The sequence below is a fragment of the Cryptosporangium sp. NPDC048952 genome (genome assembly GCF_043197895.1).
GTDB lineage: Bacteria > Actinomycetota > Actinomycetes > Mycobacteriales > Cryptosporangiaceae > Cryptosporangium.
Map to the genome: position 1 here is coordinate 219,686 of NZ_JBICTY010000006.1, position 108,437 is coordinate 328,122.

Annotated in this window: 118 protein-coding genes, 1 tRNA gene and 6 pseudogenes (2 of these 125 running past the window's edge); 46 read left to right on the forward strand and 79 right to left on the reverse strand. The window is 69.3% G+C overall.

The window, feature by feature from the left end; all coding sequences use genetic code 11:
* From ACGFY5_RS31330 to ACGFY5_RS31405, 16 genes are all read right to left on the reverse strand, one after another.
* Positions 1–567 carry the 5' portion of a cyclase family protein gene (locus ACGFY5_RS31330; protein WP_392725434.1) on the reverse strand. It extends 396 nt beyond the left edge of the window, so the window shows 567 of its 963 coding nt (coding positions 1–567); it begins with the start codon at positions 565–567; its stop codon lies off the left edge, out of view.
* On the reverse strand, positions 564–1,382 hold the full coding sequence (locus tag ACGFY5_RS31335) for a prephenate dehydratase domain-containing protein (RefSeq protein WP_392725436.1): 819 nt from the start codon (positions 1,380–1,382) through the stop codon (positions 564–566). The genes ACGFY5_RS31330 and ACGFY5_RS31335 overlap by 4 nt, the downstream gene beginning before the upstream one ends.
* Positions 1,383–1,458: 76 nt before the next feature.
* Complete coding sequence (locus tag ACGFY5_RS31340; RefSeq protein ID WP_392725439.1) at positions 1,459–2,154, reverse strand: GntR family transcriptional regulator; 696 nt, start codon at positions 2,152–2,154, stop codon at positions 1,459–1,461.
* A 70-nt stretch (positions 2,155–2,224) separates the two neighbouring features.
* The gene (locus ACGFY5_RS31345; protein WP_392725440.1) at positions 2,225–3,232 is read right to left on the reverse strand and encodes a dihydrodipicolinate synthase family protein; all 1,008 of its coding nucleotides are present in this window, start codon (positions 3,230–3,232) and stop codon (positions 2,225–2,227) included.
* Between the two features lie 21 nt (positions 3,233–3,253).
* The gene (locus ACGFY5_RS31350) at positions 3,254–4,240 is read right to left on the reverse strand and encodes a hypothetical protein (protein ID WP_392725443.1); all 987 of its coding nucleotides are present in this window, start codon (positions 4,238–4,240) and stop codon (positions 3,254–3,256) included.
* 88 nt (positions 4,241–4,328) lie between these two features.
* Positions 4,329–4,556, reverse strand: a complete 228-nt coding sequence (locus tag ACGFY5_RS31355) for a hypothetical protein (RefSeq protein ID WP_392725445.1) — start codon at positions 4,554–4,556, stop codon at positions 4,329–4,331.
* The gene (locus ACGFY5_RS31360; RefSeq protein ID WP_392725447.1) at positions 4,556–5,032 is read right to left on the reverse strand and encodes an aromatic-ring-hydroxylating dioxygenase subunit beta; all 477 of its coding nucleotides are present in this window, start codon (positions 5,030–5,032) and stop codon (positions 4,556–4,558) included. Before ACGFY5_RS31360 ends, ACGFY5_RS31355 begins: the two co-directional genes overlap by 1 nt.
* The gene (locus tag ACGFY5_RS31365) at positions 5,029–6,306 is read right to left on the reverse strand and encodes a Rieske 2Fe-2S domain-containing protein (RefSeq protein ID WP_392725450.1); all 1,278 of its coding nucleotides are present in this window, start codon (positions 6,304–6,306) and stop codon (positions 5,029–5,031) included. Before ACGFY5_RS31365 ends, ACGFY5_RS31360 begins: the two co-directional genes overlap by 4 nt.
* Positions 6,307–6,319: 13 nt before the next feature.
* Positions 6,320–7,507: an NAD(P)/FAD-dependent oxidoreductase gene (locus ACGFY5_RS31370; protein WP_392725453.1), complete on the reverse strand. Its 1,188-nt coding sequence runs from the start codon at positions 7,505–7,507 to the stop codon at positions 6,320–6,322.
* Positions 7,504–7,698, reverse strand: a complete 195-nt coding sequence (locus tag ACGFY5_RS31375; RefSeq protein ID WP_392725455.1) for a ferredoxin — start codon at positions 7,696–7,698, stop codon at positions 7,504–7,506. Before ACGFY5_RS31375 ends, ACGFY5_RS31370 begins: the two co-directional genes overlap by 4 nt.
* A 13-nt stretch (positions 7,699–7,711) precedes the next feature.
* A complete protein-coding gene (locus tag ACGFY5_RS31380; RefSeq protein WP_392725456.1) occupies positions 7,712–9,463 on the reverse strand; it encodes a thiamine pyrophosphate-binding protein in 1,752 nt (583 codons plus the stop codon).
* A complete protein-coding gene (locus ACGFY5_RS31385) occupies positions 9,460–10,914 on the reverse strand; it encodes an aldehyde dehydrogenase family protein (RefSeq protein WP_392725458.1) in 1,455 nt (484 codons plus the stop codon). Before ACGFY5_RS31385 ends, ACGFY5_RS31380 begins: the two co-directional genes overlap by 4 nt.
* Positions 10,915–10,981: 67 nt before the next feature.
* On the reverse strand, positions 10,982–11,989 hold the full coding sequence (locus tag ACGFY5_RS31390) for an ABC transporter substrate-binding protein (RefSeq protein ID WP_392725460.1): 1,008 nt from the start codon (positions 11,987–11,989) through the stop codon (positions 10,982–10,984).
* 68 nt (positions 11,990–12,057) lie between these two features.
* Positions 12,058–12,918 (reverse strand): ABC transporter permease, encoded by an 861-nt coding sequence (locus ACGFY5_RS31395; RefSeq protein ID WP_392725462.1) that lies wholly within the window; start codon positions 12,916–12,918, stop codon positions 12,058–12,060.
* Positions 12,915–13,820, reverse strand: a complete 906-nt coding sequence (locus tag ACGFY5_RS31400; protein WP_392725463.1) for an ABC transporter ATP-binding protein — start codon at positions 13,818–13,820, stop codon at positions 12,915–12,917. Before ACGFY5_RS31400 ends, ACGFY5_RS31395 begins: the two co-directional genes overlap by 4 nt.
* A 145-nt stretch (positions 13,821–13,965) precedes the next feature.
* A complete protein-coding gene (locus ACGFY5_RS31405) occupies positions 13,966–14,946 on the reverse strand; it encodes a hypothetical protein (protein WP_392725465.1) in 981 nt (326 codons plus the stop codon).
* Between the two features lie 404 nt (positions 14,947–15,350).
* On the opposite strand from ACGFY5_RS31405, the gene ACGFY5_RS31410 reads away from it, so the two are divergent.
* The 3 genes from ACGFY5_RS31410 (at position 15,351) to ACGFY5_RS31420 (ending at position 18,656) form a co-directional block, all read left to right on the forward strand.
* Complete coding sequence (locus ACGFY5_RS31410) at positions 15,351–16,910, forward strand: FAD-dependent monooxygenase (RefSeq protein ID WP_392725467.1); 1,560 nt, start codon at positions 15,351–15,353, stop codon at positions 16,908–16,910.
* Positions 16,911–17,106: 196 nt separating this feature from the next.
* Positions 17,107–17,271, forward strand: a complete 165-nt coding sequence (locus ACGFY5_RS31415) for a hypothetical protein (protein WP_392725469.1) — start codon at positions 17,107–17,109, stop codon at positions 17,269–17,271.
* A 296-nt stretch (positions 17,272–17,567) separates the two neighbouring features.
* Positions 17,568–18,656, forward strand: coding sequence for a DUF3500 domain-containing protein (locus ACGFY5_RS31420; protein WP_392725471.1), 1,089 nt, complete (start codon positions 17,568–17,570; stop codon positions 18,654–18,656).
* A gap of 19 nt (positions 18,657–18,675) precedes the next feature.
* Here ACGFY5_RS31420 and ACGFY5_RS31425 read toward each other — a convergent pair whose 3' ends face one another.
* Both ACGFY5_RS31425 and ACGFY5_RS31430 read right to left on the reverse strand, forming a co-directional pair.
* The gene (locus ACGFY5_RS31425) at positions 18,676–18,924 is read right to left on the reverse strand and encodes a hypothetical protein (protein ID WP_392725474.1); all 249 of its coding nucleotides are present in this window, start codon (positions 18,922–18,924) and stop codon (positions 18,676–18,678) included.
* 220 nt (positions 18,925–19,144) lie between these two features.
* The gene (locus tag ACGFY5_RS31430) at positions 19,145–19,750 is read right to left on the reverse strand and encodes a TetR/AcrR family transcriptional regulator (RefSeq protein WP_392725476.1); all 606 of its coding nucleotides are present in this window, start codon (positions 19,748–19,750) and stop codon (positions 19,145–19,147) included.
* On the opposite strand from ACGFY5_RS31430, the gene ACGFY5_RS31435 reads away from it, so the two are divergent.
* Positions 19,721–21,322 carry an FAD-dependent oxidoreductase gene (locus ACGFY5_RS31435; RefSeq protein WP_392726358.1) on the forward strand — a complete coding sequence of 534 codons (1,602 nt, stop codon included), beginning with the start codon at positions 19,721–19,723 and terminating at the stop codon, positions 21,320–21,322. The two genes, ACGFY5_RS31430 and ACGFY5_RS31435, sit on opposite strands and share 30 nt — an antisense overlap.
* Before the next feature lie 63 nt (positions 21,323–21,385).
* Here ACGFY5_RS31435 and ACGFY5_RS31440 read toward each other — a convergent pair whose 3' ends face one another.
* The 4 genes from ACGFY5_RS31440 to ACGFY5_RS31455 form a co-directional block, all read right to left on the reverse strand.
* Positions 21,386–21,739 (reverse strand): STAS domain-containing protein, encoded by a 354-nt coding sequence (locus ACGFY5_RS31440; RefSeq protein ID WP_392725478.1) that lies wholly within the window; start codon positions 21,737–21,739, stop codon positions 21,386–21,388.
* A 124-nt stretch (positions 21,740–21,863) separates the two neighbouring features.
* Positions 21,864–23,837 carry a SpoIIE family protein phosphatase gene (locus tag ACGFY5_RS31445; RefSeq protein ID WP_392725480.1) on the reverse strand — a complete coding sequence of 658 codons (1,974 nt, stop codon included), beginning with the start codon at positions 23,835–23,837 and terminating at the stop codon, positions 21,864–21,866.
* A gap of 171 nt (positions 23,838–24,008) precedes the next feature.
* Positions 24,009–24,734 carry a GAF domain-containing protein gene (locus ACGFY5_RS31450; RefSeq protein WP_392725481.1) on the reverse strand — a complete coding sequence of 242 codons (726 nt, stop codon included), beginning with the start codon at positions 24,732–24,734 and terminating at the stop codon, positions 24,009–24,011.
* Positions 24,735–24,771: 37 nt separating this feature from the next.
* Positions 24,772–25,476: a GAF and ANTAR domain-containing protein gene (locus ACGFY5_RS31455; RefSeq protein WP_392725483.1), complete on the reverse strand. Its 705-nt coding sequence runs from the start codon at positions 25,474–25,476 to the stop codon at positions 24,772–24,774.
* Positions 25,477–25,891: 415 nt separating this feature from the next.
* On the opposite strand from ACGFY5_RS31455, the gene ACGFY5_RS31460 reads away from it, so the two are divergent.
* Complete coding sequence (locus ACGFY5_RS31460) at positions 25,892–26,185, forward strand: STAS domain-containing protein (protein ID WP_392725485.1); 294 nt, start codon at positions 25,892–25,894, stop codon at positions 26,183–26,185.
* 100 nt (positions 26,186–26,285) lie between these two features.
* Here the strand turns inward: ACGFY5_RS31460 and ACGFY5_RS31465 are convergent, their stop codons facing one another.
* The gene (locus ACGFY5_RS31465; RefSeq protein ID WP_392725488.1) at positions 26,286–26,585 is read right to left on the reverse strand and encodes a hypothetical protein; all 300 of its coding nucleotides are present in this window, start codon (positions 26,583–26,585) and stop codon (positions 26,286–26,288) included.
* Positions 26,586–27,172: 587 nt separating this feature from the next.
* Between ACGFY5_RS31465 and tkt the strand changes: the two genes are divergently transcribed.
* Positions 27,173–29,284 carry a transketolase gene (tkt, locus tag ACGFY5_RS31470; protein ID WP_392726360.1) on the forward strand — a complete coding sequence of 704 codons (2,112 nt, stop codon included), beginning with the start codon at positions 27,173–27,175 and terminating at the stop codon, positions 29,282–29,284.
* A gap of 294 nt (positions 29,285–29,578) precedes the next feature.
* Here the strand turns inward: tkt and ACGFY5_RS31475 are convergent, their stop codons facing one another.
* From ACGFY5_RS31475 to ACGFY5_RS31490, 4 genes and pseudogenes are all read right to left on the reverse strand, one after another.
* Positions 29,579–30,154: a hypothetical protein gene (locus tag ACGFY5_RS31475; RefSeq protein ID WP_392725490.1), complete on the reverse strand. Its 576-nt coding sequence runs from the start codon at positions 30,152–30,154 to the stop codon at positions 29,579–29,581.
* A 79-nt stretch (positions 30,155–30,233) separates the two neighbouring features.
* Entirely contained in the window at positions 30,234–31,217 is a 984-nt protein-coding gene (locus ACGFY5_RS31480) for an acyl-CoA desaturase (protein WP_392725492.1), read from the reverse strand.
* 141 nt (positions 31,218–31,358) lie between these two features.
* Positions 31,359–32,017, reverse strand: a pseudogene (locus tag ACGFY5_RS31485) (alpha/beta fold hydrolase).
* Positions 32,018–32,084: 67 nt separating this feature from the next.
* A pseudogene (locus ACGFY5_RS31490) lies at positions 32,085–32,504 on the reverse strand (decarboxylase); the annotation flags it as partial.
* Between the two features lie 39 nt (positions 32,505–32,543).
* Between ACGFY5_RS31490 and ACGFY5_RS31495 the strand changes: the two are divergent.
* Positions 32,544–33,221: pseudogene (locus ACGFY5_RS31495) on the forward strand (MFS transporter); the annotation flags it as partial.
* 28 nt (positions 33,222–33,249) lie between these two features.
* Here the strand turns inward: ACGFY5_RS31495 and ACGFY5_RS31500 are convergent.
* Positions 33,250–34,320, reverse strand: a complete 1,071-nt coding sequence (locus ACGFY5_RS31500) for an alkene reductase (RefSeq protein ID WP_392725495.1) — start codon at positions 34,318–34,320, stop codon at positions 33,250–33,252.
* Between the two features lie 218 nt (positions 34,321–34,538).
* On the opposite strand from ACGFY5_RS31500, the gene ACGFY5_RS31505 reads away from it, so the two are divergent.
* On the forward strand, positions 34,539–35,111 hold the full coding sequence (locus ACGFY5_RS31505; RefSeq protein WP_392725497.1) for a CPBP family intramembrane glutamic endopeptidase: 573 nt from the start codon (positions 34,539–34,541) through the stop codon (positions 35,109–35,111).
* Between the two features lie 83 nt (positions 35,112–35,194).
* Here ACGFY5_RS31505 and ACGFY5_RS31510 read toward each other — a convergent pair whose 3' ends face one another.
* From ACGFY5_RS31510 to ACGFY5_RS31520, 3 genes are all read right to left on the reverse strand, one after another.
* On the reverse strand, positions 35,195–35,941 hold the full coding sequence (locus tag ACGFY5_RS31510; protein ID WP_392725499.1) for an ANTAR domain-containing protein: 747 nt from the start codon (positions 35,939–35,941) through the stop codon (positions 35,195–35,197).
* A gap of 258 nt (positions 35,942–36,199) precedes the next feature.
* Positions 36,200–36,871 carry a GAF and ANTAR domain-containing protein gene (locus tag ACGFY5_RS31515; RefSeq protein WP_392725502.1) on the reverse strand — a complete coding sequence of 224 codons (672 nt, stop codon included), beginning with the start codon at positions 36,869–36,871 and terminating at the stop codon, positions 36,200–36,202.
* 188 nt (positions 36,872–37,059) lie between these two features.
* Positions 37,060–37,452: an ATP-binding protein gene (locus tag ACGFY5_RS31520; protein WP_392725505.1), complete on the reverse strand. Its 393-nt coding sequence runs from the start codon at positions 37,450–37,452 to the stop codon at positions 37,060–37,062.
* Between the two features lie 154 nt (positions 37,453–37,606).
* On the opposite strand from ACGFY5_RS31520, the gene ACGFY5_RS31525 reads away from it, so the two are divergent.
* A complete protein-coding gene (locus ACGFY5_RS31525; protein ID WP_392725508.1) occupies positions 37,607–37,732 on the forward strand; it encodes a hypothetical protein in 126 nt (41 codons plus the stop codon).
* 93 nt (positions 37,733–37,825) lie between these two features.
* Here the strand turns inward: ACGFY5_RS31525 and ACGFY5_RS31530 are convergent, their stop codons facing one another.
* Complete coding sequence (locus ACGFY5_RS31530; RefSeq protein WP_392725512.1) at positions 37,826–38,245, reverse strand: hypothetical protein; 420 nt, start codon at positions 38,243–38,245, stop codon at positions 37,826–37,828.
* Positions 38,246–38,439: 194 nt separating this feature from the next.
* Positions 38,440–38,877 (reverse strand): hypothetical protein, encoded by a 438-nt coding sequence (locus ACGFY5_RS31535; RefSeq protein WP_392725515.1) that lies wholly within the window; start codon positions 38,875–38,877, stop codon positions 38,440–38,442.
* 126 nt (positions 38,878–39,003) lie between these two features.
* Here ACGFY5_RS31535 and ACGFY5_RS31540 point away from each other — a divergent pair, with 126 nt between their 5' ends.
* The gene (locus ACGFY5_RS31540) at positions 39,004–41,730 is read left to right on the forward strand and encodes an AAA family ATPase (RefSeq protein ID WP_392725518.1); all 2,727 of its coding nucleotides are present in this window, start codon (positions 39,004–39,006) and stop codon (positions 41,728–41,730) included.
* On the opposite strand, the gene ACGFY5_RS31545 is transcribed toward ACGFY5_RS31540, so the two are convergent.
* Both ACGFY5_RS31545 and ACGFY5_RS31550 read right to left on the reverse strand, forming a co-directional pair.
* On the reverse strand, positions 41,693–42,316 hold the full coding sequence (locus tag ACGFY5_RS31545; RefSeq protein ID WP_392725521.1) for an SRPBCC family protein: 624 nt from the start codon (positions 42,314–42,316) through the stop codon (positions 41,693–41,695). The genes ACGFY5_RS31540 and ACGFY5_RS31545 overlap by 38 nt on opposite strands.
* Positions 42,316–42,477, reverse strand: a complete 162-nt coding sequence (locus ACGFY5_RS31550) for a hypothetical protein (protein ID WP_392725522.1) — start codon at positions 42,475–42,477, stop codon at positions 42,316–42,318. Before ACGFY5_RS31550 ends, ACGFY5_RS31545 begins: the two co-directional genes overlap by 1 nt.
* 201 nt (positions 42,478–42,678) lie before the next feature.
* Here ACGFY5_RS31550 and ACGFY5_RS31555 point away from each other — a divergent pair, with 201 nt between their 5' ends.
* The 5 genes from ACGFY5_RS31555 to ACGFY5_RS31575 all read left to right on the forward strand — a co-directional run bounded on the left by ACGFY5_RS31555 (position 42,679) and on the right by ACGFY5_RS31575 (position 47,354).
* Entirely contained in the window at positions 42,679–43,224 is a 546-nt protein-coding gene (locus ACGFY5_RS31555) for a DUF3455 domain-containing protein (RefSeq protein WP_392725524.1), read from the forward strand.
* A 363-nt stretch (positions 43,225–43,587) separates the two neighbouring features.
* Complete coding sequence (nhaA, locus tag ACGFY5_RS31560; protein WP_392725526.1) at positions 43,588–44,862, forward strand: Na+/H+ antiporter NhaA; 1,275 nt, start codon at positions 43,588–43,590, stop codon at positions 44,860–44,862.
* 88 nt (positions 44,863–44,950) lie between these two features.
* Positions 44,951–45,403, forward strand: a complete 453-nt coding sequence (locus ACGFY5_RS31565; RefSeq protein ID WP_392725528.1) for a CBS domain-containing protein — start codon at positions 44,951–44,953, stop codon at positions 45,401–45,403.
* A complete protein-coding gene (locus tag ACGFY5_RS31570; RefSeq protein ID WP_392725531.1) occupies positions 45,400–46,692 on the forward strand; it encodes an SLC13 family permease in 1,293 nt (430 codons plus the stop codon). The genes ACGFY5_RS31565 and ACGFY5_RS31570 overlap by 4 nt, the downstream gene beginning before the upstream one ends.
* A 65-nt stretch (positions 46,693–46,757) precedes the next feature.
* Positions 46,758–47,354, forward strand: coding sequence for a TetR/AcrR family transcriptional regulator (locus tag ACGFY5_RS31575; RefSeq protein WP_392725533.1), 597 nt, complete (start codon positions 46,758–46,760; stop codon positions 47,352–47,354).
* Here ACGFY5_RS31575 and ACGFY5_RS31580 read toward each other — a convergent pair.
* From ACGFY5_RS31580 to ACGFY5_RS31595, 4 genes are all read right to left on the reverse strand, one after another.
* Positions 47,342–47,650, reverse strand: a complete 309-nt coding sequence (locus ACGFY5_RS31580) for a glycosyl hydrolase-related protein (RefSeq protein WP_392725535.1) — start codon at positions 47,648–47,650, stop codon at positions 47,342–47,344. The genes ACGFY5_RS31575 and ACGFY5_RS31580 overlap by 13 nt on opposite strands.
* 137 nt (positions 47,651–47,787) lie before the next feature.
* Positions 47,788–49,203: a dihydrolipoyl dehydrogenase family protein gene (locus ACGFY5_RS31585; RefSeq protein ID WP_392725538.1), complete on the reverse strand. Its 1,416-nt coding sequence runs from the start codon at positions 49,201–49,203 to the stop codon at positions 47,788–47,790.
* Between the two features lies 1 nt (position 49,204).
* The gene (locus tag ACGFY5_RS31590) at positions 49,205–49,765 is read right to left on the reverse strand and encodes a hypothetical protein (protein ID WP_392725540.1); all 561 of its coding nucleotides are present in this window, start codon (positions 49,763–49,765) and stop codon (positions 49,205–49,207) included.
* 47 nt (positions 49,766–49,812) lie between these two features.
* Positions 49,813–50,115: an EthD family reductase gene (locus ACGFY5_RS31595; protein ID WP_392725543.1), complete on the reverse strand. Its 303-nt coding sequence runs from the start codon at positions 50,113–50,115 to the stop codon at positions 49,813–49,815.
* A gap of 135 nt (positions 50,116–50,250) precedes the next feature.
* Between ACGFY5_RS31595 and ACGFY5_RS31600 the strand changes: the two genes are divergently transcribed.
* The gene (locus ACGFY5_RS31600; RefSeq protein WP_392725544.1) at positions 50,251–50,925 is read left to right on the forward strand and encodes a TetR/AcrR family transcriptional regulator; all 675 of its coding nucleotides are present in this window, start codon (positions 50,251–50,253) and stop codon (positions 50,923–50,925) included.
* A gap of 15 nt (positions 50,926–50,940) precedes the next feature.
* Here the strand turns inward: ACGFY5_RS31600 and ACGFY5_RS31605 are convergent, their stop codons facing one another.
* The 3 genes from ACGFY5_RS31605 to ACGFY5_RS31615 all read right to left on the reverse strand — a co-directional run bounded on the left by ACGFY5_RS31605 (position 50,941) and on the right by ACGFY5_RS31615 (position 53,394).
* The gene (locus tag ACGFY5_RS31605; protein WP_392725546.1) at positions 50,941–52,284 is read right to left on the reverse strand and encodes a serine hydrolase domain-containing protein; all 1,344 of its coding nucleotides are present in this window, start codon (positions 52,282–52,284) and stop codon (positions 50,941–50,943) included.
* An 84-nt stretch (positions 52,285–52,368) separates the two neighbouring features.
* Entirely contained in the window at positions 52,369–52,893 is a 525-nt protein-coding gene (locus ACGFY5_RS31610; protein WP_392725548.1) for a hypothetical protein, read from the reverse strand.
* 192 nt (positions 52,894–53,085) lie between these two features.
* The gene (locus tag ACGFY5_RS31615; protein WP_392725549.1) at positions 53,086–53,394 is read right to left on the reverse strand and encodes a MerR family transcriptional regulator; all 309 of its coding nucleotides are present in this window, start codon (positions 53,392–53,394) and stop codon (positions 53,086–53,088) included.
* 357 nt (positions 53,395–53,751) lie between these two features.
* Here ACGFY5_RS31615 and ACGFY5_RS31620 point away from each other — a divergent pair, with 357 nt between their 5' ends.
* Positions 53,752–55,056 carry a PP2C family protein-serine/threonine phosphatase gene (locus tag ACGFY5_RS31620; RefSeq protein ID WP_392725551.1) on the forward strand — a complete coding sequence of 435 codons (1,305 nt, stop codon included), beginning with the start codon at positions 53,752–53,754 and terminating at the stop codon, positions 55,054–55,056.
* On the opposite strand, the gene ACGFY5_RS31625 is transcribed toward ACGFY5_RS31620, so the two are convergent.
* A complete protein-coding gene (locus ACGFY5_RS31625) occupies positions 54,964–55,788 on the reverse strand; it encodes a class I SAM-dependent methyltransferase (RefSeq protein WP_392725554.1) in 825 nt (274 codons plus the stop codon). The genes ACGFY5_RS31620 and ACGFY5_RS31625 overlap by 93 nt on opposite strands.
* Positions 55,789–55,878: 90 nt before the next feature.
* Here ACGFY5_RS31625 and ACGFY5_RS31630 point away from each other — a divergent pair, with 90 nt between their 5' ends.
* Both ACGFY5_RS31630 and ACGFY5_RS31635 read left to right on the forward strand, forming a co-directional pair.
* Entirely contained in the window at positions 55,879–56,013 is a 135-nt protein-coding gene (locus ACGFY5_RS31630; RefSeq protein ID WP_392725555.1) for a hypothetical protein, read from the forward strand.
* A 22-nt stretch (positions 56,014–56,035) separates the two neighbouring features.
* The gene (locus ACGFY5_RS31635; RefSeq protein ID WP_392725557.1) at positions 56,036–56,779 is read left to right on the forward strand and encodes a MerR family transcriptional regulator; all 744 of its coding nucleotides are present in this window, start codon (positions 56,036–56,038) and stop codon (positions 56,777–56,779) included.
* Here the strand turns inward: ACGFY5_RS31635 and ACGFY5_RS31640 are convergent.
* The 3 genes from ACGFY5_RS31640 to ACGFY5_RS31650 all read right to left on the reverse strand — a co-directional run bounded on the left by ACGFY5_RS31640 (position 56,753) and on the right by ACGFY5_RS31650 (position 59,302).
* Positions 56,753–57,334, reverse strand: a complete 582-nt coding sequence (locus tag ACGFY5_RS31640) for a TetR/AcrR family transcriptional regulator (protein WP_392725559.1) — start codon at positions 57,332–57,334, stop codon at positions 56,753–56,755. The two genes, ACGFY5_RS31635 and ACGFY5_RS31640, sit on opposite strands and share 27 nt — an antisense overlap.
* A gap of 15 nt (positions 57,335–57,349) precedes the next feature.
* Positions 57,350–58,090 carry an SDR family NAD(P)-dependent oxidoreductase gene (locus ACGFY5_RS31645; protein ID WP_392725562.1) on the reverse strand — a complete coding sequence of 247 codons (741 nt, stop codon included), beginning with the start codon at positions 58,088–58,090 and terminating at the stop codon, positions 57,350–57,352.
* A gap of 99 nt (positions 58,091–58,189) precedes the next feature.
* Entirely contained in the window at positions 58,190–59,302 is a 1,113-nt protein-coding gene (locus ACGFY5_RS31650) for an FAD-dependent monooxygenase (protein ID WP_392725565.1), read from the reverse strand.
* A 75-nt stretch (positions 59,303–59,377) separates the two neighbouring features.
* Here ACGFY5_RS31650 and ACGFY5_RS31655 point away from each other — a divergent pair, with 75 nt between their 5' ends.
* On the forward strand, positions 59,378–60,013 hold the full coding sequence (locus ACGFY5_RS31655) for a TetR/AcrR family transcriptional regulator C-terminal ligand-binding domain-containing protein (RefSeq protein WP_392725567.1): 636 nt from the start codon (positions 59,378–59,380) through the stop codon (positions 60,011–60,013).
* Here ACGFY5_RS31655 and ACGFY5_RS31660 read toward each other — a convergent pair.
* Positions 59,982–60,731: an SDR family NAD(P)-dependent oxidoreductase gene (locus tag ACGFY5_RS31660; protein ID WP_392725569.1), complete on the reverse strand. Its 750-nt coding sequence runs from the start codon at positions 60,729–60,731 to the stop codon at positions 59,982–59,984. The two genes, ACGFY5_RS31655 and ACGFY5_RS31660, sit on opposite strands and share 32 nt — an antisense overlap.
* A gap of 155 nt (positions 60,732–60,886) precedes the next feature.
* Here ACGFY5_RS31660 and ACGFY5_RS31665 point away from each other — a divergent pair, with 155 nt between their 5' ends.
* Positions 60,887–61,492, forward strand: coding sequence for a dihydrofolate reductase family protein (locus ACGFY5_RS31665; protein WP_392725571.1), 606 nt, complete (start codon positions 60,887–60,889; stop codon positions 61,490–61,492).
* A gap of 50 nt (positions 61,493–61,542) precedes the next feature.
* On the opposite strand, the gene ACGFY5_RS31670 is transcribed toward ACGFY5_RS31665, so the two are convergent.
* Positions 61,543–62,343 carry an NADPH-dependent F420 reductase gene (locus ACGFY5_RS31670; protein ID WP_392725573.1) on the reverse strand — a complete coding sequence of 267 codons (801 nt, stop codon included), beginning with the start codon at positions 62,341–62,343 and terminating at the stop codon, positions 61,543–61,545.
* A 100-nt stretch (positions 62,344–62,443) separates the two neighbouring features.
* Here ACGFY5_RS31670 and ACGFY5_RS31675 point away from each other — a divergent pair, with 100 nt between their 5' ends.
* Positions 62,444–63,337 carry a helix-turn-helix domain-containing protein gene (locus tag ACGFY5_RS31675; RefSeq protein ID WP_392725574.1) on the forward strand — a complete coding sequence of 298 codons (894 nt, stop codon included), beginning with the start codon at positions 62,444–62,446 and terminating at the stop codon, positions 63,335–63,337.
* Here ACGFY5_RS31675 and ACGFY5_RS31680 read toward each other — a convergent pair.
* From ACGFY5_RS31680 to ACGFY5_RS31690, 3 genes are all read right to left on the reverse strand, one after another.
* Positions 63,244–64,173: a DUF5996 family protein gene (locus tag ACGFY5_RS31680; protein ID WP_392725577.1), complete on the reverse strand. Its 930-nt coding sequence runs from the start codon at positions 64,171–64,173 to the stop codon at positions 63,244–63,246. The two genes, ACGFY5_RS31675 and ACGFY5_RS31680, sit on opposite strands and share 94 nt — an antisense overlap.
* Positions 64,174–64,237: 64 nt before the next feature.
* The gene (locus ACGFY5_RS31685; RefSeq protein WP_392725579.1) at positions 64,238–64,969 is read right to left on the reverse strand and encodes a MerR family transcriptional regulator; all 732 of its coding nucleotides are present in this window, start codon (positions 64,967–64,969) and stop codon (positions 64,238–64,240) included.
* A 30-nt stretch (positions 64,970–64,999) separates the two neighbouring features.
* A complete protein-coding gene (locus ACGFY5_RS31690; RefSeq protein ID WP_392725582.1) occupies positions 65,000–65,416 on the reverse strand; it encodes a MarR family winged helix-turn-helix transcriptional regulator in 417 nt (138 codons plus the stop codon).
* 108 nt (positions 65,417–65,524) lie between these two features.
* Between ACGFY5_RS31690 and ACGFY5_RS31695 the strand changes: the two genes are divergently transcribed.
* Entirely contained in the window at positions 65,525–66,439 is a 915-nt protein-coding gene (locus tag ACGFY5_RS31695) for an alpha/beta hydrolase (RefSeq protein WP_392725584.1), read from the forward strand.
* An 8-nt stretch (positions 66,440–66,447) separates the two neighbouring features.
* Here ACGFY5_RS31695 and ACGFY5_RS31700 read toward each other — a convergent pair whose 3' ends face one another.
* Complete coding sequence (locus ACGFY5_RS31700) at positions 66,448–66,609, reverse strand: hypothetical protein (RefSeq protein ID WP_392725587.1); 162 nt, start codon at positions 66,607–66,609, stop codon at positions 66,448–66,450.
* Between the two features lie 91 nt (positions 66,610–66,700).
* Here ACGFY5_RS31700 and ACGFY5_RS31705 point away from each other — a divergent pair, with 91 nt between their 5' ends.
* On the forward strand, positions 66,701–67,309 hold the full coding sequence (locus ACGFY5_RS31705; protein ID WP_392725588.1) for a DsbA family protein: 609 nt from the start codon (positions 66,701–66,703) through the stop codon (positions 67,307–67,309).
* Between the two features lie 7 nt (positions 67,310–67,316).
* Here ACGFY5_RS31705 and ACGFY5_RS31710 read toward each other — a convergent pair whose 3' ends face one another.
* Positions 67,317–69,119 carry a pyridoxamine 5'-phosphate oxidase family protein gene (locus ACGFY5_RS31710; RefSeq protein WP_392725590.1) on the reverse strand — a complete coding sequence of 601 codons (1,803 nt, stop codon included), beginning with the start codon at positions 69,117–69,119 and terminating at the stop codon, positions 67,317–67,319.
* On the reverse strand, positions 69,116–69,673 hold the full coding sequence (locus ACGFY5_RS31715; RefSeq protein ID WP_392725593.1) for a TetR/AcrR family transcriptional regulator: 558 nt from the start codon (positions 69,671–69,673) through the stop codon (positions 69,116–69,118). Before ACGFY5_RS31715 ends, ACGFY5_RS31710 begins: the two co-directional genes overlap by 4 nt.
* Before the next feature lie 61 nt (positions 69,674–69,734).
* Here ACGFY5_RS31715 and ACGFY5_RS31720 point away from each other — a divergent pair, with 61 nt between their 5' ends.
* On the forward strand, positions 69,735–70,343 hold the full coding sequence (locus ACGFY5_RS31720) for a hypothetical protein (protein WP_392725594.1): 609 nt from the start codon (positions 69,735–69,737) through the stop codon (positions 70,341–70,343).
* Here the strand turns inward: ACGFY5_RS31720 and ACGFY5_RS31725 are convergent.
* From ACGFY5_RS31725 to ACGFY5_RS31755, 7 genes and pseudogenes are all read right to left on the reverse strand, one after another.
* Positions 70,340–70,612 (reverse strand): hypothetical protein, encoded by a 273-nt coding sequence (locus ACGFY5_RS31725; RefSeq protein ID WP_392725596.1) that lies wholly within the window; start codon positions 70,610–70,612, stop codon positions 70,340–70,342. The genes ACGFY5_RS31720 and ACGFY5_RS31725 overlap by 4 nt on opposite strands.
* A 41-nt stretch (positions 70,613–70,653) precedes the next feature.
* Positions 70,654–70,797 (reverse strand): annotated as a pseudogene (locus tag ACGFY5_RS31730) (NADP oxidoreductase); the annotation flags it as partial.
* Between the two features lie 48 nt (positions 70,798–70,845).
* Entirely contained in the window at positions 70,846–71,775 is a 930-nt protein-coding gene (locus tag ACGFY5_RS31735; RefSeq protein ID WP_392725597.1) for an NADP-dependent oxidoreductase, read from the reverse strand.
* A gap of 62 nt (positions 71,776–71,837) precedes the next feature.
* A complete protein-coding gene (locus tag ACGFY5_RS31740) occupies positions 71,838–72,692 on the reverse strand; it encodes a helix-turn-helix domain-containing protein (protein ID WP_392725599.1) in 855 nt (284 codons plus the stop codon).
* A gap of 18 nt (positions 72,693–72,710) precedes the next feature.
* Complete coding sequence (locus ACGFY5_RS31745) at positions 72,711–73,694, reverse strand: aldo/keto reductase (RefSeq protein WP_392725602.1); 984 nt, start codon at positions 73,692–73,694, stop codon at positions 72,711–72,713.
* 3 nt (positions 73,695–73,697) lie between these two features.
* Entirely contained in the window at positions 73,698–74,576 is an 879-nt protein-coding gene (locus tag ACGFY5_RS31750; protein WP_392725603.1) for an aldo/keto reductase, read from the reverse strand.
* A complete protein-coding gene (locus ACGFY5_RS31755) occupies positions 74,569–75,426 on the reverse strand; it encodes a helix-turn-helix transcriptional regulator (protein WP_392725606.1) in 858 nt (285 codons plus the stop codon). The genes ACGFY5_RS31750 and ACGFY5_RS31755 overlap by 8 nt, the downstream gene beginning before the upstream one ends.
* A 148-nt stretch (positions 75,427–75,574) precedes the next feature.
* On the opposite strand from ACGFY5_RS31755, the gene ACGFY5_RS31760 reads away from it, so the two are divergent.
* The 3 genes from ACGFY5_RS31760 to ACGFY5_RS31770 are packed head-to-tail and all read left to right on the forward strand — an operon-like array spanning position 75,575 to position 77,774.
* The gene (locus ACGFY5_RS31760) at positions 75,575–76,153 is read left to right on the forward strand and encodes a phosphonate degradation HD-domain oxygenase (protein ID WP_392725608.1); all 579 of its coding nucleotides are present in this window, start codon (positions 75,575–75,577) and stop codon (positions 76,151–76,153) included.
* 42 nt (positions 76,154–76,195) lie between these two features.
* The gene (locus ACGFY5_RS31765; RefSeq protein WP_392725610.1) at positions 76,196–76,843 is read left to right on the forward strand and encodes a type IV toxin-antitoxin system AbiEi family antitoxin domain-containing protein; all 648 of its coding nucleotides are present in this window, start codon (positions 76,196–76,198) and stop codon (positions 76,841–76,843) included.
* A complete protein-coding gene (locus ACGFY5_RS31770; RefSeq protein ID WP_392725612.1) occupies positions 76,836–77,774 on the forward strand; it encodes a nucleotidyl transferase AbiEii/AbiGii toxin family protein in 939 nt (312 codons plus the stop codon). The genes ACGFY5_RS31765 and ACGFY5_RS31770 overlap by 8 nt, the downstream gene beginning before the upstream one ends.
* A gap of 3 nt (positions 77,775–77,777) precedes the next feature.
* Here ACGFY5_RS31770 and ACGFY5_RS31775 read toward each other — a convergent pair whose 3' ends face one another.
* Entirely contained in the window at positions 77,778–78,980 is a 1,203-nt protein-coding gene (locus ACGFY5_RS31775) for an MFS transporter (protein WP_392725614.1), read from the reverse strand.
* A gap of 136 nt (positions 78,981–79,116) precedes the next feature.
* Complete coding sequence (locus ACGFY5_RS31780) at positions 79,117–79,317, reverse strand: alpha/beta fold hydrolase (protein ID WP_392725617.1); 201 nt, start codon at positions 79,315–79,317, stop codon at positions 79,117–79,119.
* A gap of 109 nt (positions 79,318–79,426) precedes the next feature.
* Between ACGFY5_RS31780 and ACGFY5_RS31785 the strand changes: the two genes are divergently transcribed.
* Complete coding sequence (locus ACGFY5_RS31785) at positions 79,427–79,684, forward strand: hypothetical protein (RefSeq protein WP_392725619.1); 258 nt, start codon at positions 79,427–79,429, stop codon at positions 79,682–79,684.
* Here the strand turns inward: ACGFY5_RS31785 and ACGFY5_RS31790 are convergent.
* The 4 genes from ACGFY5_RS31790 to ACGFY5_RS31805 form a co-directional block, all read right to left on the reverse strand.
* Positions 79,660–81,120 carry an MFS transporter gene (locus ACGFY5_RS31790; RefSeq protein WP_392725621.1) on the reverse strand — a complete coding sequence of 487 codons (1,461 nt, stop codon included), beginning with the start codon at positions 81,118–81,120 and terminating at the stop codon, positions 79,660–79,662. The two genes, ACGFY5_RS31785 and ACGFY5_RS31790, sit on opposite strands and share 25 nt — an antisense overlap.
* Positions 81,121–81,259: 139 nt before the next feature.
* Positions 81,260–81,454 carry a hypothetical protein gene (locus tag ACGFY5_RS31795; protein WP_392725623.1) on the reverse strand — a complete coding sequence of 65 codons (195 nt, stop codon included), beginning with the start codon at positions 81,452–81,454 and terminating at the stop codon, positions 81,260–81,262.
* Complete coding sequence (locus ACGFY5_RS31800; RefSeq protein WP_392726362.1) at positions 81,451–82,257, reverse strand: MarR family transcriptional regulator; 807 nt, start codon at positions 82,255–82,257, stop codon at positions 81,451–81,453. Before ACGFY5_RS31800 ends, ACGFY5_RS31795 begins: the two co-directional genes overlap by 4 nt.
* Positions 82,258–82,361: 104 nt before the next feature.
* Positions 82,362–83,519: an alpha/beta hydrolase family protein gene (locus tag ACGFY5_RS31805; protein ID WP_392725626.1), complete on the reverse strand. Its 1,158-nt coding sequence runs from the start codon at positions 83,517–83,519 to the stop codon at positions 82,362–82,364.
* Positions 83,520–83,659: 140 nt separating this feature from the next.
* Between ACGFY5_RS31805 and ACGFY5_RS31810 the strand changes: the two genes are divergently transcribed.
* The 3 genes from ACGFY5_RS31810 (at position 83,660) to ACGFY5_RS31820 (ending at position 87,601) form a co-directional block, all read left to right on the forward strand.
* Positions 83,660–84,580: a PrsW family intramembrane metalloprotease gene (locus ACGFY5_RS31810; protein WP_392725629.1), complete on the forward strand. Its 921-nt coding sequence runs from the start codon at positions 83,660–83,662 to the stop codon at positions 84,578–84,580.
* Positions 84,577–85,944, forward strand: a complete 1,368-nt coding sequence (locus ACGFY5_RS31815; protein WP_392725631.1) for a M20/M25/M40 family metallo-hydrolase — start codon at positions 84,577–84,579, stop codon at positions 85,942–85,944. Before ACGFY5_RS31810 ends, ACGFY5_RS31815 begins: the two co-directional genes overlap by 4 nt.
* Positions 85,945–86,017: 73 nt before the next feature.
* Positions 86,018–87,601 carry a peptide chain release factor 3 gene (locus ACGFY5_RS31820; protein WP_392725634.1) on the forward strand — a complete coding sequence of 528 codons (1,584 nt, stop codon included), beginning with the start codon at positions 86,018–86,020 and terminating at the stop codon, positions 87,599–87,601.
* A gap of 19 nt (positions 87,602–87,620) precedes the next feature.
* On the opposite strand, the gene ACGFY5_RS31825 is transcribed toward ACGFY5_RS31820, so the two are convergent.
* Positions 87,621–88,451: a helix-turn-helix transcriptional regulator gene (locus ACGFY5_RS31825; RefSeq protein WP_392725637.1), complete on the reverse strand. Its 831-nt coding sequence runs from the start codon at positions 88,449–88,451 to the stop codon at positions 87,621–87,623.
* Between the two features lie 120 nt (positions 88,452–88,571).
* On the opposite strand from ACGFY5_RS31825, the gene ACGFY5_RS31830 reads away from it, so the two are divergent.
* On the forward strand, positions 88,572–89,408 hold the full coding sequence (locus ACGFY5_RS31830) for an SDR family NAD(P)-dependent oxidoreductase (RefSeq protein ID WP_392725639.1): 837 nt from the start codon (positions 88,572–88,574) through the stop codon (positions 89,406–89,408).
* On the opposite strand, the gene ACGFY5_RS31835 is transcribed toward ACGFY5_RS31830, so the two are convergent.
* Genes ACGFY5_RS31835 through ACGFY5_RS31845 form a run of 3 tightly spaced genes read right to left on the reverse strand, consistent with a single transcriptional unit; the run spans position 89,405 to position 91,824 of the window.
* The gene (locus tag ACGFY5_RS31835) at positions 89,405–90,286 is read right to left on the reverse strand and encodes a TIGR03854 family LLM class F420-dependent oxidoreductase (RefSeq protein WP_392725640.1); all 882 of its coding nucleotides are present in this window, start codon (positions 90,284–90,286) and stop codon (positions 89,405–89,407) included. The two genes, ACGFY5_RS31830 and ACGFY5_RS31835, sit on opposite strands and share 4 nt — an antisense overlap.
* On the reverse strand, positions 90,283–91,254 hold the full coding sequence (locus ACGFY5_RS31840; protein WP_392725641.1) for an SEC-C domain-containing protein: 972 nt from the start codon (positions 91,252–91,254) through the stop codon (positions 90,283–90,285). The genes ACGFY5_RS31835 and ACGFY5_RS31840 overlap by 4 nt, the downstream gene beginning before the upstream one ends.
* Before the next feature lie 54 nt (positions 91,255–91,308).
* Positions 91,309–91,824 (reverse strand): hypothetical protein, encoded by a 516-nt coding sequence (locus ACGFY5_RS31845; protein WP_392725642.1) that lies wholly within the window; start codon positions 91,822–91,824, stop codon positions 91,309–91,311.
* Between the two features lie 114 nt (positions 91,825–91,938).
* On the opposite strand from ACGFY5_RS31845, the gene ACGFY5_RS31850 reads away from it, so the two are divergent.
* Positions 91,939–92,012 (forward strand) — tRNA-Met (locus tag ACGFY5_RS31850).
* A 95-nt stretch (positions 92,013–92,107) separates the two neighbouring features.
* Positions 92,108–93,301 (forward strand): cytochrome P450, encoded by a 1,194-nt coding sequence (locus ACGFY5_RS31855; protein WP_392725643.1) that lies wholly within the window; start codon positions 92,108–92,110, stop codon positions 93,299–93,301.
* 6 nt (positions 93,302–93,307) lie between these two features.
* Here ACGFY5_RS31855 and ACGFY5_RS31860 read toward each other — a convergent pair whose 3' ends face one another.
* Positions 93,308–93,517, reverse strand: coding sequence for a F0F1 ATP synthase subunit C (locus ACGFY5_RS31860; RefSeq protein ID WP_392725646.1), 210 nt, complete (start codon positions 93,515–93,517; stop codon positions 93,308–93,310).
* A gap of 81 nt (positions 93,518–93,598) precedes the next feature.
* On the opposite strand from ACGFY5_RS31860, the gene ACGFY5_RS31865 reads away from it, so the two are divergent.
* From ACGFY5_RS31865 to ACGFY5_RS31905, 9 genes are all read left to right on the forward strand, one after another.
* Positions 93,599–94,057, forward strand: a complete 459-nt coding sequence (locus ACGFY5_RS31865; RefSeq protein WP_392725648.1) for a hypothetical protein — start codon at positions 93,599–93,601, stop codon at positions 94,055–94,057.
* Positions 93,982–94,482, forward strand: coding sequence for a hypothetical protein (locus ACGFY5_RS31870; protein ID WP_392725649.1), 501 nt, complete (start codon positions 93,982–93,984; stop codon positions 94,480–94,482). Before ACGFY5_RS31865 ends, ACGFY5_RS31870 begins: the two co-directional genes overlap by 76 nt.
* 166 nt (positions 94,483–94,648) lie before the next feature.
* Positions 94,649–95,482 (forward strand): alpha/beta fold hydrolase, encoded by an 834-nt coding sequence (locus ACGFY5_RS31875; RefSeq protein ID WP_392725652.1) that lies wholly within the window; start codon positions 94,649–94,651, stop codon positions 95,480–95,482.
* Positions 95,475–96,008, forward strand: a complete 534-nt coding sequence (locus ACGFY5_RS31880) for a TetR/AcrR family transcriptional regulator (RefSeq protein WP_392725655.1) — start codon at positions 95,475–95,477, stop codon at positions 96,006–96,008. The genes ACGFY5_RS31875 and ACGFY5_RS31880 overlap by 8 nt, the downstream gene beginning before the upstream one ends.
* 33 nt (positions 96,009–96,041) lie before the next feature.
* Entirely contained in the window at positions 96,042–96,584 is a 543-nt protein-coding gene (locus tag ACGFY5_RS31885) for an RNA polymerase sigma factor (protein WP_392725658.1), read from the forward strand.
* The gene (locus tag ACGFY5_RS31890) at positions 96,581–97,417 is read left to right on the forward strand and encodes a hypothetical protein (RefSeq protein ID WP_392725660.1); all 837 of its coding nucleotides are present in this window, start codon (positions 96,581–96,583) and stop codon (positions 97,415–97,417) included. Before ACGFY5_RS31885 ends, ACGFY5_RS31890 begins: the two co-directional genes overlap by 4 nt.
* Positions 97,414–98,079 carry a hypothetical protein gene (locus ACGFY5_RS31895; protein WP_392725663.1) on the forward strand — a complete coding sequence of 222 codons (666 nt, stop codon included), beginning with the start codon at positions 97,414–97,416 and terminating at the stop codon, positions 98,077–98,079. The genes ACGFY5_RS31890 and ACGFY5_RS31895 overlap by 4 nt, the downstream gene beginning before the upstream one ends.
* The gene (locus ACGFY5_RS31900) at positions 98,076–98,843 is read left to right on the forward strand and encodes a hypothetical protein (RefSeq protein WP_392725665.1); all 768 of its coding nucleotides are present in this window, start codon (positions 98,076–98,078) and stop codon (positions 98,841–98,843) included. The genes ACGFY5_RS31895 and ACGFY5_RS31900 overlap by 4 nt, the downstream gene beginning before the upstream one ends.
* On the forward strand, positions 98,840–99,718 hold the full coding sequence (locus tag ACGFY5_RS31905) for an ABC transporter ATP-binding protein (protein WP_392725667.1): 879 nt from the start codon (positions 98,840–98,842) through the stop codon (positions 99,716–99,718). The genes ACGFY5_RS31900 and ACGFY5_RS31905 overlap by 4 nt, the downstream gene beginning before the upstream one ends.
* A gap of 456 nt (positions 99,719–100,174) precedes the next feature.
* Here the strand turns inward: ACGFY5_RS31905 and ACGFY5_RS31910 are convergent.
* Positions 100,175–100,602: pseudogene (locus ACGFY5_RS31910) on the reverse strand (DUF6082 family protein).
* Between the two features lie 241 nt (positions 100,603–100,843).
* Here ACGFY5_RS31910 and ACGFY5_RS31915 point away from each other — a divergent pair.
* Positions 100,844–101,827 carry an NAD-dependent epimerase/dehydratase family protein gene (locus ACGFY5_RS31915; protein ID WP_392725668.1) on the forward strand — a complete coding sequence of 328 codons (984 nt, stop codon included), beginning with the start codon at positions 100,844–100,846 and terminating at the stop codon, positions 101,825–101,827.
* An 85-nt stretch (positions 101,828–101,912) separates the two neighbouring features.
* On the opposite strand, the pseudogene ACGFY5_RS31920 reads toward ACGFY5_RS31915, so the two are convergent.
* The 6 genes and pseudogenes from ACGFY5_RS31920 to ACGFY5_RS31945 form a co-directional block, all read right to left on the reverse strand.
* Positions 101,913–103,238 (reverse strand): annotated as a pseudogene (locus ACGFY5_RS31920) (nitrilase-related carbon-nitrogen hydrolase); the annotation flags it as partial.
* Positions 103,239–103,324: 86 nt separating this feature from the next.
* On the reverse strand, positions 103,325–104,371 hold the full coding sequence (locus ACGFY5_RS31925; protein WP_392725671.1) for a hypothetical protein: 1,047 nt from the start codon (positions 104,369–104,371) through the stop codon (positions 103,325–103,327).
* Between the two features lies 1 nt (position 104,372).
* Positions 104,373–104,882 carry a SigE family RNA polymerase sigma factor gene (locus ACGFY5_RS31930; protein ID WP_392725673.1) on the reverse strand — a complete coding sequence of 170 codons (510 nt, stop codon included), beginning with the start codon at positions 104,880–104,882 and terminating at the stop codon, positions 104,373–104,375.
* Between the two features lie 21 nt (positions 104,883–104,903).
* Complete coding sequence (locus ACGFY5_RS31935; RefSeq protein ID WP_392725675.1) at positions 104,904–105,668, reverse strand: VOC family protein; 765 nt, start codon at positions 105,666–105,668, stop codon at positions 104,904–104,906.
* 61 nt (positions 105,669–105,729) lie between these two features.
* The gene (locus ACGFY5_RS31940) at positions 105,730–106,371 is read right to left on the reverse strand and encodes a response regulator (protein WP_392725677.1); all 642 of its coding nucleotides are present in this window, start codon (positions 106,369–106,371) and stop codon (positions 105,730–105,732) included.
* Entirely contained in the window at positions 106,359–107,375 is a 1,017-nt protein-coding gene (locus ACGFY5_RS31945; RefSeq protein WP_392725680.1) for a sensor histidine kinase, read from the reverse strand. Before ACGFY5_RS31945 ends, ACGFY5_RS31940 begins: the two co-directional genes overlap by 13 nt.
* A 111-nt stretch (positions 107,376–107,486) precedes the next feature.
* Between ACGFY5_RS31945 and ACGFY5_RS31950 the strand changes: the two genes are divergently transcribed.
* Positions 107,487–108,437, forward strand: the 5' portion of a protein-coding gene (locus ACGFY5_RS31950; RefSeq protein WP_392725682.1) for an alpha/beta hydrolase family protein. Its footprint extends 165 nt past the window's final position; only the first 951 of its 1,116 coding nucleotides appear in the window; the start codon lies at positions 107,487–107,489; the stop codon falls past the right edge of the window.

Below are 108,437 nucleotides of genomic sequence, written 5' to 3' on the forward strand. Positions count from 1 at the left end.
CGTGGCCTCGAGCTCGTCGGCGCTGATCGCGTAGCCCGGCTCGAGGGCCGGCACGCCGAGGTGCTTCGCGACGTCGAGGAAAACCCCGCGCATCACCAGCTTGCCGGCGTAGTTCTCGATCCCGTTGCGGGCCGCACCGGCCGACGACACCAGCCCGGCCGACCGCCCGTTGTACATCTTGCCCTTCCAGAAGATGTGGGAGAGCGAGTCCCACTGCGTCCCGGCCTGGTTGGGCACGATCAGGATGTCGTCGGAACGGCCGTAGCCCTTGGCCGGGCCGAACCCGGCCGGGAGGATGTCCTGCGCACCGGCCAGATGGTCGGCTCCGGTCGCGGTCATCATGTTGCGGGGGTTGGCGCGGAGGCTGCCGGTCTGCGGGCCGCTCTGGTTGAAGGGCAGCGACACCGACACCGTCAGGCCGTGTTCCACCAGCCCGGCGGCGGCCCTGACCTGCTCGGGTCCGATGAAGTTCAGGGTGCCGAGCTGGTCGTCCTCGCCCCAGCGACCCCAGTTCGTGCACTTCTCGATGTACTGCTGCAGCAGGTCCGCGCCGCGGAAGTCGGTCATGACTCCTCCAGGATGTTCGAGGGAAAAGCGCCCACCACGCCGGGCTCCAGGGCCGCGACGAGGTCGCCGGTCAGTGGCGCGTCGTCCAGTGCGTGCAGGGTCAGCAGGTAGCGGTAGCGGAAGAGCTCTCCGGTCGGTGCGTTGGTGACGCTGCGGATCCGTAGCCCCGACTCCGCGGCCACGGTCAGCACCCGCTGGAGCTCGTCGGATCCCTCCACCCGGACGGCGACGATCCGCGCGTCCGGGTCCGGGTCCGGCAACTCGGCGGTCAGCGCCCACCAGCCGCCGACGCTGCCGCGGTCCACGTCCGGCTCGATGACGTGCAGGCCGAGGGCTCGCCCCAGCGCGAGCGTTCCGATCACGGCCATTGATCCGTCGCCGGCCAGGATCTCCCGGGCCGCCACGACCGAGTTCTGCCGATGCTGGCGGACTTCCGCGTGCGGCAGCTTCTCGGCCAGAAATGGACGGCACTGTTTGATCGAGCCGTGGCCGCCGACGTACCGGACGTCCTCCAGGCGAGTACCGGGTTTGCCGAGCAGCGCGCAGTGATACGGCACGACGATCTCGGCCGCGATGAAAAGCGGTTCGAGCGACAGGATCCGGGCGACCGTTTCCGTGCTCGCGGTGTGCGAGGTCTCCGAGGTCAGCACGCCTACCTGCACGGTGCCGTCCCGGACGGCGCCGGCGACGTCGTCCATCGTCGGGAAATAGATGGGGGGCCGGTCGTCCCCGCGCTGCGCGAGCAACGCGGCGGTGGCCTGACCGGCGAACGTCAGCTCGCTGCCCAGCGTGCCGACCGTCGTCCACGACGTCACGGGGTACCTCCTCCTCGAAGTGGCGACTGTATTCAGTCACTGGCCGCACTCCACTACAGTGCGGAAAAGCACTAGGTCAGGCCGGTCGCACGGTCTGGCCGGCCAGCGCGGTCGCCGCCAACCGATCACGCGTGTGCTGGACGTGAGCGCCGATCATCGCCCGGATTTCCGCCTCGTCGCCGCTCTCGTACGCCTGCAGAATCGCCTCGTGCTCGGTCAGCACGTCGCGGCGCCGGTCGAGGTCGGGCTGTTCCAGGTGCAGATACCGGTAGATGCGGAACCGGACCTCGTCGATGATCGTCGTCACCGCGGCCTCCCGGCCGTTGAGCGTCCGGTGGAACTCCATGTCGGCCTGGATCCACTCGTCCCCCGGCATCGCCAGGTCGAGTTCGGCCGCCGCACGACGGGCCGCCTTGAGCGTCGCCTCGTGGCCGGGCCGGCGCCGGGACTGCAGCGCGGCGAAGACCTCGAGCTCGGCCCGCAGGTTGAACAGCTCCAGAACCTGATCATCGGTGAGCTTCGTGACAACGAACCGCTGGAACGGGTTGGCATCCAGAAAACGCTCGGCCTGCAGCCGGCGGAGCGCCTCGCGGACCGGGACCCGGCTGACACCGAACCGGGTCGCGAGTTCGACCTGGTTGATCTCGGATCCGGCCGCGATCTCGCCTCGCAGGATCGCGTCGCGGACCTGCACGTAGACACGGTCGCCCATGGTCTGGCGGGCAAGGGTCTGGAAGCCGGAACCGCCGGCCGGGCGCGCATCGGGTGCCATGCACACATCGTAATCCGTATACAGTTGACTCTCGTCTCCTGGAGGCAGATTTTCGGTCATTCGCCTCACCTCAGGCCTCGACGCGGCCCTGAAGGTACAGCTCGTCGGGATCATCCGTCACCCAGAGCCCAGACTTCGTCAGTGCACTGCGGAAAGCCGCCATCTCGCCGGCGTGCAGCCGGGTGGCGGGAGTGCGCATCGGGCCACCGTTGAATCCGGCCAGCCACGCCTGGTACTTCCACGCCGCCCGGTTCACCGAGTGGGCGTGCGGCACCGGCGCGACCGACCCGTTGGCCTTCCAGGCCGGCGCGATCTGCCAGAGCAGGTCCAGGGACTCGTCGACCTTGCCCGCCCGGGCCAGCGCCAGCATCCGCACGGCGGTGTCGCCGTAGTACTCGGTGTTGGACGTCGCGATCACCCGGAGCGGAACCAGGTTCGCCAGCGCGATGGCCTCCTGGATGATCGGCATCGTGATCAGCACGCGTTCGGAGAGCCGGTTCCAGGCGTGCGAGAACCCGGCGACCGAGGGGAACCCGCCCTCGGCCTTGACCGAGACCACATTCGGGCACTCGTCGGTGAGCTGGACGAGCATGTCCACCGGGATCGACGCCGCGTGCAGCCGCTCGAAGCCCCAGTGCGTCATCGGGAACAGGATGACCGCGAGATCGACGGCGTCGCAGAACGCCTTCGTGTAGTCGTAGACGTCCTGGAGCGACGTGGGGTAGAACGCCGGCGGGTAGGACAGCAGCGCGAGCTTGGCCCCGGCGGCCTGCGCCCGCCGCGCCGCGTCGATGTTCTCCTCCAGCGTGTTCCAGGACGCGTGGAAGATCAGGTTGAGCTTGCCCTTCGCCTCGTCGTCGGCGATCTCGATGAACCGGATGTATTCGTCGAGGGTGATGTTCAGCTCGCCGACCATCAGCGTGCCGGTGAAGCCGAGCTCCAGCTCACGACGGATGTCGTGCCGGATCCCGCCCTCGTTCAGACCCTTGAGGTCCCGGGTGAAGCTCGGGATGACGACGTTGTTGACACCGTGGAAGTTCTCCCACGCCCAGCTCCGGGCGTCCTGCTTGCTGATCATGATCGTTCCCCTGTCTCGGATTCAGCGTCGGGTCTTCGGTACGGCCAGCTGGTCGCCGGGCGTCCCCAGGCCGGCGTCGAGCGCCCGCCGGAACGCCAGGTCCGCCGCGACGACGTCCTGCAGCGCGGTGCCGACCGATTTGAAAATGCTCAAGCCCCGGACCTCGGACGGCGCTTGCGCCCGGCCCTGGAGCAGGTCACCGAGTTGGACGACGCCTGCCAGGTCGCCACCGTCGTCGACGAACGCGCGCATGTCGCCGGATTCGGCGGCGATCTGGGCCGGGTCGGCGTCGAACACCAGGACGTCGGCACGGCGGAAGGTCTCCGGCTCCAGCTCGCGGAGGTCCTGGTGGGTGGAGCCGATCGCGGTGACGTGCAGCCCGTCCGGGATCCACTCCGACCGGCACGCCACCGGGCCGCCGTAGCCGGTGTTGGTCGCGGTGATCGCGTGATCGACGTCCCGGAAGACGTCGGCCGCGGTATCGGCCACCCGCACGCGGACGCCGAGCTCACCGGCGAGACGCTCGGCGAAGCCGGCGCGGCTGGACGGATTCGGGCTGAACACCTTCACCTCGCGGACGCCGCCGAGCGCCACGAACGTCCGGACGTGTACCTCGGCCTCCAGTCCGGAGCCCAGAACACCCAGCGACGTCGTCTTGACGCCCATCGCCCGGGCCGCCACCGCGCTCGTGGCCGCGGTCCGCGCGGCGGTCAGCCAGCAGGCGTCCATCGCGGACAGGACTTCGCCGGTCTCGATCGAGATCAGCACCAGCAGGTAGCGAACGCCGACCCCACCGCCGCCGAAGAACGTCTTGAGGCCCATGACCCCGAGGTTGGGGACGACCGCGGGCATCACTCGCAGGAACCGGCCGCCCCCGGCGAGGTTGGCCCGCTCGGGCACGTCGGAGGCCCCCAGCGCCTCGGCCCGGATCGCCGACTCGATCGCTTCGACCAGCGAAGACGGATCGAGCACGCTGCTCACGGTCCGGTCATCGAGCAGCAGGGTCATGATGGGCTCCTTCGTGCTGAGCAAGTGTGTTCAGAAAACTGTTTACAGGCCGCGGAGAAGGTGGCTCGAGAGCCGCCGAAACCGGGAGTCAGAGGTCCGCGACGATCAGATTCGGATCCGCGAGACGCTGCATTTCCTCGTCCGACATGTAGACGAGAGCCTCCAGCACGATCGGGTCGATGTACCGGGCCTGCCCGGAGACGACGTCGCGGAGCATCGCCCGCGGCACCCGGCCGCTCCGGTCCACCGAGATCTCGATCGACGCGAACTCGTTCCCCACGACGACACCCGCGGTCGGGTCGGAGAGGCCGCTCATCAGATCAGGAAGGTCATGTTGCCGAGTGGCTCGTCGGCATCCAGAAGAACGACCTTCTTCTCGGCCAGCCGCAGCCCGTCGGCCCGCCGGCGCAGCGTGTAGAAGCATTTCGCCGCGTACACCGACTTCCGGCCCAGCCGCAGTTCGACGATCATCACCCGGGCACTGGCCCGCACGACGCCCTCGTCGTCCTCGGGATGGACCAGCCGGACGTTGCCGACCACCCGGCACGACTTCGACGCCGGCTCCTGCGAGTGCGCCCCACCGGTGGTCAGCCGGAAGCAGCGCTCCTCCAGCCGGGCCCGGTCGTCGTAGATGATCGAGACGTGCGTCGTGGGGTCGTAGTCCTCGGCGTTGCACGGCACCCAGTAGGTGCACTGCTCGTCCCAGAGCGCGAGCCACTTGTCGTACGCGCTGGCATCCGCGTACTCCGCCTCCGAGAACAGGACCTCGCTGACTTCCTCCAGCAACGTCATCCCCGGTCTCCTTCGTTGGTCATCGCCCGTAGCCAGGCCGACATCTGGGCCCGCTGCGGCACCTCGTCGGTGACGTTGCCGACCAGCGCGCCGTCGTCGACCGGCTCCGGCGTCAGCCCGCGCGCCAGCACGAGCCAGGGAATGTAGTCCGACTGCAGGCCGATCTGGTTCCGCTCGAACACCTCGACGTCGTCCGGGGTGCCGAAGCTGGCCACGCCGCTGAACCACTCGAACGAGCGGATCCGGGTCGTGTTGATCGACTCCGGGACGTCGTCGAGCATCGCCGGGTAGCTGAGCACCTCGGTGCGGCCGGCGGCCATCGGTCGGATCACCCGGACCGAGGCGCCGATCAGCTGCAGGTTGGGCCAGACGTGAATGTGGACGTCGCGCGACTTCCGGATCACGTCGGCCGCGTCGTCGCCGTAGCTCCCGACCATCGAGTCCATGTAGGCGTGGCCGTCGGGGGTGTCGGGGATCCCCGCGCCGATCGCGGTGTTCCCGGCCACCCCGACAGCGATCTTGTCACGGCCGGTCAGGTCGAGCCGGCAGTGGCCGTTGCCCAGATCCCAGCTCTCGTTGGCCGACTTGTCGGTGTTGCCCGCGCCACGCTGGAAGTTCGGTCCGGCCTTGCGCTGCCGCAGGTCGAGGACGGTCTTGTGGGTGAAGTTCGTGTGGTAGCCGTCCATCCCGACGAACTTCCAGTTGCCGTGGAACACCGACTTCGACGTCCCGGCCGACAGCGTGATCTTCCCGGTCGGCGAGGCCTTGACGAAGTCTTCGAGGAACCCGGCGGCCAGGCCCAGGTGCTCCTCGAGCGTGGGGCCCTCCTCGGCCATCGACGCGAAGATGAACCCGGACGACACCCCGATGCGCGGCACCTGGGCCAGCCCGAGTGTGCTCTTGTCGAGCTCGGCGTAGCGCGACGGGTAGGGCACGCCGACGAGGTCACCGGCCGAGTTGTAGGTCCAGCCGTGGTACGGGCACCGGAAGAACGTCGCGTTGCCGTACTCCTCCATGCACACCGCCGCACCACGGTGACGGCAGCGGTTGTAGAAGACTCCCACCTCACCGTCCTTGGAACGGGAGACGATGAGCTGCTTCTCGCCGATCCACTTGGTGGCGTAGTCGCCCGGCTCCGGGATCTCCGACTCGTGGGCCACGTAGACCCAGTACTTGTAGAAGATCCGCTCCAGCTCGTCGGCGAAGATCTCGTCGCTGGTGAAGATGGCGGAATGCACCCGGTCCGGCTCGATCAACGCGCTGTACTCGACCATCGGTCGTCCTTCCTTACTTCTGGAGTTCGAGGAGGTCCTCGAGGGGAGTCCTGGCGGCGAGCGCCCGGCGCATCGCCATGACTGCCTGCGGCGCGTCCAGCCCGAACGCACCACTGAGCCGGCCGTCCCGCACGTAGAGCGCGACGAGCGACCCGGTCTCCGAATCGTCGGTGACGATCCGGACCTCGTCGTCCACGCGCGGCCGGCCGACGATCTGCAGCCGGCTGCCGTACTGGTCCGACCAGACGTACGGCACGGGGGCGTAGGCCCGCGGCGCCAGCGGATGCGTCAAGTTCCAGGCCAGGACGCCGGCCTGCTCCACGGCGTTGGTCCAGTGCTCGATCCGCATCGACTCGTCGAACAGGCTGTTGGGCCAGCGGGCCACGTCACCGACCGCGTACACGTGCTCCGCGCTCGCCCGGCAGAACTCGTCGCAGACCACGCCGTCGCGGACGTCCAATCCGGATCCGTCGAGCCACTCGGTGTTCGGCGTCGCACCGATGCCCACCACGACCACGTCCGCCTGCAGTTCGGAACCGTCGTCCAACAGCACCGTGAGATCCGGCTGGACACGGGTCACGGTCCGGCCGAGCCGCAGGTCGACGCCGCGCGAGCGGTGCAGTCGGGCCAGCCGCTCCCCCACCACGTCCCCCAGCACCCGCCCGAGCGGTTGAGCGAACGGCTCCACCACGGTGACGCTGGTCGCCGCCGCCGCCGCGGCCGCAGCCACCTCGGATCCGATGAACCCGGCGCCGACGACCACGACCCGCTGCGCCGCCCGCACCGCGCTGCGCAGCGCCAGGGCGTCGTCCAGGGTGCGCAGGTAGTGCACGCCGGGCCGGTCCTCGGCGCCGGGCAGGCGGCGGGGCGTGGATCCGGTCGCCACCACGAGGTCGCGGTACGACCAGGTCGTTCCGTCGTCCAGGGTGACGGTCCGGGCGTCGACGTCGGCGGAGACGGCCCGGTGCCCGCGGACCAGCTCGACGTTCGCCGCGGCCAGCTCGTCCGCGGTGCGCAGCATGACCGCCGCGGCCTCCGCACCGTCGGTGAGGATCTGCTTGGAGAGCGCGGGCCGGTCGTAGAGCAGGTCGGTCCCGGCCTCGAGGACGACGACGCGCCCGGCGAACTTCATCCGCCGCAGGCCTTCCGCCGTCCGGATGCCGGCCATGGCCCCGCCCACCACGAGGACGTCGGTGTTCATTCGAGGATTCCCAGGGCCTCGGTCGGGCAGGCGTACACGGCTCCGCTGACCCGGTCGGCCTCGGTGTCCTCGACCGTGCCATCGGTGACGAACTCGACCCGGTTGTCGGCGCCCATCCGGAAGACGTCGGGCGCAAGGGCGATGCACTCGCCGAAGCCGCAGCACTTCTCGGCGTCGATGAACAGCTTCATTCCGACCTCCTCCTCACGCCCGCCCGTAGCCGAACGGGTTGACCAATACGTCGACCAGCACGGTCCCGCCGGCCCGGACCTCGTCGAAGGCCTTGGCCAGCACCGTCGCGAGCTCGTCCGGTTCGCGCACCGGACCGTGGGCGCTCAGGCCGTGGCCGCGGGCGATCGTCGCCGGGTCCGGGTCGGGGTCGCGCAGGTGCTGGCCGACCGTGCGGTTCTCCACCGGCCGGCCGCGGCGCTGGGCGACCTGTTGCTGGTGGCCCTCGTCGTTGTGGTACGAGCGGTTGTTCGCCACCACCACGAGCAGCGGCAGCCGGTAGTGCGCCGCCGTCCACAGCGCCGAGCTGCCCATCAGGAAGTCGCCGTCGCCGATCACCGCTACCGGGATCCGGCCGGTGCCGTCCAGGGCGAGCGCGGCTCCGACCGCGATGCCCGGTCCCGAGCCGACGCCGCCACCGCCGTCGCGGCCGAGGTAGTCCAGCGGGTGTGCGAATCGCGCGTCGTCGCCGAACCAGCCCAGCGGCAGCGTGGTGAAGCTGACCGGGGTCTCCCCGGCGGCCACCGCGATGGCCGCGGCCAGATCCGGCATCAGGATCGGGTCACCCTCGCCGTTCCACTCCGGACGCTGCGCGGCGTCGAAGGTCGGCGGCCAGTCGTCCCGCGCCTGTGCGCCGGTCGCCTGCGAAAGCAGGCTCGCGATCACCTGGTCGGGCCCGGCGGTGATCTCCAGATCGACCGGGACCGTGCCGTACTGGTCCTTCACCCAGCCGTTCAGCAGCGCACCGGTGTCACGGCAGTTGACGACGGTCGGCCGCGGGCCGTCGCCGAAAGCACCGTGGAGCGTGCCGCCCAGTTCAGTCCAGTTCAGCGCGATCACCAGGTCGGCCGCCTGCAGCAGCTGCTTACCGGTGGGGCTGAGCCGGCCGGCACCGGGCCGGGCCGGGTGCTGGGGGTGCTCGGTCGGGAACGTCGCGGGCATACGCAGGTCGGTCAGCACGGCCAGGCCGGCCGCTTCCGCGAGCGCGACGCGGGCCTGCCACTCGGCCTCTCCGCGTCCGGCCCTTCCGAGGAGCAGCACCGGCCGCTCGGCCTCGCGGATCCGGCGCAGGAGGTCGGTGACGGTCCGCGCGTCGGGAGCCGGTGCCAGCGGTACCGGGTACCGGGCCGGGTCGGGCAGCGCGACGCCCTCCTCCAGGGGGTCTTCCTGGATCTCGGTGTCCAGGCAGACGTAGACCGGCGCCGACGGTTGCGCCCGCGTGAGCACGCTGCCACGGACGATCGACTCGAGCGCGGCCCGCAGCGAGCCCGGCTGGTCGTCCCACTTCACGTAGTCGCGGATCAGCGACGCCTGGTCGGCCGCGGTGTGTACCCAGTCGATCCACGGCCGGCGCTTGGCCGCGTCGACCGGGCCGGTCGCACCGAGCATCACCATGGGTGCCCGGTCGGCGTAGGCGTTGTAGATCGCCATCGCAGCGTGCATGAGCCCGACGTTCGCGTGCAGGCCGACGAGCATCGGTTCCCCGGTGACCTTCGCGTAGCCCTGGGCGATCGCGACGGCGTGCTCCTCGTGCAGGCAGACGACCAGCTGCGGCCCGGTGTTGCCCAGGTAGTTGACGAGGCTGTCGTGCAGGCCGCGATAGCTGGAGCCCGGCACCATCGCGATGTAGGGGAAGTTCAGGCGGGACAGCAGCGCGGCGATCGCGTCGCTGCCCCAGGCCGGCTCGGCCGACGGTTCGACCGGTACGGGGAGCGGATCGGGTCTCATCGCCGGCCGGTCCGGACGTGCACGGTCTTGATCTCGGTGTAGCTGAGCAGCTCGTCGAAGCCCTCTTCGCGCCCGATGCCGGAGTTCTTGTAGCCGCCGAAACCGGTCCCGAGGAAGTGCCGGGAGACGCCGTTGACCCAGACGTACCCGGCTTGCACCTCGGCTGAGGCGCGCATCGCCAGGTTCAGGTCGTTCGTCCAGACCGCGGCGGTCAGGCCGTACTCGACGTCGTTGGCCAGCGCGATGGCTTCGTCGATCGTCGAGTAACGGACGACGGACATGATCGGGCCGAAGACTTCCTCGCGGAAGATCCGCATGTCCGGGGTGACGTCGGCGAAGACGGTCGGCCGGATCCAGTAGCCGCGCTCGAACTGCGCGCCTTCCGGACGCTTGCCGCCGGCGACCAGCCGGGCGCCGTCCTCCTGCGCGACCTTGATGTAATGCAGGGTCTTCTCGAGCTGGCGGGCCGAGTTCATCGGACCGGCGCCGGAGGCCGGGTCGAGCGGATCACCCTGCACGATGGCCTCGACCTTGGCGACGATCTTCTCGAGAATCGTGTCGTAGAGCTCGTCCGGCAGCAGGATCCGGCTCATCGAGCCGCAGGACTGACCCAGCCAGTCGAAGTTCATCCCGGCGACGGCGGCGGCTGCGACCTCGTCCGGGTCGGCGTCGGGGAACACGAGCATCGGGTTCTTGCCGCCGAGTTCCAAGCTCACGTGCTTCACCGCGACCTCGGCGGCCGCGCGCTGGATGGCCAACCCGGTCGGCACCGAGCCGATGAACGAGATGCGCTTGACCAGCGGGTGCTTCACGAGCGGGACGCCGGCACCCGGGCCGTCACCGGTCACGATGTTGACGACGCCGGCCGGCAGCATCTCCTGCACGATCTCGCCCAGCAGTGTGGACGTCAGCGGCGACTGCTCGGACGGCTTGATCACGATGCTGTTACCCGCCATCAGCGGGGCCGCGAACTTCGCCGCGAACAAGATCGGGTGGTTGAACGGAACGATCCGGCCCACCACGCCGTAGGGCTGGCGAACGGAATAGTGCAGGAAGTCCGCGCTGGCGGGGATCGTCTCGCCCTTGATCTGGGTTCCCAGGCCGGCGAAGTACTCGATGCCGCGGACCGCCGCACCGATGTCGTGGCGGAGTTTGGTGATCGAGTTGCCGGTGTCGCGGACCTCGAGATCGAGGATGCGATCCCCTTCCTGCTGCAACCGCTGTGCATAGGCACGCAGCAGCGACGCCCGCTCGCCCATCGCCAGCTTCGCCCAGTCGACCTGCGCGACCCGCGCGGCCTCGACCGCGTCCGCGACGTCGTCCGGCCCGGCCGCGGGCACCCGCCCGATGACCTCTTCGGTCGCCGGGTTGACGGATTCCAGCCAGGAACCGCTCCGGCTCTCCACCAGCTTGCCGCCGATGAGCATCCGGCCATCGATGAAATCCGACACCTGCACTCCTTAAGTCGTTCGGTCCCGGCCGCGGGCACCGGGATGGCGACGCCCGCGGCCGAGGGTGTTACGTGAGGCCCACGAAGATTTCGGAGTAGCTGTCCGGGACCTTCTGGCCGGTGGCCCGCATGAACTCGACCAGATGGTCGACGCTCTCCTTGTTGATGTCCGGGGTCTTCGCGATCGCGCCGCCGTTGCGCTGGTTGGTCACGCCGGCGAGCACTGCGGCCTTCGGACTCTTCGCGAAGTAGTGCGTGTAGACGAAGTCGTCGGACTCGCTCGGGTGGGCGTAGACGTACTGCTGTCCCTCCCGCAGCGCGGCCACGAAGTCGTCCAGCAACGGCTTGTTGTTCTTGTAGAAGTCGGGCGTCACCGCCAGTACCGAGGTCAGGATGTTCGTGAGCTGCGGTACCTCGCCGCCGGGGACGTTGAGGAAGATGTGGGCGTAGCCCTCCGACTCGGCGACCTGCGGGTACGGCGAACCGATGCTGCCGCCGATGACCTTCCCGCTCTTGAGGGCGGCCAGGATGGCCGGGCCGCTGCCCAGAGTGACCGGTTTGAAGGCGCCCGCGGGCTGCCCGGCGAGCTTGAACAGATACTTCATCACGTATGCGGTCGAGCCGGTCGGGCTGCTGATTCCGAAGGGCTTGTTCGCCAGGAACTTGATCTTGTCGGCGAGCGGCGAGTCGTCCTTCAGGCCGCTGGCGGCGTACGCCTTCGCGTCGACGATGACCGACTCCGGGAACCCGTTACCGATCGCCGCGAAGACCGTGAACTTCTGGCTCTGGGTCAGCGCCGTGACCGGCAGTACGGATGAGGCGAGCGCGACGTCGGCGCTGCCACCGAGCGTGGTCTGCAGGCCGGCGCCGTTCGCGACGTCGGTGAACTTGAGCGTGATGTTCTTCTTCTTGAAGTAGCCCAGGCCGTCGGCGACCAGGAGGCCCGAGTTCAGCGTCGACGTGAACGGCTGCGCGATGCGCACCGTCCGCATGCCGTCGCTGGACGCGGTGACCTCTTTGCCGCTGTCGGTGCACCCGGAGACGAGCGCGACGACAGCCACCAGCCCCGTCGCCACCCCCGTTCGGAATGCAGTTCGAACGGATCTGTGTCGGTTGTGGACACGGAATCTGCTGAGGGGGGTTGTCATCCTCGTTCTCCTTCACCCTGCCAGAGCGCCACTCGGCTTTGGATGGCGCCCAAGACCGCGTCGATGAACACGGCCGTGATCGTGACGGTCAGGACGGCCACCAGGACGCCCGCCGCGTCGTACTTCTGACCGGCGTCCAGGGCCATGTGGCCCAGACCTTCCGAACCTGCGATGAACTCGCCGACGACCGCACCGATGAGGGCGATCGGGAACGCGATCCGCAGGCTGGTGAGCAGCCACGTCGTGGCTGAGGGGAGATACAGCCCGGCGACGATCTGGCCGTTGTTGGCGCCCATCAACCGGAACTGGTCGAGCAGGTTCCGATCGATCCGGCGGGTGGCGTTCCAGACGTTGTAGAACACGACCCAGAGGCACGACAGCGTGGCGATCGCGACCTTCATCGTGAGCCCGATGCCGAACCAGACGACGATCAGCGGTGACAGCATGATCTTGGGCATCGCGTAGAGCATGTTGGCGAACGGCGAGATGACCCGGGCGACCGACTCGTAGATACCGAAGACCAGCCCGCAGACGCTACCGACGATGCTGCCGATGACGAACCCGAGCATGCACTCCTTCATCGTGGCGGCGAGGTCCTTGAACAGCTGGCCGCCGTCCAGGGCCGTCCCGAACCGCTCGAAGACCTGGCCGGGCGAGGAGATCACGAACACCGGGAAGATCCGCCCGCTCGCGAACTGCCAGAGCAGCAGCAGCACGGCCAGGATGACCAGCCGGATCGCGCTGCGCACGGCGACCTCCCTGATCCGCTCGGCCCGGGCGGCCCTGGGCGCCACCGGCCGGGGCTGCTCCGGGTCTTCCGGATCGCTCGGCCGGGCGGTCACCACCTGCGTCGTCATGCGTTCCTCCTGATCTGCTCGACAGCATCGGCTGAGCTGCTGGAGTGCTCGGACGAGGCCGACTCGCTGCTGAGCGCCTTGCCGTCGTCCGAGAGGTTTCCGGCGATGGTCTTCCAGAGGTTGGCCTCGTGGCTCGCGTACGCCGGGGACTGCCGCAGCTCCAGCGCGGACAGGCCACGCGGCAGATCCTCGAGGTGGTCGATCTGGTCGATCCGTCCGGGCGCGCCGGCCATCGCCACGATCTGGTCCCCGAGGGTCAGGGCCTCGTGCAGGTCATGGGTGACGAAGATCGTCGTCAGGTCGGTGCCCTCGATGCGCGACTTCAAGAACTCCTGCATGCGGACGCGGAGCACGGCGTCCAGCGCTCCGAAAGGCTCGTCCATCAGCAGCAGCGTCGGGTCGGTGACCAGCGTGCGAGCCAGCTGGACGCGCTGACGCATACCGCCGGACAGCTCCCGGGGATAGCGGCCGAGCCAATCGCCGAGACCGACGCTCGCGGCCATCGCACCGGCCCGCTCGCGCCGCTCGGCCCGCCCGACGCCCTGGATCTTGAGCGGCAGCGCGATGTTTCCCAGCACGGTCTTCCAGGGCAGCAGCGTCTCCCGCTGGGTGACGTAGCCGATGCCCGGGTGCAGCTTGCCCCACTCCTTGCCCAGGTAGTTGAACTGGCCGCCGGAAACCTTGATCAGGCCAGAGCACACGTGCAGCAGGGTGGATTTGCCACAGCCGCTCGGCCCCACCACGCAGACGAAGCGACCTTTCGGCACGACGAGATCGACCCCCACGACGGCCGGCCGGGTCACGTTCCGCCCCGGGTAGGTCACCGTGACGTCGCTGAACTCGACGACGGGAGTGCCGTCCGCGACGGCACCCGTCTCCTCCAGAGCCGATGAGCTTGTCACGTCTCAGTCCTCCTCAACCGGGGAGCTCGGCTGCGGTGTGAGCCGCGCCACGTAAAGTGTATACAGATTACTGATGACTGGTTACAAGTCAACGGTACAAAGCACTCTTGATCTATTGTTGCTGGTCAGCGAGGTAGAGTCGCGCTCAGGTGGCGCGCAGGGACTCCGGCACGGAAGACGCAAGATCCTGCTCGTGCGTCGTCAAGCCGTCGACTGTGGATTGTCGGGCAGCTGTCGCCAGCATCTCCCGGTTCGCCGCGAGGCCGTACGGGAACGGATCGTCTCCGTAGGCGGCCGCCTGGAACCCGACGTCCGCATTGGAGTCGCGGAAAATGCCCCGGCTGGACGGATCCCGCTCGTAGGCGAACGCCTTCGCGGCAGAGAAGCCTTCGAACAAGGCCTCGGGCAACCAGGGATGCCGCTCGACCAGCCTGCGCTGGATCAGTACGACGTGGTTCACCGGCAGAAACCCCGCCTTGGCCCGGAAATCGGCCATGAATTGCCTTCCCCCGTCCGGGAACAGCGGCCTGACGGCCGCATCCCGAGCGTCGATCGGTATATCGATCGAGGGGAACGCTGCGTCCAGTCGGCCGTCCCGGAGCATGGCAGCCAGGCCGCCGGGGCCCGGCCGGTGCAGGACGACCCCTCGGGGAGGGACCACGTCAAAACCCATCTGGACGCCGTGGCTCTGCTCGCCCTGCCGGCCGACGTACCAGTCGACGTCGTGGGTCGAGAGGTTCCAGAGGGTGTTCAACTGCGCCCGGAACCAGAGGCCCGCGGTCATCGTGTAGTCCGGGACGCCGAACCGCCGGCCGGCCAGATCGGCGCCGGACTCGATGCCCGTCCCGGCGTGCACGAGCGTGTTCACGCCGAGCGTCGCCTTGCTCGCGTAGACCGGGATCGACTGCCAGTCCCACTCCGGCCGGGACCGCTCGCGCGTGACCAGATAGTTGGAGATCGAAAACTCGAAGACGTCTGGGCCCCCGCCTCGCAGGGCCCGCTCGTGCAGCTCGCCGGCCGGCCCGGTGCGCCAGGTCATCTCGACCCCGGGAATGCGGACCGAGCCGTCCATCAGCGCCGCAACCCGGGGGTTCGGCGAAAAGCTGCCGGATAGGTGCAGTGTCACTCGCCCTCCCAGTCCGCACCTCGCTGTGCACTGGAAACTGTAAACAGTTAACGGCTCTTAGGGAAGGCTTTTGATTCCCCAACCGCACTACATGGGCGTTTCACAGGTGACGAACCTCGGGTAGAACGTCAGCGCCAGGCGAGCGGGTCCGTGCGTCGGTGCTCCGTCGCGTACGCGTGCTCAATCTCATCCGGCGCTCGCGGAAGTCAGGCCTGCCGGTGGTCATGTGACGTTGGCCGAGGGACCGCCGACGCGAGCGGCTGATCGCGGAGGACGTCAGCTCTGTCCGAGGTTCGTCACCGGGTCGATCGCGACCGCGATCACCGGTCCCGACGATGTCGACGGCGTGCCACTCATCGGAATTCCTCCTGCTCGGCCGCACTCGCCTGCCGAAGCATATGCGCATGTCCGACGACCAAACGCGCACTTCACAGCCTCGCGTGCTGATTGCCGGCGGCGGCCCCGCCGGACTGGCCACCGCGATGGAGCTGGCCTTCCACGGGGTCCCTTCGATCCTGGTCGAACCACGGGCGAGCGTCTCCCATACCAGGCCCCGCGCGAAGACGACCAGCCCGCGCACCATGGAACTGTTCCGCCGCTGGGGTGTCGCGCACCTCGTTCGGGCGGCTGCCCCGCTCCAGCCGGAGTGGTGCCGGAAGGTGATCTTCTGCACGACCCTCAACGGTGCTGTCATCACCGAGTTCGACGACGCATTCGGCATGCGGGCCGAGCCCAGCGACGAGTTCGCGGAAGGCGGTCAGCAGGTGCCGCAGCCGATCGTCGAGGAGGTCCTCCGGACGCGTCTGCAGGCGACCGGGTCGGTCGATCTCCGGTTCGGGGAGCGCCTGACCGACCTGGTCGAGGCGCGCGACTCGGTCCGCTGCCGGATCACTCGTAACGACGGTTCGAGCTACTCGCTCACCGTCGACTACGTCGTCGGCTGCGACGGCGCGAAAGGCGTCACGCGTGACGCGATCGGTGCGACGTTCGCCGGGGTCTCGTCGCCCAGTTCGAACCTCAACACGGTGTTCCGCGCACCTCAGCTCAAGCCGCTGGTCGGCGAAGCAATCCATTACTGGGTGCTCGGGCCCGACGTGAAGGCGACGGTGGGCCCGCTGGACCGGCAGGGATTGTGGTGGGCGGGCCTCGGCGGCGTCGACGCGACGTGCACGGCCGAACGCGCGGTGCACCTGCTCGCCGCCCTCACTGGGCAACCTGCCGAGGAGAGCGGGATCGAGCTTCTCGCCACCGATCCCTGGGTTCCGCGGATGCTCATCGCCGATCGGTTCGCGTCAGAGCGGGTCTTCCTCGTCGGCGAGAGTGCACACGTCAACCCGCCCTTCGGCGGCCACGGCTTCAACACCTGCGTCGGCGACGCGGTCAACATCGGCTGGAAACTCGCCGCCGTATTGCAGGGCTGGGGCGGACGGGCGCTGCTGAGCACCTACGAATCGGAGCGACGCGACGTCGCGCAACAGACGATCGACTCCGCGACGCGCAACCTCCGGGCCTCCGGGCCGGAGATCGCCCTGACCGCGGACCGTATCCAGGAGACTAAGCACGAGGAGTTCAACTCCCTCGGTCTGGTGCTCGGCTACTCGTACCACGGATCTCGCATAGTCGTCGCGGCGGACGAGCCGCCGCCGTTCAGCGCGGTCAGTTACACCCCGTCGACGAGACCGGGAGCGCGGCTGCCGCATGCCTGGCTCGCCCCCGGACACGCCCTGTACGACGACCTCGGGCGTGGATTCGCGCTGATCCATCCGACATCCGCGAGCGCGCCGGAACTCGCAGTGTTCCGGCGCCGGGCGGATCAGCTCGGCGTACCCCTCGCCGTGGTCCCGGCCCCGGACGCGTGGCCGCAGAACGAATTCCTGCTGATCCGCCCGGACCAACACATCGCCTGGCGCGGCGACCACTTGGATGTGACCGTCCTTCCGCGCGTCGTCGCGGCGAACGTCTGACTATGGGGCGTCGGTGGCGGCAACTCGGCGAGTTCGGTGAGCCTGGCTCGGTGCCGGCCCGGCGATCCGAGAACGCCGTGCAGCTAAACGGCCTCCTCGGCGACGTGCACCGCGACGTCACCGCAATAGGCCTGCGCCACCGACACTGCTATCGATCGCGTCGGCCTGGCGGGCGTACCTGACCCGGTACGCGGTAGTGATCGGGCCGGTGATCACCGAGCGGATGCCGCTGATCGGATACGACCTGAGCGGACCGGACGCCGTGACCGCCCAGTGGCGGTCGCACCGCCTGCTGGTGACCGCGAACTTCCTCGGCCTGCCCGCGGCATGCGGCTCTTTCACCCCGGTCGATCCGCAGTGACACGTGAACTGCGATGCCGGCACCCGCGTCACCCGCCGGGCGTGTCGGGGCCGATTCTCAGGCTGCTTTCGGTGTGCCCCCAGCCGGTTCTCACGGTCGGGTGTTGAGCTGGCGCTGCCCTGTAGTCATCCGAGCAGCAGTCGAAGCGAGCCACCATGTGCCGAGTTGGTCATCACCACCACACCGCATCAACCACCGCGCCGCCGACGCCCGAAGAACAGCGCCGAGCGCTGACGCGTCGAACGTTTCTGGCCCGCGCGGCCACGCTGACGGGCGCCGCCGTCAGCGTTCCTCTCTTGGCCGCGTGCGGCTCCACGAGCGATTCGGCCTCAACTACCGCGACCGCGGCTTCCTCCACCAGCGCCTCTGCCGCCGCCGGCAGCGCTACTCCTCAGATCGTCACCGCCGCCGAGGCTTTCCTGGCCACCCTCGACTCCTCCGCCACCAGCAAGCTGGTGCTCGACCACCCCGGCGACACCACCGCCACCGCGAAGAGCTTCTCCGGCCGCGTCGGCGAGCAATTCGGCACCGCGGTCTGGTCGAACTACCCGATCAGCGACGTGATCCGGCAGGGACTGCGGCTCGGTGACCTCTCGGCCGCTCAGCGCAAGGCCGCGATGGCAGTGCTGGCATCCGCGCTCAGCGCCGACGGCTACACCAAGGTCCAGCGGATCATGGCCGCCGATCAGGTGCTCTCCGACAGCGGCACCAATTACGAGTGCGGCCAGGACAACTACGTGATCACCTTCGTCGGCACACCGTCGAAGACCGACCGCTGGATGCTGGAATTCGGCGGCCACCACCTCGGGCTCAACGTCACCATCGAGGGCGACCAGCAGACCATGGCACCCACCCTCACCGGCTGCCAGCCCTCGTCGTTCACCGGTGACGGGGCCACAGTGCATCCCCTGGGGATTGAAACCGACACCGCGTTCGCGCTGTCCACCGCGCTCAGTGATGCCCAGTTCGCCACGGCGCTGCTGACCCCCGCGGTGACCGATCTCGTCCTCGGACCGGGCAAAGACGGCCAGAAACTCGCGGCGGCAGGCATCGCCGGCTCAGCGATGACCGCCGCCCAGCGCGCGCTGCTGCTCAAACTGGCCGGCGCGTGGATCGGCATGCTCAACGACACCGCAGCCGCGACGCAACTCGCGCTGATCGAGAAGGACCTCCCCGACACCTACTTCGCCTGGAGCGGCGAGACCAAGGAGGACAGCTCGGTGTACTTCCGCATCACCGGCCCGTCCCTGATCATCGAGTACGCCGACCAGGGGTCGATGGGCGGCGGCCCCGGAGGCGGGACCGGCGTCCAAGCCGGCGGTGCCAACCACATTCACACGGTCTACCGCGACCCCACGAACGAATACGGACGAGGATTCGCTTGAACCTCCCGCCTCCCCAGGTCTACAAGCTGATCGCCCGGTCGAGCGCCACCGCGCGAAGGAGACGAGGAAGCAACGACCGGGTAGGAATGTTCGAGAGGCGTACGGGACCGGTGGCGGCGAGCCTGCTGAGGAAGTTGAGGCCGGGAGCGCCGAAGAAGGTGACGGCGCCAACGTCAACGATGGCGCGGCTGCAGCCGGCCTCGATCGCGGCAGCGGCGTTGTCGAGCTGGTCGGTGACGGCCAGGTCTATCGCTCCAGCGAGAGTCACCAGCAGCGCAGCGTCCTTCGTCGTCCATGTGCACGTTGCATCCATAACGTTCTGCCTTCCGGCGAGCGGTGCTCGATCCCGGGATCAGGCTTCAGAGGGCGCGGCGCGGCAAATCATCGTCTCACTAAAATCAACCCAAATCGATACTCCGCCAAACCCTCCGGCCCGTTGGCTCAGCGCCTGTTCCAGCGCGCCGCACGCGATCCGGAGCGTTACAACTCTAGGGCTGATCGTTTCGGGCTCGGAGCAGTGGCAGGAACACCTCGTCGACGATGCAGCGGATGCGCTCGGGTTTCACCGGCCCGAGGTCCATGAGCAGGTCGTGGCGCACGAGGTCGAACGGCATGGCCAGTACCACGGCGGGAACGCCGTGCACATCGATCTCACCGCGGTCGTGGGCGCGCCGGTAGACGGTGCGCCGGTGCGGAAGGCCCTCGTCGCCCATGAATTTCTCCCGCAGCTGGGCCGGGGTGAGGCCGAGGCTCGCGAGCAGGCCTGAGAAACCGGCAGCCATGGCGATGGCGAAGTAGGCGGCGCGAGCCTCGCTCACGGCCGTCAGGTAGGCGATCAGGTCGCCCCGCAGCTCGCCGGTGTCGGGAACGTCGATCGGGTTGGTGTTTCGCTGCCGCTCGATCGCGGCGAGCACCAGCGTGTCCTTGTTCGCCCATCGACGGTAGAGGACCGGCTCGCTGGTGTGGGCACGCGCTGCGATCGATCCAACGGTCAGGCGGGCGTAGCCAACCTCGACAAGCTCGTCCCACGCGGAGGCGAGGATCGCGGATTCGAGTTCTTGGCCGTGCCGCCGACGGCGATCCGTGGTGCCCATCGCTCCACCTTAGAAAGGGTTTCCTTTCTCAGCAAGAACGTCTACGGTCTTAGAAAGAGATTCCTTTCTTGGGAGCGAGCGATGAACGGAACGACGGTCGTGATCGCCGGGGCCGGACCGACCGGGTTGACCCTCGGCTGCGAGCTGGCCCGCTACGGCATCCCCTTCCGTCTGATCGAAGCCGCCCCGGGCCCACAACCGGGCTCCCGCGGCAAGGGCCTGCAGCCGCGGTCCCTCGAGGTGTTCGAGGACCTGGGCATCATCGAACGCGTACTCGCCAACGGATGGCTCGCGATGCCGATGAACTCGACTGACTTCGACGGCCGGGTGACCCGTGGCGGTGCCGTGCCGGCATCGTTGCTGGATCGCCCCGACATTCCTTACCCGGCGAGCCTCATCACCCCCGAGTGGCGCACCGAAGAGGCGCTACGGGCGCGCCTGACCGAGCTGGGCGGCGTGATCGAATTCGGCACCACCCTGGCCGGCTTCGAACAGTCCGGCCGAACCGTGTCGGCCGAGATCGTCAAGGACGGCAAGACCGAGACCGTGACCGCGCGCTGGCTGGTCGGCTGCGACGGCGGTCATAGCGTCGTGCGCAAGGGGGCCGGCATCGCCTTCGTCGGCGAGACTCGCGAAGAAGTACGGATGATCGTCGCGGATGCCCACGTGGACGGCCTCGATCGAGAAGCTTGGCACTCCTGGCGGCACAAGGAGGGCATCGTCACCCTGTGCCCGCTGCCCTCGACCGATCACTTCCAGTACGGCGCCAGCGTCGCACCTGGACAAAATCCAGCCCGCGATCTCGAGAATCTGCAGGCCATCCTGAACCGTCGCGCCCAGCGCACCGACATCCGCCTCCACCAGCCGCGGTGGTCCTCGCTGTGGCGAGCCAACGTCCGGCTGGCCGACCGCTACCGCGAGGGACGCGTCTTCCTCGCCGGCGACGCCGCCCACATCCACTCACCGGCCGGCGGCCAGGGCATGAACACCGGCATCCAGGACGCGTACAACCTCGGTTGGAAACTCGCCGCCGTCGCAAGGGGCGCCTCGCCGGCACTGCTCGACACCTACGACGCCGAACGACGGCCCGTCGCCGCCCACGTTCTCGCCCTCTCGGACACCCGCCTCAAGCGCATGATCGACGAGAACGACATCCCGATCCGCCGCGATGCCAGCACCATCCAATTGGACGTCGGCTACCGCGGCTCGGCCCTCGCCCGCGACGATCGGGACGACGCCACCTCCCTCCGAGCCGGCGACCGTGCTCCCGACGCGACGAAACTGATGACGGTCGACGGCGAACGCCGGCTGTTCACCCTGATCGGCGGTGGGCTCTTCACCGTCCTTTCCTTCGGAACCACCTCGGTGACCCACAAGGACCTGAGAATCCTGCGAGTGGTCGGGCAGTCCACCGCCGCCGGTGAGCTCGCCGACTCCGAGGGACACCTGACCGACGCCTACGCCGCCGCGGGGAACACCCTGGTCCTGATTCGCCCGGACGGCTACATCGGGCTGATCTCCGACGCCGGAGACAGCGAGGCCGTCACGGACTACCTCGCAGCGATCGACTGAGCGCGGCCCCGCTCGCACCGCCCCGACACACCGTGGCCGAGTCCCGCGCGCGTCGAGGGCGAGCTAGTCCGCCCGGGTGGTCGCCTCCTCCAACGTCGAGAACCGGACGAACCGCTGCTCGGCGTCGAGCAGGTCCAGGATCCGGCTCAGAAAACTCTCCCGATCGACGACCAGATGGAGGTCGATCCCGGTTCTGCGCAGGTCGGCGGCGAAGGAGTGGAGGGCCCGGCCACCCGCCGCGGACACGAAGCCCAGCGCCGAAAGGTCGAGGACGACCAGAGTTGGTGACGGTGAACGTCGGAGTGCCCTGTAGATGGCGTCGTGATATTCGCCAAGCGTGTCGGTGTCCAAGACACCCGCCAGCGTGAAGATCTGCGCCTCTGCGGTGGTCGTCGCGGTGATTGTCAGGGCCGTCATCGAGAGCCTTTTCGGCGAACGAAGCCGAACGCAGGACGGGGAATCCGGGGCAACCGACTCACCGAGCCGGATCGAGCTCCGGCGTGGGGGTGGGAGCAGGCCGTGAGCTCGACCACCCACCAAATTACTCCTCGAACCCGGTGGTGTGCGGGACCGCGACCAGTGTGAGGATCTGGTCGGCAGGGCTGCCGGTCACGGCATGCAGTCGCAATGGCTGCCCGTGAGCCTGGCCCCGCGCCTGCGCGCGGGTCAGCACTCCGATTCCCGCGCTGGTCAGCAGCGACACGCCGGTGAGGTCGACGGTCAGCCGACGGGTGCCGGAGCGGGTGCGTCGCTGTAGCTCGGTGGTGAGGTTTGCGACGGTCACCGCGGTGACCGGACCGTCCAGCCTGATTCGTGGCCCGCCCTCGTCGGGCTGCTCCAGGATCAGCAGCAGTTCGGGAGCGGCTTCGCTCGCCGGACCGGCCGGGCTGACTTCCTCCGCGTTCAACATGCGGGTCGGTACTCGCAGCCGGTGACGAAGGGTCGCCTGCGTGCCCGTGGCATCGGTGGCCAACCGCAGGTCGTCGACCATCGCCTCGGCCAGTACCAAACCCAGGCCGCCGGTGCGTTCGCTCGGCACCGGCTGGGTCTCCCGCCACTGTCCTTCGTCACGCACGTCGACAGTCAAGACACCGTCCATGGCCAACTCGGCCGCGAGCCGTACCGGTCCAGGGTCCGATCGTCGGAGGTAAGCGTGTTTGACAGCGTTGGTGATCAGTTCGCAGACCGCCAACTGCAGGGCCCGCACGTTCTCTGCCCCGGCATCCAGTCCGGTCAGCCACCGAGCGAACGCGACGTGGCCCTCCCGGATCGCGACGTCGTCAGCGGGCGCCTGCCACCGGAACGGAGCGGCGGGACGGACCCGCTGCGCCGCCAGTAGCGTCAAATCGTCGCGGTGGCCGGTCACCCGCACCAGGATCTCCACCACCTGATCGGTGACCCGCTGCACCGTCGTCAGGCCGGAGTTCCGCACGATGTGGTCCGCCATCGCGTCCCCGGCCGTGCGTGCCAGCTCGACGGTGCCGGCGGCATGGTCCCGACCAGGACGTTCCAGAATGCCGTCGGTGTAGAGCAGGACGACATCGTCCTCGGTCAGCCGATCGGACCGAATCTCGAACGTCGCTCCGGTACCCAACGGTCCGGCACCCGACGGCGGCAGATACCGCGCCGTCCCATCGGGGCTGAGCACCAACGGCGGGGGATGCCCGGCCGTGCAGTACTGGATCTCCCCGGTGGCAGTGTCCAACACCGCGATGCAGACGGTGGCCGCGTGCGCCTGCGGACGGCGCCGGGCAACGCGGTCGATCGCCCTGAGCGCGGCGATCACGTCGTTGCCCTCGAGAAGCTGCTCTTCGAGGAGGACCCGGAGTTGTCCCATCGTGGCCGAGGCCGTCAATCCGTGCCCGACCACGTCACCGACGACCAGGCCGATTCGGCCGTCGGGCAACGGGACGGCGTCGAACCAGTCGCCCCCGGCGGCGAAATCGGTGTCGGCCAGCAGGTAGCTGGCCGCGATCCGAGCCCCTGGCAGGAGCGGCAAACCATCCGGCAGAAGCTCACGTTGAAGCAGAAGGAGGTGGTCCCGGGCGTGGGCGTAGCGCTGCTCAGCGGTGGCCGCACGCTCCTCTGCGGCGCGGCGGGCAGCAACCCGTTCGCTGACGTCGATCGCGTGCACCAGCACTCCGAGCGCGGAGCCGTCGACGTCGCGCCAGGGGAACACCGAGAAGTCCACGTACCGCTCGGTCATCGAGTCCGGAGCCGATTCGGGCCGCAACTGGACCCGCCAATCGCGCCGGTGGTACGGCTCGCCGCTCTCGAACGCCTCCTGGATCATCTCGATCACCTGTTGGCCGAGCATTTCGGGCCACAACTCGGCCACGGACAGGCCGACGAGCCACTGTCGACCCATCCAGGCGCGGTACGCGGCGTTGGCGGCCGCCACCCGGAAATCCGGCGCGCGCAAGGCGACGAGCAGCACTGGCAGCGCATCGAACACCGCACGAACCTCGTCGGCGTTTCCGATCGACGTGGAGGCGTCGTCATCGCCGTGCGACATCACTGATCATCCCTCTCGCCGCCCTGTCCGCACGGTGGTCTTCCCCACCGGGTGCGTTTCACGTTCGACCGAAGGGACTTTCGACTTCCATCCGGCCGCAACCGGCAGACCGTGCCGCGGCAGCGGTCGCACCGGGCCGGCAGGCGGCGATGGCTCGTATCGTCCGTCCCCTCAGCTGAGGCCGGGGACGCTGCTTCGGTTGGTGACGACGGCGTGGGCGACGTCGGTCAGTTTCTTGTTGTTGTTGCGGGCATAGGTGCGAATGCGGGTGAACGCCTCGTCGACGCTGATGTGGTGGATCTGGGCGACGGCGCCTTTGGCCTGTTCGATCACGATGCGGCTGTTCAACGCTCCCTGCAGCTGCTCCGACAGGACCTCGCCTCGACGGATGGCCCGCTCCTGCAGCAGCCCGATGGCCGCGACGTCGGCAAGGGCCTGCACGATCGGCACGTCGTGATCGTCGAAGTCGCCGCCTTTGGTGTCACCGAAGACGTTCATCGCCCCGATGACGCTCGACCGCAGCCGCAGGGGAAACGCATGGACGGACTGAAACCCGGTGGCGGTGGCCTCGGGGGCGAACCGGGGCCACCGGGTGGTGGCTGCACTCAAGTTCACATTGATGACCGGTTTCCCGGTGCGGTAGGCCTCCTGGCAGGGCCCTTCCCGCGTCTGCAACTGGAACAACTCGATGAGTCTGGCGTTCTCGTTCGATCCCGCCATGAATTCCAGACGACCGTCCTGGTCAGCGAGCACCAATCCTACGGCGGCGGCACCTACGAGATCGGCCGTCCGGTCGGTGATCATGTGCAGGAATTCGATCAGGTCGAACTCCTCGACCAGGGTGTCGGCGAACTCGACGAAGGTCGACGCCAGCCGCTCAGCGGAAACGGTCGTCATGCCTGCCTCCCGGCGTCCGGCGGTGGAACCAACACGGTCACAGACGATCCCGGTCGAAGCTCAACCGGCCAGCGAGCACGTCGCGGGCGATCTCACTCAGACCACGACTCTCCGCGTAGGCGTGGGCGCGCATGCGAGTCATGGCCTCACTGATTGTCCCCTCGATCTGCACCATGACCATCCCCTGCGCCTGGAACACTTCCGCTCGATGTTCGATCGCATCTCCGATGCCCTGCTCGGAGGCGTCGCCGGCTTCGTCCGTACTTTCCTGGGCAGCGAGCAGAGCCGCGACAGTGACGTCGGCGAACGTCGATGCATCGACGAACTGGTCATCCGACAGCGCACCCACGGTGTCGCGGAACACGTCGAGCACTCCTAGTCGAACAGCGCCGATCTGCAAGGGGAACGCGAACACCGCACGCACCCCGGCCGCACGCACGGCCTCGGCATACATCGGCCAGCGAGCCGCGTCGTCTCCGAGATCGGCGACCAGGACCGGGCGCCGGGTGTCGTAGGCGTCGATGCACGGTCCTTCACCGAGCACGAACTGCAGCTCCTCGACCTGCGCACTGCGCGGATCCGACGCGGCGCACACTCCGCGAACGGCATCGGCGGTGAACACGCTCACCCCGGTGCCCGACGCCGACAACGCGCCCACCGCCGCCCGGCACATCTGGGTGAGGAATCCCGCCGTACCCGGGACGGCATCAGGTTGAGCGTCGATGAGATCCCTGATAGCCATGTCTCGCTCAGCCACGAGGGCAGCCAAGGCAAGGCACGGTGTCATCTGCCGCACGGGACGGCGACGCTCCGGAGTGGCGCGAGCGGTGCTCTTCGAGAGACACGGGGCGCCTTCCGAATTCCTCGACGTCAACCGCCAAGGACCGGGGCAGCAAGACCGGTGACTCCGATCGATGGGCTGACTCTACTCGTCGGAGGCGAGTTCTGTTCGCGACGGTGCGGCCAGGGTCGCTGATCAGGCCGCGGCCCTTTAGGATCTTCGCCGTGGCTCACGTCGCGAGCCGCTGCCCCGGACCCGGCACGCTACTAGCCCCATCGAGGGCGGAGCATTGCCACCTCACGGCACGTATCGCGGCTCTGAAGCAGGCCTCACGGTAACCGCAACGGCCTCTCCGAGGCCTGCGGGACTTGTCCGGTTGCGCCTCGTCGGTGACGTCGATCGGGCCTCATCAAGATTGCAGTCCGAAGCGGTCGACTGGTTGACCGCTGTCGCGCCGGCCAGCGTGGTCATCGACCTCGCTGCGGTCACCTTCGCCGGCTCGGCGCTGCTGAACTTCCTCACTCGACTCTCCGGAGCCGTGCCCGTGAACACCAATCTGATCCTGTGGCGACCCCCACCAGAAATCGAAATGGTCCTCCGAGTCCCGGGCTTGACGCCCAAGTCTGTACTGCGCCATGGCCCCCTTGGGCCGTGGGCCATGGGCAGTTGACAGCACCCGCGAGGACCGACCCGGATCGACGGATACCGGCGACTCCCCGGGCCTCGGCGCCGGGCACGGCGGGCTCGCGCCGCCGGCCCGGCACCGGACATTACTTTGCGTCGTAGGGGTCGCGGCTACCGGACTTGGCCAGACCACGGCTGATCAGGTAGCCGACCGTCAGGATGACCACGTAAAGCCAAGCGCGGTCAGCGCGGAAATAGTCGCTGTGGCCATCATCGCTGCCTACGACCTGAGAAGCGATCAAAACGCCGACGACTGCCACCACGTAGGCAATCAACTCGCTGGTCTTGAAAGAAGCCTTCGTCTCAGTAGTCAAACGGCGGGGAGCCGTCCGGTCGGACACGGAAGTACCGGCCGCGTAGTCACCAGTGGGGTTGGCGGTGGTCATGACTTCTCCAAATTTTCAGACGGTGACGGGTATCGCCATCGCAACCCGGCGATACCCGGGCCTCCTCTGCTCAGTCTCATTTGGACAAGGAATTCTGCCGATTGCTCGCGATGAACCAAATGACTACCAGCTCATTGTTGTTTTACCGATCTACGGCCTCGCCGACAGCCGTCGCATGCGTGAAGGCCGGTTTCGAAGCGCAAACGACGGGTATCGCAGATAGGTAAGCAGTACATGAAGCGATCGGCGCAGATAGCTATCCGTCGCATGCCACGCGATCGTCATCCGCCTCGACGACATCGTGACAACGAACTCCAGGAGTCGGGCGCGACTCGCTGCCTTGTCGAAAATTCTGATCGCATCTCGCTCGCCTGACGCCCACGCTCCTGGCCCGAGACCGTCAGAAGGTCCGGCTAGGGGTCGAGACGTCCTTCGTCCTACTTCGAGGAGCACCGGCCCTGATGACCGCTAACGAGTCCGATCCTGTCGCTGGGACGCGAAGCACCCGCTCCGAGGCCCCCGCCGAGGCTGCCAGTGACGCGCCCACCGGCAACCCCTCCCAGCCTCATCGGAGCCTCCCCGAGGGGATGGGCGAGCTGGACCGCCGCGCGATCGACACCGTACGGGTGCTGGCCATGGACGCGGTGCAGAAGGTCGGCAACGGGCATCCTGGCACGGCGATGAGCCTGGCTCCCGTCGCGTACCTGTTGTTCCAGAAGTGGCTGCAGCACGATCCGCGCAACCCGCAGTGGACCGGGCGGGATCGCTTCGTCCTGTCGATGGGCCACTCGAGTCTCACGCTGTACATCCAGCTCTACCTCTCCGGGTACGGCTTGGAGCTCGACGACCTGCAGGCGCTGCGCACCTGGGGTTCGTTGACCCCTGGCCATCCCGAGGTCAATCACACCCCGGGCGTGGAGACGACGACCGGCCCGCTGGGCCAGGGCGTCGGCAACGCCGTGGGAATGGCGATGGCCGCCCGCCGCGAGCGCGGCCTGCTGGACCCCGACGCTCCCGAGGGCGAGAGCGTGTTCGACCACACCATCTGGGCCTTCGCCTCCGACGGAGACCTGGAAGAAGGGATCAGCAGCGAAGCGTCCTCTCTCGCCGGCACGCAGCAGCTCGGCAACCTGGTCCTGATGTATGACGACAACCGGATCTCGATCGAGGACGACACCCAGATCGCCTTCACCGAGGACGTCGGCGCCCGTTACGCCGCCTACGGCTGGCACGTCGAGCACGTGGAGGACGGCGAGGACCTGGCCGCGGTCGACCGGGCGCTGGCCGCCGCGAAGGCGGAGACCGGCCGCCCGTCGCTGATCGTGATGCGGACGATCATCGGCTGGCCCTCGCCGAACAAACAGAACACCGGCGCCGCGCACGGCTCCGCGCTCGGGAAGGAAGAGGTCAGCGCCACCAAGGAGGTCCTCGGCTTCGACCCGGACAAAACCTTCGAGGTCGCCCCGGAGGTGCTCGCGCACGCCCGTCAGGTCGCCGAGCGCGGCAAGCACGCGCATGCCCAATGGCAGCAGCGGTTCGACGCGTGGCGGACCGACAATCCCGACGGCGCCGCGCTGCACGAGCGTCTGTCCACCCGCACTCTTCCGGATGGCTGGGTCGACGAACTGCCCACCTGGGACGCCGACCCCAAGGGTGTGGCCACCCGCAAAGCCTCCGGCGAAGTCCTGTCCGCGCTCTACCCGGTCCTGCCCGAACTGTGGGGCGGCTCGGCCGACTTGGCCGAAAGCAACAACACCGCCGTCAAAGGCGAGGCCTCATTCCTGCCCACCGACCGGCAGACCAAGATGTGGAGCGGCGGCCCCTACGGGCGCACCCTGCACTTCGGCGTCCGCGAGCACGCCATGGCCGCCATCATGAACGGCATTGCCCTGCACGGCGGGACCCGGGTCTACGGCGGCACGTTCCTCACGTTCTCCGACTACATGCGCGGCGCGGTCCGGCTGGCTGCCCTCATGCAACTGCCGGTCACCTACGTGTGGACGCACGACTCCATCGGCCTCGGCGAGGACGGTCCCACCCACCAGCCCGTCGAGCACTACGCGGCACTGCGGGCCATCCCCGGCCTGGACTTCGTCCGTCCGGCCGACGCCAACGAAACCGCGGTCGCCTGGCGCACCATCCTGGAGCACAGCGACCGCCCGGCCGGGCTCGCGCTCTCCCGGCAGAACCTGCCGGTCTTCGACCGCACGCGGTTCGGCTCGTCCGACGGCGTGGCCAAGGGCGGATACGTGCTCGCGGAGGCCTCCGGCGGCACCCCGCAGGTCATCCTCCTGGGCACCGGCTCGGAGGTGCAGATCGCCGTCGCCGCCCGCGAGACGCTCGAAGCCGACGGCATTCCCACGCGAGTCGTCTCGCTGCCCTGCTGGGAGTGGTTCGCCGCCCAAGACCGCAGCTACCGCGAGCAGGTCCTGCCGCCCACGGTGCGCGCCCGGGTCAGCGTCGAAGCCGGCATTTCCCAGGGCTGGCGGGAGTTCGTCGGCGACGCCGGACGCATCGTCGGCCTCAACCACTACGGCGCCAGCGCCGCCTACACCGTGCTCTACGAACAGTTCGGTCTCACCGCCGATGCCGTCGTGGCCGCAGCACGCGAAAGCCTCACCGCCGCGCAGGCTCCGCCGGCCGCGCCAACCGGTCCCGACAGCGTCGGCGTCCTCCACTCGCCCACCGGCGACCGCTGAACTTTCGTCCTCATCGCATCGAGCCGGAAGGCATCCTCGCCGCCGCAACCAGCGGCTCGGACGCGTACGACGACCAGGTTCACCCCATGGCCGTCCGGAAGGTCAGCGTCGAGGAAGCGCTGCGGACCATCACCGCCGCGGACGTCCGCGGCGGTGATGGTCCGACGCCTGCGACCTGCTGGTCCCGGTCGCACGGCGCTCCGGCCGCGACGGCCGGGTATCACTGGAAGTCTCCCCCGGCGTCGCCCGCGACACGGTCGAAGACCTCGACCGCACCGATGAGGTGCGGTGGCCCTATCGGCGGGCGAGCCGGCGTGCGGTCTGGGCGGACCGCTTCGCCATACCGATCAACAGCTGGTCGGGCTTCTGCTGCTCACCCTGCTGCGCACCGAGAACGACGAGTGTCCCGGTCAGCACCGGAATCACCCACTGGACAACACGCAGCTGTCGTTGCGTCGCCGCGACGTCGTCCGGGGTCTGCTCACCGGGGAGGACGCCACCCTCTGCCGGCACCTTCCCCGCTGTCGCAACACGAGCGCCGAGCACACCGCTGTACGCGGTGGCGGCCACGGCCGCAGCCGTGATGGCGGTCTTGACAACCGTATTCGCCGTGACACCGGCCTGACCCGCCACTCGTCCACGATTCGCGACGACGAGCCCCAGGCCGCCGACGAGGTGCGTGCCGATCGAAACGGCCGCCACCGGCGACCACCTCGCCCATCCAGCGGCGGCGACCCGCACTCTGTCCTTTTCGTCCCCGACCTCGTTCGCGGCGCCGTTGACGCCGATCGCCCCCATCAGGGATCCACCGAACCAGCTCGCCAGACCGGTGTCGTGCATTGATCGGACCAGTGTGTTACGGGATTCCATGAGAATCCTTTCCAGGATCGGCCGGCCGATGACCGGCGTTGAAAACCCGACGCACCACGGAGGTGCGTTTGGGGGTTGATCAGGTTCGTGCCACGCTGCGCTTGTTCGCGAGCCGGACCGGGTCGGGCCACCGGACGTCCCACGCCCAGCCGAATCGCTCGAAAAACCAGATCAGCCGAGCCGACGGATCGATCTGCCCCCGCAGCACCCCATGCCGCGCACCGGTCGGGTCGGCGTGATGAGAGTTGTGCCAACTCTCCCCGAACGACACCACCGCCAGCGGCCAGAAATTCGTCGCCCGATCAGAAACCCTGCTCACGAACGGCCGGCTCCCCACCACGTGACACACCGAATTCACCGACCACGTCACATGATGCAACAACGCCATCCGCACCAGACCGCCCCAGAACAGACCGGTCAAGGCACCCGTCCACGACCACGTGACGAGGCCACCGATCACCGCAGGAGTGAGCAGAGAAACCGCGATCAGCAGACCGAACATCCGGTCCACCACCCGTAAGCCACGATCAGCGAGCAGATCCGGCGCGAACCGCTCCCGGTTGGTCGTCGCCCCCTGATCGAAGAACCATCCGCAGTGCGCGTAAACCATGCCTTTGACCAGCGCCGCAGGACCGGTCCCGTACCGCCACGGCGAGTGCGGATCACCCTCCCGATCGGTGAACGCGTGATGACGCCGGTGGTCGGCGACCCACTGAATGACCGACCCCTCCACCGCCAGCGAACCAGCGACCGCCAACGCCACCCGGACCGACCGACGCGCCTTGAACGAACCATGGGTGAAGTAGCGGTGGAAACCCACAGTCACTCCGAAACCTGTAACCACATACGCCACCAGCGCCACCGAGGCATCAAGCGCCGTCAGGCCCCACCCCCACGCGATCGGCACCGCGGCGACCAACGCAACAAACGGCAACGCCACGAACGTCCACAGCGTGATCAGCGAAAACAGAGACGTATCCCCGTCCACCACGATCGGCTTCGGCTGACGGGGGCGTTGATGGGGGCTCGGTGCGGGTCGGGTCCGGGTGGTGTCAGTGCTCATGCAATGGCTCCTCGGCGCACCGGCAGCTCAACTCGCGGAAACGAATGATGCCGGGCGGGCGTAGCAACGAAAGCTGGACAGGCCGCGGAGTCCGGACGGCCGACCGTCGTGGACGCATCCACACGACTGGGCAACCAAGGACTACCCCCGATCGGCCGACGAAACCCTCCCGGCCGCCTCCCAAAACGCGGTCATCGCCTCGGCGCTCGCGGTCGCGTCCTCCACCCTCCATCGATGGCCGAGCCCGTGGAGTACAGCGACTCGCGCCCCGGCACGCGCCGCGGAACGGCGCCGGAGCGCTTCGGACCCGACGAATCGATCTTCGGTACCGATGATGGCGAGCCCCGGACGAACGGCTGCCGCAGGAAGATCTCGTCCGAGTTCAGCCATGGCCGGCTGGGCGGCGGACCGGGGCCGCCCATCCACTCGCTGACCGCCCGCTCGCCTTCTCCTGCCGTCTGCCATCGGCGGGCCAAGTCGTGCCAGACGTAGTCCGGGTCGAACACGCCCAGTGAATCGCTGATCCAGGTCCGAAGCAGGTCGGGGCGCGCCATCGCGACGGTCATCGTGATGCTGCCACCCACGTCGTGTCCGACCAGATCGACCGGACCGCTCTGCTCCTCGAGTGCCGCGACGAGCCAGTCCCGATAACCGAGAACGGAGCACTCGAAGCCGTCCGGAATCGACGCGCCGAAGCCAGGCGGCGACAGACAGGTCACGTCATCCCGGCTCAGCTGTTCCCGAACCGGCTCCCAGATCGCGGCAGTCTCCGGATTCCCGTTGACGAAGACGACTGTCACAGATGCCCTTCCCGGGGATGTGCTGCCGACCGACGTGATCGGCAGGCCGTACTCGTCCGACGCCGAGTCAGACCGTCAACACGGTCACTCCGGCTGCGGTCAGAGCGGCGACCTCGTCGGTCGGCGCGCTCACGTCGGTGACGACCGCGTGCAACGCGGACGCCGGTGCGACCACGGCGAGTGCGGTTCGGCGGAGCTTGGAGCCGTCGGCGACCACGATCACCCGACGCGCCGCTGCGTAGGCCGCCCGCTTGACCGCGGCGTCAGCCAGGTCATAGGCGGTCAGGCCGTCCGCAGATGTCAGCCCGCAACACCCGAGCACCGCGGTGTCGAACCGCAGCGAACCGATCGCGGTCTCGGTCAGCGGACCGGTGAGCGCGAGCTCACCGGGGCGGGGCTCGCCGCCGGGCAGCAACATCCGCACTCCGGCCGCGCCCACCAGAGCGTTCACCGCTTGCAGCGAGAGCGGCATCACGGTCAGCCGCCGGAGGCAGTCTGCGCTGCTCAACGGATTTGTCCTCGGTACGTGGAACGGGCCTACGGCCGGCCGATCATGTCGGCGTTCCATGCGCTGTTCTCCGTCGGCGGTGTGCTCGCTGCGCTGATCGGTGCGCAGACCCTGCACTGGGGATGGTCACCTGCGACGACACTGCTCGCGGTCGCTGCTGCCGGCTTCGTCCTCACGTTCCTGGCCGCGCCGACGCTGCTCGCGCCGGAAGCCGCGCTACCGGCGATCCCGACGACCCGGCTCACCGCGGTCCCGTACGGGCGCCGAGCCTGATCTGGGTGCTGGCAGCCCTCGCATTCGCGTTGATGCTCTGCGAGGGCGTCGCCAACGACTGGAGCGCCCTGCACCGGCTGGCTACCACTTGCGCTGCTCGGCTGGACGGGCTTCGGCCTCGGGCTGTCCGGCTGCATCCCGCAGCTGTTCAGCGCCGCGGGGCACGCCGACCGGGACGCGGCGGGCCGCAACGTGTCCCGGGTCGCCGGGCTCGGCTACCTCGGCATGCTCGCGGGGCCGGCCGTGATCGGCCCGATCACGGCCCTGGTGCCGCTGAACATCGCCCTTTTCCTGCCGGTGGCGCTGTGCGTGGTCGCGGCGATCAGCGCTCCCGTCCTGAGTCGGGCCACCCGCGACGAGCACGCAACCGGCGAAGCTCGGGCCGCATCCAATGCCGACCGCGGCGCGTCCCCGACTGCCTAGCCAGCTCCACGGGGCGACGCTCCCTCAATCACGTGTGCTGATACGAGGGGTAGGTCAGGTAGCCGGCGTCACCGCCCCCGTACCAGGTGCTCTCTTCGTGCGCGGCGATCGGCAGGCCCAGCCGGAGCCGCTCGACCAGGTCGGGATTGGCGATGAACGCCCGGCCGAAACTGATCAGGTCCGCACCCAGCTCCAGCCAGCGGTCCGCGGCCTCCCGGTCGGTCTGCCGCGGTCCCATCGGGAACGCCGGGTTGACGATCAGCGTGCCCGGCCACGCCTTGCGCAGCCCGAGCAGAACATCGTCGTGGGTCGTGGCTTCCACGTGGACGTAGGCCAGGTCGAGCGGGACGAGTTCGGTGAGCAGAGCCTCGTACAGCTCCGGGGTGTCGTTCTCCTCCACGCCCCAGATGCCGCCGCCCGGGGAGAAGCGGATGCCGGTGCGCGCGCCCCCGACGGCGTCGACCGTGGCCGCCGTCGCCTCGACGGCGAACCGGATCCGGTTGGCGATCGAACCGCCATAGACGTCGGTCCGGAGGTTCGCGTTGCTCGAGAGGAACTGCGAGATCAGGTACCCGTTCGCGCCGTGCAGTTCGACCCCGTCGAACCCGGCCTCGATCGCGCGTCGGGCGGCGTCGGCGTAGGACGACGCGTGTTCGGGCACCTCGGCGGTGCTCAGTGCACGGGGCAGCGGCGCCGGCTGTGGACCGGTCGGAGTGAAGACGTCACCGGTGGCCGGCACCGCGGACGGGCCGACCGGCTGATGCCCGGTGGTCGTCGGGTGCGAGACACGACCACCGTGCATGAGCTGCGCGAACAACCGTCCACCGTTGGCGTGGACCGCGTCGGTGACCTGCCGCCACGACTCGGCTTGCGCGTCGGTGTGCAACCCGGGCGTGCCCGGGTTGGACTGCCCGATCAGGCTGGGCTGCACGCCCTCGGTGACGATCAGCCCGGCGCTGGCGCGCTGGGCGTAGTACGTGGCCATCGAGGGTGTCGCCAGGCCCGCCTCCGCTGCGCGAACGCGGGTCATCGGTGCCATGACGATCCGGTTCGGCAGGCTCAGGGCATCGCTGAATCCGCAGGAGCCTTTGTTTGGCATAGGACGAAACAGGTCACGTTCTTGACATAGGCCAATCCCGACCCTCCATGGAGGACTCCCCCATGTCCTTGAGCGCGGATCAGAAGCCCATGACCAGTTCCGATGTCACTCGGCAGACAAGGCCGGGCTGGCCCGAGTTTTTCGTCGGCTTAGTCGTTCTGGCCGTTCTCGCGTACGGATTCCCCGTTCTGCTCCGGTGGATCGGAGCCAGCGATGCCATGGGGCCGGTTGCGTTCGGCGTGATCCTGGCCGCGGTCTCCGGCGTGGCGGGGTTGATCGCGTTCGCGGTGGCCGCTCGGATCCGCGTTCGCGACTGGAGCGTCTTCGGAGTACGGCGGACCTCCTGGCGATGGGTGCTCGTGGGCATTGCCGGTGGACTCGTCGCGATGGTGGCGTCCCGGGCGATCACCTATGCCGTCCTGGTGCTCTTCGGCCCGGTCGAGAACATCCAGCAGAGCTACGCGGACGCCGCCGGTGGCGGAGTCCTCGCGGCCGTCCTGTCGGTGCTGTTCCTGGCGGTGCTCACCCCTGTCGGCGAGGAATTCCTGTTCCGTGGAATCGTCGCCACGACCCTGCTGCGTTACGGCGCGGTGATCGGCGTCGTCGGAAGCGCAACGATCTTCGCCCTCATGCACGGTCTCAACATCGTCTTCATCACAGCGTTCGTCGTCGGACTCATCGCCGCCGAGCTGCGTCGACGTAGCGGATCGATCTGGCCCGGCGTCGTGGTGCACGTCGTCAACAACCTGGTCGCACAGGCTCTGCTCGTCGTCCTGGCGGCGGCCTCATGAGCGGCGTGCTGCACGCGACGCAGACCGACTCTGGCAGCTAAACGCGGCCTTCAGCGGGTTGGGTCGGCAGTGCGGCTCCGCGGCTAGGGCCGGCTGGCCGGGGAAGTCTGGACGCGCGCGACCAATTCCGCGGCGACCTCGCGCAGCTTCCGGTTGGTGTGCTGCGAGACCCGGGTCAGCTGCCCGAACGCTTCCTCCGCCGAGCAGCCGCGCTGCGCCATCAGGATGCCCTTGGCCTGCTCGATGACCGCCCGGGACGTCATCGCCTGACGCATGCCCTCGGCCAGGTCCGCCGTCGTGGCGTACAGGTGGGCGTTGGCGACGGCGACCGCCGCGTAGCTGGCGAACAGCACGCCGGCCTTCACCGACTCCGCCGAGAAGGCGTCGGGGACCGCGCCGTAGACGTTCAAAGCCCCGACGACATGCTCCTGCACCGGCAGTGGTACCGAGAGGCTGCTGCGGGCGCCCCGCTCCAGCGCCGTCGGACAGTACCGTGGCCAGCGGCTCTCCGTGGCCATGTCCGCGATCACCATCGTCTCGCCGCCGCGAGCGGCATCCAGGCAGGGTCCGAAGCCCGCTGCGTACTGTCGCTCGTCCAGCTCCCGAGCGAGCGGCCCGGTGAACGCTGCCGTGGTCGGACGGTCCCGCACGACCAGCGTCACCGAGACCTCCGACGCGCCCACGATCGCCCCTCGCGCCAGGACCGCGACCTGCTCGAGCACGTCTTCGAGGGTTCGGTCGGCCAGCACGATCCGGCCAAGTTCCACCAGCGCCAGCGCAGCCTCGGGTGGCACGACCGCAGCATCGGCCGCACGCAGAGAGGGTTCCATGTTCCTCGGTGTCCGCTTTCCATGCGAACGCCGCCACGGGAACGCGACCCGAGCGGCGCCTGACTTCCTTCGCCGCTGCAGCGGCGAAGGCCGACGCACCCCGCCCCGGGATCCGTCGCGACGCCGCTTCCTGACGTCACCGGCACCCCCGACCCGGGAGCACCCGCAGAGACACGGTACCTGCCGCCGGCGTCCGGCACGCGCGAAGGTCTCGCTCGGCACCCCGACGAGGAAGCGGTCGAGCCCTTCACGTCATGGTCAGGCCAGGCGTTGCAGTGTGCTGATCGCGATGTCGGGCAGGGACACGCCGGTCTCAGCGGCGCGCACGCGCAACGAGAGGTACGCGTCCCGTGTCGAGCAGCGCTGACGGCCGGAGACCATGCCGATGGCCCGCTGGATCTGGTCCCGAACGGCCAGTGCCTTGACGACACCGGCGGCCAGGTCGGCGGTGCCGGAGGTGTGCTTCCGGGGCGTCGATGCGGCGGAGGGGGTCGGCTCGACCTGGAATGCCGCGCGGACGTGTTGCCCCAACGACGTCATCGCGCGCTGATCGTGCCCGTAGAGATTCATCGACGCGACCGCCTCGCCGCTACCGGCGAACAGCGGAATGGACAACGACGAGTGCAAGCCGATCTGCTGGGCCACTCGCCGGAATTCCGGCCATCGCATCGTCAGTGCGACGTCGTGTACCGCCACGGGCTGTCCCGTTTCCAGCGCCGTCAAGCACGGCCCGGCGCCGTCGTCGTACTGCGCGTCGTCCACGGCCGCGGCCAACGGATTGCTCGCCGCGACCGTGGTGTACGAGCCGTCCCGCAACGCCGTGGTCGAGGCATAGCTCACCGGCGGCAACGTCTCCGCGGCCAATCGGGCGATCTCGGTCAGCCGCACATCCACCTCCGACGCATCGTCGGGCGTGCCCGCGAGTGCCACCAGACACTCTGTGAGCGGACCTGCTGCCGACGCGTCGCCTTGATGCGGGACCCGTGGGACCGGAGTCATTGCCCGACCCGGACTTCACCACCGGACATCCGGGTCGATACCCGCCATCGTTCGTCGGTCACGGGGGACCGCATACCCGGAGCGTTCGCGGGCTGAACATCGGTCCCAGACCCGGAACGCTAGATCGCCAGGACGGCCCACACTGTTTTCCCGTCCTCGCTTTCCTCGCATCCCCAGTTGTCGGCGATACCCGCGACCAGACGAAGACCTCGACCGCGGGCGGCAACCGGATTTAAGGCCGCGATCCGGGCGGGGGCGCGGTCGCGATCCCGGACCTGGATACGCAGCGTCGCACCGCCGCACTGCACGGTCAGGCGGAAGGGGGTACGAGCGTGGTCGATCACGTTCGCGACGAGTTCTTCGACGACCAGCAAGGCGTCCTGGATCACCTGTGCTGCGACCTCTGCGTCAGCCAACAGGGTCCCCAACCGGTGGCGAATGCGGACGGAGGCTGCCACCACCGGTTCGTAAACTTCTTCCAGCCGGAAAGACCTGTCCGAATCAGGGCTCACGCCGTCCCCGCCCTCCGGACGAAGCGAGGGAACATCACGCGAATCAACGTGACGTACTTTCCTCGGCATTTTCGGCGCCCTCCGACTCGAGACGGGCACGACGCGGCCACCATCCACCGTCGAGCATGCCTTTTCCGGACAGAGTCGGTTCACGATGAAGTCGCACGGTGACGTCCATGACATCGGCCCGTCCCCGGTCGGTGACCGGTGGTTGTCGTTCGTCCAAGACGACGCCGACGCGACTGCCAACGCTCGAGAGATCTCGGTGATCGGTGGGTAGCCCCGTACGGTCGAGACAAACACTGATCGCGGTCCGACCGTGAACGTCCGCTCGGCCGGTCCGATCGAGCCGGACGGCGCGCCGCGTCGACCACTACTGCTCGCGGTCGCTACGAGCTGCCTCCCGGTCGACCTCAGCCTGCTCGCGATCCGCCCGTCGCCCCTGCTCGGTCAGTGCGGACTCGGCGCGATCCAGCCGCAGGGCCGACCGCGTCAATGCCTCCCGCGCGTCTTTGATCAACTCGCGACTGCGATCGGCCGAACCGGATACAAAGCCGCGAATGATCCGGGCCTGCTCATCGAGCCGGTGCTGCCGTTGAGCGAGAAGGTTCTCCCGCGCGTCGGCCTCCGATTCCCGTGTGTCGGCAAGGCGTTCACGCCGGTCGGCGAACAAGTCTCGCTCGTCCGCGAGGCGGTCACGTTCATCCGCGACACGGTCGCGCTCATCAGCGGCGGTCGCCGCATCGGCTGTCGAGCCGTCCCGGCCGACCTGCGCCTCGTCGCGCCCACCCACAGGCTTCTCCTTCGCGGATTCCGAGAGTCGGAGCCTCCGTCTGCTGCTGTGCCCAGTAGGTCACTGAATAGGCACTCTATCGAGTCGGTCGCCGCGCAGGCGGTCGCTCCGGCCAGTCCTGCCGCTTCCGCTGGGCCGCCCGTTCACGGCGCCCCGCTGGCACTGCGCCGGCCGCTGTCTCATCGGCTGCTGTCTCATCGGCTGCCGAGCCCGGCCGTTGAGGCGGCAGCCGCCGCCGGCGCGGCGTCCGAACGCCAGCTGAGCCAGCCTCGGCAGAGCACGTAGGCCAGCGCGGTCGTCGCCACGACGAATCCGTCGATGGCGGCCGTCGCCGGGGCGTCGGGTTTGTCGAGGTAGGCCAGGGCGAACAGCGTGATGCCGATCTTGTGGACGAAGATGAGCTCCCAGATCCCCGGCGCCCGGCGCGGCGCGATCGTGACCATCAGCCACAGCCCCGCGAAGACCAAATAGGCCAGCGTCCGCCAAGCCTCGGTCAACATCCGTTCGTCGGAGACATCGAATGTGATCATGATGCCCTGGACGAAGGCGCCCAGGGTGGCGAGCGTATCCACGCCCAACAGCACCCGCCCGATCCGGTCCGCCCACGGTTTTGGGGTCAGTGCACGTGTCATGACAATCCTCCCGGTCGCTTTCCGAGGACCGTCCCGCGGCTGGCGCATCGCTCGCGTCGGTGGTGACCGCCTAGAACGAACGCATGCACCGCAGGAGGTTGGGTACAACGCGTTACCGTTCACATCGTGTGGACGGACGCGGCTGCCGATCTCCTCGTGGGAAGACACGAGGAGGCCCGACGTCTCGACGAGCTGATCGCCGCGGCCCGGTCCAGGACGGGTGGCGTCCTGGTGTTGCGGGGTGAGGCCGGCATCGGCAAGAGCGCGCTGCTCGACTACGCCGGCCGGGCCGCCAAGGGCTTCCGGACCGTCGACGCGTCCGGGGCCGAGTTCGAGAACGTGCTGCCCTACGCGGCGCTGCACCAGCTGTGCGCTCCGTTCCTCGAGCACCTGCCGGACCTACCGGCCCAGCACCGCGACGCCTTGAGCGTCGTGTTCCAGTCCGCACCCGGCGCCTCCGACCTGTTCCGTACCGGCCTGGCGACGCTCAACCTCCTGGCCGCCGCGGCCCACGATCAGCCGCTGCTGTGCCTTGTGGACGACTCCCAATGGCTCGACGCCGCCTCGGCGAACGTGATCACGTTCGTCGCCCGACGCATCACTTCCGAGCCCGTCGCGATGGTGTTCGCGGTCCGGACTCCGGCTCCGGAGGATGCACTGAGCCGGCTCCCAGGTCTCACCGTCAGCGGGCTGACCGACATCGAGGCGCGGATGCTGCTCGCCACGAACGGCGCCGCGCACCTTGATCAGGAGGTGCGCGACCGGATCGTGGCCGAGGCCCAGGGGAATCCGCTGGCGCTCCTCGAACTTCCGAGGGCGGGCGGTTTCGCCCCGCCTGATTCGACGTCCCTGACGAACCGGATCGAGAGCGGCTTCCGTGAGAGGCTGACCGACCTACCCGACGCAGCGCGGATGCTGCTGACGGTGGCGAGCGCGGACCCGACCGGGGACCCAGGGCTACTGTGGCCCGCCGCGCGCCGGCTGGGACTCGAGGACCCGGGACTCTGCGCGATGGTGACCGACACCGGTCTGGTCGAGTTCGACACCCGGATTCGCTTCTGCCATCCCCTGGCCCGGTCGGGGGTGTACCGCGCCGCGTCCGGCGAGCAGCGACGCCGGTCTCATGAAGCGCTGGCCGAGGTCACCGACCCGAGCACTGACCCGGACCGGCGAGCCTGGCACCGTGCCCAGGCGTGCACCGGTCCGGACGACGACGTCGCGACCGCGCTGCAGCAGTCCGCGTCCCGCGCCAAATCCCGAGGCGGATTCGCCGCCGCCGCGGCGTTCCTCGAGCGCGCGGCGGCCCTCACCATTGACGCCGACACACGCGTCGAGCGGACGCTCTCGGCTGTGCGGGCCGGTATCGACGCGGGAGCGGTCGACAACGCGGCGGAACTCCTCCGGACCGTCGGGACCGACACGCTCGACGCGCGTCGGCACGCCGAGGTGGACCTGTTACGCGGCCGGATCGCCCTTGCTCGGCACGTCGCGGACGACGGTCCGATGTTCATGCTGCGTGCCGCCGACCGGCTGCGGGGCGTGGACCCGCGCCGAGCACGGGAATGCCTGATCGATGCACTGGAGATGAGTCTGTCCGTCGGCCGACCCACCGGCGTCAGGGACATGGTGCTCACCGCGGCACGGTCCGCGGCGTCGATCGCACGCCCGCCCGACCTCCTGGACGCACTCGCCCTGCTGGCCGCGGGCAACCATCGAGAGGCCGCACCGCTCATCCGCAGGGAGTTGGACGACAGTCAGCGGCCGTTGTGGAAGCGACGCCCGGCGCTCGCTGCCCAGCTCGCGGCCGAGCTGTGGGACGCCAGGACCCATCTGACGATCGCCGAAGCGCTCGTCGAGACCGGGCGCGCGTCGGGATCCCCTCTCGTGCTCCGGTTGGGCCTCGGCCAGATCGTGTCCAACGCCGCGCTCAGTGGCGACCTCGCGCGTGCCCTCGCGGCAACGGCCGAAGGTGAGGCCATCGCCGACGCGATCGGGATGGCCCCGGCGTACTACGACCGCGTGTACGTGGCAGCGGTCCGCGGGAACCGGGACGCGTTCGAGCTGTTCGACGCGGTCACGGCCGCAGCGGCCGAGCCCGGATCCGGACACCTGGTTGCCAACGTGCAGTGGGCCGCGGCTGTGCTCAACAACGGCCTCGCCGATTACCCGGCCGCTCTCGGCGCCGCTCGCCGGGCCGCCGCATCGGGTGACCTCTTCCTGGCCGGAGCCGCGCTACCCGAACTGGTCGAAGCCGCCGTCCGTTGTAGTGAGCACGACACCGCGGCGACCGCGCTGGAAGCACTGACTGAACGTGCGCAGGCCAGCGGCACCGAGGCCGCCTTGGGTATCACCGCCTACGCACGCGCTCTTCTGACCGACGCGGAGGAGGACTACCTCGAGGGGATCGAACATCTGGAGAAATCTCCGCTACTGCTCTACCGAGCGCGATCCCAGCTTCTCTACGGCGAATGGTTGCGTCGTCGCGGACGTCGACGCGACAGCCGCCGACACCTCCGCATCGCCGACGAACTTCTGTCCGACGCCGGAATGAACGCTTTCGCCCGACGTGCTGCGGACGAGCTGCGCGCTACCGGAGAGGTAGCGCGCAGCCGGTCGACACCAACCTACGAACAGCTGACCACGCGCGAGCTCTACGTCGCACGCCTGGTCGCCACCGGCGCCACCTCGGCCGAGGTCGCGGCTCGTCTCTATGTGAGCCCACGCACCGTCGACGCCCACCTGCGCAACATCTTCCGCAAGCTCGCCATCACCTCACGCCGGCAACTCAAGAACCTCCCCGACCTCGGAACTGATCTCAGCGTCGGTGGCAGTCCCGCTCCGCCGCCGTCTTGAGGTCCTTCAGCCACGCCTCGAGGCCCGCGCCGAGCACCGCGGTCGAGAACGCGACGTCCTTTTCGACTTGTGCGCCCCGCCAGGTCTCCTCGGTGCGGACGTGGACACGGCCACCGACCTCGCGGAACTCCCAGACGTGCACGCCCTCGTCGATGCGTAAGCCTCGACCGACCGCAGGACCGCTCCAGCGCAGGCACTTCTGGCGCTGCAGCTGTTGGACGGTGGAGGTGACCACCAGCGTCGTTGCCGGGTTGAGAGCGGTTTCCGGTACGGGGGTCGTCCACCTGAACGACGATCCAGTACGAAGCCGGCCCCGATCCAGGCGCTTGCTCGTAGTGACGGCCGGCTGCCACGTGGGCCACTGAGCGACGTCGGTCTGCAGCTTCCACACGGTGCGCAGCGGCGCGTCGATCACCGTCTCCGCGCGGTAGCGGATCTTCGCGGTCGGGTCGGTACCTCGTCCCGCGCATTGCGGAGCACCGCGGTCGGAGCCGGTCGCCGGGGCAGCCGTCGCCGGCGCGCCGACGACCGTCAGCAGGCCAACGGTGGCCGCCAGCAGGGCCAATGTAGCTCGAGCAGTCGGCATCAATTCTCCTCCGCGACGTTCTCGAGGCGCAGCAACGTTCGGGCGAGGCCCTCGTCGAGAGCGGCCTGGAGTTGCGCGGGAGCAGCATCCACGGGTGGTCCCGTGAAGGACTCCTCGGCGGACACGCCCGGCCGCCAGGTCATTATCAGTGTTTCGTTCATGCATCCGTCCCTAGGCGTCGCGTCGGCCAACCCTGGCCGACGCACCAGACAGTGCTGGCTGACGGGGCGGCTTCGCGTCGGTGAAAGGCACCTAGAGAACAGTCCAGCCACCGTCGCACCGGCGGAATACCCCGACGGTATCCAGTTGGAGTTGTTCGAGTTGCCCTCAGAGGAGCGTCGCTGTTGCTCGCCGGATGAGATGTGAACCATCACGAGTTACGGGACGTACCAGGAAATATGCGTAGTCTTACTCGGAAGATCGGTATCGCCGTCGCCGCGGCGATCGTCACGGCCGGCGTGTCCGCAGGTGCGGCGCAGGCCGCCGCCGCTGAAACTCCCTCCCTACAGCCACCAGCCAATCTCAAGATCCTCGGCCAGTTCGTGGTCGGCAGCGGCACCCAGACCTACACCTGCACGGGTGGCAAGTTCACCGGCTCGTCGGTTCCGGAGGCGGAACTCTTCGACGGCGCCAACCGCAAGATTCACCATTTCGCCGGCCCCACCTGGCAGTCCCGGTCGGACGGATCGCTGATCACCGCCGCGCCGGTGGCCAGTTCTCCGGTGCCGGGCGCCATCCCGGAGCTGCTCCTCGAGGTCAAGACGCATTCCGGTCAGGGCATCCTCAGCAATGTCACCCACATCCAGCGGATGAACACCTTCGGTGGCGTGGCGCCGACCACCGCCTGCACCGACGGTCAGAAGGCCAGCGTCCCCTACAACGCCAACTACATCTTCTGGGGAAACTGACCTGACCTCCGGCCCGACGCAGTACGCGAGATCGACGCCGTTCCGCCACCGGCGGTCGCACTCGCCGAGGCGATCAGAGCCGTACTAGACAGGCCGTAATAGACGGGCCAGGGGACGGCCGAACTGGTGGCCGTCCCCGCGCGTCGTCGGGCGCTTCACGGTGCGGCGGCGATGATGTCGGCCGGACTGGTGGTCAGGCCCGGCTGCTCGGGCAGCTGACGGAAAACGCCACCGACGGCGGGCCGTTTCCCGGGGCTGCTCGAGGTGATCCGTACAGCCTGTAACCAGGTACTATGGCGCGTGGTGTGCCGGGAAGCCTGGTCGGCGACGTCATTTGCCGACCCTTCCGACGCCGGGAGCACCATGTCTCAAGCCAACCTGCTGCGCCGCGGATCGTGGGTCGAAGCCCGCCGCATCGCCGAGGTCCTCCGTAACGAGACCGTCGGCGGCATCCTCCTGCTGGCCGGTGCTGTCCTCGCCCTGGTCTGGGCGAATTCACGCTGGTCAGACGGCTACGTCTCGGTGCGCGACACCGTCGTGGGACCTCACGCTCTGCATCTGGACCTCTCCCTCGGGGAGTGGGCCGCCGACGGGTTGCTGGCGATCTTCTTCTTCGTCGCCGGGCTCGAACTCAAACGCGAGTTCGTCGCCGGCGACCTGCGTGACCCGCGCCGGGCCACCGTTCCGGTCGCCGCCGCGGTCGGCGGTGTGGCCGTGCCCGCGTTGCTCTACGTGGCATTCAATCTCGGCGGTGACGGTCTCTCCGGCTGGGCGGTCCCCACCGCCACCGACATCGCGTTCGCGCTCGCCGTGCTCGCCGTCATCGGCAGCGCGCTACCCCCGGCGCTGCGGACGTTCCTGCTCACCCTCGCGGTCGTCGACGACCTTTTGGCGATCGTCGTCATCGCGCTCTTCTACACCGACCACCTGTCGGTCTGGCCGCTGCTCGGTGCGTTGATCCCGCTAGCCGCGTTCACGGTGTTGGTGCAGCGCCGGGTCCGCGTCTGGTGGCTGCTGCTGCCGCTCGCCGTGCTCACCTGGGGGCTGGTGCACGCTTCTGGCGTGCATGCCACCGTCGCCGGGGTGCTGCTCGGCTTCGCGGTTCCGGTTCTGCGGCGGACGCCGACGCCCGGACCTGGTCTGGCCGAGCACTTCGAGCACCGGTTCCGGCCGATCTCCGCAGGGGTCGCCGTTCCGGTCTTCGCGTTCTTCGCCGCCGGTGTCACCGTCGAGGGCCTCGAGGGGCTCCGCACCGCGCTGACCGACCGGGCGGCCATCGGCATTGTCGTCGGTCTCGTGGCCGGTAAGACGATCGGTATCTTCCTCACGACCTGGATCGTCGCGCGTTTCACCCGCGCCAGGCTCGACGAAGGTCTGGCCTGGGTCGACGTCCTCGGCCTCGCCGTGTTGTCCGGCATCGGCTTCACTGTTTCGTTGCTCATCGGCGAACTCGCTTTCGGCGCCGGCAGCGAACGCGACGAACACGTCAAGGTCGCCGTGCTCACCGGATCGGTCCTCGCGGCGATTCTGGCCACCGCGATCCTCCGCGTCCGCAACCACGTCTACCGGCGCATCCGCCAGGCCGAAGCGGTCGACGCCGACGACGACGGCATCCCGGACGTCTATCAAACGCGTTGACTGGCGATCGCCCGGATGTTCGATGTCGAGCGGCTGGTGGGGATACCCGACGACGACGAACCCGAGCGCCGCCCGAAGGAGGCCGACGATGCTCGCCCGTGACCTGGTCCGCCCTTATCCGCTCGTCACCGCCGACAGCGACGCGTTCACCGCCGCGAAACTCGTCGCCGAACGCGACCTGCAAGCCGTGCTGGTCACCGACGGCGGACCCGACGGCGCACCGTACGCGGTCCTGCCTGCCGCGCGCCTGCTGGAACTGATCGTTCCCGCCTACATCCTGGACGACCCGCGACTGGCCGCCGTCGTCGACGAACCGCACGCCGACCGACTGTGCGACGCCCTCGCCGGCCGCCGAGTCGCCGACTGCCTGCCCGAGAAGCACAAGATGCCGCCGGTCGTCGCGCCGGACGACACCGCGCTGGAGGTCGCCACGCTCATGGTCCGCGAACGCAGTCCCCTGGTCGTGGTCGTCGAGGACGGCCGCACCCTCGGCGTCATCAGCTCGTCCCACCTGCTCGACCGCCTCCTGGCGATCACGTGAGCGGCTGGCAGGCCTGGGCTGCGCTGGCGGTCTTCGTCGGTGCTTACGTCCTGATCATCAGCGAACGCATCCCCCGCACGACCGCCGCTCTCGGCGGTGCAGGCCTGATGCTCGCGATCGCCGCCACCGACGACGTAGCCGCGTTCTACGACGAGCGCACCGGCATCGACTGGAACGTCGTCTTCCTGCTCCTCGGAATGATGGCGATCGTCGGCGTGCTCAAGCAGACCGGCCTCTTCGAGTACCTGGCCATCTGGGCCGTGAAGCGGGCCCGAGGACGCCCGTTCCGGGTCATGGTCATGCTGATCCTGCTTACCGCGATGGCGTCGGCGCTCCTGGACAACGTCACCACTGTGCTGCTGATCGCCCCGGTCACGCTGCTCGTCTGCGATCGCCTCGGCCTGCCGGCCGCCCCGTTCCTGATCGCCGAAGTGTTCGCGTCGAACATCGGCGGCACCGCGACACTCGTCGGTGACCCGCCGAACATCATCATCGCCAGCAGGGCCGGGCTGAGCTTCAACGACTTCCTCGTCCACCTGCTGCCGATCTCCGCGGTGCTCACTGTCGTGTTGATCGGTCTGTGCCGGATCCTCTTCCGCCGCGTCTTCGTGTTCGACGCCGGGCGCGCCGCCGAAGTGATGTCACTGAACGAGCGAGAGGCCATCCGGGACCGGCGGCTGCTGATTCAGGGCTTGATCGTGCTCGCGCTCGTCGTTGCCGGGTTCGTCCTGCACCCCGTGCTCCACTACGCGCCCAGCGTAGTGGCGCTGCTCGGCGCCGGGCTCCTCGTCGCGATCTCGAAAGTCGAGACGCCCGAGGTGCTCCGCGAGGTCGAGTGGCCGACGCTGGCGTTCTTCGCCGGGTTGTTCATCATGGTCGGCGCGCTCATCGAAACCGGCATCATCGGCACGGCGTCGAAAGCTCTCGCCGGCACGATGGGCGGCTCCGATCCGGGCGCGGCGATGATCCTGCTGTTCGGCTCCGCCGTGCTGTCGGGTGTCGTGGACAACATCCCATACGTCGCGACGATGGCGCCGATCACCGCCGACCTCGCGCAAAGCTCAGGCGACAACCATGTGCTCTGGTGGGCACTGGCTCTCGGTGCCGACCTCGGCGGCAACGCCACCGCGATCGGCGCCTCGGCCAACGTCGTCGTGCTCGGCATCGCCGAACGCAACCGGCAACCGATCAGCTTCTGGGAGTTCACCCGCTACGGGCTGATCGTCACCGCGGTCACCGTTGGGCTCAGCGCCGTCTATCTGTGGCTGCGGTACTTCGCGTTCGGCTGACCCGGATCCGGAGAGCCGTCGGCCGCTCGGTGGTAGACCGAACGTTCTTTCGCTAAAATTGAACCGTGTCGCACACTGCCGTCGAAGCCCGCCCGTCCGAAGCGCGGACCCGGCTGCTCACCACGGCGAGCGGCATCTTCTACGCCGACGGGATCCACTCGGTCGGCGTCGACCGCATCATCTCCGAGGCGGCGGTGACCCGCGCCACCTTCTACCGCCACTTCCCGGGCAAAGAAGACCTCGTCCTGGCCTATCTGGCCGGAGTCGACCAAGCCATCCGCAGCCAGGCGGAGGCTGCCATCGCCACCGGCACGTCGGCTGCCGATTCCGTTCGGGCGTTGGCGTCCTCGATCGCGCAGGGCATCCAGTCACCCGGCTTCCGTGGGTGCGCCTTCCTGAACGCCGTGGCCGAGTACCCCGATCCCGCGAGCTCCGTGCACCAGGCCGTTCTCGCCCATCGCGCCTGGTTCCTCGACACCGTCCACACGTTGATGCGGAACATCGAGGAGACCCAAGCCGACGCCGCCGCACAGCATTTCGTCATGCTGCGCGACGGCGCCATGGCAGCCGGGTGCCTGTTCGACCCGGCCGTGATCTGCGAGACGTTCCTCCGCGGCGTCGACGGACTCGTCGGGATCCACGGTTCACGTCAGCCGTCCTGACCGCCACCCGGGCTGATTCGCACGGTCACGACCTCGAAAGGTCGCAGGTCGAGTTCGATGCATTCCTGGGGAGTCCAGGTCTGCTGACCCAGCGTGCGTTCGAGGAGATCGGTCCGCCACGCCGCCGTGAACTCGAAGTTCGGCACGACGGTCGATCGCGCGCGCGCTCCGGCCGCCTCGTAGAGGCGGACGACGAGGTCGCCCGATCGGTCCTCGGCGAGCTTGACCGCTTCCACCAGTACGGACGCCGCAGAGACGCTCACGACGGGTTCGACGCCGTGGAGGGCGTTGGCCACAGCCTGTTTCTCGGAGGCGCGCTGTTCGGCGTCCTCGGTGCTCTCAGCGTGACGCGGGTGCGCGGCGTTCGCTGACGCGTCTACGTGCGCCTCCTCCCGTTCCGAACCGCGGGAGGAGGAGTACTCCGACCGGCCGATCAGCGGCCGTACGCCTCGAGCAGGCGCAGCCAGACCTCACTGACCGTGGGGAAGGCGGGCACGGCGTGCCACAGACGATCCAACGGGACCTCGCCGACGACTGCGATCGTCGCGGCGTGGATGAGCTCGGCCACGTCCGGACCGACCAGCGTGAACCCGACGATCACCCGTCGGTCCTCGTCGACGACCATCCGGGCGTGCCCCTGGTAGCCCTCGGCGTGCAGCGCGGAACCCGCGACGGCGGCCAGGTCGTAGTCGACGACCCGGGTCCGCAGACCGGCGGCCTCGGCGGCGGCCGCGGTCAGCCCCACCGACGCCACCTCCGGCTCGGTGAAGACGACCTGCGGAACCGCCCGCTCGTCCGCTGTGGCGACGTGCCGCCCCCAGCGCTGGTCCTGCACGACCTCGCCCTTGGCGCGCGCCACGATCACGTCGCCCACCGCGCGTGCCTGGTACTTGCCCTGGTGGGTCAGCAGCGCCCGCCGGTTGACGTCACCGGCCCCGTACAGCCAGCCGTCGCCGATCAGCTCGCCGTCGTCACCGACGACGCGCAGCGTGTCGTCCACCGTCAACCAGCCGCCGGGCTTCAAGCCGACCAAATCGACGCCGATGTCCTGCGTGTTCGGTGTACGGCCGATCGCGACGAGGATCTCGTCGGCGTCGAGCTGCTCGCCGTCGGTCTGCGTGACGTGCACGGTGCCGTCGCCGTCGCGGCTCACCGACGCCACTTCGGCACCGATGCGAACCGACACGCCTGCTTCCTCAAGGGACTTGACGACCCGCTCGCCGACGAACGGCTCCGCGAGGTGCAGCACGCCGTCGCGGGCGAGCACGGTCACCGTCGATCCGAGGCTCGAGTACGCGGTGGCCATCTCCGACGCCACCACTCCACCTCCGACGATGACGAGCCGGCCGGGAACCGCGCTCGCGGCAGCCGCTTCCCGGCTGGTCCACGGCTCGACGTCGCGCAGGCCGCTGATGTCCGGGACCAGTGCGCTGCTTCCGGTCGCGACGACGACGGCGTGTCGGGCGGTGAGCATCGTGCCGCCGACCTCGACGACCCGGTCGCCAGCGATCCGGCCCTGGCCGCGGTAGAGCGCGATCCCCGCCGAATCGAGCCAGGACACTTGCCCGTCGTCGTTCCAGTTCGAGGCGAACGAGTCCCGCCGGCGGAGGACAGCGGCGACGTCGAGGCCGCCGACGTCCACGCCAGGTACCTGGCGCGCCGCCCGCAGCGCGGCGGTACCGCGCAGCAACGCCTTGGTCGGCATGCAGGCCCAGTAGGAGCATTCGCCGCCGACCAGCTCGCGCTCGACGATGGCGGCGGTCAGACCGCCCTGGATCACGCGGTCGGCGAGGTTCTCTCCGACCGGACCCGCGCCGATGACGACGACGTCGTAAGTGTGGTCGGTCATTTCAGTTGCCTTTCGCAGAGCGGCCCAGACGGATGGCCGCGATGAGGAAGAAAACGGCGCCGGGAATGGCGTAGCCGACCGCGTTGGTCAGCATCGGGTCGTCCGCGGAGGCGGCGGCGATGAACGAACTGCCGGCGAGGACGGAGAGGCCGCCGCTGATGATCATCGGCCACTGGCCGCCCATCCTGCGCCTGGTCACACCGACGACGAGCTGGACCAGACCGGCGACGACGGCCCATGCGCCCCACACGCGCAGGACGGCTGGGATGCCGGACGAACCGGCCACGGCGAGCCCGACCGCGGCGAGCGTGCTGACCGCGATGTTGAGGTAGAGCAGGTTCGGCGATCCGGTGCTGCGGGTCGAGCGGGCGTCGTAGACGGCAGCGGCCACGTCGACCAATGGGTAGATCACCAACAGCGTCGTCGTGAGTGGGTTCAGGTCCTTGGCGACCGCGAACGTCACCAGCGCCCAGACGACGGCGAACCCGGCGCGGGCGAAGTAGAGGCGCCGGAGGGCTGCCGCCGTCGTTGCGAGGACGCCGGGTGCTGCAGTGGTGGTCATGGGGATCCTTTTCGAGGGGCTGGGCTTCTCGGGGTGTGCGGGCGCGATCAGGCTTCGATGTCGGAGAACAAGCCCTTGAACGGGACCTTGCTCTCCACCAGGGCGCCGAAGAGGTCACCGGCGGCCTGCGTCGTGACCGCGGCGGAGGCGTCTTCGTAGCTGTCGAAGTAGAGGTCGAGCGTCCGGTAAGCCGGGGTGGCCGTGCCGTCCTCCTTCGGCCACACCTTGGCCGACTCGAGTCGCTGCAGCTTCGGGAACTTCTCCGCGGACGCCTTCACGTCGGCGTAGAGGTGCTCGAAGTCTTCGGGGTTCGCGGGATTGTCGATGATCAGCGTGATCTTGGTAGGCATGTCGCCCTCGCAGGTGGAACGAACGTTCTGTCACGCATCACGCTATGTCAGCCTGGGCGGATCGTCAATACCGAACGTTCTATCTGCAGGACAGATATTCTTGAACTAAGTACAAGCCATTACTAGGCTGTTGACGTGCCTCGGAACACGCTGACCGCCGAACAGATCGTCCGTGCTGCCATCGGACTACTCGACGACGAAGGCCTCGACGGCCTCAACATGCGTGCCCTCGGCGAACGGCTCGGCTCCGCCGCGACAGCGATCTACTGGCACGTCAAGACCAAGGACGAACTCGTGCGGCTCGCCGCCGACGCAGCGTGGAGCGAGATCCCTCTCCCCCGTCTCGACGCCGCCGACTGGCGGACCAGCGCCACCGCGATGGCCACTGGCCTGCACGACATGCTCACCCGGCACCTGTGGATCGGCCAGGCCTTCGGAAGCTACCTGCTCTTCGGCCACGGCAACGCCCGCTACGACGACCACAGCCTCGCTCTGTGGGAAAGCGCCGGCTTCTCTCCCGACGAGGCCGACCAGGCCGCCGCCACCGTGCTGCTCTTCGTCCTCGGGAGCGCGCTCTCGCCCGGTGCGATGGTGTCACTGACCCGACGCCTCGCCCGCGCCGGCAAAGACGCCGGAAAGACCATCGAGGACGCGATGACCGAGGCGGGCACGATCGCGGAAAGCTATCCACGGCTACGCGAACGGCTCACCACCACCGCTGGATCCGACTACGCTGCCGCCCCCGACAGCACGTTCACCTTCGGCCTCCGGGCGATCCTGGACGGGTTCCAGGTACGCCTCGGACGCTGACCAGGAAGTGGCTGACTAGGAGCGGCTGAAGAGCCGCCCGGCCAGATCGACCCCGATCACGGCGCCGGTCTCGTCGCGGGTGAAGTATCCGCGTTGCCCGGCCAGTCCGCCGTCGACGACGACGTACTCGTCGGTGACGTCGGGCAGGAAAGCGATGGTCGCCGGCGGATAGTCCGGCGGCATCTCGTCGTCGGACGCCGCACGGATCTCAGGTTTGATCGCGGCCGAGAGGGTGAGCCGGGAGCCGTCCGTGGCGATGTCGATGTTCATCGCGTCGATCTCGTAGCGCCCGGCGACCTCCTCGGAACGCGCGGCGTCGTACGGCAACGGCTCGGGCTCTTCCTCCACCACCCCGAGGTAGTGCTCCAGCGCCCACCGGACGATCGCCTGGTTGAACAGGTAGCCGTCCGGGCCGCTGTTGGCCAGGGAGACCACGGCGAAGTTCCGCTCCGGGACGAGAAGCAACTCGGCGAACTGTCCGGCGCCCGATCCGCCGTGCCCGACCGTTTCGACTCCGCCCACTGTCCGCAGGAACCAGCAGACCCCGAACCCGTCACCGAGCGAGCTGGCACGGAGCTCGACCGTCTGCTCCCGCATCCGGCGCAGCGCCTCGACCGGCAGCACACCGTCTCCGTCGCCGAGGTGGAACTGGGCCCAGCGCAGCAGGTCGTCCACGGTGGACGCGGCTCCCCCACCGGGGTTGTTGCCGTTGCTCTGTTTCCACGGCCGCGCGGGCCGCAGAACTCCCTCGTCACCGGTGTGTCCGACGGCGAACTTCCGGATGAGCACGTCGTTCAGGTCGAACACCGTGTCGGTCAAGCCGAGCGGCTCGAGGAGCAGGGAGGCCACGGCCCGCTCGTACGACTCACCGGTGACCTTCTCGATGACCCGTCCGGCCAGGTTGTAGCCGGCCTGGCTGTAGGACGCCCTGGTTCCTGGCTCCGCGATCTGGGGCAGGTCGACCATCGCGGTGACGAAGCCTTCGATGGAGGCGTCCCGACCGTCGGTGTGAATCAGGTTCCAGTCCAGCCCCGCCGTGTGGTTCAGCAGGTTCGACACCGTGATGCGGGCCGCGGCGTCGTCGTCGACGAGGCGTAACTCGGGAACGTACTTCCGCACCGGCGCGTCCAGGTCGACCCGGCCCTCGGCGGCGAGGCGCATCAGGGCGGTCGCGGTGAACGTCTTGGTCACCGAAGCGAGGTGGAACACCGTGGTTTCGTCGATCGGAACCGGATGATCGACGTTCGTCACCCCGAATGACGCGGTGTCCTTCCGTCCGTCGACGAGGATGCCGACAGCCGCGCCGGGGACGTCGAATTGGCCAGCCGTCGTGTGTACGGCGTCGAGCAGGGCGTTCATGGTTCCTCCGGTTGGGTGAGCTATGGCTGTGGACGAGAAGGGCTTGGGTCAGGCCGCGGCGATGGCGGCGGCAGTGAGCAGCGCTCAGCCGAAGATCAGGGTGAGCAGCACGAGGGCACAGCCGGCGAAGACCACTGTGTTGCGGATGGTCTGAAGGGTCCAGGTCCAGTTCGGGAAACCGTCTTCGGCTGCCTTGAGCAGTGCAGGGACGTCGATGCGGGCGAGCATCGGATCGCCCTTCTTGGCGAAGGCCGCCCGCACGGACCGGGTGGCGGTCAGATTGCTGTAGACGATGACGGCGTTGGCCAGCAGGACGAGGGTCTGAAAGATCCAGGTCAGCGGGTGCGCGAGGCCAACGCCGAGGACATTGAGGACGGCGAGGACCACCAACACCGCGGCGATCGTGACGGGCGCGGCGGTTTCGTGGCCGCCGGCGTCGAAACGCATGCCGTTCTCGTGCAGCACAGTGTCGCGGACGTTCTGGCGGCGTAGTTCGGCTCGCGCGCCGGCCATCGCGGTCGCTCCGTAGCGGCTGCGGACGATCGGCATGGAGACGAACGCCGCGGCGACGGCGAGCTGCGAAACGGCGATGACGATGCCGGCGTTCATGGTGACCTCCGAGGTCGTAGGGCGGAGCTCGGAGGCACCCGCCACTTGCACTAAGTACAAGTTAGACCGCGACTTGAACTTAGTGCAAGAGATTCTCGAACTAAGTTCAAGTCGGTGGAGGTCCGGCTCGATATGCCGAGTCGGGTAAAAGAAGCGATTCGTCCGGTCGTCAGATACGACCGCCGCTCACCGTCACCCTTCGGGGCGGTTCGCCTGGTTGAGTCGCAAGGCTTCCTCGAGCTGGTCTTCGAGGATGATGATGCGGCACGCGGCGTCGAGGGCAGTGCCCTGATCGACGAGCTCCCGGGCGCGGGCAGCAAGCCGCAACTGGTACCGGGAGAAGCGGCGGTGTCCGCCGGCCGACCGTGTCGGGGTGATCAACTTCGCCTCGTCGAGGCTGCGCAGGAATCCCTGCGAGGTGCCGAGAATTTCTGCCGCGCGGCCCATCGTGTAGGCCGGGAAATCCTCGTCGCCGAACATGTCGTCGGGCTCTTGGGCCATGCCACCTCCACGTCTGGGCCCCGGCACACTCAGCGCCGGGGCCCAGGATAACGGGTTAGAAACACCATCTACCGATTACCAACATCGGCTTACTCATCCGCGCCGGCCGAACTGCGACGGCACCAGGCGCGAGAATTTCATCAGCGTGACCGGAGACCACCTCTCGTTCGACGGAAACTGCGGTAGCCAGGCTGTCCTGCTCGTCAGCTTCTCTGCGTTCTCTTCTTGCGACGTGAGGAACATTAGCCAGCGCGCGAGAGCATGTCTAGTCCCGTCACCATAGATTTTCTGATCGGACTGATCGAGCTTCGATGCTATGACAGTCATCGCCGTTCACCCGTACCTATGCTCTGCCAGGTGAGCATCGAGGGCGTCTCGGACGCGGACCTGTGGGAGATGCTCTTCGCCGTCGAGAACGCGGCGCCCGACGACGCCGTGCAGGTGGTCGTCCGGCGACTGGCCGTCGGTGTCGAAGCAACGGCGGCCTCGTTCCTGGTGGCCGATCTGAGCGGCCGGGCGTTGGTTCGCATGACACACATACCGGACCTAGCGACCGTCGCCGCGCGCCGTCAAGACGGGGAGGCCGTGACGGTTCTGCCCTTCGACGGCGGACCCCAGGAACAAGCGCTGCGTTCTCAACGCATGCAGGTCGTACCCGACGCGGACGGCACCTGCGTCGTCACGGCGCCGGTCACCGAGCGGGGGGAGACCATCGGCGTTCTGGAACTCGCGTTCCCTGCCGACCCCGACGAGGCGACTCTCGACGCGGTCGGCCGGGGCGCCCACGTCCTCGCCTATGTCGTCATCGCCGCCCGGCGCCACACCGACCTGTTCGAGTGGAGCCAGCGCACCGTGCCGTTCAACCTCGCGGCCGAGATCCAGCGTCGGCTGCTACCCAGCGCGTTCACCTGCGAAGCAGCCGCTTTCACCCTGTCCGCCTGGCTGGAGCCGGCAGCCACAGTGGGTGGGGACACCTTCGATTACAGCTTGGCCCGCGACGTCCTGCACATGAGCGTGACCGATGCGATGGGCCACGGGGTGGACAGCGCCCTGCTCGCCACGCTGGGAGTCGGGAGCCTCCGCAACAGCCGACGGCTGGGCAGGACGTTGACCGAGCAAGCCAACGCCGCCAACCAGACACTCAAGGACAACGCGCCGGCCGGGTTCGGCTTCGCGACCGGGTTGATTGCCCGGCTGGACCTCCCCACCGGCCGTTTGCACCTGGTGAACGCCGGGCACATTCCGCCTCTTCTCGTCCGCGACGGAGCCGTCGAGGAGCTGAGGCTTCCGATCGATCTGCCGTTCGGAATCCGCAGCGGACAGACGTACCGCACGACCGAGCTGACGTTACGGCCGGGCGACCGCCTCGTGCTGCTCACCGACGGCATGCTCGAACGTCGAGGGTCCGTCGTCGATCTCAACGGTCCCCTGCTGACGTGCGCGGACTCCCATCCGCGGGAGGTCGTTCGCGCGCTCACCGACGCGGTTCTTTCCGCAGGTGGCCCCGCGCTCGCCGACGACGCCTCCCTGCTCGTTCTCGACTGGTACGGCAACCACCACGATCCCGGATCAGCCCTCGACGGACGAGCGAGTGCCGCTGAGCAGCCGGCAGGCGTACGGCAGGGCGTACGAGCCGTCGGCCCCGCGGTAGTCGGCCAGTAATTCGAACAGCTCCCGGCGGACCTCGGCGAGCTGGGCGGAATCGAGCCCGCCGGTGGCCGTGCTCAGGAAGATCGGATCGTTGGCGAACTCCCACAGGGCCACCTCGTCGGCGAAGTCGACCTGCCAGGTGACCAGTTCGCTGCGCACGTCCACGAGGCCCGCGTCGGCGAGCCACCGCTCCCGCCGACCCGGCATGGCGAACCGTTCCGATCGCTCGACCGCGGCGGCGATCGGAGGGTTGAGCCATCGGCGCAGGCTCACCGAGAGCGCGTACGAGATGAGGTTCTTGCTGCCCGCGTCCCAGGTGGCGATGCTGAAGACCCCGCCGGGCCGCAGCACCCTGGCCACCTCCCGAGCCTCGGCGCGCGGGTCCGCGGCGAAGGAGAGCAGGCCGAAGCGGGACACGACGGCGTCGACGCTGTCATCGGCGAGGTCGAGGTGCTGACTGTCCATGACCTCGTAGCGGGCGTCGGCCAGCCCCCGGGCGCTCGCCTTGCGCGTCGCGATCGCAGTCATCGCGTCGGCGGAGTCGACGCCGAGTAACTGCACCCCGGGGTACCGGCCGAGAAGCGTCAGGCCCGGCTCGCCGGTTCCACACGCGACGTCCAGGACCAAGGCTGCGGGCTGCAGTTGGCCCAGACGGTCGCCGATGTCGTCAGCCACCGGGGCGAGGATCGGCAGGTACCGATCGAAACTCGCCGCCATCTCGTCGAAGTCGAAATCTTTGTCCACAGAGGTGCCTTCCGTGAGGAGCCTCTGACGCTAGCCGCTCCGCTCCGGCCCTGTTTCGACGCGGCCGGCTCGGCAACTCGGCAGGAACTCGTGCGGGAAGTGGTCGAGCGCTCCCCGGTCGGCCACCTCTCCCGGCGCGAGCAGGAACGGCTCCTCCAACTCGCCTTCAAAGCCCTACCGCGCCCCACCGACGGCGGACCGGCCCCGTTCTGCCTGGACGAGTGAGCCCGGGTGCTAGCGTCGCGCCGTGGCGTGGAGCACCAAGGAACTCGCCGATCTCGCCGGCACCACCGTGAACACCATCCGGCACTACCACCGGCTCGAACTGCTCGACGAACCGGAGCGCCACACCAACGGGTACAAGCAGTACGGCATACCGCACCTCATCTGCCTGCTGCGCATTCGGCGGCTCGTCGAACTCGGGGTACCGCTGTCAGAGATCAGCTCGGCGAGGTTGCGCGACAGCGACGTTCCTCCGGAGGTGCTGCGCCGGGTCGACGCCGAGCTCGCGGCCGAGGTCGAACGCCTGAACAAGGCTCGCGCCGACATCGCCGCCGTCCTCCGTGACGGTGCACCGGCCGACGCCCCGGCGGGCTTCGGGTCCATCGCGCGACGCCTGTCCGCGAACGACACGTCGCTCCTCCACGTCTACAGTCGCCTCTACGGCGAGGACGCCATGAAAGACCTGCGGCGGATCGCGGAGAGCAGGTCCGACCCCGTCAACGCGGAGTTCGAAGCGCTACCCCCGGACGCCGACGAAGCCACCCGGCAAAGCATGGCCGAACGGATCGCGGCCATGATCGCCAAGGACCTGATCGACTATCCCTGGCTGACCGGCCCATCCGGGCACCTGGGCCAGCACGAGAACGCTGCGAAGGCGACGTTTCGGGATGCGGTGGCCTCGCTCTACAACGCCGCACAGCACGACGTGTTCACCAGGGCCAACCGCCTCGCCTACGAGCAGCTACGCGGGCTTCGCGGCAGCGAGTAACACTTCGGCGGTAGCCCGGGCGGCCTCGGCGGCGGCCGGGTCGGGATCGGTCGCCGATGCGGCGATGTTGGCGCCGTCGTAGAGCTGGACGAGTTGGTTGACCAGCCTCTCCGGGTTGCGGTAACCGCCCTGCCCCACCGGGACCGCGAACAGTTCGTGCAGCCAAGCGCGGAACTTCTTTTCGGCCAACTCTTCGGTGCTTCCGGGCTGGGGGACCCCGGCGTGGTGGAAGGCGCATCCCGCGAAACCGGGCTCGGCGAAGATCCGGTCCAGCGCCTCGAACACGGCGAGGATCCGGTCGTGCGGGTCGGTCTCCTCGGCGGTCCGCGCGTCGATGGCGGCCACCCATCGGTCGTGCTGACGCAGCAGGTACTCGCGGACCAACTCGTCCTTGCCGCCGAAGTTGTAGTACAGCGAGCCCTTGGCGACGCCGGCCTCCTCGAGGATCCGGTCGATGCCGACCGCGTGGATCCCCTCGCGGTAGAAGAGCCGGTCGGCCGTTTCGAGCAGGCGCTCACGTGCGGAGCGCCTGCCCGGACCGGCCACCGATGTCATGCATCCAGCCTACGGTCAGAAGGGCTGCAGTGCTTCGGCCGCGGTGAGGCCGCCGTCCACGGGAATGGTGGCCCCGCTCACGAACGCGCCGGCGGGCCCGGCGAGAAAAGCGATCACCTCGCTGACGTCCTCCGGCTGAGCGATGCGGCGCAGCGGGGTGATCGGGATGTAGCCCTGCAGCATCTCGGCCGGGACGCTGGTGAGAACCGGACCGGGCGCGACCGCGTTGACGCGTACCCCGGCCGGTCCGTACTCGGCAGCCCAGGCGCGGGTCAGTGAACCCACCGCCGCCTTGGTGGCGCCGTACACCGCGTTGTAGGCCCCGCCGAGCTGGGCGGCCCCACTGCTGACGTTGATCACGCTGCCGCCACCGCGCTCGGCCATCTTCGGGGCCAGGGCGGTGGTCAGCAGGTACACCGCACGCACGTTGGCGTCGAGCATCGCGTCGTACTGCTCGACGCTGATGCCGGCGCTGGGACCGAAGCTGCCCACCCCCGCGTTGTTCACCAGCACGTCCACCTCGCCGGCTTCCGAAACCAGCCGGGCGATGTCCTCGGCGTCCAGGAGATCGGCGGCGACGAAACGGGCCGAGCCGCCGTCGGCCTGGATCTTCTGGACCACCTCCGTCCCGCGCTCGGTGTCGCGGCCGGTCACCACCACGCTCGCGCCTCGCGCAGCCAGGGCGAAGGCCGTCGCCCTGCCGATGCCGGTGGTGGAACCGGTGACGAGGGCGTTCTTACCGGACAACTCGCTCATGACAACCTCATTCTTTAGACCGATCTGTCTAAAGCCAATTTAGACAGCTCTGTCTAAAGCGCAAGGGTGGCCTCGGCCACAGCGCCGGTCACGTCGAGGTCAACCGCCGGCGCCGACCGGCTGGAGCAGCTGATTGCGGGACGCGATCGCTTCCCGGGTGGGCGGCACGAGAAGCGCACCACCACCTGCGACCGTCCCCTGGGCGAATTCCACGTACGGACGTTGGCGGGCCTCGTACCGCGCGAACGCCGTTGCGTAGTCGTCGCCCGACCGCTCGAGCTCCTCGGCAAGGAACTGGGCCCCGGTCAGGGCCAGGGACGTGCCCCGACCCGCGAGCGGGGACGCACAGTGGGCAGCGTCGCCCACGAGCGCGAACCGGCCGCGGTGCCAGGTGGGCAGGTGAATCTGGCTGACCGAATCGAAGTAGAGATGGGGATCGGCGCGCACCGCGTCCAGAATCGCGGGAATCTTCCAGCCGCAGCCTTCGAAGTGATCGAACAGCAGGTTCTTCTGCGCTTCGACGTCGCGGTAGTCGTAGTCGACGGGGTCCGACAGGAACATCAACAGGCCTATCGCCCTGTCCTTGAACCGGGCGATTCCGGCCAGGAGCCCAGGCGAGTTGTACATGGGGTTGATCCGCTCGGCCTCTGCATCGGCCTCCCCGGGCATATCCGCGATGGCGACGTAGAGACCGAGGTGCCGGATCCAGTTCTGCTCCGGACCGAAGACGAGCCGCCGCACGGCCGAGTGCATGCCGTCGGCACCGAGGACGAGATCGAAGCCTTCCGAACCACCGGAGGCGAATCCGACGTCCACCCGGTCGTCGCGCTCGGCGACGGATTCGATCGACTCACCGAGGCGCAGGGCCACGGTCACCGGCAGCGCGTCGGCCAGGATCCGGGCCAGGTCCTCGCGGGCGATCTCGATGTCGTCGGGCGAGTCCCCGATGTCGTCCGGTAACCGGCCGACCGCCGTACCGTTCTCGTCGACGAAGTGCACCTGCTCGGTCATCCGGATGCGCGCGTCGCGGATCGCGGACAAGAGACCCATCTTCTGGGCGACGTCGATCGCGTCGCCGCGGACGTCGATGGGCGAACCGTTGCCCCGGAGTTGATCGGCCCGCTCGACGATCGTGACGGAGTGACCGCGCATCCCGAGATCGCGTCCGAGCGAGAGGCCGGCGACGCCCGCGCCGGAAACGAGAATGTTCATGCCACTCCTTAAAGAGACTGTTCGTCTCTACAAGAGTAGCTCGCGTCCTCCTCGAGGGGGATGTGAGGATGAGGCGTGGCCGACGACAGCACACGAGCAGCGGCGCGACCCGGGGGTCGCAACGCCCGGGTGCGAGCGCAGATCCTCGCGGCGACGACCGAACTCGTTGCCCGGAACGGGGTCGCCGGCCTGCGGTACGAGGAGGTCGCCGACCTCGCCGGGGTCAACAAGAACAGCGTCTACCGCAACTGGCCGGACCGGACGAAGCTCGTCAGCGACGCGCTGCTCGACTATGCCGAGGACTCGGTTCCGCTCAACGACTCCGGCGACCTACGCCGGGACCTGATCGACTTCCTGGTGGCCTACGCCGAGGGCCTGTCGAGCCCTATTGGCCGGGCATTGGCGCAAGCCACCGTCGCGGCGTCCGGGAACGCCGATCTCGACGAGGCGGTCCGGGCTGCCCACGATCAGCGGCTCGCCACCGCCCGTCGGCGGTTCGACCGCGCCGTCGAAAGCGGGGAGATCCCCTCCGTCGACAGCTACTTCCTCGTCGAATTGCTGTCCGGGCCGGTCTACGCCTACGTCAACCGGCGACGCCGCCCTTTCACCCGCGACGTGGCCGAGCAGATCGTCGACGTGGTGCTGACCGGCGTTCGCGCGATCTCCCCCGCGGTTCCGGTTACAGGCTCTGGCCGCCGGACAGGTCGATGATGCTCCCGGTGGCCCAGTGGAAGGCGTCGGAGAGCACGACGGGCACGGCCGCGGTGATGTCGTCGACCGTCGCGATACGACCCTGCGCGATCGTGTGCGCAGCCAGTTCCTGGACCTGCGGTGCGTGCATGATCCCGCCACCGAAGTCGGTCTCCACCGCGCCGCCCATCAGCGTGTTGACCCGGATTCCCCGGTCGGCGAGCTCGACGGCCTGATACCGGGTGAGTGCTTCCACCGCGCTCTTGGTCGCGGCGTAGGCAGCCATTCCCGGCACCACGCCGCGGGTCAGCGCGGTGGTCACGTTGAGGATCCGCGCGCCGTGGGCCAGCAGCGGCAGCACGCTCTGCGTCAGGAAGAACGGTCCCCGCAGGTTGACGGCGACGAGCTCGTCGAACTGCGCCGGCGTGGTCTCGACGAACGGCACGAACGTCCCGATACCGGCGTTGTTGACCAGGTAGTCGAGCCGGTGCGCGCCGAAACGGTCGCGGACCGTCTCTTCCGCGGAGGCGACGAAGTCGCCGAACGTCTCGGGCCGCGCGACGTCCAACGACAGGAACGCGATGCGGTCGCCGAGGTCGGTGGTCACTTTTTCGGCCTCGTCCGCGCCCTGGCGGTAGGTGCCGAGAACAGCGACGCCGGCCCGCGTGAGGTGGCGGGCCATGCCCTCCCCCAGTCCACGGTTCGCTCCGGTAACCAACGCGACTTTCTGATCGATCATGGCCCGATCATCGGGCGGGTCCGTGCCGGTCGACAGCGACCGTCCGCTGAGCGGACAGCTGTGGCTCACGTCACAATCTGAGACGTCGAGGGGGCGCCAACCGCTCCGACCCACCGCCGGGAAGAGTTCGTCGTACTACTTCTGGAGGTCGAACGATGTCGGACACCACCTGCCACATGTCGCTCTCGCTGGACGGCTTCGTCGCCGGCCCGGACCAGAGCCGCGAGAACCCCCTCGGCAAACGGGGCCTGGAGCTGCACAGCTGGCACATCGGCGACCCGCGCGCCAACGACGCCGACAAGATCGCGGCCGAGTGGCTGATGCGCCCGCGCGGCGCGTACGTGATGGGCCGCAACATGTACGGCCCGATCCGCGGCGACTGGGACGAGGACTGGACCGGCTGGTGGGGCGCCGAACCGCCGTACCACGCACCGGTGTTCGTGCTGACCCACCACGCCCACGACCCGATCGAAATGGAAGGCGGAACGACCTTCCACTTCGTCACCGACGGCTTCGACGCGGCCTACGCCGCAGCCCAGGAGGCGGCCGGCGACAAAGGCGTCGACATCGCCGGTGGGGCCTCCACCGTCCGGCAGGCGCTGATCGCCGGTGTGATCGACGAGCTCGCCCTCGATATCGCGCCGGTCGTGCTCGGCTCCGGCGAGAGCATGTTCGACGGCGTCGAGTCGTTCGGGTTCGAGCCGGTCGAGGTGCTCCACTCGCCACTGGCGACGCACATCCGCTACCGCCGCGCCGGCTGAGGCTCCGTGGGTCGAGCCCCGCTCACACCGGTGAGCGGGGCCCTGTCCCTCTACCGCTGGACGGTGTCGGCGCTCGCGAGCGCCAGGAAGATCGCGACGTGGGCCGGAGGCATGGCGGCGAGCGTTCCCCCGACCGGTGACGGACGCTCGGCGCTGTCGATCAGCTTTCGGGCGGCGTCGCGGGAGACGGGCGGGACGGGCGCCTCGAGGTAGTGCTTCTTCTCCTCGTCCTCGGTGAGCCCGTCCGGAACGGTGGGGGCGTAGGGCCAGAAGTAGATCGGGGTGTTGGGTTCGATGCGCCAGCTCTCCGCGAGTGGGCCGGCGTCGATCACGTCGTAGCCGACCGCCTCCAGGAACCGGGTGACGACCTTCTTCGCCTCGTCGTCGTCGCCGGCGATCGGCATGGTCGTCCTCTCCGGGTCGCCCTCCGGGCGGGCGTTGGAGTACATGTGGTTCCAGTCGAGGTTGTGCAGCGCCTTGACGACGAGGGAGCTCGCGAGATGCCGCTGCACGAGTTCGCTCGAGGTGAGCGCCTCACTGTCGAGTTCGGCGTTGCGCCAGAACTCCGGGTAGTAGTTCGTCTGGTCGATGATCACCTTCCCGGCGAATTGGTCGGCCGGCAGGGCCGCGTAGCTCGGGAGGGGAAGCGAGAGCGCGATGACGTCGCCCGCGGCGATCGCCTCGTCGACGGTGCCCGCGCTCGCGAGCGGACCCAGTTCGTCGACGAGCCGCGTGATCGTCTCCGGGCCCCGCGAATTGCTGATCACGACGCGGTAGCCCGCGTCGACGGCCAGGCGCGCGACCGAGCCGCCGACCAGGCCGGAGCCGATGATTCCGATCGTCTGTGTCATGACCGAAACCTCTCCCGTCATCGGGCGGGGTACCAGGCGTCGTTCTCGCTATGACTGCGGGTACCACCCAACTTCTGCCGCCCCGGCGCACACTGGAGAAGTGACCGAGTTGGGTACTGCCCTCCGTGCGTGGCGCGAGAGTGTCGGACCGGAGAGCGTCGGCCTGCCGCGCGGCGGCGACCGCCGGGTGCCCGGTCTTCGACGCGAAGAGCTCGCGCTGATGGCCGGCGTCTCGTTCGACTACCTGGTCCAGCTCGAACAGGGACGCGCGACCAACCCGTCGACACAGGTCCTCCAGGCGCTGGCGAGGGTGCTGCGCCTGAACGACGTCGATCGGGAAGCCCTGTACCGGCTGGCGGGTCTGATGGTCCCGCCGTCGGGATCGGTGCCGCGCGAGGTTCCGCCCGGCGTACAGCGCATGATCGATCGAATGAGTGACACCCCCGTGGCCGTCTTCACCGCCGCGTGGGACGTCGTGCAGTGGAATCCGCTGTGGGGAGAGCTGTTCGGAGAGGGTCTCGCTCCGAACATGGTCTGGGGACACTTCGCCGGGGAAGTCCCCGCCGGTGCGTCGGAGATCGAGCGCGACGCAGCGCACACCGACGCGTTCGAGCGCATGATGGTGTCCGATCTGCGCCGCGCGGCCGAAAGATATCCGGACGACCGCGCCGTCACCGAGCTGATCGGCGGCCTACGCGAAACCAACCCGCGCTTCGCCGAGCTCTGGACGCGCTACGAGACCCTGCCGCTCGGCGGTTCGCGGAAGACGGTCGTGCACCCGGAACTCGGACCGATCACGCTCGACTGCGACATCCTCGCCATCGAACGCGCCGACCTGCACATCGTGCTCAACTGGGCCGCTCCGGGCACGCCCGACGCGGAGAAGCTCGACGTGTTGCGTCAGCGAGCGGTAGCCGCCGGTTGTTGCCACCGGAACGGGTCGTCCTCCAGCGCAGGACGGTCCCACCGTCCGAGGTCCGCGGCCGCTTCGTAGGTGGTGCGGAGGAACTCGGCGACCGCGCGGTCCGGGTCGGCGGCGGCACGCGCGGCCTCGTACGGCAGCAGGAACTGCTGGAATTCGGTGCTGTAGTAGGCCCCGTCAGGGCCGACCGGCTGATCGGCGAACCCTTCGGGCGCGGGGTAGGCGTACGAGTAGAACGCGCCCTCTTCACCACCGCCGGGCCAGAACCCGCAGCTGGACAGCTCCCGGGAGTAACCCTCGACCATGACCCAGTCCCCGCAGTTGGGCGCTCCGCCGGGGTGCGGCGGCGCCGACCGCCCGGAGAAGCGGGTACAGGCCAGGTCCATCGCACCCCAGAAAAAGTGCACCGGACTGACCTTGCCGACGAAATGCGACCGGAACTCGCCCATCACGCGGTTCGCCTGCAGCAGTTGCCTCCAGAACAGGGCGACGGCCTCACCGTCGTAGGAGGCGTGCTCGTAGTCCTCGGCGAACGGGACCGCCGGATCGACCTCGTTGGGATGCGGCCGGATCGGCGCCTCGATCCCGAGCTGGTCGAGCATGTGCAGGACGCGGGTGTAGAACTCGGCGACCGGCATCGGCCGGAGCGGGAGACTCTGCGTGCCACCGTTGCTGCTGCGGATCTCCAGTTGGTGGCCGACGAAGTCGAACTCGATCTCGAAGGCTCCCGTGCGGTGCGGGATCGTCGACGTCGTCAGGCCGCGCGGGCTGACGTAGAGGGTCACCTGCCACCAGTGGTTGACCAGCGGAGCGTGGGCCATCCGGATCTTGCCGACGATCTGCGTCCACATGTGCAGGGTTTCGCGAGTGGGGGTCCACTCCGAGACCCGCAGGCGCGGCCAGGTCATGACGCATCCCCTTCGTCGACGAGCGAGCGACGCGGAAAGCCAACAGTGTGTTGCCGGAACAGGGTCAAGACCCCGACTGACGCAGCTCGCGGGCGAGGACGCTCGCCCGGCCCATCACGTCGAGCTGGGCGGGGTTGTACAGGTTGGCCACGGCGTCGAGGAACGTCTCCCGGGTGACGCGCTCGCCGTGGGACGTGCGACCCGTCGCGTCGCTCAGCCAGGGGTACTCGGCGAGGTGCTTGACGAGGACCGGCGCGATCTGCTCGGCGAGACGCTGGCGGGTCGCCTCGTCCGCGTCGGCCGAGAGGGCGTCGAACTCCCCGTTGGTGGGATCGTCCTCGTCCTCCGCCATCCTCTGCAGGTCCTTCATCGCGTCCGCGTCGTACAACTGCGCGTGGACGTGGAGGAGTGAGGTGTCCGCTTCGGACAGGCGCGGCGCGACGGACTCGAAGCCGGCCGGCGTATCGGCCGGGACACCGGCGCGCAGGATGGTGGCGATGTCCGCGCGGGCTCGCTGCAGGCGCTCGGCCTCCACGGCGAGCTCGGCGTCGACCTGACGCAGTACGTCCGAGGAGATCGCTCCGTTGGTACGGACCTCGCCGATCTGCGCGAGCGGCACCCCCAGCTCCACGAGCCGCCGGATGCGCAGCAGACAGACCAGGTGCTCGACGCCGTACTGCTTGTAGCCGTTGTACCGGCGCTCCGGCTCCGCCAGCAGACCGAGCCGATGGTAGTGGCGGATGGTGTTCACCGTGGTGTCGGCGAGTTCCGCTAGCTCACGGGTGCTCCAGGCCACGGCGCCAGGGTATCCAGTACGAAAACCGTGTCAATCGGACTCCAGCAGCTTGAGCAGAAGCCGCCGGAACTCCTCCCGCTCCCGCTCCTCGAGACGCGACATCATCGCAGCGAACTCGCTTGCCAGGGCAGCCAGTGCGCGCTCCAACACCTCCCGCCCCTGCGGTGTCGTCGCGAGCCGGTGACGGCGCAGGTCACCCTCGTCGATCTCGCGCTGCACCAGCCCGGCGGCGACGAGGTTGCGCAGGTAGGTGGTGATGCTGGCCTTCGGCAACATCAGCTTCTCGGCGATCGCGACCGGGTAGCGGCACGTGTCGACCTCGTCGAGGACGTAGAACTCCTTGGTTTCGATGCCCAGCACCGCCAGTTGCGGCTCGGCCGCGTTCATCACCCGCGTCAGCAGACGCTGGTTGAGCTTCCACAACTGGGCGGAGTCCTCGTCGCTCATCGACACCTCCACCAAAGTGATACGGTTCTGAACTAGTTCCAAACCGAACTAGTTGGCTGAAGGGACTTTCCCCGAGCCGAACTACTTTAGCGAGAACAGGAGCGACCCGTGATCCGGCACCTCACCATCCCTCGCGACACGCTCGAGTTGGCCGCCGACCTGCACCTGCCTGACGACGACTCCTCCGACCTCCCTGCGGTGGTGCTCTCGACGCCCGGCAGCAGCGTCAAGGAACAGATCGGCGCCAACTACGCCTCGCGGCTGGCCCGGCACGGGTTCGCCGCACTGACCTTCGACCCCGCCTACCAGGGGCAGAGCAGCGGCGAACCGCGCGATCTGGAGGATCCCTACCGACGCGGCGAGGACCTCTCCTACGCCATCGACGCGCTGACCACGATCCCTGGGATCGACGCCGGGCGCATCGGAGCGCTCGGCATCTGCGCAGGCGGCGGTTACGCCGTCCACACCACCCGCACCGACCACCGGATCAAGGCCCTCGCCACCGTGGTCGGCACCAACATGGGAAGCGCCTGGCGCTCCCCCGCCTTCGCGCCCGACGGCCCGGCCGCCGCACTCGACGAACTGGCCGCGGCGCGCACGAAGGACGTCGCCGACGGAACGCTCGAACGCGTCAACTGGCTGCCCGACACCGTGGACGAAGCCGAGGCCGCGGGGATCACCGACATCGACACGATGCAGGCGATGACGTACTACCGCACCCCGCGTGGCCACGACGAACACTCCACCAACCGCCGCCTCCGGCGAAGCGACTCCCTGCTCATCGGCTACGACGCCTTCCACCTCGTCGAGGAGCTGCTGACCCAGCCGCTCCAGGTGATCATCGCCGGCCGCAAGGGTGTCACCCGTCAGTACGAGACCGGGATGCGACTCTGGGAGATCGCCCCCAACCCCGTCGACCTCATGGTCGTCGACGGCGCGGGCCACTACGAGATGTACGACGAGCCCCGCTACGTCGACCCGGCCGTCGAGCGGCTGGCCGCCTTCTACCGCGACCACCTCTGAGCCCGGGGTCACTCGCCGAGTTGGCCGATCCGGTACTCGGAGGAGCCCTCGGCGGTGTGGGCGACGCCCCGGGTGTCCACCGACAGCGGGCCGTTCACCGGGGTCAGCGGTGCGCCTGGCAGCCACGCGGCGAACGCCTTGTCCGCGGCGCCGGGCAGCAGGGCCGGCACCGCGAGCGCACCGAGTCGATCCGGCGGTTACGGGCGGGATCCAGATTCGGCCAGTGGCGATCGTGAGCTTCCCCGACCCAGGAGTAGCACCATGCTCGCCGTCCCCAAGGTGGACTTCTTCTTCGACCCCGCCTGCCCGTTCGCCTGGATCGCCTCCCGGTGGATGCTCGAGGTGGAACAGAAGCGTGAGATCGACCTGAGCTTCCAGGTGATGAGCCCGTCCGTCCTCAACGAGCACCGCGAAATCGAGGACTGGTACCGCACCTTTTGTGACCGGGCCTGGGGGCCGGTGCGGGTCTGTATCGCGGCGGCCGCGGCGCACCGCGACGGTGTGCTTCGCGACCTGTACACGGCGCTCGGAACCCGGATCCACAACGGCGGCAACAAGGACTACGCCGAGGTCATCGATCAGGCACTGGCCGAGGTCGGCCTGCCCGCGACGCTCGCGGCGACCGCGGACAGCACCGACTACGACGAGGCCCTACGGGCCAGCCACCGCAGGGCCCTGGACCCGGTCGGTGAGGACCTCGGCACCCCGTCCATCCACATCGACGGCGTCGGGTTCTTCGGCCCGGTACTGAACGCGATCCCTCGCGGCGACGAGGCGGCCGAGATGTTCGACGCGGCCCTGACTCTCGCTCGCAACCCGCACTTCTTCGAGCTCAAGCGGGCCCGCTCCGGCGGCCTGAACTACGACTGACCCCGGCTCAGTATTCGAAGGCCTCCGAATGCACGTCTTCGCCACCGACCCAGTCCAGGACCGACTCCCGAAAGGCGCGTCCGGTGCAGACGTAGAACCGTCGCTGCCCCTTCTCGCCCGCGCCCAGCACATCGGCCTTCTCGACCCGTCGGGTGTGCACCCGGGCACCGAGCCGGGCCAGAGCATCGCGCTCGAGACCAGGGCCGGTGACGAACAGGTCGGTCTTCGCCGCCAGCCCGTCGATCCGCTCCAGGACGTCGACGGCGAGCGGAATGTCGTCCGCCCGCAGACTCCAGAGAACCCTGAGCTCACGCCCGGATTCCAGGACCTCCGGCGCCTGCGCCAGCAGCGGCGTGATCCCCACGCCCGCAGCTACGACGACGACGTCGTCCGCGGAATCGACGAATCCGACACCCCCGAACCCGAGAACCGCAGCGGTCAGGGTGGTACCGGGCCGCCACCGCGCGAGCAGCTTGGTGACCGGTCCGTTCGTGCGGGCCGTGACGTCGAACTCCGCTCCGCCCAACCCGCCGGAGCGAGGAGGCGGGCTCGAGATCGTGAACGACCGGACGTAATCGTCGTTGAGTGACCGGGGATCGTGGTCACGCATGTGCGACCAGCCACGGTCGAGGTGGGCGGAGAAGTCCAGCGTGACGTGCTGCCCCGCCTGCCAGGGCTCGGGCTGCGGGAAGTCCGACCCGAGGAGGAACGTGTAGCGCGACACCGTCGGCGTGATCGATTGTTTGCCGACGAGGGTCGCGGTCCCGATGCCCGTCGGGCTCACGGCCGGGTCCGAACCGTCGAGTTCGCGGGCCAGTTTGCGGACCGGCGGGTTGTAGGGCGACGGGTCGAGCGGTCGACCACGGAACGGCAGGCCGTCCCGGACGAAGCGGGCTGCGTCGACGTCGATCCGAACGGCGACCGCGCTGTGCGGCAGTAACGCCGCGGCATCGGCGCCGACGAGAATCTCGGCCCGTCCGGTGGCGTACAGGACGTCGCCGGTCTCGAAGTCGGGAAACGTCACCCCCACGGTGGGATCGGTCTTCAGATTGCCCAGCGTCTGGAAGAGGCGGTTCCCGGAGTACTCCGGGTAGACCAGCGTCACGCCCTCGTCGTCGGAGTTGCTGAGCACCCGCACGAACCCCGGGTTCCCGCCGCGGTTGTTCGTGTCCATGCTCTCGGCGCCGTGCCGGCTCGAGATGAAGAAGATGTCAGCTCTCCCGATCAGGTCCACGGCGTCGGGATCCAGCGGGAGCCGGTCGCTGATCAGCTCGGGGGAAGCCTCGTGGGGACGCACGATCTTCCGGTTCAGGTACTTGGGGCAGTTGCCGAGCGTTTCGTCGATGGCGACGGCCATCTGGACGTCCACCCGCGAACCGCTCTCCTTCCCCCGGACCACCCCGCGGAGCATCCGACCGGCGATCTTGACCCGCGTCCGCTGCTCCAGATCCATCGCTAGGCCCGCGACCAACTTTCCGCGTCCGGCGTAATCGACGATCTCGGCGTCGTCGGAGAACAGCGCCTCCAGTACCGGGTCGAACCCCACCCGGCCCGTCGTGGGCCGGAGATGCGCAGGGGTGCTCAGCCCCAGCGCCCCGGCCGCGATGGGCCTCGTCACCCCGGCCGAGCCGCCGAGGACCGTCGTCCAGACGTGGTCGTTCTCGTCCACGGTTCCGAGCGCGAGAAGCGGGCTCTGCGCCATCCAGTGTCCGTAGGCCATCGGCAGGCCGGGGACCGTGGGGTTCTCCTCGTACGGGACGTGGAGCAGACGGTGCATCGCTTCCTCGCCCGAGTGCCACTCGAGAGTCATTTCACCGCTCCGGGGATGGCGAGGGCGAGCGCGGAGTCGAAAACCTCCGGGTCGTCGAACGCGCGGGCGAGAACGATGGCGCCCTGAACGGTCGCGACGATCATCCGGGCCTGCCCGGTGGGATCCGCGGACCCGTACGCCGTGAGGGTGTGCGCGAGTGCGTCGATCCAGGAAGTGAAGTACTGCGACACCGCGGTCGCGAACCGGTCGTTGTGGAAGCTGAGCGAGATCACGCCGCCCAGGCAGACACGCTTCCCGGATCGAAAGTAGTCGCTCACCGACCGGGCCATCTCCTGCAGCGCCTGCTCGGCTGCCGCCCGGTCGCCGGCCGGAACACTCCGCAGGGGGACGAACACGGAGCTCTCGAACCAGGTGCCGATGCTCTCGAGCACGGCTCCCAGCATCTCGTCCTTCCCGCCCGGGAAGAAGTGGTAAAGGCTCCCGTTCGTGAGCCCGGTGGCTGCCGACATGACGCTCAACGACGCGCCGTCGTAGCCGTGCTCCCGGAACACTTCCGCCAGTAACGGGAGGCACGCGTCGCGCGAACTCCTCATCGACCCACCTCGATTAGAGTGATTTCTCTAGAGAGATCACTCTACACGCTAGGCTCGGAGCATGACCGGCCTGACGATGGTGGCTTTCATTCGCGTCCCTGCTGAGCAAGCGCAGAACCTGACGCGGTACGAGGACGCGGTGCTGGGTTTGCTACCCAGCCACGGCGCCCTGGTCGAGCGACGGGAGAAGTCGGCGGACGGCGGCGCGGAGGCGCACCTGCTCAGCTTCCCGTCCCGGGAGGCGATCGACGCCTTCGACGCGGACCCGCGCCGCGCCGAAGCCCGCGAGGGCATCGACGCGGCGGGGGTGGAGGCGTTGCGATTCCTCCTGGAGCCGGAAGACGGCCCCGAGGGCATCGTGCTGTGGCGCTTCCTCACCGAGGAGTGGTTCAGCATCCTGCTGGAGCAGGGGCAGGACCTCTCCGAGATCGACCTTTTCCTGCTCGGGGACGTTCTTTTCGACGTCGATCGCTATGTGGCCGCAGCGCGGCAACTGGCGGGCGCGGGGGCCGAAGACCTGGCCTCGCCGGAGATCACGTTCTACGCCGGCCAGCAGTGGGTGCTGCGGTTCGCCGAGGGCGCTCCGAATCCGGAGGGCGTGCTCGTACTCTTCGACGGACGCGAGGCGGTACGCGTGGAAGAGCTCGATGCGGACGAGGTCACCGACTAGTCGTCGGCCATCGGCTGGATCGGCGCCTTGCGCCGCAGCAGCTCCGGCTTCGAGATCGACCACTCCTTGACCTGGTCCCACTCGATGCGCACCGCGGGGCGCTCCTCGTCCTGGCACCTGTGGTACTTCGGGAGCTGACGCCCGAAGTCGAGCTCGATCTTCGCTCGGAGATCGTCCTCGCCCCGGCCGAACATGCGGATCCGGTAGGTCGCCTCATCGATGGTGAGACCGAAGCCGTATTCGGCGGGAGTGCGCAAGCCTGAAGCCATGGACGCATGATACGTACAGGCGTTCGAAAAAGTCGAGCGGATCAGCCCGGAAATTCGCCGACGCCGAGAGCGAATTCCCAGTGCCCCTGGACAGCCCGCAGACGCAGCCCGAGGCTTTCGACGAACGCCTCCACACCCGCCTTGGCCTGCGCATCGTCGCCGACGAGGAAGACGTCGAGCAGCTCGGCGAACAACTGGCACTGCTCCTCGACGGCGGCACCGCAGAATTCAGGTCAGGCGAGGACGACGGCCTTGCCCGACAGCTCGCCCGCGCCGGCCTGAGCGTGCAGGGCGGGCAGGTCGGCCAGCGGCACCCGCTGGGTGACCTCGATGTGCAGCTCACCGGTGTTGACGCGCGCGACCAGGTCGGCGAGCTGGTCGGCGTCGCTGCGGACGAACAGGTCGATGCCGCGGACACCGCGCGCCTCGTCAGAGGGAGCGGGCATCCAGACCGTGGTGTTGACGAGGGTGCCGCCGTCGCGGATCAGTGTGACCAGCGCGGCCAGCTGCTCGGGGGCGACCGGCGCGAGGTTGAGCGCGAGGTCGACCGGCTCGGTCACCGCCGTGGTCACGTCGGTGGTGGTGTGGTCGACGATCTCGTCGGCTTCCTCGACCCGGGCGCTGCTGCGCGGTGAGGCCACTGCGATCACATACGCGCCGGCCGCCTTCGCCAGCTGCACGGCGTAGCCGCCGACCGCTCCCCCGGCGCCGTTGATCAGCACCCGCTGCCCGGACGTCAGGTTGCCGTGCTCGAAGAGTGCCTGCCAGGCGGTGAGTCCCACCAGCGGCAACGCGGCCGAATCGGCCAGCGGGACGGTCTTCGGCGCCGCCGTCAGGATGTCCGCCGGCGCGATCACGTACTCCGCGGCCGCGCCGGTGCCCGCCATCGGCAGGAAGCCGACGACCTGGTCACCGACCGCGACGGCGTCCACGCCCTCACCGAGCGCGTCGACGGTGCCCGCGACGTCGATGCCGGGGGTGTGCGGGAGCTCGACCGGGATCGGACCCTGCATGAAGCCACCGCGGATGTTGCCGTCGACGCCGTTGAACGACGTCGCCGCGACGCGGATCCGGACCTGGCCGGCGCCGGGAGTGGGCTCCTCCACGTCCTCGTAGCGCAGGACCTCGGGACCGCCGTACTCGGAAAAACGCACTGCCTTCATTACTGGGCCTGCTTCCGTGAGTGGTTTCCGGTGCCCACTCAAGGTCGCAGGATTCGACGCGATCAGCCTGGGCCGAGTTGGCCCACCCGGACGACGGCCGGCCCTGCGGCGGCGCCGACGACCTCGGCGAGCCGCGCCGCGTCGGCGGAACCCGGCGCGGCGGTGAGCATCAGCGCCGCCAGATCGTCGCCCGGAACCGCGAGCAGGCTGCCGACGAGCGTGACCGCCTGACCGTCCGGATGGACGAACGCGGCGCTGCTCTCGTAGGCGGCCACCGGCCGCGGGGTGCGCCACAACGAGTCGAACAGCGGGCTCCGGGTCCGCAGCTCGTCGACGAGCGCGGCGAGGGACGCGTCGGCCGGGTACCGCAGGAGCGTGCTCCGCAGTTGGGCGACGAGGATCGCTTCGTGGTCGGACGCGTCGACGTCGGACTGCCGGAAGTGCTCGAACGGATTGCAGAACGTGCGCCAGGCGACGTTCCAGTCCCACGGGTGACCGGTGAGGTTCCAGTGCTTCAGAGCCATGAATGCGCTGTTGACGGCGACGACGTTCATCGCCGCGTCGGAGACGAACATAGGGGTGTCCGGGAACCGCTCCAGCAGCCGCGTCGCGCCCGGACCGACCTCGTTCGGCACCTGTCCGTCCGCGGCCGCGTACCCCGCCAGCGCGCAGAGCCGCTCGTACTCCGCCCGGCCGATCCGTAACGCCCGGGCGATCGCGTTCACCACACCGGCCGACGGGTGGCTGCGTCCCTGCTCCAGCCGCCGCACGTAGTCCGCGGACATTCCCGCGAGGTCGGCGAGCTCCTCCCGCCGCAGGCCACGGACCCGCCGGTCGCCTACCGGCAGTCCGACGGTCGCAGGCGCCGTGCTTTCACGCAGTTGGCGCACCGCTACCCCGAATTCCTGTCCTCCCACGGTCCTATTGTGCCTGGCCTACCGCTCGATCCACGCCATCTGCGCCTCGGTGTGATGGCCGCCTTCGGCGACCGGCAGCGCGTCGAGCGCCGCGATCTGGTCCGCGGTCAGCTCGACGCCGTCCGCCGCGATGTTCTCCTCGACGCGGCTGACACGCTTGGTGCCGGGGATCGGGACGATGTCGTCCCCCTTGGAGAGCACCCAGGCGAGCGCGACCTGCGCCGGCGTCGCTCCGACCTGGTCGGCGACCTTCCTCACCTCGTCGGCGATCCGGAGGTTCCGTTCGAAGTTCTCGCCGGTGAAGCGCGGGTTGGACTTGCGGAAGTCGCTGTCGTCGAGCGCCTCGATGTCCGCCGGCGTGCTGAGCGCCCCGGTGAGGAAGCCTTTGCCGAGCGGCGAGTACGCCACGAGCCCGATCCCCAGCTCACGCAGGACCGGGATCATCTCGTCCTGGTCGCGGGTCCAGAGCGAGTACTCCGACTGCAGCGCGGTGACCGGGTGCACGGCGTGCGCGCGCCGGACGGTGTCGATCCAGGCCTCGGAGAGCCCGATGTAGCGGATCTTGCCCTGCTTCACGAGCTCGGCCAGCGCGCCCATCGTGTCTTCGATCGGCGTCTTCGGGTCGACCCGGTGCTGGTAGTAGAGGTCGATCCGGTCGGTGCCGAGCCGGCGCAGCGAGCCCTCGACCGCGGTGCGGATGTTGTCGGGGCTGCTGTCCAGGTTCCCCGGGCCGCCTCCGTCGTGGGAAACCATGCCGAACTTCGTCGCGAGCACGACGTCGTCGCGACGGCCCTTGAGGGCCTCACCGACGAGTTCCTCGTTGACGTAGGGGCCGTAGATCTCGGCGGTGTCGAGGAACGTGACGCCGAGTTCGAGGGCGCGGTGGATGGTGCGGATCGATTCGGCGTCGTCGGTGCCGGCGCCGGTGAAGCCGTGGGACATGCCCATCGCGCCCAGACCGATCCGGGAGACCTCGAGTTCGCCGAGTTGTGCGGTACGCATTGATCAGTCCTCCGGGACGGGGCGGCCCCAGGCCGCGAGGGTGACGTCGGCCGGTTCCGGGCCGCCGCGCTTGCCGGTCTCCAGGCCGTCGATCGTCGCCAGTTCGGCGTCGGTCAGCGCGAAGTCGAAGACGTCGAAGTTCTCGGCGATTCGCTCCGGCCGCACGGATTTGGGGATCACCTGCCTGCCCTGCTGCAGGTGCCAGCGCAGCATCACCTGCGCCGGTGACTTCCCGTGCGCCGTCGCGATCTCGCCGATCGACGGGTCCTCGAGCGTGCTGGTGTGGCCGCTGTCGCGGTAGAAGGTGATGCCGCCGATCGGCGCCCACGCCTGCGTCACAATTCCGTGTTCGACGCCGAACGCCTGCACCTCGCGTTGGGCGAAGTACGGGTGCACCTCGATCTGGTTGACCGCCGGTACGACGTCCACCGCGTCGAGCAGGGCGGTGAGGTGCTCGACCATGAAGTTGCTGACGCCGATGGCGCGCACGTCGGCGTCGGCCAAGAGCTTCTCCAAGGCGCGGTAGGCGCCGATGGTCTTGTCGAAGTCCGACGGAAGTGCCTGGTGCAGGATCAGCAGGTCGATCTGGTCGACGCCGAGCTTGCGGGCGGCCTTCTCGAAGCCGTGCAGGGTCTCGTCGTAGCCGTAGTCGCTGATCCAGATCTTCGTCTCGACGAAGACGTCACTGCGGTCGACGCCGGAGCCGGCGATGGCCTCGCCGACCTGGCGTTCGTTGCCGTACGCGGCGGCGGTGTCGATGTGCCGGTAGCCGGTCGCGAGAGCTGCGTCGACGGCGGCGCGGGTCTCGTCCGGCGGGGTCTGGAAGACGCCGAACCCCAGCGCGGGGATCGTGACGCCGTTGTTGAGCGTGAGCTCATGCATGGTGGAGCCCTTCGAGGGTGGCGGCCCAGCTTGCGAGCATTTTCAGCCCGTCGGCAGTCGGGGTGCCCGCGGCCGCCGTGTAGATGTTGAGCGTGAGGTCGGGCTCGGACGGCAGCTGCATCGACTCGAAGTCCAAATCGAGCTGGCCGACGATCGGGTGACGCAGCCGTTTCTGGCCGCTGCGGTGGTACTGCACGTCGTGCGAGGCCCAGCGCTGGCGGAAGACCTCGCTCTGGGTGGAGAGTTCTCCGATCAGTTCGATCAGTGCCCGGTCGTGCGGATTGCGGCCGGCTTCCAGCCGGAGCATCGCGGCGGCGTCGTTGGCGACCCGGTCCCAGTCGACGAAGAACTCCCGGGCGGCCGGGTCGAGGTAGACGAACCGGGTGGTGTTGGCCGGTCGACGTGGGTCTTCCAGGACCGGGGCGTAGAGCGCGCGGCCGAGACGGTTCATGGCCAGGATCTCGTGGCGGCCGTTGCGCACCCAGGCGGGTGCGTCGGAGATCGCGTCGAGCACCTGCTGGACGGCGGGGCGAATGCTACTGCGACGTCGAGCGCTCGGGCGGGCGCCCTTGGCCAGCGCGAACAGGTGTTCCCGCTCCGCTTCGTCCAGGCGGAGCGCCCGGGCGACAGCGTCGAGGACGCTTTCGGAGGCGCCGGAGAGGTTGCCGCGCTCCATCCGCACGTAGTAGTCGATGGAAACGCCGGCCAGCAGTGCTACCTCTTCCCGACGCAGTCCCTTCACGCGCCGGTGGCCCCCGTAGGCGGGAAGCCCGGCCTGTTCCGGCGTGATGCGCGCCCGCCGCGAGGACAGGAACTCGCGGATCTCGGCGCGCTGGTCGATCGGGGGCATGTCTCCACCGTAGGTCGCGCCCCGGGATGAGGGAGGGTCTGTCATTACCCCGAACACGCGGCGACCGGCACCTCCTCTGCGCCGTTGTTCGGCCACCGTTCGACACGTAGTTCCTGGAACGACGCCGCGAGCGGGGACAGTTTCCGGCATGCAGGACATTCTTCAGCTCGACGCGGACCGGCTGACCGCCGACGAGTTCTGCGATCAACTCTTCGCGTTCCTCGAGACCGCCGGTCAGTCGAACTACGACGAGGCGGTCACGCAATTGGAGCACGCGCTGCAGTGCGCTGCGCTGGCCGAGTCGGCCGGCTACGGCCCGCACGCGCAGGTCGCGGCGCTGCTGCACGACATCGGGCACCTGGCGCTGGGCGAGGACGGCGAGTCCGCCGAGCACGACCAGCGCCACGAGATCATCGGCGCCCGGCTCGTGACGCGGTGGTTCGGCGCGGAGGCCGGCGGTCCCGTCGCCCTGCACGTCGCGGCCAAGCGCTACCTGGTGGCGACCGATCCGGCCTACTTCGGCAGCCTCTCCCCCGCGTCGGTCCACAGCCTGGAGTTGCAGGGCGGCCCGATGACGTCGGACGAAGTGACGAAGTTCGAGCGCCTGCCGCAGCACGAGGTCGCCGTGGAGCTCCGCCGCTGGGACGACCTGGCGAAGGACGTCGACGCCGAGGTCCCCGCCCTCGAACACTGGCGCCCCGCGATCACCGCCCTCCTGACCCGCTAATGACGACAACGTTTGTTCCCAAGAAGAGCTACGATCGTTGTCGTGGCAGACTCAGCTTACGCACGACTCGGCGCTATCGCCGAGCAGCGATGGGGCCTGGTCACGACAGCCCAGGCCGAGGCCGCCGGGCTCGCACGTAAGCAACTCGTGCGTATGGCCGCCGCTGGCGCGATCGAACGGGTCGCTCGCGGTGTCTACCGGATGGCAGGGGTTCCACCGCAGTCACAGGAAGCCGTCTACGCCACCTGGCTCGCGCTCGGCGGCGCGACTGCCACCCGGTCGGGAGGGTCTTCACTCGTTGCCGGTGGGGTCACGGCTGCCGTGGTGCACGAGATCGGGGATTTTTTCCTCGACAGGCTCGACTTCATCGTTCCGGCACGCAAAGGCACTCGGCTTCCAGACGTTCGACTACGGATCAGGCAATTGGCCGCCGAGGATGTCATTCCGGTCAACGGCCTACCGGCGCTGACCGTCGAGCGCACCATCGCCGATCTGGTGGAGACAGGCATGGACATGTCACTGGTCGCCCACGCACTGCGTGATGCCGTGAGCCAGGGCAAGGTCACCCGGCCCGAGCGCCTTCGATTTCATCTCACTGTGCTAGCGGCGCGACGCAAGGATGCCCGGCTTCTCACCAACGAACTCGACCGACTTGCCGTCAACCTGTCGACCGAGGGCGATCGTGACTGAGGAATCGGGTTACGGCGATTGGCGCTCGCTGGCGCTGGCGATCAAAGACGCCGCTAAGAAGAGGACGCAACAGGAGGGCGGGGGCATCAGCGCCGCCACCGTCGATGCGCAGATTCGCCAAGCTCGCTACGACCGGTTCCTCTCCCGCGTCTTCGCCGACGGCGAGGCTTCCGAGTGGCTGCTCAAGGGCGGGTTGAGCATGCTTGCCCGAGTCCCCCGTTCCCGCACCACCAGGGACGTCGACCTCGCCGTCCGACACGTCGCCGATCTCGATGAAGCCGATCGCGCGCTTTCAGCACTGGTCGGCGTTGATCTGGGCGACCACCTCACGTTCCGGCTCATCCGCTCGATGCCAACCGGACACGGCGACAATCAGCCCGGAGTCGAGACGCGACGCTTCGTTTATGCCTGCCTGGACGCCGACCATCACACGCAGATCGACACTGTGACCGTCGACGTCGTCATCGGTCCTGCTCCGGTCGGGACCCCGGAGGTCGTCGAGCCGGCCAATCGCCTGTATCTTCGCCGCCCTCTCGTCACACACCCGTATCGGCTGTTTCCTGTCGCTGACCAAATCGCCGACAAAGTGTGCGCCACCATGAGCACGAACTACCCCGGCGGAGAGCGCAGCAGCCGGGTCAAGGACCTGGTGGATCTCGTCGTCCTCGCGCACTCGCAGGTCGTCAATCTAGCGGAGCTACGAGCCGCGATCTCCGCCAAGCGGGCGTCCTGCGGTATGGATCCGTTCGACAGTTTCGACATCCCCACCGGTTGGCGCCGCACCTACCCGGCGACAGCCAAAGGGGTACCTTCCGCACAGACCTATACGGCCGCGACAGCAGCGCATCTGATCGCCGCGTTCATCGACCCAGCGCTCGAGAAGGGGTCGCGCGTCGGCGTCTGGAGCCCTGACGAACTCCGCTGGAGTTGATGATCAGCGGGACCGGGAGAGGGCTCCGGAGATGGCGATGATGATCACGCCGATGATCGCCAGGGCCGTGGCGAGCAGGGCCGGGGCGCGGTAGCCGTAGCCGGCGGCGATGACGACGCCGCCGGCCCATGCACCGAGTGCGTTGCCGACGTTGAGCGACGCGTGGTTCATCGCCGCGCCGAGCGTGACGGCGTCACCCGCGACGTCCATGAGACGCAGCTGCAGGTTCGTGACCAGCACCGATCCGAGCCCGGCGAAGACGAACACCACTGGCAGCGCCCACCAGCCGTGCGGTGCGGCGAACCAGAACGTCAACATGGCGAGCGTGGTGCCGATCGCGCCGAGCAGCAGCGACTTGTAGACCGACCAGGACGCCAGCTCACCACCGGCCCACGTGCCCACCGTCAAGCCGAGGCCGAACGCGAGCAGGAACAGCGGGACGACGGATTCCGAGAGCCCGGCGACGTCGGTCACTGTCGTCGCGATGTACGAGTAGATCGCGAACACACCGCCGAAGCCGATCGAGCCGGCCGCGATCGTCAGCCACACCTGGCCGCGGGTGAAGAACATCCGGGCCTCCGCCCGGCCGCTGCTCTGAGCGGTGACCGGCGACGCCGGCACGAACGCGAAGATCAGCGCGACCGCGAGCCCCGCCAGGACGGCGCACGCCAGGTACGTGGTGCGCCAGCCCAGGTGCTGGCCCATCCAGGTCGCCGCCGGCACACCGACGAGGTTCGCGACCGACAACCCCAGCATCACCGACGCGATCGCGCGGCCTCGCCGGGCCGGGGCGACCATCCCGGCCGCCGCCAGGCTGGCGATGCCGAAGTACGCGCCGTGCGGCAGTCCGTCGAGGAAACGCGCGCCGACGAACAGGGCGTAGTTCGGCGCGATGGCCGTGACCAGGTTGAACGCCGCGTACGTGCCCATCAGGGCCAGGAGCAGCCCACGCCGGGGCAGGCGCGCCCCGAGGATGGCCAGGATCGGCACACCGACGACCACGCCCAGCGCATAGGCGGTGATGCCGTGCGCGGCCTGCGGCTCGGTGCGGTGCAGGCCTTCGGCGATCTGCGGAAGCACACCCATCGTGACGAATTCGGTGGTGCCGATCGTGAATCCGCCGACGGCCAGAGCCAACAGGCCTGGGACGACTCGGGTGGGGCTCGCTGCGGCCGGGGTCGTGGCGACGGGCGACGTGACGGTCATACGGTTGCGATTCCTCTGTAGCGGAGGTCCTCAGCCGACGACACCGCGGCATCGCCTCTCGAGAGGTGGGCGACGCTGCCGATCCACCCTAATCCGCTTTTATCCGAGGTGACGCCGGCCGTGGTGTAGCTCTCGTTCAGAGGCTCAGCAGCAGGTCGCGCACGACGACCGGCTGTGACAGGAACGGGTGGTGGCCCGCCTCGATCTCGACGACCCGGCCGGCCTTGCGGGCGAACTCCCGCTGCCGCTCGGCCGGTGTGCCCCGGTCCTGGGCGCACACCAGGTAAGTCGTGGGCACGTCCTGCCAGGCGGCCGCCCCGACCGGCTGGCCCGTCACCTGGACGTTCTGTCGAGCCAGGTGCGCTGGTGCCTGCGCTTGGACGTCGACATCGCAGTCCCGGCCCGGCGAGCCCTACACCGCCACGCTGCGCGCTGCCTGGGCGTCGATGGCCGGCCCGGAAGGCCGACCCTTCCTGCGGATGTTCGGTCAGTGGCGGGAGAACCCGGTGCAGCAGTTGTGGCCCGGCTTCCCGCGTCTCGCGACGACCGACTGGCTCGAACCGCTCGCCGACGGCCTGCGCAGCATCGACCGCGAGCTGCTCATGGACCTCGACGCCACGGGCGACGCCGAGCGCACCAACCGCGCGTTCGACGACTTCCTCGCCACGCTGGAGCCACGTCAGGCGTGTTCCTCGGTCGAGTGAGAGTTGGTGAGCGTGAGCGCACCACCCGCCGCGATCAGCCCGACGATCACCGCCACCACCGCGTAGGTGATCCGCTCGCCGTGGAAGAACGACGCCACGAGGCTCTCGCTCCAGGCGCCCACCGGGAGCTGAGTGGTCACCAGCAGCGCGATGAACGTGCCGATCACGGCGGTTCCGACGCTGGTGCCGACCTCCTGCGCGGTGTCGTTGAGTGCGGTGCCCATCGACGTGCGGTTGGCCGGCATCGCGTCGACCAGCGCGATGGCGCAGATCGTCATGACGGTGCGCAGACCGATCGTCATCGCCACCATGCACGCCGCGATGACGGCGTACCCGTGATCGACGCCCCAGGAGAGCCCGGCCAGCGAGCCGGCCAGGAAGCCGGCGCCGATCAGGCAGGCGATGCGGTGACCGAACTGCTTCGCGAGCCACTCGGACAGCGGTGTCGCGGCGAGCATCGTCACGATGATCGGCAGGTTCGCCAGACCGGCACGCATCGGACTCCACCCGTACGCGTACTGGAAGTGGAGGATCAGCCCGAACATCACGGTGGCCATCGCGATCGACGTCCCGATCTGGGCGATGGCCGCGCCGCGGACGGTGCCGTTGGAGAACAGGGTCAGGTCGAGCATCGGGGCTGCGCTGCGGCGCTCGTGCCACACGAACGCGATCCCCGCGACCACCGCGCCGACGATCGACGCGAGCGTGATCCCGGAGGCCCAGCCGTTCTCGATACCGCTGGTCAGCGAGTAGCAGGCAAGACCGATGGCGGCGACGCTGAGCACGGCGCCGGGGATGTCGAGGACGTCGTCGGTCAGGTCCTCGCGGCGGTCGGCGGGGACGCCGAGCCGGACGCCGATGACAGCGATCAGCGCTATGGGTGCGTTGACGAGCAGCAGCCACTGCCAGTCGAAGTGGGCCAGCACGGTGCCGCCCAGCAGCGGGCCGAGCACGAACCCGGACATGCCGACGACGATCATCACGGTCATCGCCCGCATGCGCAGCGTCTGGTCGTCGAACAGCCGGAAGACCAGCGAGTTGGTGATGGGCGCCATGGCCGCGGCGGCGATGCCGAGGCCCGCCCGCAGGGCGATGAGCTGCCAGCTCTCCGACACGAAGGCGACGCCGAGGCTCAGCAGGCCGAACACGGCGAGCCCGACGAGCAGGACCCGGCGGCGCCCGAGCCGGTCGGCGATCGAGCCCGCGGTGAGCAGCAGACCACCGAACGTCAGCGAGTACGCGCCGGTGACCCACTGCAGCGCAGTGGTGCTGCTCCCGAGGTCACGGGCGATCGTGGGCAGCGCGATCGACAGCAGCGTGTTGTCGACCATTTCGACGAAGAAGGCCAGGCAGAGGGCAGCGAGCGGGATCCAGGCCGCGCCCAGGGAGCGGTAGGTGTGCGACGGAGCGGCGACATCGGGAGACGTGGCGGTCACGGGTCGGGACCTTTCGTATCGAACGCCGCTCGTTCGGAGACGGCCATTCGACTATCGGTAACTGGTGAACGGTCATGAGCTTGATCCCAGCCGCCGTCAGCTCGCGCACACGTCGCTGCCAGCCCCTCTCAGCGCGCTGTCAGCGCCCGGTGCGGCGTGCCAGGCCGTCGACGATCAGCGCCATCCGGGCGTCCTTCTCCGGCACACCGGAGGCGACGAGGAAATTCAGCTCGTGGAGCCCCCGGGCGAAGTCTCCCCCGCCGGGAATCGACCCGAGCTCGCCGCGCGGTTCGCCACCGAGGACCGGGGCGGCGACTGCCGACCTATGCGTCACTGTGACCCGACCGCCACCAGCGCCGCGGTGATCGGCTCGAGCTCGGTGACCAACTCGTCCAGCTCGGCGGCGGAGAGAGCGTCGTACGGCGGGGCGGCAAGCTCGTCGGTGAGGTCCTCGATGCTCTGCTTGGTCTCGCGGCCGGCGTCGGTGAACCGCCCGTCGGCGTCGATCAGCCCGCGCTTGCGCAGGCCGTCCATGACCGCGGCCAAGCGCTCCGTCGGCAGGTGATGGATGCGCCCGAACGTCTCCGCCGGGTAGATGCCCAGGTCGAGCGCGGAGAGCACGTGCGCCTCCGTGCCTCCGATGCCCGCCCCGACGAGAGCCGCGACGTGCCCGTCCCCGCGGTGCTCACGGAGCACCGTCGCGGAGTGCCACAGCCGGGCGACCGGGTCGCTCGGCAGCGGCAGCGTGCGCATTCCGGCGTACATGACCCGGCCCGCGGTGGGCGCGCTCGTCGCGGCCTTGGTGGTCAGGTCGGCGGCGCGCACCAGGCCCGGGGAACCGGCCAGCTCCTCGCCGAGGATCCGCCGCACCGACGCCGCGCTCCCCCGCTCCCGCGCGGCGACCGACGCCTTGGCCGGGATCGTCTCCCACGCGCTCGGGATGTGCCGGGCGGCCTCGCCCTCGGCGAAGCTGTAGAACGCCGCGTGCACGACCTCCGCCGACACCCGCCCCAGCGGCGCGGCGCGGCTGGCGAAGTAGCCGTCCCAGTAGGTGCGGTGACCGAGCGCGGCCATCTCCTCGTTGCACTCGTCCGCGAAATAGGTGACCAGACAGATCGGCTCGAGCAGCTCGAACATGCGACGGGCGGTGCGGCTCACGGTGTGACTCCCTCTGCTGGGTGACTGTTCACCCCCGCTACGAACACGGCCACCCCGATCGGACACCTCCGTCCGAATTTCTTTCAGCCCACGGGCCGCAGGTCCGGGAACTGCGGCGCGGGACGGCGGATCCCCCGCAGGTGCTCGTCGAAGAACGCCACCAGGTACGCGCGCTGGGCCGCGAGCATCCCGGCCGGGTCGACGGTGCCGATGAAGCCCGCCCGGGCAGCCGGTGGGATGCCGAGCACCTGGTCGAGCTGGGGCAGCACCGTCTGGAGGTCGGTGTACGAGTAGTGGCCGGCCAGCGGTGCGTTGACGTCGAGCTTCTTCCCGGTCGAGCGGGTCCAGAGCGACCGCCACGAGGGGTTGGTCCGGTGCGTCTGCGAAGCCCCTGCGCCCATCAGCAGGAACGGCCGTTCCAGCCCGGTGGTGGCCACCCGCACGAAGTCGCCCTCGGCGTACTGCAGCGTGCCGTCGAGATCGACGCCCGCCCGGACGCGACGGTCGACGCGCATGGTCTCGAGTGCCTCGATGCCGCCGGCCGAGTGCCCGAACATGCCGACGTGGTCCAGGTCGAGCAGGCGTCCGAGCGCTGTGTGTCCGCGGCGAATCCGGGCGAGTTCGTCCAGCACGAAGCGGGTGTCCTGGACCCGCACCGCCAGGGCCTTCTTCAGCCGCTCGGGGCTGGCGGGAGGGAGTTGCTGGCCGGTCACCCGGCCGTCGGGGAACGCGATCGGCGCGTTTTCGTAGGTGTGGTCGACGGTCACGACGACATATCCGCGGCTGGCCAGTTCCTGCGCCATCGTGGTGCCGAGGACCCGAGGGACACCGAAGCCCGGTGAGTACAGGACGACGGGCCTGGCGCCCACTGTGGTGGCGGGCGGTGCCGCCACGTACCCGTCGGTACGGGGGCCGGCCCAGTCGACGGTGCCGGGCCGGATGACGTCCAGCGCCCCCGACTTGTCCAGGGTGGCGGCCACCGCCGGCTGCAGATACGGGGCGCGCGGGCCGGTCGCGGTGGCCGCCGGGTACCAGATGCTCGTCATGAGCTCGCGGGTCCGGCCGGCCACCCACGGGTCGGGGCGCCCCTCGTCGACCAGGTGCAGATCGACGACGCCGACCGGGGACCGGCCGGTCGGGTGCGGAAGCGTGAACGTGGCCGGCTGGACCGCCGACGCCGCAGCGGGCAGCGCGGTGACGGCGAGCATCAGCGCGGCGGCGAAGAGCGTGGAGATTCGCATGCACCGAACCTCGCCGTCGGCGTACCGCGGCCACCATGGACGAACGGCAGCCGGAGCCCTCACTTTCGACAGTGAATGCGACGTTTCCCGCGGCCGACCTCGGGAAGCCAGGCCCTCGACCACCCCGAGGAGGGCATGCCATGACAGCGTCGTTACGTGGATCCCGCCGCCGGCGGCCGTGGGTGCGGGTGGGGCTCACCGGCCTCGCGCTCTGGGTCGCCACCGTGGCCGTCACGGTGCTGACGAGCAACACCAACCTCATCCCCACCGTCGTCCTGCTCGGCAGTTTCCTGGTTCCGGTGACGTTCGTCGTCTGGGCGTGGCAGCACACCGACACCGGCGAACTCACCGCGGGTCTGCTGTTCTCCACGTTCGTGGTCGGCGGCGTGATCGGCATCCTCGGCGCCTCGGTGCTCGAGTCGTTCCTGCTGCGGCCCTCGTGGTGGCTGTTCCTGGGTGTCGGCGCGATCGAGGAGGGTGTGAAGCTCGCCGCGCTGGCGTTCGTCACCCGCCACCTGGCACACAAGAGCGTGCGTGACGGCATGATCCTCGGTGCGTCCGTGGGGTTCGGGTTCGCCGCGTTCGAGTCGGCCGGCTACGCGCTGACCGCCCTCTTCACCACCGACGGCCTGTCACTGGCCGCGCTCGTCAAGACCGAGCTGCTCCGCGGGCTCCTCGCCCCGGTCGGCCACGGCCTGTGGACGGCGCTCGTCGGCGGAGTGCTCTTCCGCGCCAGCTCCCGCCACCGCTTCACGCTGACCGGGCGGTTGCTCGCCGCCTTCGTCGGCGTCGCCCTGTTGCACGGGCTGTGGGACGCCATGCACAGCATCGCCGTCCGCGGGACGCTGATCCTGACGCGCGGCGAGCAGTACACGCCGACGAACAGCGGCTGGCTGGTGCAGCCGAGCGCGGCGCAGGCCCGGCTGATGCCCGTCCTGGAATGGGCGGGCCTCGGGCTGATCGCGCTGATCGGCGTCGTCTGGCTGATCGTGGAGTGGCGTTCGGCGCGCCGAGCCGATCCGACCGTGTCTCCCCGCCTGAGCTGGAACATAGCGGTATGACCAATATTTCCGACTTTCTCGGTGCTCATCGGGCCCGGATTCTCGACGAGCTCGTCGGGTGGGTGCGGCTACGGTCGGTCGCCGGACTGCCGGAACACGAGATCGACCTGCGCCGCTCGGCGAACTGGCTGGCCGGCGCGCTGCGTGACGTCGGGTTCCCGGTCACGGACGTCTGGGGACCGCCGAGCGCTCCCGCCGTCTATGCGGAGTGGTGCGCAGCCCCGGGGGCACCGACCGTGCTGATCTACAGCCACCACGACGTCCGCGCCGTGAAGGACGACGAATGGGAGGAGACGCCGCCGTTCGAGCCGACAGTGCGCGACGGCCGCGTCTACGGCCGCGGAGCTTCCGACGCCAAGGGCCAGGTGCTGGCCCACCTCTGGGGCATCCGCGCCCACCTCGCCACGACCGGACGGGACGCGCCGGCCGTCAACCTGAAGTTTCTGGTCGAAGGCGAGGAAGAGGTCGGCAGCGGAACCCTGGAAGACCTGATCGAAGAGCATCGGGATCGTCTCGACGCGGACCTGGTCGTCTTCTCCGACACCATGCTCTGGCGCGCCGACCACCCGGCGGTCTGCACGAGCGCCCGCGGCATGGTGCTGGCGACGCTGCGCGTGTTCGGTCCACTGCGCGACATCCACGCGGGCGCGGTCTCCGGACCGGCGCCGAACCCGATCATCGCTCTCGCGCAACTGCTCGGGAACCTGCTCGACGACAAGGGCCGAATCACGCTGCCCGGCTTCTACGACGACGTCGTCGAGCCGCCCGACGGGGTGCGGGAAGCCTACGCGGCGCTGCCGTTCACCGAGGAGGACTGGCTGACGCGGTCGGAGAGCCGCACGATCGCCGGCGAGCAGGGCTACAGCGTGCTCGAGCAGCTCTGGGCGCGCCCCGCCGTCGAGGTGATCGGCATCATCGGCGGCGACCCGATCGGCGTGCCCCGCAGCGTCGTTCCCGCCGAGGCGACAGCGCTCGTGAGCTTCCGGATCGTCCCCGACCAGACCGTCGCGGCCGTCGCCGACCAGATCCGGCGCTGGGTCGCCGAGAACCTCAGTAGTGCGGTCGAGTACGAGCTCACGGTGTCGGAGGAGACCGGGCAGGAGCCCTACCGGATCGCCGACGACCACCCTGCCGTCCTGGCGCTGGCCGACGCGATGGAGGACGGGTTCGGCAAGCGTCCCGGGCGGATGGGTAACGCCGGCGGCGGCCCCACCGAACTGCTCGGCAGGACGCTCGACGCACCGGTCGTCCTGTTCGGCACCGGGTTGCCCGAGGACCGCTGGCACGACAGCGACGAACGGATCTCGATCGACGTCCTGCTGGCCGGCGCGGCCACCCTGGCCTCGCTGTGGACCCGGCTATGAGCCGGATCTGCCGCACCCGCGTACCCTGGCCATTCGGTATCTGGTCAGCGAACGTTCTGGAAGTAGGGATTTGGTGTCCGACCCGGACGTCGTCATCCAAGCCCGCCGCAGGCGGACTTTTGCCGTCATCAGCCACCCCGATGCGGGAAAGTCCACGCTGACAGAAGCGCTGGCGCTGCACGCCGACGCCATCACGCAGGCCGGGGCGGTGCACGGCAAGGCGAGTCGCCGTGGCGTGACCTCCGATTGGATGGAGATGGAGCGCGAGCGCGGGATCTCGGTCACGTCGGCCGCGCTCCGCTTCACCTACCGGGACACGGTCCTCAACCTCGTCGACACGCCGGGCCACGCCGACTTCTCCGAGGACACCTACCGGGTCCTGACCGCCGTCGACTGCGCCATCATGCTGCTCGACGCAGCAAAAGGCCTCGAACCACAGACACTGCGCCTGTTCGACGTCTGTCGGCACCGCGGAATCCCCATCGTGACGTTCATCAACAAGTGGGACCGGCCCGGCCAGGACGCGCTCGGGCTGCTCGATGCCGTGGAGGAACGCCTCGGGATCCGCCCGACGCCGATCACCTGGCCGGTCGGCATCGCCGGTGAGCTCGACGGAATCATCGACCGTCGCCGTGGTGACGAGGTCGTCGGGTTCTCGCGGGCCGCCGGTGGCGTCACCGCCGCGGAGGAGAGCGTGCTCGACCCCGCCACGCTGCGCGACAACGCGGCCTACGGCACGGCGGTCGAGGAGCTGGACCTGCTGAGCAGCGTCGGCGCCGACCACGAGCCGGACGACTTCCTGGCCGGCAAGACCACTCCGGTCTACTTCGGCAGCGCGGTCTCCAACATCGGGGTGCGTCACCTGCTCGACGGCATCGTCGACCTGGCGCCCTCCCCCGGCCCCCGGCCGACCGCCAACGGCTCGACCCGGGCCGTCGAAGCGGACTTCTCCGGCGTCGTCTTCAAGGTGCAGGCGAACATGGACCGCGCGCACCGCGACCGGATCGCATTCGTACGGGTGTGTTCCGGCCGGTTCGACCGGGGCATGCAGGTCGTCCACGCCACCACCGGTCGCCCGTTCAGCACGAAGTACGCCAGTTCGCTGTTCGGCCAGGAGCGCTCGACGCTCGACATCGCCTACCCGGGTGACGTCGTCGGGCTGGTCAACGCCTCCGCGCTCCGCGTCGGCGACACGCTCTACACCGGCCGCGCGGTCACCTTCCCGCCGTTGCCCGCGTTCGCGCCCGAGCACTTCGCCGTGCTCCGGCCGAAGGACCTCAGCCGGGTGAAGCAGTTCCGGCGCGGTGTCGTCCAGCTCGACGAGGAGGGCGTCGTCCAGGTGCTGGTCTCCGACCGGCGCGGTGAGCAGGCGCCGGTACTGGCTGCAGTCGGACCGATGCAGTTCGACGTCGCGCTGCACCGGCTGGCCCAGGAGTTCGGCGCACCCGGTGTCCTCGACCCGCTGCCCTACCAGCTGGCCCGCCGCACCGACGCGGCCGGCGTGCCCGCGCTGGAGAGGGCACCCGGCGTGGAGGTGTTCACCCGGACGCGGGACGGAGCGCTGCTCGCGGTGTTCCCGTCGCCGTGGCGGTTGTCGTCGGTGACCAAGGACAATCCGAACGTCCGGCTCGACGACATCCTCGACAGTTCGTCCTAGGCGTACCGGGGTGGTCACGTCACCCGCTGAACAGGCCGAGCAGGCGCAGGTTCTCCTGCGAGGGGCTCCCCGGATCCGCCGTGTACACGAACAGCGTCTGATCGTCGTCGCCAGGCAACTCGAGCGCCTCGTACCGAAGCGTGATCGCCCCGGCCACGGGGTGCATCATGCGCTTCACCCCATGGGTGCGCTCGTGCACCCGATGATCACTCCACCACTTCGCGAACTCGGAACTCTTGATCGTGAGCTCACCGACCAACTCGTTCAGCTGCGGATCATCCGGAAACCGCCCGGCGTAGAGCCGAACCGTCCCGACGACCTCCGCAGCCACCACCGGCCAGTCGAGGAACGCATCGCGGGCAGCGGGATCCAGGAACATCCACCGCGCGTAGTTCCGGTGCCGCGGCACCAACCGCCCCCACTCCGTGAGCAACGCGTCAGCCAGCGCGTTCGACGCCAACACATCAGTCCGGCGCCCGAGAATCAACGCCGGTTGCTCGGTCATCGACGCGATCATCTGCCGCATCGCCGGCCGAACCCGCTGCACCGGTAGCTTCCCGGCCCGGCTCCGCCCCGGACGAGCCAGATCAGCCAGGTGCGCCCGCCCCGCGGGCTCCAACTGGAACACCCGGGCCAACGCGTCCACGACCGCGTCCGACGGCTTCTGGTGCCGTCCCTGCTCCAACCGCGTGTAGTAGTCGACGCTCACCCCGGCCAGCTGCGCGACCTCTTCGCGCCGCAGCCCCCGCACCCGCCGCCCGTGCGGCGGATCCAGCCGCGCGATGCCGACCGACTCCGGCGTCGTGCCGGCTCGGCACGTCCGCAGAAACTCGCCCAGGTGATCCGCCACACCCCGATGATCGCTCGCCGATGCGCCGAGACCCAGAGGCTGGGTGGGCATGCCGTTCCCCGGTACGGCTGGGCCAGCTCACCCGTGGTCCGGGAACCGGCGCGATCGCACGATCGAACCATGAATCCACGAACCTGGTTCGTCACCGGCACCTCCCGCGGCCTCGGCCTGGAACTGGTCAGCCAGCTCCTCCGCCGCGGCGACAACGTGGCAGCCACCACCCGCTCGATCGAGCGACTCGAGAAGGCGCTGGGCCCGATCGACAGCTCCCGTCTCCTCGCCCTGGAGCTGGACCTCGTCGACGAATCCGCTGTCACCGCGGCGATCGCGACCACCGCCGAGCGGTTCGGCGCGATCGACGTCGTCGTGAACAACGCCGGCTACGGCTTCCTGGGCGCGGTCGAAGAGGTCACCGACGCCGAAGCCCGGCAACTGTTCGACGTCCAGATCTTCGGTGTCTGGAACGTCCTGCGCGCAGTGCTGCCGGCGATGCGGACGCGCGGCAGCGGCCACATCGTCAACATCTCGTCGATCCTGGGTCTGACCGCGTTCCCCGGCTGGGGCCTCTACAGCGCCGCCAAGTTCGCGCTCGAAGGGCTGACCGAGTCGCTGGCCGCCGAGGTCTCCGAGTTCGGCATCGACGTCACGCTCGTGGAGCCCGGCTACACCCGAACCGACTTCCTGCGCGGCTCCTCGATCGGGCTCCCGGTCACGACCAAAGACGGTTATGACGCCATCCGCGACATGACCGAGGCGCACCTGGCGATGCCCGGCACCCAGCTCGGTGACCCGGTCAAGGCCGCGGCAGCGATCATCGACGTCGCCGTGTCGGGCAAGGCGCCGCTGCACCAGCTGCTCGGTTCGGACTCCTACGGCCTGGCCAGGGCCAGGATCGAGTCGCTCACCAACGACGTCGAAGCCGGACACGCGCTGGCCCTCACGACCGATATCGCCTAGGTCTCGAGGGGCTTGGCGTAGTCCATGAACTCGTCGAGGAACGCGTCCCACCGATCGAGCGCCACGACCGGGTAGAGCACGAACTTCGTGATGCCGACCTCGACGTACCGCCCGATCGTGGCCGTGATCGCCGGCCAGCCGACCGGCACCAGCTCGGCCGGATCGACGTCCGGCCGGCGGGTACGGATCGCGGCCGCGGTCTCGGCGGGCAGCGAGCCGAACGCCACCGGCAGGCTCAACCCGAAGTGGTCCTGCTCGATGGCCCGCCCGGCCCGCTCGGCGGCCGCGTTGATGCTGCCGATGCCGGCCGCCGCCTCCGCGACCGTCTGCCTGCTGGCGAGCCACCCGTCACCGAACCGGCCGACGCGTTCCAGGGCCGCCGGCACCGCGCCACCCAGCCAGATGTCCGGCGGGCGGACCGGTCGCTCGCCCAGCCCGATGTCGTCGAACGAGAAGTAGTCGCCGTGGAAGGTGACGGCGGGCTCGGCCAGCAGGCGCCGCACCACGGTCAGGGCCTCGTCGAAGACCGCACCCCGCTTCCCCGGCGGCACCGGGAACGCGCCACGCTCGCTCGCACGGGCAGGCCCGAGACCGACAGCGGGTAACACCCGCTTGGGCGCGAGCAGTGCGAGCGTGGCGAGTTCCGCCGCGAACAGGATCGGGTTCCGGCCGGGCAGCACGACCACACCGGTGCCAACCTTCAACCGCTCGGTGCGGGCCAGGGCCCACCCCATGCCGGTCATCGGGTCCACCGACGGGGCCGAGAGCTGCTCGGAGAGCCAGAGCGAATCGACGTCCAGCTCTTCGAGCCGGGCCACCAGCCGCGCCAGTGCTCCCGCCGGCAGCGTGCCGGTGCCTACCCCGATCCGAACTTTCACCCGCGTGAACGCGGCAGGCAGCACTTCTTGTACTTGTTGCCGGAGCCGCACCAGCAGGGGGAGTTGCGCTCGGGCGGCCAGCTGATGTGGTCGGTGCTGGCGCTCACGTAGTCCGCCCGGGTCTTCGCGTCGGACGGGTCACCCGCCGCTTCCAGGCCGGCCACCGTGCCGGGCACCAGCACCACGTCCGGACCCGAGCGCCGGACCAGCTCGCGCTCCAGGCGGGCGCGGTGCTCGTCCCAGTCCGCGCCGTACACCTCGGTCAGCGCGGGGAAGCGCGTCACCAGCGTCTCGAACTCGGCCTGCGGCCAGAACAGCAGGTCGTCGGACGACCCGGCAGCGGCCGCCTGCGCGTTGGCGTTGGCGAGCTTGGTCTCGAGCCGCTCGGCGAGCACGTCGTGCGTGTCGTGCTGGCGGCCGAGGGCGTGGCGGATGCGGTGGCGCTGCTGCAGCAGGAAGAACAGCAGGCCGGCGTCCTCCGCGCTGGTCGGCTCGGGGCCCTCGCGCTCGGCGAGCACCTCCTGCACGGCCTCGGTCAGCCATTCCTCGGCCAGCCGGGCGCGTCCGCCGACGGCCAGCGCCACGCTGATGTAGGCCGGCGCTTCCGTGTCCTGGGTCAGTAGCGGGCGCAGGGGCTCGATTTCGGCGAGCGCCTCGTCCTCGCGGCCGGCGCGGAACAGGAGCCGGGCCCGGAGAGCACGCGCGGCCGCGGCGGGGCCGTCGTCGCTCTTGCCGTAGGTCTCCAGGGCCCGGTCGACGTACCGCAGACCGGCGTCGAGCTTCGAACGGCTCTCGGCGATCTCGGCGGCGAGCACGAGCGCGGGCCCGGCATCGTCCGGGTCGGACAGGCGACCGGCGTCCACGGCGGCGGCCAGCTCGGCGGCGATACCGAGCGGGTCGGCCGCGCCCAGCGCGGACTGCCGGATCTCTGCAAGGTCTGTGCTGGTCAGATCAGCTTTCAGCGACACGCCGCAACCGTACTTCGTCCCATGCGTTTCTGTGACCATGACGCCGGCCCAGTTTCACCGCCCCCGGAGCCGGCCGGTCTCCGCCATGAACTCGCGGATCGGCTGGGCGAACGGGCGGATCGTGAACAGCAGCACCGGAGCGGCGGTGATGATCGCCGCACTCCACAGTGCGACTGCGACCCACACGTTCCCGTTCCCGCCGGGGAGGACTTTGAACGTGTAGTTGATCGCGCTGCCCACCACCACGACCGCCAGTACGACGGTACGCGGCACGAGCCGCAGGGCGGTCTCCTCGCCGATCCACACACCGCGCAGGACGCCGGCGTAGATCACCGCCAGTGCCAAGAAGCAGATCCCGATGAAGATCCCGCACGCCCCGCCGAACAGGGCTAGAACGCCGAAGGCACCCACGAGCACCGTGTTCAAGGCCATCGCGCCGGCGAGCAGGACGGCGCCGGTCGGGCGCGGCGCGACCGGTCCGGAGGGTGCGGTGAGTAAGAACTGCACGTTCTCGACGACCGACACCACTCCGCGCTGGTTGGGGGGCGGCGAGGGATACGCGGGCGGCATGAGGCAAGACGGTAGGTGCTTCCGGCAACCAAGTGCATTCGGATGGCGACTTTCAGCCACGCCCGAAGCGGATTTGCACATCCGGGAAAGAGCGAGCTAACGTTGGGCACACAGCGCGGGGTGGAGCAGCTCGGTAGCTCGCTGGGCTCATAACCCAGAGGTCGTAGGTTCAAATCCTGCCCCCGCTACCGCTGAAGCGGCCCGGACGATCATCGTCCGGGCCGCTTCGCGTTGTGCGTGCCGCCAAGAGCAATTCGCACCCCAAAGGGTGTAAATCTGGCTTATGAGTCAGTCGACGCTGCGCCGCCCGCCGGAACTACCCATGTACATGGCGCGGAACGGCTTCGATCCGGTCCCCGACCTGATCGATGCTCCCCGCGTGTGTCAGGTCCGGACCCCGTTCGGCGTCGACGCCTGGCTGGTCTCCCGGCGCGACGACGTCCGCGAGGTGCTCTCCGACACCGCGCGGTTCAGCAATGCCCGACGGCTGCGCGACTTCCCCGGCTTCGAGGACCTGGACGACGACGAGCTCGCCCGGCTCCGTGCGGGCAACCTGCTCAGCTTCGACCCGCCGGACCACACCCGCCTGCGCCACTTCCTGACCGCGGAGTTCACCGTCCGACGCATCCGCGCGCTCGAACCGCGGGTGCGCGAGATCGTCGACGAGCACCTCGACGCGATGGAGCACAGCGGCCCACCCGTCGACCTGGTGGAGGCGTTCGCGCTACCGGTGCCGTCGCTGGTGATCTGCGAGCTGCTCGGCGTCCCCTACCGCGACCGCGACGGGTTCCAGCAACGCACGCGTGACCTGCTGGACGTCAGCAAACCGCCGAAGGAGCGCCGCCGGCTGGGCGACGAGTCGCGCGCGTACATGGCGTCGCTGGTCGAGCGGGAGCAGCGGAACCCTGGCGACGCGCTGCTCGGTTCGCTGATCCGCGAGCACGGCGACGACCTCTCGACCGACGAGCTCATCGGCATCGCCGGACTGCTGCTGATCGCCGGGCACGAGACCACCGCGAACATGCTCGGGTTGGGTACGCTCGCGCTGCTCCGCAACCCCGACCAGCTCGCGCGGGTCCGGAACGACGACGAAGCCGTCGCTCCGGCGGTGGAGGAGCTGCTGCGCTGGCTCTCGATCGTCCACACCGGCGCGTTCCGCACCACGGTGACCGACGTCGAGTTCGGCGGCACCCGGATCCCGGCCGGAGAGATGGTGTTGTGCTCGCTGGCGGCGGCCAACCGCGACCCCGCCACCGCCGAGCGCCCCGAACAGCTCGACGTCAGCCGCGGCGAGATCGGTCACCTCGCGTTCGGGCACGGCGTGCACCACTGCCTGGGAGCGTCGCTCGCCCGGATCGAGCTGCGGATCGCCTACCCGGCACTGTTCCGCCGATTCCCGGGCTTGCGTGAGGTGCACGCCGAGTTCCGGGCGTCCCACGCGATCTTCGGGCTCGAGAGCTGCGAAGTGGCGTGGTGACGCCGGTCAGCTCGGGATCGCGAACGCCAGCCCGATGCCGATGATCGCCAGCGCCTCGGCGAGCGCGAAACCGAGGATCGCGATGCTCTGCAGCGTGCCGCGGGCCTGCGGCTGACGCGCCACGCCGGCGATGTACGCGGCGAAGATCAGGCCGATCGCGATGCCCGGACCGATGGTGGCCAGGCCGTAGCCGACCATGTTCAGACTGCCTTTCATGGGGCCCACCCTTCGTTGACCGCTGACACCCCTTCATCGAAGGAAAGCCCCGAACGGTTCTCGGCGGCCCATACTCTCCGCGTGGGAACCCATCGACGGCAGCGTCAGGTGGTGCACGGGAAGACGGTCCGCTGGCGGACCGAGCTGCATCTCGGCGACGATGGTCGGACGCGCGTCGGTTGGCTGCACGTCTCCCCCGGTCGTGCCGTTTGGCGCAGCATGTTCGGCCGGACCCGGGTCGACCTGTCCGGCGCCCGGGTCCGCGCGGTCAGCGGAACTGTCGTCGACGACGAGACGGTAGGCGACACCGACCTCCGTCTGACGCTGCCGGACGGCGGGCGGGTGCGGCTCGGCCTCAAGCGCGCAGACGCGGTGACGCTGCTCGCGGCGCTCGCGGCCTGGGCACCCGCGGCCGAGCCCGCCCCACCGGCGTGGCGTCGGTGGCCGGTCGTCGTGCTCGTGGCGTGTGGCACCTGGCTGCGATCTGGGCACTCAACGGCACGATCGTCGATACGGACTGGACCGTCGTCAGCGCTCTGATCGGGGTGCCCGCCGGCCTGGCGGGGCTGGTGGGCGTCGCGTTCGACCTGGGTGACCGGCGCGTCCCTCGCCGGAGTTTGCCGGTTCCGGACAGCCCGGTCGAGCCGGAGCTGCCGCCGCTCACCGAACCGTCCTTCGACGAGTTCGGCCCGTACGTGGCCCGCCAGGTCAGGCCGTACGCGTGGCTGAGCCCACGACGTGCGCGCGGCGTCCTGCTGCGCCCGAGTGGGTGGGAAGTCCTCGATCGCCTGAAGGCGCCGGGTTTCCTGGCGGCCTTCGTCACCGGGATTCTGCGTCCGTCGGAGGTGACCGGCATACGAGCGCTGCGCTGGATCCCGCCGGCCCGCTCCGGCTCCGCGCCCACGAGGGCGTATTCACGTTCGAGCACGACTCCGCGCTCGCGCTGCTGGCCGCCGGGCCGGTGACGCCCGTGGCGTCCACCGAGCTCGAAGCGCTGCTCGACTCGGCCCAGTCCCTCCGCCGCGAGTCGAAGCGGGTGGCGGCCGGGTATCGCGCCGCGCCCGGTTGACAACCAAAGCTAAGCGCATTAGCTTTTAGCTAAGCGCATTAGCCAACACCACGGAGGTTGTCATGACCGAGTTCCTCACCGTCGACGGCGGCACGATCGCCTACGACGTCACCGGCACCGGCCCGTTGGTCGTGCTCGCCCACGGAATGGGCGACAGCCGCGAGTCGTACCGCTTCGTCGTCCCCCAGCTCGTCGCCGCCGGCTACCGCGTGGCCAACGTCGACCTCCGCGGTTGCGGCGAGTCCAGCGCCGTCTGGTCCACCTACACCCGCACCGACATCGCCGGTGACCTCCTCGCGGTCGTGCGCCGGCTCGGCGGCCCGGCCGTGCTCGTCGGCCAGTCGATCTCCGGTGGCGCGGCCACCGTCGCCGCAGCGCGGGCGCCCGAGCTGGTCGCCGGCATCGTCGAGCTCGCACCGTTCACCCGCGCGCAGGCGATCAGCCTGGGCTCCCTGCGGTCGAAGAGGTACCGCAAGGGCATGGTCCGGCTGGTGCTGATGGCGGTCCTCGGCAGCACGAAGTGGTGGCACCGCTACCTCGACCACGCCTTCCCCGGCCGCAAGCCGGCCGACTGGAACGCCCAGCTGCGCACCAACAAGGCCATGCTCGACGAGCCCGGCCGGATGAAGGCGCTGCAGAAGATGGGCCAGACCCCGGCCACCGACGCGGGCGAGCAGCTGGGCAACGTCCGCTGCCCCGTGCTGATCATCGAGGGCTCGCTCGACCCCGACTGGACCGACCCGCGCTCCGAGGGTGAGGCGATCGTCGCCGCGCTACCGGCCGGGCTCGGCACGGTCGAGGTGATCGACGGCGCGGGCCACTACCCGCACACCCAGTACCCCGACGAGACCGTCGCCCTCCTGCTGCCGTTCCTCAAGGCCCACGTCGGTGCCTAGGGTCGGGCTCGACCCGGCGGCCGTGGTCGCGGCCGCCGCCGGGCTCGCCGACGAGGTCGGGCTCACCAACGTGACGATGGGCCTCGTCGCGGAGCGGCTCGGGGTGCGCGCGCCGTCGCTGTACAAACACGTCAGCAATCAGGCCGACCTCAACCGGCGGATCGCCGACCTAGCACTGACCGAGGTGGGCGACGCCCTGCGTGACGGGCTGCAGGGCCGTTCCGGCCGGGACGCCCTCGCGGCCGCGGCCCACGCGACCCGGGCGTACGTACTCGAGCACCCCGGCCGCTACGCCACGCTGGTGCGGATCGACGACGACCGGGCGCTCGGTTTCCTGACGGCGGCGCTGGCCGGGTACCACCTCGACCCGGCCGACACGGTGCACGCGCTGCGCCTGTTCCGGAGCCTGTTGCACGGCTTCGCGGTACTGGAAGCCGCCGGTGGGTTCCAGCTCGACACCGACCTCGACGAGAGCTTCGCCTGGCTGGTCGACTTCCTCGACCGGGGTCTGCGCTCTGCGGTGTGAACCTTTTCGGTCCGGGCTGCTACTCAGGACTTGATGGAAGACCGCGATCTGCCCCTGCTGACCGCCGTTGCCCGCGGTGACCAGCGCGCTCTCGAGGAGCTGTACGAGCGGCACGGCCAGGCGCTGCTGGCGTACGCCGTCTCGATGCTCGGCGACTCGTCGACCGCGCAGGAGGCCGTGCAGGACACGCTGCTGGCCTGCTGGCGGCAGGCGTCCGGCTTCGCCCACCGCTCCACCGTCCGCACCTGGCTGTTCGGCATTGTTCGACGTCAAGCGCTGGGTCGGTTACGGCGGCGGACGGAGCCTCCGGTCGACACGCGCGAGCTGGCAGTGGCCGATGCGGCGCCGGGGCCCGAGCGGTTGGCGTTGGCGCGGGCGGAGGTCGCGGAGGTGCGGGTCGCGCTGCGAGGGCTGTCGGATCAACACCGCGAGGTGCTGTGGCTGGCGTTCGGGGCCGAACTCCCGCAGGCGGGGATCGCCGAGGTGCTCGGGATTCCGGTCGGCACCGTGAAGAGCCGTCTGCATCTCGCCCGCGCCGCCCTGGCCGCTGCCCTGCCCGAGGAGGCACGCCGATGACGCACCCCACCGATGATCTCGACGCCGAATCCTGGCGCGTCACCGCCGCAGCCATCCGCGCCGAAGCCGCAGCCATCCCCCCACCCGGGCGGGAACTGTTCGCGGCTGTTGCCGCGCGCATCGCCACCACACCGCACCCCGCCGCGGCACAGCCCGGCGCCGGGGATGCAGCGCAGCCAGTGCCCGGCTATGGCGTCCCAGCTCGCCGGCTGGGAAGGCGGCCAGGGGTGGCGGTGCGGCTCGTGGGGGCGCAGGTGCGGATCTTGCCGCGGGCGGTATGGCCCGCTACTGCGCTGGTGCTGGCGCTCGGCGTCACGCTGGCGGCGATCGGCCCGGACCAGCGGGCGGCCGACCTGATCGGACTGATCGCCCCGCTCGTCGGGGCACTGGCGCTGGCCGCGCTCCCGGCCAACGACCCGGAGCTCACCGTCGCCTCCGGCACGTCGACCCGAACCGTGCTCCTCGCCCGGCTCGCCGTGCTCTCGACCTGGACCGCTGGTCTCGCACTCCTCGCCTCGCTCGTCCTGAGCAGCAACTCCACGCTGGCCACCCTGGTGAGCAGCTGGCTGGGCCCCTTCGCGCTGCTCAGCGCCGTGAGCGTCGTCGGCGCCGTACTCTGGCGCCCAACCGCCGGCGTGTCCGCCGCCGTCGCCCTGTGGGGACTGCGCTGCGTCACCAGAACCCCGGGCGCCTGGGAACCACTGGTCACCGTCGTCGACCGCTGGTGGACGACCGACGTCACCGTGTTGGCCGTGGCAGCAACCCTCACCGCGGCAGCAATCGCCCTCGCCCCGGTGAACCTCCGCCACCCACGGAGCTACTCAGGAGCATGAGACCGCTCCCCCTCTGGCGACACGAACTCAGCCGCACCGGCTGGGCGACGCTCGTCACGCCCCCGCTCGCGCTGATCGCCCCGCTGGCCCTCACCGCGCTCGGCGGCGCCGACCGGCACCGACTTCTCCTCGTCGGCCCGGAGGCGGTACTGCCGCTGGCGGTCTCGCTGGTCGCGGTGAGCATCGTCGCCCGTGATCCGGTCACCGAGCTGCACCTGACCCTGCCCACCCGCTTCCGCGCGACGCTGCTGCGTCGGCTGGGCCTGCTGCTCCTGGTCGCCGGCCTGGCCGCCGCCGCCTACTGCGCGATCCTGCTCGCCGCCGACGCCTGGGCCGGGCCCCCGCTACCCCAGGGCGCCCTGCTGTGGGTCGCTCCGATGCTGGCGCTCACCGCACTCGCCGTCGTCGTCGGGGGGCTCACGCGCAGCGTGTCACTGGCCACCACCGCGGTCGGCGGCCTCTGGCTGCTCGAGCAGCTGTTCGTCAGCACGTTCACCGAGCACCTGTCCTGGCTCTATCTCTTCCCCACCCTGCGGCTCGGGATCGGTCCGGACTGGACCGGAAGCCGCCTCACGCTGCTCGCGGTCGCGGTGGTCGTCGCCGCCGGCGCCGCATGGGCCATCGGCCGCCCCGAGCAGCTGCTCACCGAGGAGGACCGATGATCGCCTGCGCGCGCTACGAGTTCGTGATGCAGATCCGTAAAGTGTCGCTCTGGATCGCGCCGATCGTTCTCGCGCTCGTCCTCGTCGTCCTGCAGGGCGACCGCGGACCGCTGCACGCCGGAGACAACGCCGACATCCGCCGGGTCATGGCCGGCTGGGCGATCCTGTTCGGCTTCCTGGTGCCGATCGCCGCCGGAATGGTCCTCGCCGACCGGGGCGTCCGCGACCGCAGGCTGCACGTCGAACCGATCCTGGAGAGCCTCCCGGTCGGGTTCGGCACGCGGCTGACCGGCAAGTACCTCGGGTCGGTCGCGGCCACCGCGGCCCCGTCGCTGCTAGTGCTGCTGGCCGCCGGCGCCTACGAGGCCGTCACCCGCGGCGCGCCGCTCGCCCTTGGCTGGGCGGTCGTCGCGTTCGTGTTGGTGACGCTGCCCGGCCTGCTGTTCGTCGGCGGGTTCGCGCTGGTGTGCCCGCTGCTGATCTCCGCGCCGCTGTTCCGGGTGTTGTTCCTCGGTTACTGGTTCTGGGGCAACCTGACCTTCCCCGAACTCATGCCGACGCTCTCGGGCACACCGCTCGCGCCGGTCGGTGACTACGCCGCGAGCTGGTTGATGGGTGCTCCCGCGCTCTACACCGGGGCGGGCGGCGCCCTGCGTCCCGACGTCAGCGTCGCGACCGTCGCGCTCAGCGTCGTTCTTCTCGTCCTCGGCGGCGTGCTGCCGCTCGTCATTCGGACCGCCATCCGCTGGAGGGACCTCCCGTGAACGCCATCGAGATCACCGGCCTCACCCGGCGCTTCCGCCGCGTCGAAGCCCTGCGCGGTGTCGACCTGACCGTCCCCGGCGGAATGTTCGGGCTGCTCGGCAGCAACGGCGCGGGCAAGACGACGCTCATGCGCACGCTGGCCGGCGTGATCCGCCCGACGTCGGGGACGGTGATCGTCGGCGGCCACGACGTCACGAGCCGGGACGGGCGGCTCGCCGTCCAGCGTCGGCTGGGGTACCTGCCGCAGGACGTCGGTGTGTATCCGGACCTGTCCGCCGCGCAGTTCCTCGACTACGTCGCTCTGCTCAAAGGTCTGGACGACACCGCCGCCCGGCGCCGGCAGGTCTCGGAACTGCTGGAGACCGTGGGGCTGTCCGACGTGGCCGGACGTCGGCTGAAGGGCTTTTCCGGCGGTATGCGCCGACGCGTGGGCATCGCCCAGGCGCTGCTCGGGGACCCGGCGCTGATCATCGTCGACGAGCCGACCGCCGGACTCGACCCCGAGGAGCGGATCCGGTTCCGCACGCTGCTCACCACGATCGCCGCGGGCCGCACCGTGCTGCTCTCGACGCACATCGTGGAGGACGTGGCCCAGACCTGCGGTACGACCGCGGTGATGGCCGCGGGCCGGGTCGTCTACACGGGACCGGTGTCGGACCTGGTCGCCGCCGGTGAGGGCCGTACCTGGGAGGTCACGCAGGCCGGACCGCTCCCACCGAGCGCGGGCACCGTGGTGTCCGCTGTCGCGCTCGGCTCCGCTGTCACCTACCGCGTCGTCGCCGCCGAAGCGCCCACTCCGGACGCCGTTCGGGTCACGCCGAACCTGGAGGACGGCTACGTGGCTCTGATGCACCAGGCGCGCGCAGCCGCCTGATATCGACAGGTTCTCGGGCCTACGCCGCCTTCTCGGGCCTACGCTCGGGCGTCGTAGGCCCGGGAATCTGTCGTAGGCCCGAGAACTCGCTGCTATCAGGCGCCCTGATCCGGTAGCCGACCGCCCCGTGACGGCCGGCCATTCGTCGTGTCCCCGCTGTCTCGCGCCGCCCGCATCGTCTTCCGACAGCATCGAGGGACTTCAGTACATCGGGCGCCGTTTTGTTCAGATCGGCTTATCCATGGGCGCGAGCCAGGACGTCGCCATGGACGCCGCCAACGACACCTTCCTGGACGTCTGTCGTCGGTGGGCAGAACTGGAGGATCCGCGCGCATATGCGCGCACGCTGATTCGACACAAGATCTGCTGCGGAATTCACAGAACCCTGATCTGCATCTCACCTTTCGTCCGGAGAGCTGGGCAGAGTTTCTCGACATACTCCGAACGCGCCATCGATCATCCAGCGCGCTGCTTCGGGAACCCCCGCGGCTTGTACGGTCGGCGCGATGCGCGCCCGTACTCTCCGGCGAAGATCCCGCGAAGAAACTCCTCCCGTAAGTCTGTTTGATCCATCTGGCCCACGGTGAATCTCGATGCGGCGTAATTGAACCAGAGTTGTGTGTAGACTCGCCGCTTCACCGCACGACGGTCGAGAGACTTGGACCCGGAAATAACCGGGGCGAAGGTGGCCGGACCGTCGATGACGTATGCAACAAGTTATGGTGCAGATCGCGCTCGATCCGCACCATCGTGAGTTCGCGCTGACGATCTTGATGCGCAGTCTGTTTGCGCTGCTCGGAAAGTGTTGCGATCACCCCGATGAGTGCGCAAGTCGACAAGAGAGCAGACGCCACACCGTAGGCTTGTCCGATGTTGCCTGCCACACCCCAGTCGATCGGGAACCAGCGCGCGAGGGCCTCGAGCAACAATGGTGAGGCCGCTACCAGCCAAAACCCGATGATAATGACGAGAACTCCGAAAAAAAACTGGCCTCTTCCGCACCATTAGTCACTCCTGGAAGGCGATGAAGCTTTCCGACGACAGATATCAACAATTTAGGCGCCGCCGACCTCCCCGCGGCCCTTCGCGCCGATCTTGGAGCGGCGAGGCTCTACGCTCTGGCTCGTGAGCGGCATACGGCGAGTAGTGGTGATCGGGGCGACGGGGCACATCGGCAGCTACCTGGTGCCGCGGCTGGTGCGGGCCGGGTACGAGGTCGTCGCGATGAGCCGGGGTGAGCGGGCGCCGTACCACGACGCTCCGGAGTGGCAGTCGGTCGAGCGGCTGGCCGTGGACCGGGACGCGGAGGATGCGGCCGGGACGTTCGTGGGGCGCGTTGCCGGGCTCCGCCCGGACGCGGTCGTCGACCTGATCTGCTTCACCCCCGAGTCGGCGCAGCAACTGGTCGACGCGCTGCGCCCGACCCGGCCGCTCCTGCTGCACTGCGGAACGATCTGGGTGCACGGACGGGTCGCGCGGGTGCCGGTCACCGAGGACGAACCGCGTACCGGCTACGGGGAGTACGGCGCGGGCAAGGCAGCCATCGAAGCGCTGTTGCTGCAGGACACGGGCGTTCCGACAGTCGTGCTGCACCCCGGTCACATCACCGGCCCGGGCTGGCCGGTCATCACACCGGCCGGGAACCTCGACCCCGACGTGTGGCGACGACTGGCCACGGGCGAGCCGCTCGCGCTCCCGGCGCTCGGGCTGGGCGTGCTGCACCACGTGCACGCGGATGACGTCGCCCAGGCGTTTGAAAAGGCCCTGACGACGCCGGCGGCAGTCGGTTCCAGCTTCCACGTGGTGGCTCCGCAGGCGATGACTTCGCGGGGGCTCGCCGCCGGGGCAGCGGCCTGGTTCGGTCGTGAGCCGGTGCTCGACCTCGTCGAATGGGACGAGTTCGAGGACCGGGTGGGGCCGGAGCACGCGGCGATCACCCGCGACCACATCGAACGCAGCATCACCGCCGACATCACCCGGGCGCGATCGGTTCTCGGCTACGCACCGAGGTACTCCGCGCTGGACGCCTTGCACGAGGCCCTGTCGTGGCTGGCGACGAACGGTCAGGCCGACGTGGACGGCCAAGAACTGCGAGCCCAGCCACGCTGACGACGCACAGCCACGCGAAAGTGTCGCCGACCGTCCCGTATACCGTCCGCGTCCCACGCGTAGGCACGTACGCGACCAGCGTCGGATCGGCGCCGCTCCGGAAGTAGTCGGTGGACGCGAGCACCCGACCCCGCGAATCAACGACCTCGGACGTCCCCTCCATCGCGGGCCGGACGATCGAATAGCCGTTTTCGATCGCGCGGAACCGCGCCGTGCGGGCGTTCGGCGACGCGATCCCCCGCCAGTCGTTCGACGGCACCAGCATGACGTCGACCCGCTTCTCGCCGCCCTGACGCAACAGCGCGGGGAAGTACCCGTCGAAGCAGATCACCGCCGAGAACCGTCCGAACGGGGTGTCCGCGGTGGGCACCACGCCGTCGCCGGGCTCGTACGGTTCGAGCACGGGGATCGGGTGCGCCTTCCGATAGGTCCACAGCAGCGTGCCGTCCGGGGCGATCAGCGCCGACTGGTTGTCCACGTATGGCGCGGCCCGGGTGTAGACGGTCATCCCGACCGACAGATAGATGCCGTGCTGCTCGGCGAAGGCCCGGAACCTGGCCAGCATCGCCGGTTCGTCACGTTCCATCGTCACCACGGCGGACTCCGGCCAGGCCACCAGCTTCGCCCCCGCGTCGGCCTCGCGGGCGGTTCGGGCCAGCAGATCGTCGACGACGTGGTCGAACGCGCGCCGGAGCACGGCGGGATCCGCCGCGTTCATCTCTTCGACCGACTCGTACGGCGCGATCCCGTCGATCGTCTGCTTCCACGCGGCCGGTGCGGGCGCGACTCCCGCGACGCGTACGGTCCCGCCCGGCGACTCGCCGATCAGCCGGATCCCGCCAACAGCAAAAATTACGACCATCACTCCGACGTAAGTCAGCAGCGTGGTTCGGGCCGGCCGGTCCCAGCAGGTCACCACCACCGAGGCGAACCAGGCCACGACGAACGTGACCCCGTAGATCCCGGTCACCGAGGACAGTTGCGCCAGCGGCAGGTTGCCGTGCTGGGTGGCGCCGAGCACGCCGTACAGGCCACCGACGGGCGTCATCGTCGACACCGCGAACTCGACGACGACCTTCGCGAGGGGAAACACGAGCGTGCTCAGCAGGGTCCACCGCCGGAGGCCCGGCGTGACCAACCGGTCGGCGAGGTAGGGCAGCGTGAACGCCAGGCTCAGCGCACCGGCGATCGCGAAGAGCGCGGGGCTCGCCAGGTCCGCCTGCCACAGCCAGACGACGACGTCGAGCGCCATCACCGGCCACAGCCAGAGCCACGCCACCCACCAGCGGCTCTGCCGGGCGAATCGGAGCAGCAACACGTTGCACAGCCAGGCCGCCAGCGCCACGTCCCAGCGGGCGTTGATCGCGAACAGCGACAGCGCGGCGCCACCGGCCAAGTAGAGAAATCGCACGTCCGAACGCTAAAAAGGACGGTGGCCGACGGTAATGCGGTCGACCACCGTCCTCACTGCGAAAAACCGCACCTCGCGCTGCGTCCCTAGCGCACGAACGGGCGCGTCCAGTTCTTTCGGTCGTCGGGGTCGTTGACGAGCGTCACCGTCGACGCCACCCGGCGCGGCCCGTCGACGTCGAGCAGGGGCGCGGCCCCGGGGTTGGCCACCGACAGCACCCCGACCATGTCGTCGCCCTTCTTCACCGTGGCGAGGTCGTCGGGGACCGCGTTCGCCGCTCCGGCGTCGTACTCGGAGTCACCGGGCAGGACGAACGGGACGCGCGACTTCACGGTCTTGGGGTCGTTCGTCGCCGAGACCGTGACCCAGGCGTCGCCCAGCCACCGGCCGTCGCCGTTGAACTTCACGACGCCCGCGTAGACGCCGTCCGGGCCCCTCATCGTCGCCGCTCGGGACAGTTTCAGCCCGGCCGGCTTCGGCACGGCGAACGGCATCCGCACGAGCGTGTCCGCGTCGGTGTGCAGTGCCTGCGCCAGCCGGACGGCCAGGTCGACGGGGTTCTCCGAGTCGTAGACCTCGACGGTCGCCCAGGCGGTCGGCCCCCAGAACCACCAGAGCTGGCCGCTGCGGTCCGAGGCTCCGTCCGGGAGAAGCCAGTGGCTCGGATTCCCGTCGTTGTAAATGCTCTTCGCGTTCTTGGACGGCCACTCGTCGCCCGGCAGCACCTGACCGGTTCCGTTGGTGCTGATCGAGGCGAGCGGCTCGAGGTCGTCCCGGAGCAGCGTGATGCGCTGGTACGTGGTAGCGGACTCGTGCACCTCGCCGACCACGTCGTCCGGGCGCCAGTTCAGATCGATCGTGAACCTGGTCGGGTCGAACACGTGCTGCGCTGTGGGGTTGTACTGCCCGGGAACGGTGGCGACCGGGGCGGGATCCTCGGTCCGCGTCAGCGGCAGCAGGGCCACGACCAACCCCAGCGCGATCACCGCCGCGCCGGACGTCAGCCAGCCGACCCGGCGCCGCAGCCGACGGCGCTTCGCCCCCGCGATCACCTGTCGCGGGTCGATCCGGCTGGGCGGTGGTTCGTCGGCGACGAGGGTCCGCAGCAGCGAGCCGGCTCCGTAGTCGTCCATCTCAACTCCTCGACGCCGTGGCGGCGTTGTTCTCCGTCAGGGCTTCGCGCAGCTTGTCCAGTCCCCGGGCGGCTTGGCTCTTCACCGTTCCCTGGCTGCAGTGCAGCGTCTCCGCGGTCTGCTCGACCGAGAGGTCGCAGTAGAAACGCAGCACCAGCACGGCCCGCTGGCGCGGCGGCAGGTCGCGGAGCGCGTCGGTCAGGACGAGCCGCTCGGCCACGTCGGGGGACGCGACGCCGGCCACGTCGGGCGGCCGGTCGAGCAGCACCACGCGGCGGGTCCACGCGGTGCGCTGCTCGGCTAGGAAGACACGGACCAGCACCGTCCGCGCGTAGGCGATCGGTTCCCGCGCCTGGGCGGCCTTTCCCCAGTGCAGGTACACCCGTTCCAGTGCGCCCTGGACGAGGTCGTCGGCCCGATGCCAGTCCTGGCAGAGCAGGTATGCGACGCGTCGCAAACTCGGTAAGACGCGGTCGACGTACTCCAGGTACGCCTCGTCGTCGGTGGCCACCGAACCTCCTGCTCTCGGGTCTCACCCTGCAGATGTAGGTGGGGGCGAATCGGGTTGCACGAGATCTGCTGCGTTCTCGAGTGCGGTGGCCGCGCGTTCGCGTTCCTCCGGCGTGAGCGAGACGGCCGCGACGCGGTTGAACAGGGCCGATGCGGTCGCGCTGTCACCGAGCACAAGGGCCAGTTCGGCGCGGTACGCCAGCAGTTCGACGAGCGCGACGGGGTCGTCGGTCGCGTCCGGCCGGGCGAGCGCGGTGTCCAGGATCCGCACCGCCTGCGCGGTATCACCCCGCGAGTCCGCCTGCACGACCGCGTTCGCCAACGCCGTGGTCAGCCGGCCGCCGGCGACGTTCGCCGCTCGCGGCTGACGTTCGGCATCCGGCGCGGACCCGGGTGACGTCCGATGCACGACGCGGATCCAGTTGCCGCCCGGGTCGATGACGCTGAACCCGGTCACGCCGCCGTAGTTCTTCCGGGGCCGGGCGCGGGTCATCCGCGGCAGGCCGGAAACCAGCACCTTGCCGTAGGTGGCGCGCATGCCCGCCGCGAACGCACGGTGCAGGCCCTCGACGTCCGGCGTCACCACCAGGCACGAGCCGTACGACTGCTCGGGGTCGAAGCCTGCTATCTCGAAGAAGTGCAGCCCGATCGCTTCTCGCTCGACCACCACGTGCGGGTTCGGTTTGCGCTGCTTGTACGTGGTGCGAAAGCCCAGCGCCACGTAGAACGTCTCGATGTCGTCGATGGAGGAGCAGGGCAGCAGAGGCACAGTCACTTCGTCGGCCATGCCTCGTTCCTAGGCGACACGACCGCTTACGTGCACATGGAAATGTCCGTTCGGAGGAGGCTCAGCCCTGCAAATAGGCGAGGACGGCTCGGACGCGGCGGTGGTCGGTGCTGCCCTCCGCGGGGAGCCCGAGCTTGAGGAAGATCGAGCCGATGTGCTTGCTCACGGCCTTCTCGGTGACCGTCAGCGCCGTGGTGATCGCGGCGTTCGACCGGCCCTCCGCCATCAGCGCCAACACCTCCCGTTCGCGCGGGCTCAGCCGGTCCAGCGGTGTCCGCGCGAGCAACCGGCGGACGACCTGCGGATCGATGACGCATTCACCGGCCGCGACCCGCTCGACGGCGTCGACGAACTCGGCGACCTTGCCGACGCGGTCCTTCAGCAGATAGCCGACGCCCGCCGAATCCGGCGGTTCGAGCAGTTTCCCGGCGTATCCCACGGCGATGTACTGGCTGAGCACCAGCACCGACAGCCCCGGGTGCTCGCGTCGCAGGTCGAGCGCGGCACGCAGCCCCTCGTCGGTGAACGACGGCGGCATCCGCACGTCGGTGACCACGACGTCGGGCCGGTGCTCCGAGACGGCACGCGCGAGAGCGTCGACATCACCGACGGCGGCCACCACCGAATGACCGAAGCGGGTGAGCACGGCGATCAGCCCTTCGCGGAGCAGCACCGCGTCGTCGGCGAGCACTACGCGGAGCACGGCAGGTCCATCCGCAGCACGGTCGGGCCGCCGCGCGGACTGTTCAGCGTGAGGCGGCCGCCACGCGCGTCGACGCGGTCGACGAGACCGATCAGCCCGGAGCCGTCGCCGGGCTTGGCCCCACCGATGCCGTCGTCGCGGACCTCGACCGTCAGCGTCGAGCGCTGCACCGCGCCGGTGACCGAGATGTGGCTCGGCCGGGCATGACGCATCGCGTTGGTCAGGGCCTCCGCGACGACGAAGTACGCGGTCGACTCGACGGCAGCGGGAAGGCGGTCAGGCACGTCGACCGCCACGGTCAGCGGAACACCGCAGCCCTCGGCCAGCTCGGCGATCGCAGCGGAAAGGCCCAGGTCGGTGAGTACCCGGGGGTGGATGCCACGGACCAGCGCCTGCAGGTCGGCCAGCGCTGCCGAGGCCTGCTCGTTGGCCTGGACGACGAGCGCGTGGGCGGTCTCCGGATCGTCGCGCTCGAGCTCGGCGAGCCCCAGCGTCATGCTCAGCGCGACGAGCCGCTGCTGAGCCCCGTCGTGCAGATCGCGTTCGATCCGGCGTCGTTCCACCTCGAACGCGTCGATCAGCCGGACGCGCGAGCGGGTGAGCGTCCCGGGCCGGAGCAGCGACTCCGCGACCCACCCAGCACCGGATGCCACACCAGTGACCACACCCCACGCAATCACGAGCACCAGCGCCAGCGGAAACACCAGGAACAACCCGGGCTCCCCCACCCACATCATCACCAGCAGCAGCCCCGGCACCGCAACCGCCACCCACGTACCGAGCACGTTCACCACGAGCAGCACGCTCGCCAGCAGCGCCACGTACGCCACCTCGCGCCGCGTGACCCGCGCCTCCGGCGGCACCGACCGTCCCAACAACCCCAACCGTCGCCGTTCCAGCGCGAGCAGCGGCCGGATCGCCGGTGGTAGCAGCAGCGACAACACCGCGAGAAGGCCGACACCCACGCCGGAAACCACGTAGGCCAGCGCCCGGATTCCTTTCACGACGGTGACGGTACGCATCCGGAGCGGCCTTGTCGGTGGGGCTTGCTCCCCGATCAGAACGGGGTCGCCGCCCACTGCGCCGAGCGATCCCCAACCGCTTCGCTGGACCGCATGTCCAAACGACTGCTCGCCGTACTCGTCGCTCTCGCTCTGTTCGCGGTCGGGGCCGCGGCTCCGCCGCGGTTCACGCTTCCCGCGCCTACCGGCCCGTACGCGGTCGGTACCACGTCACTGCACCTGGTCGACGTCCATCGAGCCGATCCGTGGGTGCCCACCGATCGCTCCCGGGACCTGATCGTCCAACTCTGGTACCCGACGGCCACCGTCCGGGGATATCCCGCGGTGCCGTGGCTGGCCCCGGCGGCCGCTCGCGCCTACGAGAAGGCGAACGGGCTGCCGGTCTTCGACTGGCCGATCACCGCCGGTCACGAGGGTGCCCCGGTGGCGCGTGCGCCGCACGGGTGGCCGGTGCTGCTCTACTCCCCCGGCCTCGGGGGTCACCGGGGTGAGGCCACTTCACTGGTCCAAGGCCTCACCGCGAACGGATACCTCGTCGTCACGATCGACCACGTGCACGATTCGCGGGTCGTCGAGATGCCGGACGGGCACGTCGAGCCGTCCCGGCTGCCCGCGCTCACGCCGGCGAACGAGCTCGCGGTCACCACCAAGGCGATCAACTCCCGGGTCGCTGACGTCCGATTCGTTCTCGATCAGCTCATCGCGAGGTATCGAGGTGTGATCGACGAGCACGCGATCGGCATGCTCGGCCACTCCGACGGCGGCGCCACGACCGCTGCGGCGATGGACGTCGACCGCCGGATCGCCGCCGGGGTGAACCTCGACGGAACGCTGTGGACACCTGCGGCACAGCGGGGCTCCGACCGGCCGGTGCTGCTGTTCGGCCGCGACGACCAGACCCGCACGACCGACCCCACCTGGGCGAAGTTCTGGGCCCAGCACCGCGGGCCGAAGCTCCAGCTGAATCTCGCGGACTCCGGCCACGGCACGTTCCACGACTTCGTCGTCCTGCTGCGCCAGGCGGCGCCGTACCTCGGGCGCACA

Excerpts from the sequence above, each read along its gene's own strand:
- ACGFY5_RS31605 (WP_392725546.1), bottom strand. The coding sequence starts at position 52,284 with ATGAACGCCCTGCTCGACGCCGTACACACGACGGCTGGCCAATTCGAC.
- ACGFY5_RS31525 (WP_392725508.1), top strand. The coding sequence starts at position 37,607 with ATGAAGTCGCACGGTGACGTCCATGACATCGGCCCGTCCCCGGTCGGT.
- ACGFY5_RS31710 (WP_392725590.1), bottom strand. The coding sequence starts at position 69,119 with ATGACTCTCGAGTGGCACTCGGGCGAGGAAGCGATGCACCGTCTGCTC.
- ACGFY5_RS31350 (WP_392725443.1), bottom strand. The coding sequence starts at position 4,240 with ATGACCCTGCTGCTCGATGACCGGACCGTGAGCAGCGTGCTCGATCCG.
- ACGFY5_RS31890 (WP_392725660.1), top strand. The coding sequence starts at position 96,581 with ATGACGCACCCCACCGATGATCTCGACGCCGAATCCTGGCGCGTCACC.
- ACGFY5_RS31545 (WP_392725521.1), bottom strand. The coding sequence starts at position 42,316 with ATGCCGACTGCTCGAGCTACATTGGCCCTGCTGGCGGCCACCGTTGGC.
- ACGFY5_RS31830 (WP_392725639.1), top strand. The coding sequence starts at position 88,572 with ATGAATCCACGAACCTGGTTCGTCACCGGCACCTCCCGCGGCCTCGGC.
- ACGFY5_RS31680 (WP_392725577.1), bottom strand. The coding sequence starts at position 64,173 with ATGACCTGGCCGCGCCTGCGGGTCTCGGAGTGGACCCCCACTCGCGAA.
- ACGFY5_RS31785 (WP_392725619.1), top strand. The coding sequence starts at position 79,427 with ATGGCCGGCCCGGAAGGCCGACCCTTCCTGCGGATGTTCGGTCAGTGG.
- ACGFY5_RS31395 (WP_392725462.1), bottom strand. The coding sequence starts at position 12,918 with ATGACGACGCAGGTGGTGACCGCCCGGCCGAGCGATCCGGAAGACCCG.
- ACGFY5_RS31380 (WP_392725456.1), bottom strand. The coding sequence starts at position 9,463 with ATGAGACCCGATCCGCTCCCCGTACCGGTCGAACCGTCGGCCGAGCCG.
- ACGFY5_RS31810 (WP_392725629.1), top strand. The coding sequence starts at position 83,660 with ATGACAGCGTCGTTACGTGGATCCCGCCGCCGGCGGCCGTGGGTGCGG.
- ACGFY5_RS31340 (WP_392725439.1), bottom strand. The coding sequence starts at position 2,154 with ATGGCACCCGATGCGCGCCCGGCCGGCGGTTCCGGCTTCCAGACCCTT.
- tkt (WP_392726360.1), top strand. The coding sequence starts at position 27,173 with ATGGGCGAGCTGGACCGCCGCGCGATCGACACCGTACGGGTGCTGGCC.
- ACGFY5_RS31645 (WP_392725562.1), bottom strand. The coding sequence starts at position 58,090 with ATGAGCGAGTTGTCCGGTAAGAACGCCCTCGTCACCGGTTCCACCACC.
- ACGFY5_RS31815 (WP_392725631.1), top strand. The coding sequence starts at position 84,577 with ATGACCAATATTTCCGACTTTCTCGGTGCTCATCGGGCCCGGATTCTC.
- ACGFY5_RS31355 (WP_392725445.1), bottom strand. The coding sequence starts at position 4,556 with ATGAGCGGCCTCTCCGACCCGACCGCGGGTGTCGTCGTGGGGAACGAG.
- ACGFY5_RS31615 (WP_392725549.1), bottom strand. The coding sequence starts at position 53,394 with ATGGCCCAAGAGCCCGACGACATGTTCGGCGACGAGGATTTCCCGGCC.
- ACGFY5_RS31595 (WP_392725543.1), bottom strand. The coding sequence starts at position 50,115 with ATGCCTACCAAGATCACGCTGATCATCGACAATCCCGCGAACCCCGAA.
- ACGFY5_RS31370 (WP_392725453.1), bottom strand. The coding sequence starts at position 7,507 with ATGAACACCGACGTCCTCGTGGTGGGCGGGGCCATGGCCGGCATCCGG.
- ACGFY5_RS31745 (WP_392725602.1), bottom strand. The coding sequence starts at position 73,694 with ATGCGTACCGCACAACTCGGCGAACTCGAGGTCTCCCGGATCGGTCTG.
- ACGFY5_RS31720 (WP_392725594.1), top strand. The coding sequence starts at position 69,735 with ATGACCGGCCTGACGATGGTGGCTTTCATTCGCGTCCCTGCTGAGCAA.
- ACGFY5_RS31535 (WP_392725515.1), bottom strand. The coding sequence starts at position 38,877 with ATGACACGTGCACTGACCCCAAAACCGTGGGCGGACCGGATCGGGCGG.
- ACGFY5_RS31855 (WP_392725643.1), top strand. The coding sequence starts at position 92,108 with ATGAGTCAGTCGACGCTGCGCCGCCCGCCGGAACTACCCATGTACATG.
- ACGFY5_RS31660 (WP_392725569.1), bottom strand. The coding sequence starts at position 60,731 with ATGATCGATCAGAAAGTCGCGTTGGTTACCGGAGCGAACCGTGGACTG.
- ACGFY5_RS31445 (WP_392725480.1), bottom strand. The coding sequence starts at position 23,837 with ATGTCGCACGGCGATGACGACGCCTCCACGTCGATCGGAAACGCCGAC.
- ACGFY5_RS31705 (WP_392725588.1), top strand. The coding sequence starts at position 66,701 with ATGCTCGCCGTCCCCAAGGTGGACTTCTTCTTCGACCCCGCCTGCCCG.
- ACGFY5_RS31475 (WP_392725490.1), bottom strand. The coding sequence starts at position 30,154 with ATGGAATCCCGTAACACACTGGTCCGATCAATGCACGACACCGGTCTG.
- ACGFY5_RS31755 (WP_392725606.1), bottom strand. The coding sequence starts at position 75,426 with ATGCCCCCGATCGACCAGCGCGCCGAGATCCGCGAGTTCCTGTCCTCG.
- ACGFY5_RS31610 (WP_392725548.1), bottom strand. The coding sequence starts at position 52,893 with ATGAACGCCGGCATCGTCATCGCCGTTTCGCAGCTCGCCGTCGCCGCG.
- ACGFY5_RS31430 (WP_392725476.1), bottom strand. The coding sequence starts at position 19,750 with ATGGGCACCACGGATCGCCGTCGGCGGCACGGCCAAGAACTCGAATCC.
- ACGFY5_RS31805 (WP_392725626.1), bottom strand. The coding sequence starts at position 83,519 with ATGCGAATCTCCACGCTCTTCGCCGCCGCGCTGATGCTCGCCGTCACC.
- ACGFY5_RS31845 (WP_392725642.1), bottom strand. The coding sequence starts at position 91,824 with ATGCCGCCCGCGTATCCCTCGCCGCCCCCCAACCAGCGCGGAGTGGTG.
- ACGFY5_RS31640 (WP_392725559.1), bottom strand. The coding sequence starts at position 57,334 with ATGACATCGGTGGCCGGTCCGGGCAGGCGCTCCGCACGTGAGCGCCTG.
- ACGFY5_RS31885 (WP_392725658.1), top strand. The coding sequence starts at position 96,042 with ATGGAAGACCGCGATCTGCCCCTGCTGACCGCCGTTGCCCGCGGTGAC.
- ACGFY5_RS31650 (WP_392725565.1), bottom strand. The coding sequence starts at position 59,302 with ATGAACATTCTCGTTTCCGGCGCGGGCGTCGCCGGCCTCTCGCTCGGA.
- ACGFY5_RS31360 (WP_392725447.1), bottom strand. The coding sequence starts at position 5,032 with ATGACGTTGCTGGAGGAAGTCAGCGAGGTCCTGTTCTCGGAGGCGGAG.
- ACGFY5_RS31410 (WP_392725467.1), top strand. The coding sequence starts at position 15,351 with ATGTCCGACGACCAAACGCGCACTTCACAGCCTCGCGTGCTGATTGCC.
- ACGFY5_RS31800 (WP_392726362.1), bottom strand. The coding sequence starts at position 82,257 with ATGTTCGAGCTGCTCGAGCCGATCTGTCTGGTCACCTATTTCGCGGAC.
- nhaA (WP_392725526.1), top strand. The coding sequence starts at position 43,588 with ATGTCTCAAGCCAACCTGCTGCGCCGCGGATCGTGGGTCGAAGCCCGC.
- ACGFY5_RS31665 (WP_392725571.1), top strand. The coding sequence starts at position 60,887 with ATGTCGGACACCACCTGCCACATGTCGCTCTCGCTGGACGGCTTCGTC.
- ACGFY5_RS31875 (WP_392725652.1), top strand. The coding sequence starts at position 94,649 with ATGACCGAGTTCCTCACCGTCGACGGCGGCACGATCGCCTACGACGTC.
- ACGFY5_RS31585 (WP_392725538.1), bottom strand. The coding sequence starts at position 49,203 with ATGACCGACCACACTTACGACGTCGTCGTCATCGGCGCGGGTCCGGTC.
- ACGFY5_RS31760 (WP_392725608.1), top strand. The coding sequence starts at position 75,575 with ATGCAGGACATTCTTCAGCTCGACGCGGACCGGCTGACCGCCGACGAG.
- ACGFY5_RS31550 (WP_392725522.1), bottom strand. The coding sequence starts at position 42,477 with ATGAACGAAACACTGATAATGACCTGGCGGCCGGGCGTGTCCGCCGAG.
- ACGFY5_RS31565 (WP_392725528.1), top strand. The coding sequence starts at position 44,951 with ATGCTCGCCCGTGACCTGGTCCGCCCTTATCCGCTCGTCACCGCCGAC.
- ACGFY5_RS31450 (WP_392725481.1), bottom strand. The coding sequence starts at position 24,734 with ATGACGACCGTTTCCGCTGAGCGGCTGGCGTCGACCTTCGTCGAGTTC.
- ACGFY5_RS31690 (WP_392725582.1), bottom strand. The coding sequence starts at position 65,416 with ATGAGCGACGAGGACTCCGCCCAGTTGTGGAAGCTCAACCAGCGTCTG.
- ACGFY5_RS31465 (WP_392725488.1), bottom strand. The coding sequence starts at position 26,585 with ATGACCACCGCCAACCCCACTGGTGACTACGCGGCCGGTACTTCCGTG.
- ACGFY5_RS31590 (WP_392725540.1), bottom strand. The coding sequence starts at position 49,765 with ATGACCACCACTGCAGCACCCGGCGTCCTCGCAACGACGGCGGCAGCC.
- ACGFY5_RS31935 (WP_392725675.1), bottom strand. The coding sequence starts at position 105,668 with ATGGCCGACGAAGTGACTGTGCCTCTGCTGCCCTGCTCCTCCATCGAC.
- ACGFY5_RS31750 (WP_392725603.1), bottom strand. The coding sequence starts at position 74,576 with ATGCATGAGCTCACGCTCAACAACGGCGTCACGATCCCCGCGCTGGGG.
- ACGFY5_RS31375 (WP_392725455.1), bottom strand. The coding sequence starts at position 7,698 with ATGAAGCTGTTCATCGACGCCGAGAAGTGCTGCGGCTTCGGCGAGTGC.
- ACGFY5_RS31715 (WP_392725593.1), bottom strand. The coding sequence starts at position 69,673 with ATGAGGAGTTCGCGCGACGCGTGCCTCCCGTTACTGGCGGAAGTGTTC.
- ACGFY5_RS31900 (WP_392725665.1), top strand. The coding sequence starts at position 98,076 with ATGATCGCCTGCGCGCGCTACGAGTTCGTGATGCAGATCCGTAAAGTG.
- ACGFY5_RS31670 (WP_392725573.1), bottom strand. The coding sequence starts at position 62,343 with ATGACACAGACGATCGGAATCATCGGCTCCGGCCTGGTCGGCGGCTCG.
- ACGFY5_RS31505 (WP_392725497.1), top strand. The coding sequence starts at position 34,539 with ATGGGGCCGGTTGCGTTCGGCGTGATCCTGGCCGCGGTCTCCGGCGTG.
- ACGFY5_RS31365 (WP_392725450.1), bottom strand. The coding sequence starts at position 6,306 with ATGGTCGAGTACAGCGCGTTGATCGAGCCGGACCGGGTGCATTCCGCC.
- ACGFY5_RS31775 (WP_392725614.1), bottom strand. The coding sequence starts at position 78,980 with ATGACCGTCACGTCGCCCGTCGCCACGACCCCGGCCGCAGCGAGCCCC.
- ACGFY5_RS31345 (WP_392725440.1), bottom strand. The coding sequence starts at position 3,232 with ATGATCAGCAAGCAGGACGCCCGGAGCTGGGCGTGGGAGAACTTCCAC.
- ACGFY5_RS31860 (WP_392725646.1), bottom strand. The coding sequence starts at position 93,517 with ATGAAAGGCAGTCTGAACATGGTCGGCTACGGCCTGGCCACCATCGGT.
- ACGFY5_RS31510 (WP_392725499.1), bottom strand. The coding sequence starts at position 35,941 with ATGGAACCCTCTCTGCGTGCGGCCGATGCTGCGGTCGTGCCACCCGAG.
- ACGFY5_RS31735 (WP_392725597.1), bottom strand. The coding sequence starts at position 71,775 with ATGAAGGCAGTGCGTTTTTCCGAGTACGGCGGTCCCGAGGTCCTGCGC.
- ACGFY5_RS31725 (WP_392725596.1), bottom strand. The coding sequence starts at position 70,612 with ATGGCTTCAGGCTTGCGCACTCCCGCCGAATACGGCTTCGGTCTCACC.
- ACGFY5_RS31925 (WP_392725671.1), bottom strand. The coding sequence starts at position 104,371 with ATGGACGACTACGGAGCCGGCTCGCTGCTGCGGACCCTCGTCGCCGAC.
- ACGFY5_RS31480 (WP_392725492.1), bottom strand. The coding sequence starts at position 31,217 with ATGAGCACTGACACCACCCGGACCCGACCCGCACCGAGCCCCCATCAA.
- ACGFY5_RS31895 (WP_392725663.1), top strand. The coding sequence starts at position 97,414 with ATGAGACCGCTCCCCCTCTGGCGACACGAACTCAGCCGCACCGGCTGG.
- ACGFY5_RS31455 (WP_392725483.1), bottom strand. The coding sequence starts at position 25,476 with ATGGCTATCAGGGATCTCATCGACGCTCAACCTGATGCCGTCCCGGGT.
- ACGFY5_RS31500 (WP_392725495.1), bottom strand. The coding sequence starts at position 34,320 with ATGCCAAACAAAGGCTCCTGCGGATTCAGCGATGCCCTGAGCCTGCCG.
- ACGFY5_RS31440 (WP_392725478.1), bottom strand. The coding sequence starts at position 21,739 with ATGACGGCCCTGACAATCACCGCGACGACCACCGCAGAGGCGCAGATC.